A 114,964-nucleotide genomic window follows, 5' to 3' on the forward strand; every position below is an offset into this window, starting at 1 on the left:
TGTAAGTACTTGATTTTCAAGTTCTTTCAGCGCTTCGTCGCTGGGAGTGGTGCGCATTATAGGGAGTTTAAATTGGCCGTCAACGACTAATTTAAACTTTCTTCAGTTGGCTGCCAGACAGCTCCGCAACAACGGCAATCGACGGGCCACCGGCGGCGCCCGCAACAGCATGAGGATCATGCCTATGGCTGCATAGATCGCCCAGCGCTCCAGATCGGAGCGGACGACCCATAGCATATGCAGCAATCCCAGAGCGAGGATGACATATATCAGGCGATGCAGTTTCTTCCAGCCCGCCCCCAGCTTGCGCATGCTGTAGCGGTTGGAGGTGATGGCGAGGGCGAGCAAGCCGAGGAAGGCCACGACCCCGACGATGATGTAGGGCCGTTTGCTCAGCTCAACGCCCAGCTGCGCCCAGTCCAGCCCCAAGATGAAGACGGTGTAGGCAGTCAGGTGCAGCACTATATAGGTGAAGCACCACAACCCCAGCTGACGACGCACCTGCACCCAGCCTCCCCAGCGGGTGACCTTCTGCAGCGGAGTCATCGCCAAGGTAATGAGCAGGAGAATGAGACCGCCCTGGCCCAGTCGATCCACCAATGCCTTGCCCGGGTCCGGACCGAGGTCGAAGATCCACGCCTGGTACAACCAGTAGAGCGGCGGCAGCAGTGCAACCAGGAACACCCCGGCCCGCCAGAACGGATAGCGCATCAGTAATCCTTCCTCAGGTCCATGCCCGCATAAAGCGAAGCGACTTCATCGGCATAGCCGTTAAACATGAGGGTAGGACGAACATTCGGGCTGAATAGTCCACTGGGCAGGCGACGTTCACGCGCCTGGCTCCATCGCGGATGATCCACCGTCGGATTGACGTTGGCATAGAAGCCGTACTCATCGGACGCCAGGCTTTGCCAGGTAGTCTTCGGCTGCTCCTCGACGAAGCTGATCCGCACGATGGACTTGGCGCCCTTGAAGCCATACTTCCACGGCACCACCAGACGAAGCGGCGCGCCGTTCTGATTTGCCAGGACCCGGCCATACATGCCGACGGCGAGTATCGCCAACGGATGCATCGCCTCATCCATACGCAACCCTTCTACATAGGGCCAGTCGATCAGGGCAAAGTTGGATTGCACGCCAGGCATGTCCTTGCGATCCACCAGGGTCTCGAAGCGCAGGTACTTCGCCTTGCTGGTCGGTTCTACCCGCCTGATCAGCTCGGAGATCGGAAAGCCGATCCACGGAATCACCATCGACCAGGCCTCGACACAGCGCAGGCGGTAGATGCGCTCCTCCAACTGATAGGGCTTGATGAAATCCTCGAGCGCGTACTTGCCGGGCTTGCCCACTTCCCCGTCGATCACCACCGACCAGGGCTCGGTTTTCAGCGCACCGGCATTGGCAGCGGGATCGCCCTTGTCCGGACCGAACTCGTAAAAGTTGTTGTAGGTAGTCGCGTCCTTGAACGGCGTAATGGCTTCGTCCTTCACCGTCACGGCATCCCAGCGGGTAGCAGAGAGCTTTTCCGCCAACCAGGAGGGAGCAGCGGCCTCCGCCACATCGGCATAGCGACCGCCCTCGGCAAAACTCAGTCGCGGCAGTCCAGATAGAGCGGCAGCCGCCATCGCACCACCGAGAAAGTGGCGACGGGAGAAATAGAGGGATTCAGGAGTGACTTCCGATTCGTGGCAATCGGAAAGGCGGGACGACTTGATCAGCATGACGGGCTCCGCAACGACTGGCTGTATGCGCCAGTAGACTGCGGAGCCCGCTGGAAATTACACGGCAGGCGGCTGCTTGCGACGGCGCAATTGCAACAAGTATTGCACCGGGCCGGAGGTGGCGTATGCAAGGAACAGCAACAGCAGGATGCGCGGCGGGTCGGTGAAGACCACGGCGAATGCCAGCACTACCACCAGGATCGCCATGAACGGCACGCGGCCGCGCAGGTCGAGATCCTTGAAGCTGTAGTACTTGATGTTGCTGACCATCAACATGCCGGCGGCAGCGACCATCAAAGCAACCAGCAGGGAAACCTTGGCACCCTGCACATCGAAGTCGGCGAACGCCCACACCGTACCGGCGACCAGTGCCGCGGCAGCCGGGCTGGCCAGACCGATGAAGTAGCGCTTGTCGGCCTTGCCCACCTGGGTGTTGAAGCGAGCCAGACGCAGTGCGGCACCCGCGACATAGATGAAGGCGACCATCCAGCCGACCTTGCCCAGACTGCTCAGCGCCCACTCGAAAGCGACCAGTGCCGGAGCGACACCGAAGGCGACCATGTCGGACAGCGAGTCGTACTCGGCACCAAAGGCACTCTGGGTATTGGTCAGACGGGCCACACGACCGTCGAGGCCGTCGAGGACCATGGCGACAAAAATGGCGATGGCAGCGTTGGAGAAATCGCCGTTCATGGCATTGATGATGGCGTAGAGGCCGGTGAACAGTGCCGCGGTGGTGAACAGGTTGGGCAGCAGGTAGATGCCGCGATGACGAACCTTGCGACCTTCGGCGTCATGCCCCTCTTCGATGTGTTCATCGATGGGCAGCAGACTTTCTTCGGTGTCGGAAGCCTTGTTCGGCTCCTCGTGACCTTCACTCATGGACGATTCCTTGAGAACTCGTTGAGGCTGAGATTCGTCGGGGCGCGCTATTGCACAGACTCACCCGACGCCCCCGCTTTATACCAGATCACCGCCCTTAAACGAAAAAACGCGGCAAGCGCCGCGTTTCCTCGTTTGTCGCAAAGACCTTAGTTCTTGGTCTTGTCGACGATCTTGTTGGCAGCGATCCACGGCATCATGGCGCGCAGCTGCTCGCCGATGACTTCGATGCCGTGAGCGGCGTTGTTACGGCGCTTGGCGGTCATCGACGGGTAGTTGGTGGCGCCTTCGGAGATGAACATCTTGGCGTATTCGCCGTCCTGGATGCGCTTCAGAGCGTTGCGCATGGCTTGACGGGATTCGGCGTTGATGACTTCCGGACCGGTCACGTACTCGCCGTATTCGGCGTTGTTCGAGATCGAGTAGTTCATGTTGGCGATGCCGCCTTCGTACATGAGGTCAACGATCAGCTTCAGTTCGTGCAGGCACTCGAAGTAGGCCATTTCCGGAGCGTAACCGGCTTCGACCAGGGTTTCGAAACCGGCCTTGACCAGTTCGACGCAACCGCCGCACAGAACAGCCTGCTCGCCGAACAGGTCGGTTTCAGTCTCGTCCTTGAAGGTGGTTTCGATGATGCCGGTACGGCCGCCGCCAACGCCGCAGGCGTAGGACAGGGCGACGTTCTTGGCATTGCCCGAAGCGTCCTGGTAGATGGCGATCAGGTCAGGGATGCCGCCGCCCTTGACGAACTCGGAGCGCACGGTGTGACCCGGGGCCTTCGGCGCGATCATGATCACGTCGAGGTCAGCGCGCGGTACGACCTGGTTGTAGTGGATGGAGAAGCCGTGAGCGAAGGCCAGGGTGGCACCCTTCTTCAGGTTCGGCTCGATCTCGTCCTTGTACAGGCGGCCCTGGAATTCGTCCGGGGTCAGGATCATGACCAGGTCGGCAGCGGCAACGGCTTCGGCCACTTCGGCGACTTTCAGGCCGTGGTTCTGAGCCTTGGCAACGGAGGAAGAACCCGCACGCAGGCCGACGGTGACGTCGACGCCGGAGTCTTTCAGGTTGCAGGCGTGGGCGTGGCCCTGGGAACCGTAACCGATGATGGCAACTTTCTTGCCCTGAACGATGGAGAGGTCACAGTCTTTATCGTAGAAAACGCGCATTTGGGTAATCCCCTGTCAGTTGGCCTCGTGGGCCGTATTTCAAATCAGATGCTGAGAGTCTTGTCGCCACGGGCAATGCCGGTGACGCCACTGCGGACAACTTCGAGGATCGACGCGGTGCCGACGGCCTGGATGAAGCTGTCCAGCTTGTCGCTGGTACCGGCCAGCTGCACGGTGTAAACGCTGCTGGTGACGTCGACGATCTGCCCGCGGAAGATGTCGGTGGTGCGCTTGACTTCGGCGCGCTGAGCGCCGGTGGCCTTCACTTTCACCAGCATCAGTTCGCGCTCGATGTGCGCGCTCTCCGAGAGGTTCACCAGTTTTACCACCTCGATCAGCTTGTTGAGGTTCTTGGTGATCTGCTCGATGACTTCGTCCTGACCGGCGGTGGTCAGGGTCAGGCGCGAGAGCGTCGGGTCCTCGGTCGGGGCGACGGTGAGGCTTTCGATGTTGTAGTTGCGCTGGGAGAACAGGCCGACCACGCGGGAGAGCGCGCCGGGTTCGTTTTCCAGCAGCAGGGAAATGATGTGTCGCATGATCAGGTACGCTCCGTCTTGCTCAGCCACATGTCGCGCATCGCACCACCGCGGATCTGCATCGGGTAGACGTGCTCGCTGGTATCGACCTGGATGTCGAGGAAGACCAGGCGATTCTTCATCGCGAAGGCTTCTTCCATCATCGGTTTCAGGTCCTTCAGGTCGGTGATGCGCATGCCGACGTGGCCATACGCTTCAGCCAGCTTGACGAAGTCCGGCAGCGATTCCATGTAGGAGTGCGAATAACGGCTGTTGTACTGCATGTCCTGCCATTGGCGGACCATGCCCAGCGCACCGTTGTTCAGGTTGACGATCTTCACCGGCAGGTCGTACTGCAGGCAGGTGGACAGCTCCTGGATGTTCATCTGGATGCTGCCTTCACCGGTCACGCAGGCGACGTCGGCTTCGGGGAAGTTCAGCTTCACGCCCATGGCGGCCGGGAAGCCGAAGCCCATGGTGCCCAGGCCACCGGAGTTGATCCAGCGATTGGGCTTGTTGAAGCGGTAGTACTGCGCCGCGAACATCTGGTGCTGGCCCACGTCGGAAGCGACGAAGGCATCACCGTTGGTGACTTCGCAGAGTGTCTCGATCACGGTCTGCGGCTTGATGATGCTGCCGTCGCCCATGTTGTAGGGGAACAGGCCACGATTGCCGCGCCATTCCTCGATCTGCTTCCACCAGGCAGCCTGGGCTTCCTTGTTCGGGGTCTCGCCGATTTCCTTGAGGATCGCGACCATTTCGGTCAGGACGCTGTCCACCGGGCCGACGATCGGGATGTCGGCCTTGACGGTCTTGGAGATCGAGGCCGGGTCGATGTCGACGTGGATGATCTTGGCGTTCGGGCAGAACTTGGCGGCGGTCTCGCCGTTGATCACGCGGTCGTCGAAGCGCGCGCCGACAGCAAAGATCACGTCAGCGTGGTGCATCGCGAGGTTCGCGGTGTAGCTGCCGTGCATGCCGAGCATGCCGACGAACTGGCGATCGGTACCCGGATAGCCACCCAGACCCATCAGGGTGTTGGTGACCGGCACGTTGAGCATGCGCGCGACTTCGGTCAGCGGCTCGGCGGCATTGCCCATGATCACACCGCCACCGGCGTAGATGATCGGGCGCTTGGCAGCCAGCATCATCTCGGCGGCCTTGCGGATCTGGCCGGAGTGGCCACGGACCGCCGGGCTGTAGGAGCGCAGCTTGACCTTCTTCGGGTAGTTGTATTCGAACTTCTGGGTCGGATCGCCCATGTCCTTCGGAATATCGATCACCACAGGGCCGGGACGGCCGGACTGGGCGATATAGAAGGCCTTCTTGATGACCTCCGGGATTTCCGACGGGTGCTTGATGATGAAGCTGTGCTTCACGATCGGGCGGGAAATACCGACCATGTCGGTTTCCTGGAAGGCATCGGTGCCGACCATGTTGCTCGCCACCTGGCCGGAGATCACCACCATCGGGATGGAGTCCATGTAGGCGGTCGCGATGCCGGTAATGGCGTTGGTCGCGCCGGGACCGGAGGTCACCAGCACCACGCCCGGCTTGCCGGTGGCGCGCGCATAGCCGTCGGCCATGTGAGTGGCGGCCTGTTCGTGGCGAACCAGGATGTGGGTCACTTCGTTCTCTTTGAAGAGAGCGTCGTAGATATGCAGGAGGGCACCGCCCGGGTACCCGTAGATGTACTTAACGCCTTCGTCACGCAGGGAGCGGACGACCATTTCAGCGCCGGATAAAAGTTCCACGTTGTCACCTCTAGAACGCTATATACGGAAACCCCCAACGTGGGGGACCGACTTGGATGGCTGCCCGGCAGACATGGGCGAATGTAATCGCCGGCTACGTCGACTGCCGATTGAGCAGAACCTGGAGACGCTCCTGTTTGTGTTACGGAGAGCCTCCACCCAGCGCGAGGTAACGCGAAACAGGGTGAAACTTTGCGGCGCGGGTAGCACCTCTTGTCTGCCGAGTAAAACCAGCTTGCGGCCGGCCCACTGCAGCGAACCTTGGATTCTTCTGAAACGAAGCGGCCAAGTCAAGCCATATATGGCTTTGAATGAAGCGGGGATGTGAACTTTCTCAGAGTGAATAAGCGCACGATTTGGTTATAGTTACCGACAGACTCCGCATCCCAAGGATCGACAAAGCATGCGACGGACGATTTTCCTGGGCAGCCTGCTGCTCGCACTGGCCCCGACCGTGATGGCCGCGCAGGTCTACAAGTGGGTCGATGCCCAGGGCATCACCCATTTCGGCGCGCAGCCGCCGGAAGGCACCGATGCCGCTACAGTGAACACCAACACGGCACCACCCAAGGCCAGCAGCAATTTCCCGCCACCGGCCGCCGCCAAGCCGACGCTGCCGCCCAGCGCGGACGAAAAGCAGAAGGCCGCCGACGAGAAGGTGCGCCAGGAAGTGGCGCAGCAGGAAGCCGAGCGAGTCCAGCAATGCGAGAAGCTGCGCGCCGATGTCGCCCAACTGAAGAACAACCCGCGTGTCCGCGTGGACGACGGCAATGGTGATCTGCGCCGGATCACCGAAGAGGAGCGTCAGGGACGCATCGCCGCCAGCGAGAAGAGCATTCGCGAGAACTGCAACTGACGCCCGTTCAGGGCGTCGGACTGATCAGCTGATCGAAGGCGCCGAGCGCATCCAGCAGCGCCGCAACGCGGGCGCCTTCATGGGCATACGCCATTTCCGCGATGGCGCGGATGCCAGAAGCCGTGGGCAGATCCGCGCCGCTCTCGATGATCAGCCTCATCCGTGGCAGAAAGATCCACTGCAACCATTCTTCCAGCGCCAGCGTATCCACGCAGAAAGGCTCGATGCTGGAGAGCCTGTCCGTCGACGGGCTCTCACTTCCCCACATTCCGATCGCACGCAGCTCCCGCTCGATCAGCAGCAACTGATCGGCAACGGCCAGCAAGCGCGCGTCCATTACAGGGTCACCTTGGCTTTCTGACGCGCTTCGGCAGCGCCGGCGGCATTGCCCTGCTGGTCACGGCACTTGGCGATCAGGTCCCAGAGACTGGCCTGCATGGTCGGGCGACCGTTGGCCAGCGACAGGCCACGCAGTGCCACCTGCTCGGCTTGCGCGGCGTCACCCTGGGCCAGGCGCACCTGGGCCAGTTTGTAGAGCACCTGCGGCTCGCGCGGAGCGATGCGCTGGGCACGCTCCAGGCTCGCGGCGGCGCCGTTCAGATCACCACCGCCCTGCTGCTGCGAAGCGGAGGTCAGCAGCGCCAGCACCGGGCCATCCAGCTGCTCGTCCGCCGACAGGCCGGAGTTGCTCGACGGAATCCCGGACGGACCCTGGTAGGTGCTGCCCTGGCTCGAAGGCGCGGCCTGCTGGGTCTGGTACGCCGGCTGCTGATAGGTCTGCGACTGGAAGCCACCATTGGAGGTGATACCGCCACTGGTGGAGATCGGCTGCTGCGAAGAATAAGTCGAGCCGCCAGCGCCCGGAGACGTGGTCATCGGCGTGGTGCTGATCGGCGCGGCGCCGGTCTGTGCCGGGAAGGTCTGGATCGGCGCCATGCCGGCATCCTGCGGGACCATCACGGTAACGCCGGAGTCACCCTGCGGGATGCTCTGGCCGGTACCGGCACGCACCGGCGCCTGGGTGTTGCCGCCGCTGCGGCCGACGCGCTCCGAGTTGGAGACGGAGGTACCGGAGTCCTGCACGGGAATCGCACCGTGCTGCGGGGACGCACAACCGGACAGAAGCGCCAGAGTCACCGACGCTGCAAACCAAGCTTTTCTCACTGCCAATCCTCTTGCATCAGTTCAACCAGCCGCGCACCCAGTCCATGACTTCGCCGGCCGGCGTCTGGTTTCCGCAACCTGCGCCCAGCGCAGGCTCACTTCCTCGAATATAAGGCATCTGCACCGCGCCGGGGCAGTTGGCGTCAGTGCCCTGCCCGGTATGCGGATCGACCCAGGCCTGCACGACATTATCCGGCATCGGCATGTCCAGCGGTGCGGGGTTGGCCTTGCGCATGAAGCTGGTCCAGATCTGCAGCGCGCCGGTAGCGCCGGTCAGCGGCGTCTTGCCGTTGTCATCGCGGCCGATCCACACCACCGCCAGCAGGTCCTGGCCGAAACCGGAGAACCAGCTGTCGCGGGAATCGTTGGTGGTACCGGTCTTGCCCGCCAGGGTCAGGGACGCCGGCAGCTGGTTGTAGACCGAGCGCCCGGTCCCCTCACGCATCACCCGCTGCATGGCGCTCTGCAGCAGGTAGATGGCGCCCGGATCGAAGCGCTGCTGGACCTGGAACGGATAACGCTTGAGTGGCTGCCCATCGGCTGCCAGCACGCTGCGGATACTGCGCAGCGGCGTGTTGAAGCCGCCGCTGGCGATGGTCTGGTACATGGTCGCCACCTGCATCGGGCTCAGCGCGCCAGCCCCGAGCAGCATCGACGGGTAGGCCGGCCAGTTCGGCGAAACGCCCAGGCGCTCCAGCGTCTTCAGAACGTTCGGCACGCCCAGGTCGAGCCCCAGCCTGGCAGTGGACAGGTTCAGCGAACGGGCCAGCCCCTGGTAGAGGAAGATGGTGCCGTTGGCGGTGCCTTCATAGTTCTTCGGCGTCCAGACCTGACCATCCTTGCCCTTCACCTGGAACGGCTGGTCCTGGATGTAACTGGTCAAGGTGTACTGGCTCGGCTTTTCCAGGGCAGTCAGGTAGACCGCCGGCTTGACCAGCGAGCCGATCGGCCGCACCGCATCGACGGCACGGTTGAAGCCTGCAAAACGCGGGTCACGGCTGCCGAGCAGCGCCTGGATCTCACCGGTTTCCGGATTGGTCACGACCATCGCGGTTTCGGTTTCGGCGACGCCCTTGCGGCCTTCGAGGCGCTTGAAGGTTTCGCTGACGGCGGACTCGGCCTTCATCTGCAGGATCGGGTCGAAGCTGGTGAAGATGCGCAGGCCTTCTTCGGTCAGGTCCTCGTCGCGGTAATCCTCGCGCAGCTGGCGTTTCACCAGGTCGAGGAACGCCGGATAGGAGCTGTTGGCCATACTACCCTGCTGGGTCACGCCCAGCGGCGCCTTCTTGGCGGCAGCAGCTTCATCAGCGGTGATGACGCCCTGCTCGGCGAGCACGTCGAGGACCACGTTGCGGCGCTCCAGCGCACGCTCCGGGTTGCGGCGCGGATTGTAATAGGAAGGCCCTTTCACCATGCCGACCAGCAGTGCCACCTGGGGCAGCTTCAGCTCCGAGAGCGGCTGGCTGAAGAAGTACTGGCTGGCGAGACCGAAGCCGTTCACCGAGCGTTGGCCATCCTGACCGAGGAACACCTCGTTGAGGTAACCCTCGAGGATGTCGCGCTTGTCGTAATGCAACTCCAGCAGCACCGCCATCATGGCTTCGGTGAGCTTGCGCGACAGGCTGCGCTCGTTGGTCAGGAAGAAGTTCTTCACCAGCTGCTGGGTCAGCGTACTGCCGCCCTGACGCAGCTGGCCGGCGCTGGCGTTGACCCAGACGGCACGGGCGATGGACTTGATCGAAACCCCATGGTGGGTCCAGAAGTCACGGTCTTCCACGGCGACCAGGGTATCGATCAGATACGGCGGCACCTGGTCGAGCTTGATCAGGATGCGGTCTTCGTTGTGCGCCGGGTACAGGCCGCCGATCAGCAGCGGCTCCATGCGCGCAACAGCGAGATCGCCACCGTTGGCGCGGCTCAGGCCGGCCACGTAGTCGCCGGAGAAGCGCACGCGAATGCGTTGCGCCGGCTCGGCACCTTCATAGAACTGGAATCCGCGGGTATTGAGGTCGACGGCATTGCCGGCCACCGACACGGCGCCCGGCCCTGCGACCGAGGTTTCGCGGCGGTAGCCCAGGGCATCCAGCTCGCGCAGGAAGTCGTCCTTGCCCAGTTTCAGGCCGACGAACAGCTCCAGCGGCCGGGCATAGACCTTGGCGGGAATGGTCCAGCGCTTGCCGGAGAATTTCTCCTGGACAACCGCATCGAGGTACACGGCAAAACCGGCCAGCACCACCACACCAACCAGACCGAGCTTGAGAGCCCAGCCCAGCCACTTGCGCATGGCAGGCGACGATTTGCCGCTTTTTTTACGGGATTTGGAAGATCGGGGACGCGTCATGGCGGCGCATTATACGTACTTTGTCCACAGGAGACAGACGCCGCTCCAGAGGGCGTCCGGGCTTGATGCGAACTGCCGCGCATCTCGCGAAAACGGCAGTGGCGGAGCTATGACCCCACGATGGCCATTTGGTTGCCGGTCGGCCGCAGAGTTTGCGCACGCCGCCCCAGCCGCCATAATGCGTGCCTTCAGAAATTCGATCGGAAAGGACATCACGTGAGCCAGACCTTACTCGCAGCCCTGCAGAACCCCGCCCTCTTCCCCCATCCGGTCGAAGGTTTCCGGGTCATCGAAACCCACATTTCCTGGGTGCTGCTCACTGGCTCCTACGTCTACAAGCTCAAGAAGCCGGTGAACTTCGGCTTCCTCGACTTCACCGACCTGGCCAAGCGCAAGCACTTCTGTGAAGAAGAGCTGCGCCTGAACCAACGCCTGACCGATGGCCTGTACCTCGACGTGATTGCCATCACCGGCAGCGAGTCCGCTCCGCAGCTGAACGGAGAAGGTCCGGCCATCGAGTACATGCTCCAGTGCCGCGAATTCCCGCAGACCCAGTTGCTCAGCGAAGTGCAAGCCCGCGGCGAGCTGGGCTCCGGGCACATCGACGGCCTGGCCAGGCAGATCGCCGACTTCCACCTGCGCACTCCCACCGTCCCTGCCGAGCATCCGCTGGGCACCCCGGAAGCCTGCATGGCGCCGGTGCGGCAGAACTTCGAGCAGATCCGCCCGATGCTCTCCGACAAGGCCGACCTGCAACAGCTCGATGCCCTGGAAGCCTGGGCCGAGTCCAGTTTCGAGCGCCTGCACGGGGTGTTCGAACAGCGCAAGGCCAACGGTTTCATCCGCGAGTGCCATGGCGACATCCACCTGGGTAACGCCGCCATCATCGATGGCAAAGTCGTGCTGTTCGACTGCATCGAATTCAACGAGCCGTTCCGCTTCACCGACGTCACCGCCGACTACGCCTTCCTCGCCATGGACCTGGAAGACCGTGGCCTGAAGTGCCTGTCGCGGCGCTTCGTCAGCCAGTACCTGGAATACACCGGCGACTACCAGTCCCTGGCCCTGCTGAATTTCTACAAGGCTTACCGCGCCCTGGTCCGCGCCAAGATCGCGCTGTTCAGCCTGGCACACCAGACCGACGCCGTGCAGAAGGCGGCGACCCTTCGCCAATACCGCAACTACGCCAACCTGGCGGAAAGCTACAGCGCCATTCCCTCGCGTTTCCTGGCAGTAACCGTCGGCGTTTCCGCCGTTGGCAAGAGCCAGGTTGCCCTGCGTCTGGTCGAAGCGCTGGGCGCCGTGCGCCTGCGCTCGGACGTGGAACGCAAACGCCTGTTCGGCGAACAGAAGGCTGATCAGCAAGGCCAGCTCAAGGGCGGCATCTATGACGCCGACGCCACTGCCGCGACCTACCAGCGTCTCAACGAACTGGCCGTGGACATCCTCCGCGCCGGCTACCCGGTCGTGCTGGACGCCACCTTCCTCAAGCGTGAGCAGCGCGCCGCCGCGTGGGAAATCGCCGAGGAAACCGGCGTACCCTTCCTGATCCTCGACTGCCATGCACCGGAAGCCGTGATCGCCGGCTGGCTGGCCCAGCGCCAGGGCGAAGGCAGCGATCCATCCGACGCCACCCTGGAAGTTATCCAGGCACAACAGGCCAGCCGCGATGCGCTCATTGCCGAGGAACAGCAACACAGCAAGCGCGTCGACACACCGGACGCCGCCAGCCTTGACGCCCTGGTCGCCAGCATCCGCCAGCGCCTGCCCGGCCTCTGACCCACCGCCTGTCGGCCGGAGTCGCCCCCGCGCGGCGATTCCGGCCGGTGGCGACGCCGCACAGCCCGCCTTCGACGACGACTACGCCCTGCCCCGCATTCACGGCGATGTCACAAAGCCACGCTTTTCCCAGTCACCGCTACACTTCCTTCTGAGTGTCCGGCCGCTACGAGCAGTTCTCGGCCCCTTCAAGACCTGACACCCATCGCGCCCATCGCAAGGACAGACGATGAACGACGAACTGCTGCACCTGAAGAACCTAGGCAAGACCTCCGCCCAATGGCTGCATGCCGTGGGCATTCACAGCGCCAGCGATCTGCGCCGTCTGGGGGCGGTCGGCGCTTACCGGGCCGTGCGCGCACGGGGCTTCCGCGCCTCGAAAGTGCTGCTCTATGCCATCGAGGGCGCCCTGCTGGACGTGCACTGGAACGACCTGCCACCCGCGCACAAGGCTGCGCTTCTCGGCGAGCTTGAGACATTTCCCGCACGTAACAAGAGCTAGCTCACAAGCTCTGTGTGAAAATGTTTACGCAAGGTACCTGTCCGCTTATGGTTTCAGGGCCCTTCGTGCGCCCTCGACCGTCGCCATATCAAGGAATTACGGCCATGTACCTACTCGGTGAACAACCCGCCTACGCCGATCGTCTGATCAATCGGCTGCAGGGCATTCCGGCGCAATTGCTCGCCGGCCTTGAGCCCGCAGGCGAAGCCATCCGCCTGGAGCGCTCCGACGATCTGGAAGGCGAGCTGCCCGGCAAGCACCTGTTCCTCATCGAGAATGGTCTGGTCCATGCCCTGGTGGATGAGCGCCCGCTGTTCTACCTGCAGGAAGGTGATCTGGTCGGCCTGCGCCAGGGCATCGAATTGCCGCCCTGCCGCTACGTTAGCGAAGAGCCGTTGTGCCTGATCCCCTATTTGCGCAGCGAAGTCTTCCGCCATATCCACAGCCACGAGCAGCGTCAGGAGCAGTTCCTGCACTACCTGATCGGCCATACCGCGCTGCTGTCGGATGCCCTGGCTCATCTCAAGCAGCCGGAGATCCGTCCGGCCACCGGCTTCCAGCACTTCGCCGCCGGTGCCCAGCTGATCCAGCAAGGTGATGACGCCGAGCACGTGTTCATCATCATCGAGGGCCACGCCGAAGCCTTCGTCGACGGGCAGAAAGTCGGCGACGTGCAGAAGGACGAGATCTTCGGCGCCATGGCCGTGTTCACCCGCGAGAAACGCAGCGCCTCGGTGATCGCCAGCGAGCCGTGCACCGTGATGGTGATTCCCAAGGACCAGTTCCTCAGCCTGATGCAGAGCAACCCGCGGATCGCCCACAGCCTCATCGAGGGCATGGCGCGACGCATCGACCTGTTGAACAAGGAAGTCACCCAGCTGCGCCTGCAACGCCAGACCGACTGATCCGACGCCCCAAGAAGAGCCCGGCCCAGCGCCGGGCTTTTTCGTTTGCGCAGGCGGTATTTCGCGGGCGAGAAAAAATCTGCAGAAAAGAGGTTGACTCTCAAATGCTAATGATTATTATTGAGTCACCTGGTCGCGAGGCCAGATCGATAACCTCAAGAGACCACGCAGTCGGACTCTTCAGATTATCTCCTCATCAGGCTAATCACGGTTTCGACCCGGCACTTTGCCGGGTCTTTTTTTTGCCTCGATTTTTTCCTTCACGCAGCGCTTTCAGGTCCAGCGAAAAAATCTTCGGATCAGTCGAAGAAAAGGTGTTGACTCTCAAATGATAATGGTTATTATTACAAACACTGGCTGCGAGGCCAGTTGGATAAGCTCGAGAGACCACGCAGTCGGACTCTTCAGATTATCTCCTCATCAGGCTAATCACGGTTTGGACCCGGCACTTTGCCGGGTCTTTTTTTGCCTGCGATTTCTGTTGCGTCCGTCATTCACACGCCTGTGAAAAAGGGCCTTCCGGCCCCTTCACAACTTGCCACGCATCTGCGCGCAGTAGTCCGTCGGCGGCTGTGCCGGCGTGTACCAGACATAGTCGGCCTGGGCCGGCTCCACTGCCCTGCCCACTTCCGCCAGCATCACCACCTTCAACCCTTGAGCGGCGCCCAGGTCCTGCAGGTGCAGCGGCACGCCCAGATCCCGGCGCGCATGGAAGCCGCCGGCAATCAGCAACGAGGGTTCGGGCGCGGCCTTGAGGCGCTCGGCCAGGCGCCGGTCACGCTGTTGCTGCACCGCCAGCATCGCCGGCAACTGGCTGTCCGGCAGCAAACCGCAGTGGGAGCCACGGATGTTCTGCAGCAGCGCATCACGCACCGGGGCCGCCGAGGAGGCTGGGCCCTGCAGGCCAGGCTTGCTGCGGTAGATCGCCATGACCTCACTACGATCCAGATTGGCTGCCAGCAGGGGCGCCGGCTGCTTCACCAGCCAGGTCACCAGCGGGCCGTACTGCGACCAGTCCCAGCCCGTTTGCCAGTGCAGCGCGCCGATCAGGTCGCTCGGCACCTCGCCCTTCGCGGCGGAAGACTGGGCGGCGGCCACGGCGTCCTGCTGGTCGGGATTGAGCATTTCCAGCAACACGCTGCCACTCGGGCGGCGCTCGGACAACGCGCGCGCCAGCCAGAGTTCGAGGGCATGGTGATCAGGGTTGTCGTGCTGTTCGCCGACTATCACCCGCGGCGCGGCGGCCAGCCGCTCGAGCAACTGCGCCGGTGAAAGCCGTTCGCCGTTGCGCAGATCGCGGATCACGCCCAGGTCAGCACTGTCGCGCCCGTCCGGACTCTGCCAGGCCGGCAGCGGCGGCGCGGCCAGCTGAGTCTGGCAGGCAGCGAGCAGCGCCAGCAGCGGGACGAGCAGTATCTTGTGCATGGCGACTCCTTTCGGCGCGCGATGATCAGCGCGCGATGATCAACGGATGGCCGCGCTCCGGATGCTCCTGCACCAGCACATCGAGACCGAAGACAGTGCGCAGCGGCTCGGCCTGCAGCACCTCGTGCGGCGTGCCGAGCAGATGGGCGCGCGCCTCGTGCAACAGCAACAGGCGATCACAGTAACGCGCGGCGAGATTCAGGTCGTGCAGGATCACCAGCACCGCCGCGCCGCGCCCGGCGAAATCGCGCACGGCCTGCAGCGTGGTGTGCTGATGCAGCGGGTCGAGCGCCGAGGTCGGTTCATCCAGCAGCAGTACCTGCTCAGCGCCGCCCGGCCAGAGCTGCGCCAGCACTCGGGCCAGATGCACGCGCTGGCGTTCGCCGCCGGACAGTGCCAGGTAGCTGCGCCCCGCCAGGTGCGAAGCATCGGCGGCGGCCATGGCCTCGCGGATGATTTCCTGGTCACGCTGGCGGCCGCTGTCGTGGGGCAGTCTTCCGAAACCCACCACCGCCTCGACGGGGAACGCGAAGTTCAGCGACGACGACTGCGGCAGCACAGCCAGACGACGGGCTCGCTCGGTGCCTTGCCAGGACTCCAGCGGACGACCATCGAGGCTCACTGCGCCACTGGCCAGCGGCAGTTCACCGTTCATGGCACCGAGCAGCGTGCTCTTGCCCGCACCATTGGGGCCGAGCACACCGAGCACTTCGCCCGGCTGCAGCGTCACGCTCACCTCCTGCAGGACGGTCTGTACGCCACGCTTCACCAGCAGCTTGTCTGCGCACAGCATCAGGAGCGCCCCCGGATCAGCAGATAAAGGAAGAACGGCGCGCCGATCAGCGCGGTAACGATGCCTATCGGCAGCTCCGCCGGCGCCAGCGCCAGCCGTGCGATCAGATCAGCAAGCAGAAGAAGGATGGCGCCGCCGAACATCGAAGCCGGCAGCAGCACGCGGTGATCCGGGCCGACGATCAGGCGCAGCAGGTGCGGTACCACCAGGCCGATGAAGCCGATCATCCCGGCGGCAGCCACAGCAGCGCCAACCCCCAGCGCCGTGCAGAGGATCAGTTCGACCTTCAGCCGCTCGACGTCGAAGCCCAGGTGGCGCGCCTCGGACTCGCCCAGCAGCAGCGCATTCAGCGCATTCACCCGGCGCGGCAGCCAGCAGGCCACCAGCAGGGTGATCAGCAGCAGCGGCCACAGCCGTGGATAGCTCGCGCCGTTGAGGCTGCCGAGGTTCCAGAAGGTCAGCGTGCGCAGGGTGGCGTCGTCGGCGAGGTAGGTGAACAGGCCGATCAACGCGCCCGCCAAGGCGGTCAGCGCAATACCGGCGAGGAGCATGGTCGCCACGCTGGTCTGGCCATTGTGACGGCCCAGCCGATAGACCAGCGCCGTCACCAGCAGGCCACCGGCAAAGGCGCACGCGGACAGCAGATAAGGAGCGAAAGCTTCGGGCAGGCCACCAATCGACGCGCCGAAGACAATGGCGATGGCCGCGCCCAGCGCGGCACCGCTGGAAACACCGATCAGCCCGGGGTCGGCCAGCGGATTGCGGAACAACCCCTGCATCGCCACGCCGGCCAGCGCCAGCACGCCACCGGTTGCGATACCCAGCAAGGTGCGCGGCAGGCGAATCTGCCCGACTATCAATTCAGCCTGGCCAAGGCCATCGGCGGACACCGGCAGCCCGATCATGCGTGCCAGCGCGCGCAGGGTGTCGCTCAGCGGCAGGCTCACCGGCCCGAGGGCCAGTGAGAGCCAGACGACCAGCAACAGCAGGAAACCAAGGAGCAGGAACAGCGGTCGAGCGGTAACGATCCGGGTCAAGGACGACTTTCCGTGTTCAGGGCCTGTGCGGAAGGATAAAAGGCCCGGGAGAGGCTAGCCAACCCGTCCGGGATGCGCGGACCGAGACCGCCGACCAGCAGGGTCGGATCGAGCACCAGCACGCGGCCGTCGCGCAGCGCGCTGGTGGCGGCCAGGCCGGGGTTCTGCTGGGTCAGCGCGGCGCGGGCCTTGTCGCCCTCCAGCGCGCGGTCGCTGAGTACCACCACCTGCGGATCCAGTGCAGTCAGGGCCTCGGTCGACAGCGTCTTGTAGCCGGCGTGGGTCGCCAGGTTGCGGCCGCCGGCATGCTGGATCAGCCAGTCGCCGGAGGTGTCCTGCCCAGCCACCAGCAGGTTGCCGCCAGCGTGCCCGACCAGCAGGACGACACCGGGCGCCGCTTGTGCGGACTGGGCCTTCTTCACCCACGCACCCTGGGCGGCGAGGCGCGAGTCGAAGTCCGCCTCGACCTGCTTCGCCTTGTCCGGCGCGCCGAGCAGCTCGCCCAGACGCTGGATGGTGTGATGCACGGTCTTCTCATCGGCCTTGGCCGACAGTGTCTCGATCCGCACGCCCGCGGCGCGCAGTTGCTGCAGTACCGGCGGCGGGCCCATCTCCTCGCTACCCAGCAGGAGGTCCGGTTTCAGCGCCAGGATGCCTTCGGCGGCGAGCTGCCGCTGGTAGCCGATCTTCGGCAGCGCGTGGAGCGAGGCCGGGTGCAGGCTGGTGGTATCAACGCCCACCAGCTTGCTCTCGCCGCCCAGGGCGACGACCCATTCGCTCAGTGATCCACCGGCACTCACCCAGCGCTGCGGCAACGAGTCGGCCAGTGCGCTGGTGGCGGTGAAGCAGAGCCCGGCGAACAGTGCGCGCGCTGTCATGGAAGTCTTCATGGAGTCGCTCCTCAGCATGCCGGGAAGGATTCGGCCAGCTCGCGCCAGCTTTCCAGCTCGGGAACGCCCGGCTTGCGCGCCCCGAACACCTGCAGCACCAGCTCGCCCTTGGCATCGAAGGCTTCCCAGCTGGTGATCACGCCATCGCTGCTGGGTTTGCGCACGCGCCACAGCTCGACCACGCCCGGCGTCTTGAGATGCAGGTTGAACAGCGGGTCGAGGACGTTGAACCAGTCGTCCATCCACTTGAGGTTCTGCACGGTACCGGTGTGGATCTGGATGCAGTGGGCGTTGCCGACGAAGATCATGATCGGCAACTGCTGCTCCCCCGCCGCCTCCAGCAGGCGCGGCAGTTCGCCAGTGGCGAGCGGCTCGGCCCACTCGCGGCCCGCGAGGCGCAGCGCCTGGGTGCGCTGGACCTTGTGCTTCTTCAGCAAGGCGAAGAAGTGGTGAGTGTCCTTGAGCGCAGCCCAGCCTTCACGCAGGGCGGCGACATCGATTTCGCCGTCGGCCAACGGAGCCGGCCTGGGCTCCTGCGAGACCAGATCGAGTGCGGCGCTCTGCTCGCTAGCGGTGAAGCTGCGCACCAGCGGTTCCCAGGCGGCGACGTCGCTCTGCTCGGTGAGGAAGACCTTGTGTACCGCAGTGCCCTGGCGGTCGAACACCTGGATGCTGCGCTGGGTGCCGTGGGCAGTTTCCTCGCTGATGGCGAAGGCGCTGGCCCAGCCGCCGAGGAACAGGCGCAGGTCGATATCCGGGGAAACCACCAAACCCATCTGGCCGTTTGCGGAAACGGTGACGTCGCGATAAGGCCCCTTGCGCTCGTGCACGCAATGCTCGTTGCGGGTCAGCGCCATGATCTGGCCCAGCTCGCCCAGCGCCGGCAGCAGCTCGGCCCAGTCGGTGCGCAGACGTACGGCGTCCACGCCCAGGCGGCTGGCGGTCAGCTCGGCTTCGCTCACGCTCAAATGTTGCGCTGCATCGCGGGCGCGCAGGCGCGGTTTCTCTGCGCGCAGGGCTTGCCAGGCGCGGTACAGCTCGGAGGCCGGCGCAGTCAGGGTCGTCATCGCGGAAATCCTCGTTCGAAGGGTGGCCTGCCGCGGCGCGGCAGCATCGACGAACCTTGCCACAGGAAAATCAGGAAATCTATTTGATAATTATTTGCATTAAATTACAGAGGCGCTTAAGGTCGGCGCCGATTTCGCTGGCGCGACGCCAGCTCAGCCTCGATCGGCCAAGACTTCAGCACACGGAAGTGCACCCTCTTCCGGTATTGCCCCGCGGGCGCGGATAATACCCGCCTCGTGATGCCGTACCTGGATGGATAGACTCGGATGATCCTGCTCTGCGCCCCGCATGATCTGGCCGAAGGCCAGAGCCGGGGCTTCAAGGCCGCTGGCCTGAATCTCTTCGCCGTGCGCCGCCAGGGCCGCGTCTACGCGTACCGCAACAGCTGTCCGCACCGGGAAATCCCGCTGGGCTACGACGCCGAGCAGTACCTCGATGCCAGCGGCCGCCTGCTGCAGTGCGGCCACCATGGCGCGCTGTTCCTGATCGAGACCGGCGAGTGCATCCAGGGGCCGTGCCTGGGGGATGTGCTGGAGGCGCTGCCCTGCCGGGAAGACGAGCGGGGCATCTGGCTGGAGATGTAGCAGCGAGACCTGCCTGCGATCACGCCCCAGGGGCGCTGCTACGACAACACGGTCAACGGCCGCTCCAGCCGCATCTCCCGGGTATCGATCCGCGCCCCGTAAGCCAGCACCTCCACCCCGGCATTGCGCGCCTCCGCCAGCGCCGCGGCATAGGCCGGGTCGATCTCTGCCGCCGCGCGCACGGCATCGATATCCGACAGGTTCACCGCATACAGCAGCACTGCACGCATCCCCTCGCGCGCCAGGGCAGCCAGCTCTCGCAGGTGCTTGGCGCCGCGCTGGGTAACCGCATCGGGGAAGGCGGCGACCGCGGTGCCATCGAAGCCCAGGGTCACGCTCTTCACCTCGACGAACACCGGCTTGCCGGCGTACAGCAGGCGGAAGTCCGCGCGGCTGTTCTCCTGCCCGTAGGCCACTTCGCGGCGCAGTTCATCGAAGCCGGCCAGTTCGGTCACCGTGCCGGCCAGCAGCGCCTCCTCCACCAGCCGATTGGCGCGCCCGGTATTCACGCAGGCCAGCCGGCCCTGCGGGGTTTCCACCAGCTCCCAGGTTCCCGGCAGCTTGCGCTTGGGGTCGTCGGAGCGGCTGAACCAGACGCGGCAACCCTCGCTCATGCAATTGAGCATCGAGCCGGTGTTCGGGCAGTGAATGGTGAGCTGCTCGCCACTGGCGGTCTCGATGTCTGCCAGGAAGCGCTTGTAGCGTTTGATCAGGCGCGCCTCCTCCAGCGCCGGCTCGAAGCGCATCAGGGCCGCCAGGTCTTCAGGCCGCGAGCAATGCGCTCCACTGCCTGCTGCAGGCGCTCGACGCTCTGGGTATAGGCAAAACGCACATGGTGCGTGGCCTGGTAACGCCCGAAGTCGATGCCGGGCGTGAACGCCACATGCTCGGTCTCGATGAAGTGCTGGCAGAAGGCGAAGGCATCGCCACCGAAGGCGCTGATATCCGCATACAGATAGAAGGCACCTTCCGGCTCCACGGCGATGCCAAAGCCCAGTTCGCGCAGCGCCGGCAGCAGGTAGTCGCGGCGGCGGCGGAACTCCTCGCGGCGCTCTTCGAGGATCGCCAGGGTCGCCGGCTCGAAGCAGGCCAGTGCAGCATGCTGGGCCATGCTCGGTGCGCTGATGTAGAGATTCTGCGCCAGCTTCTCCAGCTCGCCCACCGCTTCGGGCGGCGCTACCAGCCAGCCCAGGCGCCAGCCGGTCATGCCGAAATATTTGGAGAAACTGTTGAGGACGAAGGCATCGTCATCCACTTCCAGCACGCTGGGTGCGTCCAGGCCATAGGTCAGGCCGTGGTAGATCTCGTCCACCACCAGGTGGCCGCCGCGCGCCTTGAGGGTGGAGGACAGCGCGGCCAGTTCATCCTTGTGCAACAGGGTACCCGTCGGGTTCGCCGGCGATGCGGCCAGAGCGCCTACACTGTCCTGATCCCAGTGCCGTTCGATGAGCTCCGGGGTGAGCTGGTAACGGCTCTCCGGACCGACCGGCACCAGTTGCGCGGCGCCTTCCACCAGGCGCAGGAAGTGGCGGTTGCACGGGTAGCCCGGATCGGCCAGCAGCCAGTGCTTGCCTGGGTCCACCAGCAGGCTGCTGGCGAGCAGCAGGGCACCGGAGCCGCCGGGCGTGACGAGAATGCGTTGCGGGTCGATCGACAGGCCGTAGCGCTGGGCGTAGAAGCCGGCGATGGCTTCGCGCAGGGCCGGCAGGCCACGTGCGGCGGTATAGCGCGTGTGACCATTCGCCAGGGCCTTCTGCCCGGCCTCGACGATGGGCGCGGCGGTGGTGAAGTCCGGCTCGCCGATTTCCAGGTGGATGACGTCGTGGCCCGCGGCCTGCAGCTCGTTGGCCCGCGCCAGCAGCGCCATGACGTGGAAGGGTTCGATGGCGCGGCTGCGCGCACTGAAGGTGGTGGCCATGGAATATTCCGAACTTTGCGACAGAGCCGGGATTCTAACAGGCCACTGAATATTTCCGAGCGGCCGCGCCTGTGATACGCGGCTTCCGGGAACTTGCAGGCTTCGTCTGGCGAACGCCGACGATTCTGCTCAGGTTTGCAGAAAAACCCACTGGCGATGACCGGTGGGTCGCCGACCTGGCGATCAGGTCATGTGCGGGTACTGGCAGGCTCGATAACCGGGAGTAGCATCGCGGTTATCGTTCTGGTAAGTTCGCCCGCTGCGAGCGCGGGGCCGGCGGTGCCGGAGAGGGACCATCCGCGAGAGGATTAGCGAAGTGAGAGGCGGTCATCCATGCCCACCAAAGCAAAGCAACAGAGCAGCCAACTGATTCGTGGCTTCGAGCCCTACCAGGAAACCAAGGGCGAGGAGTACATGAGTGATCGCATGCGCGCGCACTTCACCTCCATCCTCAACAAATGGAAAGTTGAGCTGATGGAAGAAGTGGACCGCACCGTGCACCACATGCAGGACGAAGCGGCCAACTTCCCCGATCCGGCCGACCGTGCCAGCCAGGAAGAAGAGTTCAGCCTCGAGCTGCGCGCCCGCGACCGCGAGCGCAAGCTGATCAAGAAGATCGACGAGACCCTGCAACTGATCGAAGACAACGACTACGGCTGGTGCGATTCCTGCGGCGTCGAGATCGGCATCCGCCGTCTGGAAGCCCGCCCCACCGCCACCCTTTGCATCGACTGCAAGACCCTGGCGGAAATCAAGGAAAAGCAACTGGGCTCCTGAGCCTGGCTGATCCCGAACGGGGCGCTGCGGCGCCCCGTTTCGTTTCTGCGTTTCATCGATAGTCTTCCAGCAGAGAGCTTCCATGCCCGCCTCCCGCTATGTCGGACGCTTCGCCCCCACCCCCAGCGGCTACCTGCACTTCGGTTCGCTGGTGGCGGCAGTGGCCTCCTACCTGGATGCGCGCGCTGTGGACGGAAAGTGGCTGGTGCGCATGGAAGACCTCGACCCGCCGCGCGAAATGCCCGGCGCCCAGCACGCCATCCTGGAAACCCTCGAACGCTACGGCTTCGAATGGGACGGCGCGGTGGAGCGTCAAAGCGAGCGCGGCGCCGCCTATGCGGCGCAAGTCGAGCAATGGCTGCGCAGCGGCCTGGCCTATGCCTGCACCTGTTCGCGCAAGCAGCTCGAAGGCAACAACGGCATCTACCCCGGCACCTGTCGCGACGCCCAGCATGACTGGCACGGCGACGTCGCCATCCGCATCCGCGTGCCGGAGCTGGACTACCGCTTCACCGATCGCCTGCAGGGCGAATTCCACCAGCACCTGGGCCGCGAAGTGGGCGACTTCGTCATTCGCCGCCGCGACGGGCTGTTCGCCTATCAACTGGCAGTAGTGCTGGACGATGCCTGGCAGGGTGTTACCGACATCGTTCGCGGCGCCGACCTGCTCGACAACACCCCGCGCCAGCTCTATCTGCAGGAGCTGCTGGGCATCGCCGCCCCACGCTACCTGCACGTGCCGCTGATCATCCAGCCCGATGGCCACAAGCTCGGCAAATCCTATCGCTCGCCACCGCTGGAGGCAGACCAGGCCGCCCCACTGCTGGTGCGCGCACTCAAGGCGCTGGGCCAGAAGCCGCCCGCCGACCTGCTGCAGGCCACGCCACACGAGGTGCTCGCCTGGGGCATCGCGCACTGGGATGCCACTGCCATCCCCCACAGCCTGACGCTGGAAGACGCGCAGCTCTAGACTTGTACCCGTCCCCACCGGCGGCCGGCTTGCCGGCGACTGTGCGCACAGGTAGCCTGCCCGCCGAACAAAGAGAGAGACGACATGTACATCTACCGACTGGTGTTGCTCCTGGTCGTGGGCATCTACCTGTTCTCACCGGCCATCATGGACTGGTGGATCGATCCCCACGGCGCCTGGTACCGCCCATACCTGCTGTGGCTGATCCTGATCGTCGTCACCTTCATCCTGCAGAGCCAGCGCGATGCTGACGAGCTTTAGCCTCACCCAGCTGATCCTGATCAGCGCCTCCTACCTGATGGTCCTGTTCGGTGTCGCCTGGATCACCGAGCGCGGTTTCATTCCGCGCCGGCTGGTGCGCCATCCGTTGATCTACACCCTGTCGCTGGGCGTATACGCCAGCGCCTGGGCCTTCTATGGCACGGTCGGGCTGGCCTATCAGTACGGCTACGGCTTCCTGGCGATCTACCTGGGTGTCTCCGGCGCCTTCCTGCTCGCGCCGGTGCTGCTCTACCCGATCCTGCGGATCACCCGTGCCTACCAGCTGTCGTCGCTGGCCGACCTGTTCGCCTTCCGCTTCCGCAGCACCTGGGCCGGCGCGCTGACCACGCTGTTCATGCTGATCGGTGTGCTGCCGATGCTGGCGTTGCAGATCCAGGCAGTGACCGACTCGATCAGCATCCTCACCCGCGAATCCGAGCCCAACCGCGCGGCGCTGGCGTTCTGCGCGCTGATCACGCTGTTCGCCATCCTCTTCGGTGCGCGCCACATCGCCACCCGCGAGCGCCACGAAGGCCTGGTGATGGCGATTGCCTTCGAGTCGCTGGTGAAGCTGGTGGCGCTCTGCTCCATCGGCCTGTTCGCCCTCTATGGCGTGTTCGGCGGGCCGGACGGCCTGGAAGTCTGGCTGCTGCAGAACCAGGAAGCGCTGAGCACCCTGCACACACCGCTGGCCGAAGGGCCGTGGCGCACGCTGCTGCTGGTGTTCTTCGCCTCGGCCATCGTCATGCCGCACATGTTCCACATGACCTTCACCGAGAACCTCAACCCACGCGCGCTGCTCAGCGCCAGCTGGGGCCTGCCGCTGTTCCTGCTGCCGATGAGCCTGGCGGTACCGCCGATTCTCTGGGCCGGCCTGCACCTGGGCGCCTCGACCAACCCGGAATACTTCACCCTCGGCCTGGGCATCTCGGTGGACAGCCCGGCCCTGGCGCTGACCGCCTTTATCGGCGGTATCTCCGCCGCCAGCGGCCTGATCATCGTGATGACCCTGGCGCTCTCGGGGATGGTGCTCAACCACCTGGTGCTGCCGCTCTACCAGCCGCCGGCCGAAGGCAACATCTACCGCTGGCTGAAATGGACCCGGCGCGCGCTGATCGCCGCGATCATCATGGCCGGCTATGCCTTCTACCTGCTGCTGGGCGCCGAGCAGGACCTGTCCAACCTCGGCATCGTCTCCTTCGTCGCCACCCTGCAGTTCCTGCCAGGCGCGCTGGCCGTGCTCTACTGGCCGACCGCCAACCGCCGCGGCTTCATCGCTGGTCTCGTGGCGGGCATGCTGGTCTGGGGTGCGACCATGCTCACCCCGCTGGTCGCGAACATGCAGAGCATTTATCTGCCGCTGTTCAACTCGCTTTACGTGCTCGACGACACCACCTGGCACCTCGCGGCGCTCGCCTCGCTGGCGGCCAACGTGCTGGTGTTCACCCTGGTCTCGCTGTTCACCGAAGCCAGCGATGAAGAAAAAGGCGCCGCCGAAGCCTGCGCCGTCGACAACGTGCGCCGCCCGCAGCGCCGCGAGCTGATTGCCGTCTCCCCACAGGAGTTCGCCAGCCAGCTGGCCAAGCCGCTGGGCGCCAAGACTGCCCAGCGCGAAGTGGAACAGGCCCTGCGCGACCTGCACCTGCCCTTCGACGAGCGCCGTCCCTACGCCCTGCGTCGGCTGCGCGACCGTATCGAAGCGAACCTCTCCGGCCTGATGGGCCCCAGCGTGGCGCAGGACATGGTGGAAACCTTCCTGCCCTACAAGGCCAGCAGCGAAGCCTACGTCACCGAGGACATCCACTTCATCGAGAGCCGCCTGGAGGACTACCACTCCCGCCTCACCGGCCTGGCCGCCGAACTCGACACCCTGCGCCGCTACCACCGCCAGACCCTGCAGGACCTGCCGATGGGCGTGTGCTCGCTGGCCAAGGATCAGGAAATCCTCATGTGGAACCGCGCCATCGAGGAACTCACCGGCGTCAGCGCGCAGCGCGTGGTCGGCTCGCGCCTGGCCGCCCTGCCCGACCCGTGGCGCGGCCTGCTCGAAGGCTTCATCGACGCCCCCGACGAGCACCTGCACAAGCAGCGCCTGTCCATCGAGGGCCAGACCCGCTGGCTGAACCTGCATAAGGCGGCGATCGAGGAACCCCTCGCGCCCGGTAACAGCGGCCTGGTGCTGCTGGTCGAAGACCTCACCGAAACCCAGTCCCTGGAAGACAAGCTGATCCACTCCGAGCGCCTGGCCTCCATCGGCCGCCTCGCCGCCGGCGTGGCCCACGAGATCGGCAACCCCATCACCGGCATCGCCTGCCTGGCGCAGAACCTGCGGGAAGAACGCGAAGGCGATGGCGAGCTGACCGAAATCAGCGGACAGATACTCGAACAGACCAAGCGCGTCTCGCGCATCGTGCAGTCGCTGATGAGCTTCGCCCACGCCGGCGGCAAGCAGGTCGCCGCCGAGCCGGTCTGCCTGGCCGACGTCGCCCAGGAAGCCATCGGCCTGCTGTCGCTGAACAAGCGCAGCGTCGACGTGCAGTTCTTCAACCTGTGCGATCCGGAACACTGGGTGGAAGGCGATTCCCAGCGCCTGGCCCAGGTACTGATCAACCTGCTGTCCAACGCCCGCGACGCCACCCCGCCCAACGGCGCGATCCGTGTGCGCACCGAAGCTTCCGAGCAGACTGTCGACCTGATCGTCGAGGACGAAGGCAGCGGCATACCCAAGTCGATCATCGACCGCCTGTTCGAGCCCTTCTTCACCACCAAGGACCCGGGCAAAGGAACCGGCCTGGGGCTCGCTCTGGTCTATTCGATCGTGGAAGAGCATTATGGGCAAATCACCATAGACAGCCCGGCTGACCCCGAACGCCAATGCGGAACCCGCATCAGCGTCACCTTGCCGCGGCATCCTGGCCCGACGGCCGAGCAGTAAACGAGCACGTCGAGAGAGCTGAATACATGGCACATATCCTCATCGTCGAAGACGAAACCATCATCCGTTCCGCCCTGCGACGATTGCTCGAGCGCAACCAGTACCAGGTCAGCGAAGCTGGCTCGGTGCAGGAGGCGCAGGAGCGCTACAGCATCCCGTCGTTCGACATGATCGTCAGCGACCTGCGCCTGCCCGGCGCACCCGGCACCGAACTGATCAAGCTGGCCCAGGGCACTCCGGTGCTGATCATGACCAGCTATGCCAGCCTGCGCTCGGCAGTGGATTCGATGAAGATGGGCGCGGTGGACTACATCGCCAAGCCGTTCGACCACGACGAGATGCTGCAGGCCGTGGCGCGCATCCTCAAGGACCGCCAGGAGAACCGTAACGCTCCCGCCGAAGCCCGCGGTAACGCCAAGGCCGCCGAGCGTAGCAGCGGTAACACCGCTCCCGCAGACGGCGAGATCGGCATCATCGGCTCCTGCGCCCCCATGCAGGAGCTCTACACCAAGATCCGCAAGGTGGCGCCCACCGACTCCAATGTGCTGATCCAGGGAGAGTCGGGTACCGGCAAGGAGCTGGTCGCCCGCGCGCTGCACAACCTGTCCAAGCGCACCAAGGCGCCGCTGATCTCGGTGAACTGCGCCGCGATCCCGGAAACCCTGATCGAATCCGAACTGTTCGGCCACGAGAAAGGCGCGTTCACCGGCGCCAGCGCCGGCCGTGCGGGCCTGGTGGAAGCGGCCGACGGCGGCACCCTGTTCCTCGACGAGATCGGCGAGCTGCCGCTCGAGGCCCAGGCGCGCCTGCTGCGCGTGCTGCAGGAAGGCGAGATTCGCCGGGTCGGCTCGGTCCAGTCGCAGAAGGTCGACGTCCGCCTGATCGCCGCCACCCACCGCGACCTGAAGATGCTGGCCAAGACCGGCCAGTTCCGCGAAGACCTCTATTACCGCCTGCACGTCATCTCGCTGAAGCTCCCGCCCCTGCGCGAGCGCGGCCCCGACGTGATGGAAATCGCCCGCTCCTTCCTGGCGCGCCAGTGCTCCCAGATGGGGCGCCCGTCGCTGACCTTCTCCCACGAGGCCGAACAGGCCATCCGTCACTATCCGTGGCCGGGTAACGTGCGCGAGCTGGAGAATGCCATCGAGCGCGCGGTGATCCTCAGCGAGGGCCAGGAAATCCCCGCCGACCTGCTGGGCATCGACATCGAGCTGGATGATCTGGAAGACGACTTCGGCGATGACGGCGACCTGCGCCCGAGCAACGGCAGCGCCAGCAACCACGAGCCCACCGAGGACCTGTCGCTGGAGGACTACTTCCAGCACTTCGTCCTCGAGCACCAGGACCACATGACCGAGACCGAGCTGGCCCGCAAGCTGGGCATCAGCCGCAAATGCCTGTGGGAACGCCGCCAGCGCCTGGGCATCCCGCGCCGCAAATCCGGTGCATCGGCTGACTCGTAAGACGTTTCACACTGTTACCGGAGACAAGCTCCGTAACAAAAGCCGGGTTCATCGGTAACGGGAACCCGGCTTTTTTGTGCCTGCCGCTCGGGGGTGAATCCTCGCAAACCCTTGAAAAATAAGGATTCGCAAAAGTTGGCACGGCATCTGCTTTGTTATTGGTACAACAACAATAACAAGCACGACCACTCACAATAAGAACAAGACGAAACGACTCCAGCACAACAAAAACAAGATCGCGGAGGCGCAGCTAACTGATTCTTTTGGAGAAGGGTAGCCGTCGGGACCAGTCCCGCAACCAGTCAAGAAGAATAAAACTGTCTTGAGACAGCACGCAAAACTGGTTGGATCGAAAGATCATTGCTCACTCAGCGACCAAAGCAATCCGTTTGCTATTGAACACCTTCCAAGTGTGGAAGGTTCCCCGAAGCAGGTAGCTTCGAGGGTCGGGTCTACAAACAAAAACAACAAGCCCGGTAATCATAATAAAAACAAAGCACGCACCTATTTGGGGGGGAGCCTCGGCTCCCCCAGTAGCTTTCGCTACACCCTCCTGCTCTCTCCCCGCAAGACCCTTTCTTCAGTTTTCTTCATCATCCCACCCCACGATGCTAGAATCGCCGCGGCGCAGACGGCATTCGATTTGCTGCCATTTGTTTCAAGGCAGCGGCAGACACCCGCTATCCTCCAGGAAACGCCGTAATCAGGCGGCTTGCCGAGACCTGCGTATGCCATCCATACACCTATTCCCGATAGTGCACACATGCTGAAAAAGCTGATCCAGTCCATCCGATCCCCACTGCGCCGTCCGCGCGCTGTCCGCACTACTCCGGAAGTCGTTGGCAATCATCAGCACTCGCTGCGGCGGGAACAGTTCAGCAGGAATGCGGTGAACGTCGTGGAGCGCCTGACCAAGGCCGGCTACCAGGCGTACATCGTCGGCGGTGGCGTACGTGACCCGCTGCTGGGCATTCCGCCCAAGGACTTTGACGTGGCGACCAGCGCCACCCCCGAGCAGGTGCGTGCCGAGTTCCGCAACGCGCGTGTGATCGGTCGTCGCTTCAAGCTGGTCCACGTCCATTTCGGCCGAGAGATCATCGAGGTCGCCACCTTCCGCGCCAACCATCCGGTCAGCGAAGACGACGACAGCAACAACGCCCATGCCTCCCGTAACGAGGCTGGCCGCATCCTGCGCGACAACGTCTACGGCACTCTCGAAGACGACGCCCAGCGCCGCGACTTCACCATCAACGCCCTGTACTTCGACGTCACCGGCGAGCGCATCCTCGACTACGCCCACGGCGTACGCGACATCCGTAACCGCCTGATCCGTCTGATCGGCGATCCGGAGCAGCGTTACCTCGAAGACCCGGTCCGGATGCTGCGGGCCGTGCGCTTCGCCGCCAAGCTGGACTTCGAGATCGAGAAGCACAGTGCCGCACCGATCCGCCGCCTGGCGCCACTGCTCAATGAAATTCCTTCGGCGCGCCTGTTCGACGAAATCCTCAAGCTGTTCCTCAGCGGCAAGGCCGAACGCACCTTCGAGCTGCTCAACGAGTACGAACTGTTCGCCCCACTGTTCCCGGCGAGCGCCAAGGCGCTGAAGGACGATCCCGAGTACGCCGGCAAGCTGATGCGCCAGGCCCTGGCCAACACCGACGAGCGCATCCGCCTGGGCAAGCCGGTTACCCCGGCCTTCCTGTTCGCCGCGCTGCTCTGGCCGGCCCTGCCCGCCCGCGTACTGAAGCTGCAGGACCGCGGCATGCCGCCGATCCCGGCGATGCAGGAAGCCGCCCACGAGCTGATCCTCGAGCAGTGCCGCCGCACCGCGGTGCCCAAGCGCTTCACCATCCCGATCCGCGAGATCTGGGACATGCAGGAGCGTCTGCCGCGCCGTCAGGGCAAGAAGGCCGACCTGCTGCTGGAAAACCCGCGCTTCCGCGCCGGCTACGACTTCCTCCTGCTGCGCGAGAGCGCCGGCGAGGAAACCGGTGGCCTCGGAGACTGGTGGACCGACTATCAGGAAGCCAGCGACGGCGAGCGCCGCGGCATGATCCGCAACCTGGCCAGCCAGCAGGAAGAAGGCGGCGCCGCCGCACCGCGCAAGCGCCGCCGCGGCGGCAGCAACCGTCGTCGTCGCGGCCCGCGCACCGAAGGCACCAGCAGCGAATGAGCGAGCGCGTGTTCATCGGGCTCGGCAGCAACCTCGCCGAGCCGCGCCAGCAGCTTGAAGCCGCGCTGAAGGCGCTGTCGCAGATTCCCGCCACCAAGGTGGCGGTGGTCTCCCCGCTCTACGCCAGCGACCCGCTGGGCCCGCCGGACCAGCCGCGCTACGTCAACGCCGTGGCCGCCCTGGATACCGACCTTGAGCCGCTCGCGCTGCTGGATGCCCTGCAGACCATCGAGCTGGAGCAGGGCCGCGTACGCAAGGACGAGCGCTGGGGGCCGCGCACCCTCGATCTCGATATCCTGCTGTTCGGCGAGCGCCTGATCGACGAGCCGCGCCTGACCGTGCCGCACTACCACATGCACGCCCGCGCCTTCGTGCTCTACCCGTTGGCAGACCTCGCCCCACAACTGCGTTTCCCCGACGGGCGCACCCTGGCCGAACTGCTCGCCGCCTGTCCGTTCAGCGGCCTCGAGCGCCTGTCCTGATGCATGCTGCGCCCCAGGCGTGGGGCGCACTGGCAGTAACGCCGTAACAGTCCGGTAACACCTGCAATTGACTTAGCCTTTTTCGATCCGGACTATAGGGCCCCGTTTGCCCCTGCCCGGCGCAGAACCGAGGACACTTTCATGCCTGATGTCACCCTGACCACCCTGCAAGGTCTCAAGCAAAGCGGCGAAAAGATCGCGATGCTGACCGCCTACGATGCCACTTTCGCCCACACCGCCAGTCTGGCCGGTGCCGAAATGCTGCTGATCGGTGACTCCCTGGGTATGGTCCTGCAAGGTCACGACAGTACGCTGCCGGTGACCGTGGAAGACATGGCCTACCACACCGCCGCCGTGAAACGCGGCAACAAGGGCGCCCTGATCGTCACCGACCTGCCGTTCGAATCCGGCACCTCACTGGACCAGCTGCTGCGCGACTCGGTGAAGGTCATGCAGGCCGGCGCCCACATGGTCAAGCTCGAAGGCGGCGCCTGGCTCGCCGAGCCGATCATCCGCCTGGCCCAGATGGGCATCCCGGTCTGCGCACACCTGGGCCTCACCCCGCAGGCGGTCAACCTCTTCGGCGGCTTCAAGGTCCAGGGTCGCCAGGAAAACCAGGCGCGCCAGCTGCGCGCCGACGCCATCGCCCTGGAGCAGGCCGGCGCCGCCGCACTGCTGCTCGAATGCGTCCCCTCCGCCCTGGCGCAGGAAATCACCGAAGCCGTGAAGATTCCGGTGATCGGCATCGGCGCCGGTAGCGGCACCGACGGTCAGGTCCTGGTGATGCACGACATGCTCGGCCTGTCGTTGTCCGGCCGTTCGCCGAAGTTCGTGAAGAATTTCCTCGAAGGCCAGCCCGACATCCAGTCCGCCTTCGCTGCCTACGTGAAGGCAGTCAAGGACGGCACCTTCCCTGGCCCGGAGCACGGTTTCGCCTGATGAATACAGTCAAGACAGTCCGCGAGCTGCGCGCCGCCGTGGCGCGCGCCCGTAGCGAAGGCAAGCGCATTGCGCTGGTACCGACCATGGGCAACCTGCACGCCGGCCATGCCGCACTGGTGACCAAGGCCGGCCAGCGCGCCGACTTCGTGGTGGCGAGCATCTTCGTCAACCCGCTGCAGTTCGGCCCCAGCGAAGACCTGGACAAGTACCCGCGCACCCTGGCGGCGGACCAGGAGAAACTGCTCAACGCCGGCTGCCATCTGCTGTTCGCCCCCGGCGTCGAGGAAATGTACCCCGACGGCATGGAAGGCCAGACCAGGCTGCATGTCACCGGCGTCTCCGAAGGGCTGTGCGGCGGCAGCCGTCCTGGCCACTTCGATGGCGTCGCCACGGTGGTCTGCAAGCTGTTCAACATGGTGCAGCCCGACATGGCGCTGTTCGGCGAGAAGGATTTCCAGCAGCTGGCGGTCATCCGCAAGCTGGTGCGCGACCTCAACCTGCCGATCCAGATCTTCGGCGAGCCCACCGTGCGCGCCGAGGATGGCCTGGCCCTGTCCTCGCGCAACGGTTACCTCACCCAGGAGCAGCGCGCCATCGCGCCGGTCCTGCAGCGCACCCTGAAGACCCTGGCCGAGCGTATCCGCCAGGGCGAGCGCGACTTCCCCGTGCTGCTGGCCGAGGGTAGCCAGCAGATCGAAGCGGCCGGCCTGCGCATCGACTACCTCGAGGCCCGCGAGTCCGCCGGGCTGCGCCCGGCCACGGCGCAGGACCATCAGCTGGTGATCCTGGTCGCCGCCTTCCTGGGCACTACCCGGCTGATCGACAACCTCGCCTTCCACATCGACTGATTCCCCGCCCGATACCCGAATTTTCGCCTCGAAGCCGCGCCAGTCGCGGCCTTGAGCGGCTTCGGGTGCTCGGGCATACTCGCCCCGCTCTCCTCGACCAGAAGAAAAACAGGAGCCACGCCATGCAGAGCATCATGCTCAAAGCCAAACTGCACCGCGCCGAAGTCACCCACGCCGTGCTCGACTATGAAGGCTCCTGCGCCATCGACGGCGAATGGCTCGATCTTGCCGGCATCCGCGAGTACGAACAGATCCAGATCTACAACGTCGACAACGGTGAACGCTTCACCACCTACGCCATCCGTGGCGAGGAAGGGTCGCGGATGATTTCCGTCAATGGCGCCGCCGCCCACAAGGCCAAGGTGGGTGACCGGGTGATCATCTGCGCGTACGCTCAGTTCAGCGAAGCCGAGCTGGAAGGCTACCAGCCGCGCATGCTTTACATGGCGCCCGGAAACGAACTCAGCCACACCAGCAATGCCATCCCGGTTCAGCTCGCCTGAGCCACTGGGAAGGATCGGAACCACCGGGCCTTCCCAAGTTCCAAAGCCTCGTTCAAACACGCCCGTCTTACCCGAAGGTACGTCATGGAACACCACCTCACCCCGCTGGATGCCACAAAACTGGCAAGCTGGCAGGCATTGGCAGCCCACCGCCAGGATCTGCAGAACTTCACCATGCGCGAGGCATTCGCCGAGGACCCGGAGCGCTTCAAGCGTTTCTCCCTCGCCGCCTGCGGACTGTTCCTCGATTTCTCGAAGAACCTGATCCGCCAGGACACCCTCGACCTGCTGGTGAAGCTGGCGAACGAGGCGAAGCTGGGCGAAGCCATCCAGTCGATGTTCCGCGGTGACGTGATCAACTCCTCCGAGCGCCGTCCGGTGTTGCACACCGCATTGCGCCGCCCTATCGGCGACAAGGTGCTGGTCGATGGCGTCGACGTGATGCCCGAGGTGCACCGCGTGCTGCACCAGATGACCGAGTTGGTCGCGGCCGTGCACAACGGCCTGTGGCGCGGTTGCACCGAGAAGCCGATCACCGACGTGGTGAACATCGGTATCGGTGGTTCCTTCCTCGGCCCGCAACTGGTCTCCGAAGCACTGCTGCCCTTCGCCCAGAAAGGCGTACGTTGCCATTACCTGGCGAACATCGATGGCAGCGAATTCCGCGAGATGACCGCCAAGCTCAACGCCGAGACCACGCTGTTCATCGTCTCGTCGAAGTCCTTCGGCACCCTGGAAACCCTGAAGAATGCCCAGGCCGCGCGCGCCTGGTACCTGGCCCAGGGCGGCAGCGAGGCGGAGCTGTACCGTCACTTCATCGCCGTTTCCAGCAACAAGGAAGCCGCATCGGCATTCGGCATCCGCCCGGAAAACGTCTTCCCGATGTGGGACTGGGTCGGCGGTCGCTACTCGCTGTGGTCGGCCATCGGCCTGCCGATCGCCATGTCGGTGGGCATCAACAACTTCAAGGAACTGTTGTCCGGCGCCTATAACATGGACCAGCACTTCCTCACCTCGCCGTTCGAGAAGAACATCCCGGTGCTGCTGGGCCTGCTCGGCGTCTGGTACGGCGACTTCTGGGGCGCGCGCAGCCACGCGATCCTGCCCTACGACTACTACCTGCGGAACATCACCGACCACTTGCAGCAGCTGGACATGGAGTCCAACGGCAAGAGCGTGCGCCAGGACGGCACCCCGGTGTCCGCCGGCACCGGCCCGGTGATCTGGGGCGGCGTGGGCTGCAACGGCCAGCATGCGTACCACCAGCTGCTGCACCAGGGCACCCACCTGATACCGGCCGACTTCATCGTCCCGGTGTCCAGCTACAACCCGGTGGCCGATCACCACCAATGGCTGTACGCCAACTGCCTGTCACAGAGCCAGGCGCTGATGGTCGGCAAGAGCCGCGCCGAGGCCGAAGCCGAGTTGCGCGCCAAGGGCGTGGACGAAGCCGAAGTGCAGCGTCTGGCGCCGCACAAGGTGATCCCTGGCAACCGCCCGAGCAACACCCTGGTGATGGAGCGCATCAGCGCCCGCCGCCTGGGCGCGCTGATTGCCATGTACGAGCACAAGGTCTACGTACAGAGCATCCTCTGGGGCATCAACGCCTTCGACCAGTGGGGCGTGGAACTGGGCAAGGAGCTGGGCAAGGCCGTCTACGGCCGCCTGGTCGGCAGCGAGGAAAGCGCCGCCGAAGACGGCTCCACCCAGGGCCTGATCGACTTCTTCCGCGGCCGTCACCGCGGCTGATGGCGAAACGGACGGGGACGCACCTGCGCTCCCGTTCGCGTCCTAGCGGCAGAAACGCTGCCGAAACTCCCCGGGCGTCACGCCCAGCGCCTGCACGAAGGCGCGTCGCAGGTTGTACTCGTTGCCAAAGCCTGCGTGCTGTGCCACGCGCTTGAGCGACGACTCTCCCGCCTCCAGCAGTTGGCTCGCCTTCTCCAGACGCAACTCCAGCAGCAGCTTTGCCGGCGTCATGCCCATCTCGGCCTGGCAATGCCGATGCAGAGTGCGCGCTGACATGGCCATCTGCGCCGCCATTTCCTCGACATCGAGGGCCTGAGCCAAGCGTTCCCGCAACCACTCCACCAGGCGCTCCATCTGCCCGCCCGGCGGCGCCTGCTGCGCCAGCAGCTCGGCGCTGAACTGGCGCTGGCCGCCAGGACGGCGCAGGTACATCACCAACCCGCGGGCAACCCGCAATGACAGGTCGCGACCGTGATCTTCCTCCACCAGGCTCAGGCACAGGTCCATCCCGGCCGTCACGCCAGCGGAGCTGTAGAACTTCGCATCGCGGACGAACAAGGCGTCGTGCATCACCCGCAAGCGCGGAAACAGCCGCTGTAACAGTTCGGCGTATCGCCAGTGAGTAACGACCGGGCGCCCCTCCAGCAGCCCGGCCTGCGCCAGCAGAAAGGCTCCGGTGCACACCGAGCCACAGCGCGCTGCGTGGGTTGCGGCCTGCGCCAGCCAGCGCGCGACCTCACCTTTCTGCAGGGCCGCCTGCACCCCATGGCCGCCCGCCACCAGCACGGTACAGCCGGCCGCCTGCTGCGCCTCCGGCAGGGCCATGGTCGCCAGCTCCAGTCCGGTACTGGAGCGAACCAACCCGCCATCGGGCGATAGCGCCTCGAGCTGGTAGGCAGGACGGGCAGCGGCCGGCAGGTGCTCATCCACTGCCGCGAACACATCGGCCGGGCCGGTGGCATCGAGCAACTGGAAGTCCGGGAAGACCAGCAACAGGACGCGGTGTGGAGCATTCATCCAGGCGAATCCGTGGAAGACGTGATTGGCAGATATTCATCTATCAGCGTCAGAAGCGACAGATGTATCGACGACAGGATGGAAATCCCCTCCCGGAGACGGCCATGCACGCTTTCCTGCTACTGCTCACCCTGCTGCTCTGCACCCAGGCCGCCCAGGCCGACGACGAGCAGCTTGCGCCTTATCAACCACGCTTCGGGCGCGAGCGCCCGGTCATCGCCGTCGTCGCGCAGAACCGCATGACGGAACTCGCGGACTACGTCGTCCCTCTCGGCGTACTGCGCCGCTCGGGAGTGGCGGAAGTGCTCGCCCTCGCGACGGAACCCGGGCCGGTGCAACTGATGCCGGCCCTGCGACTTCAGCCGCAGGCCACGCTGAAGGAATTCGCGCAACGTTATCCACAGGGCGCCGACTATCTGATCGTGCCCGCCGTGCACGACAGCCAGGACCCGGCCCTGCTGGCCTTCGTCCGGGAGCAGGCGGCGCGGGGCGCAACCATCGTCGGCGTCTGCGATGGCGCCCTGGTGCTGGGCAACGCAGGGCTGCTGCACGGCCGACGCGCCACCGGCCACTGGTACTCACGCAAGCAACGCCTGGAGAGCTACCCCGACGCCCGCTGGGAGGAGAATCGCCGCTATGTGGCGGACGGCAAGGTGATCACCACCTCCGGTGTTACTGCAGCGCTACCGCTGTCGCTTGCACTGGTGGCAGCCATCGCCAGCAAACCCAAGGCCATCACGCTCGCGCGCGAGTTCGGCGTGCAGGACTGGTCGCCACGGCACGACAGCCAGCGCTTCAGCCTTGGCGCCAGCGGCTACCTGACCGCCGCCGGCAACTACCTCGCCCTCTGGCGCCACGAGGTTTTCGACGCCCATCTGGAGCAGGGCTTCGATGAGGTCAGCCTGGCGCTGACAGCGGATGCCTGGGCGCGGACCTTCCGAACTGAAGTACGGGGCGCCGCCGCGCACCCCGTCAGCAGTGCCGGTGGCCTGCTGTTCCTGCCGGACTCGCCTGACGACCACCCGGCATTGCCGGGACTCGGCGCCACGGCGATCCCGGCGCTCGACAGCACGCTCGACGCAATCGCCCGGCGCTACGGCGAACCGACCCGGCGCCTGGTCGCCGCCCAGCTGGAATACGTCCCGCCTGAACGATCCGGCCACCTGGCGCGTCGAAACAACATGGACAACCCTTGAACCCGCCTGGCCTTGGATGCACCCTTGGGGGCATCTCGGCTCAACAACAACAAGGATTCCCCATGTACGAGATCAGCCTTCATCCCGTGCCGGAGGCCGTACGCAAGCGTGCCTACCTCGACAACGACGCGTACCAACGCCTCTACCGGCAGTCGGTAGACGACCCGGAAGCCTTCTGGGGCGAGCAGGCCAAGGCCTTCCTCGACTGGTTCAAGCCCTGGCACTCGGTGCACCACGGCGACCTGGCGAAGGGCCAGGCCACCTGGTTCAAGGGCGGCCAGCTCAACGTCACCTACAACTGCATCGACCGCCACCTGGAACAACGCGCCGAGCAGGTGGCGATCATCTGGGAAGGCGACAATCCCAGCGAATCCGCCAACATCACCTACCGCAAGCTGCACAGCCATGTCTGCCGCCTGGCCAACGTGCTCAAGAGCCGCGGCGTGGGAAAGGGCGACCGGGTCTGCATCTACATGCCGATGATCCCCGAGGCGGCCTACGCAATGCTCGCCTGCGCGCGGATCGGCGCTATCCACTCGGTGGTGTTCGGCGGCTTCTCCCCGGACGCTCTGCGTGACCGCATCAACGATGCCGACTGCCGCACCGTGATCACCGCCGACGAAGGCGTACGCGGCGGCAAGTACGTCCCGCTGAAGAAGAACGTCGAAAAGGCCCTGGCCGACTGCCCGAATGTCTCCACCGTGGTGGTGGTCGAGCGCACCCAGGGCGAGATTCCGTGGGTCGAAGGCCGCGACATCTGGTACCACGAGGCGCTGCGCGAAGTCAGCGAAGACTGCGCCCCCGAGCCGATGGAGTCCGAAGACCCGCTGTTCATCCTCTACACCTCCGGCTCCACCGGCAAACCCAAGGGCGTGCTGCACACCACCGGCGGCTACCTGCTGGGCGCAGCAATGACCCACAAGTACGTGTTCGACTACCACGACGGCGACATCTACTGGTGTACCGCGGACGTAGGCTGGGTCACCGGCCACAGCTACATCGTCTACGGCCCGCTGGCCAACGGCGCCACCACCCTGATGTTCGAGGGCGTGCCGAACTACCCGGACGCCTCGCGCTTCTGGCAGGTGATCGACAAGCATCAGGTGAACATCTTCTACACCGCGCCGACCGCGATCCGCGCGCTGATGCGCGAAGGCGACGCCCCGGTACAGAAGACCGACCGCAGCAGCCTGCGCCTGCTTGGCTCGGTCGGCGAGCCGATCAACCCGGAAGCCTGGGAGTGGTACTACGAAGTGGTCGGCGAGAAGCGCTGCCCCATCGTCGACACCTGGTGGCAGACCGAAACCGGCAGCATCCTGATCACCCCGCTGCCCGGCGCCACCGACCTCAAACCCGGCTCCGCCACCCGCCCCTTCTTCGGCGTGCAGCCGGTGCTGCTGGATGAGCAGGGCAAGGAAATCGACGGCCCCGGTTCCGGCGTCCTGGCGGTCAAGGCCAGCTGGCCGAGCCAGATCCGCAGCGTCTACGGCGACCACCAGCGGATGATCGATACCTACTTCAAGCCCTACCCCGGCTACTACTTCACCGGCGACGGCGCGCGCCGCGACGAGGATGGCTACTACTGGATCACCGGCCGCGTGGACGACGTGATCAACGTCTCCGGCCACCGCATCGGCACCGCCGAGGTGGAGAGTGCGCTGGTACTGCACGACTCGGTCGCCGAGGCCGCCGTCGTCGGCTACCCGCACGACCTCAAGGGCCAGGGCATCTACGCCTTCGTCACCACCATGAACGGCATCGAGCCCGGCGACGCGCTCAAGCAGGAACTGCTGGCCCTGGTGAGCAAGGAGATCGGCAGCTTCGCCAAACCGGAAATGCTGCAGTGGGCGCCGGGCCTGCCCAAGACCCGTTCGGGCAAGATCATGCGACGCATCCTGCGCAAGATCGCCTGCAACGAGCTGGAAAACCTCGGCGACACCTCGACCCTGGCCGATCCCAGCGTGGTCCAGGGGCTGATCGACAACCGCCTCAACCGTTGATGTGCGCTACAGGCCAAGGGTGCAAAGATGCTAGGTTTAGACAACAGACCTGTCGTCCTTGCCCCGAGGCCTGTCCGCCGCAATGGAAACCGTCCGCCGTCATATCGAAAGCCAGGTACTCAGCCTGACCGGCCTCGCCCTGGGCGGAGTCGACTTCGAGTCGCCCAAGGGCGACCCCGGCCTGTTCGGGCCGGATTCCGTGAGCTGGAGAGTCCACGGTGACTTCAGCTCGATGCTCATCGGCGGCATCAGCGCCCTGCTCCTGCAGATGCTCCATCCGGCCGCCCTCGGCGGCGTCTGGGACCACTCCAACTTCCGCGCCGACATGCTCGGCCGCCTGCGCCGCACCGGGCAGTTCATCTCCGCCACCACCTACGGCTCGCGCAGTGACGCCGAGAAGCTGATCGAACGTGTGCGGCGCATTCACGACAACGTGCACGGCACGCTGCCCGACGGCACCGCCTATGCCGCCAGCGACCCGGACCTGCTGACCTGGGTGCACGTTGCTGAAGTCAGCTGCTTCCTCGCCTCGCACCTGCGCTACCTGAACCCGGAGCTTTCCGGCGAAGCGCAGGACCGCTACTACAGCGAGATCGCCCTCATCGCCGAGCGACTCGGCGCCCGGGAAGTACCACGCTCGCGCGCCGAGGTAGCGGCTTACCTGCAACGCATGCGCCCCCAGCTGCGCTATGACGAACGCACCCGCGAGGTGGTCAGCGTGCTGTTCAACGCCCCCGCCCCGAGTTTCCTCGCAAAACCCTTCGGCATGCTGATGATGCGCGCCGGCATCGACCTGCTGCCGGACTGGGCCGCGGATCAGCTCGGCCTGAGCCTGGGCAGCCTGCAACGGCAACTGATCCGCGCCAGTGTGAAACGCAGCGTGCCACTGCTGCGCTGGGCAGTACGCAACGGCTCGTTGCACCGCGCACGCCGGCGCATGGGTTTACCACCTCTGCGCTGAAGCGTGACCACCCGGTTCGGAGGGTGGTGAGCCGGCGACGGGCATGCAACCATGCCCGTTCGCTGCGGCCTCGCCGCTTCCGACAGAGGATTCGTGTCATGCAAGAAGTCGTCATCGTCGCTGCCACCCGTACCGCCATCGGCAGCTTCCAGGGTTCGCTTTCCACACTGCCGGCCCATGAACTGGGTGCCGCGGTGATTCGCAGCCTGCTGCGACAGACCGGCCTGGACCCGGCCCGGGTCGACGAGGTGATCCTCGGCCAGACCCTCACTGCCGGCGCCGGCCAGAACCCGGCACGCCAGGCGTCCATTGCCGCCGGCCTGCCCAACAGCGTACCGGCAATGACGGTGAACAAGGTCTGCGGTTCCGGACTCAAGGCACTGCACCTTGCGGCCCAGGCGATCCGCTGCGGCGACGCCGACATCGTCATTGCCGGCGGCCAGGAAAGCATGAGCCTCGCTCCCTACGTCATGCCCGGAGCCCGCACCGGCCTGCGCATGGGCCACGCGAAGCTGATCGACAGCATGATCCAGGATGGCCTGTGGGACGCCTTCAATGACTACCACATGGGCATCACCGCCGAGAACCTGGTGGACAAGTACGGTATCAGCCGCGAGGAGCAGGATGCCTTTGCCGCCGACTCGCAGCGCAAGGCGAGCGCGGCCATCGAAGCAGGCCGTTTCAAGAACGAGATCACCGCCATCGAGATTCCCCAGCGCAAGGGCGAACCGCTGCGCTTCGACACCGACGAGCAGCCCCGCGCCGGCACCACCGCAGAATCCCTCGCCAAGCTCAAACCAGCGTTCAGGAAGGATGGCAGCGTGACCGCCGGCAACGCTTCGACCCTCAATGATGGCGCCGCCGCCGTACTGCTGATGAGCGCCGCCAAGGCCGCCGAACTGGGTCTGCCGGTACTGGCCCGTATTGCCGCCTACGCCAACGCCGGTGTCGACCCGGCCATCATGGGCATTGGCCCGGTCTCGGCCACTCGCCGCTGCCTGGAGAAGGCCGGCTGGCAACTCGCCGACCTGGACCTGATCGAAGCCAACGAAGCGTTCGCCGCCCAGGCACTGTCCGTGGGCAAGGAATTGGGCTGGGATGCTTCGAAGGTGAATGTGAACGGCGGCGCCATCGCCCTCGGACACCCCATCGGCGCATCGGGTTGCCGCGTGCTCGTCACCCTGCTCCACGAGATGCTTCGCCGCGATGCCAAAAAAGGCCTCGCGACGCTCTGCATCGGCGGTGGACAAGGCGTGGCGCTGGCTCTGGAGCGCTAACAACCGCTGGCTTGCTGTGCAGAATTCACTCTGCGCAGCAAGTCTCCACGCACGCGGGCAGGCCAAAGCCCTCCCAACTTGACTCCCCGCAAGCTTTTGGTCCTACGCATAGGAATATTCCGAAGGAGCTTGAACAGCTGGTCTATCTTCAAGGTCAATGCGCGCAGTTATTCAGACTCTAAGGGAGCTAACTATGAAGAAGCGTGTCGTGTTGATCGAAGATCACCCCGCGATGCGCCTGGCCATTCGCTCGCTGCTCGAACAGGATCCTCAGTTCGAAGTGGCTCGCGAAGCGGCCGATGGCCATGGCGGCCTGGATGCTGTCCGCAAGGAGCGTCCGGACCTGGTGATACTGGACCTCAATCTGCCAGGTATGGACGGCCTCGACCTGCTGGCGCGCATCCACATCTTCGACGAGAACATCCGCCTGCTGGTGTTGAGCTCGCAGGATGAACGCCTGTACTCGAGCAAGGTCGAAGCGGCGGGTGCGCATGGATTCGTCAGCAAGAACAAGGACACCAGCGCCATTCTCAACGCCGCGCGCATGCTGGTTTCGGGCTATCGCTGCTTCCCGGAAAAAGCCCTGAGCATCGACAAGAACACCGACCCGGTAGCCAGCCTCACGCCACGGGAGCTGGTGGTGTTGCGCAGCCTGGTGAGAGGCATGAGCAACAAGGACATCGCCGAAGAGCTGTTCCTCAGCCAGAAGACCGTCAGCACCTACAAGACGCGCATTCTGGAAAAGCTGAACCTGGAGAGTCTTGTGGACCTCGTCGAATTCGCCCGCACCCATCGCCTGAATGACTGACAGACATCACTGAAAACCGCGTCCGAAGGCGACTATCGAATCGAAGAATCACAGCCGTGCCATACTCCTGTGGCACGTCACGACGGAAACGACTCTCGCCATGCCCAAAGGATTGAAACGCGCCATCGGCGCGGTAGTGCTGTTGGTCCTGTTCTATTGCCTGCTGGGTTTTCTCATCCTGCCCGGCGTTGGACTGCGGATAGCCAACCAGCAACTGGCCCATTACTCGACCGTTCCGGCGCGCCTGGAGCGCATCGAGTTCAATCCCTTCAGCCTCGAACTCACGCTCTGGGGTCTGCATCTGGGAGCCGATGGACAGGAGCAGGTGCGCTTCCGTCGTCTTTACGCCAACCTCGAACTCGACAGTCTGTGGAAACGCAGGCTGCACCTCACCGACGTCGAACTGGACGCACCGCACACCGAGCTGCTGTTCGCCGAGAACGGCACGCTGAACCTGGGCAAACTGTTCAAGCTGCCGCCCAGCGAGCCGGCCCCCGCCCAGGAAGAGCCCGGCGATCCCTTCCCGCTGCGCATCGACCGCATCCGCCTGGCCGAAGGCAGCCTGCACTTCCTCGACCGCCGTCCCAGTGAGCCCGTGGAGTTCGTCTTCGACCCGATGGGCTTCGAGCTGCACAACCTGAGCACCCTGCCCGAAGACGGTGCGCAAATGACCCTGATCGCCACCGGCCCGCACGGAGGCAAGCTCGATTGGAAGGGCGACCTGAGCATCGTGCCCTTCACCTCCAAGGGCAGCTTCACCCTGGACGGTGTGCCGCTGAAGGCCTGGTGGCCCTACGTGCGCGACAACGCGCCGCTGAACCTGAACAACGGCATCCTCAGCGTGGCCTCCGACTACCACCTGGACCTCTCGAAGGGGACGCAACTCCTGCTGGACAAGGCTGCCATCAAGCTGCGCGACCTGGACCTCAGTTCCCCCGAAGGCAAACCACTGGCCAAGCTGGCCACCCTGGATGTCGCCGAAACCACCCTGGACCTCGTCAAGCAGGAAGTGGTGGTCGGCCAGATCCGCAGCCAGGGCCTGGAAGCCTGGGCTGCACGCGAGAAGGACGGCCAGCTGGACTGGCAGAAACTCTTCGCCACCTTCAAACCCTTCAAGCGCCCGGATGAGCCAACGCCTCAGGCGCAGGCCGCGCCCGCCACAGAGCCAGCTGCGGCAACCGGCAAGGAACAGCAGGCCTCGGCCGACCAGCCGGAAGCCCAGCCCAGCGCACCCGCCGAGACGGCCAAGACGGCCAAGACGGCCAAGACCGAGCCTGCCAGACCAGCAGCGCCGTCCCAGCCAGAAACCAGGCCCGCCGAGGCCGACAAGCCCGCGCAGACGGCTGAGCAGGCCCAACCCGCGGCACCGCGGAAACCCTGGCATGTCGTTTTGCGCGACACCCAGTTGCGCGGCTACAAGGCGCACCTGGCCGATCGCGTGCCGGCTAAACCGGTGACCCTGGAAGTCGGCCCGCTGGATCTCGACCTGCAGAACGTCGACAGCGGCCTGACCTCACCATTGCAGCTCAAGCTCAAGACCGGCCTTGGCCCGCGCGGGCAGATCGAAGCCAGCGGCCAGGTCATCCCCAACCCCGTCAGCGCCAAGCTGAAGGTTTCGACCCGCGACATCGACCTGCGCATCGCCCAGGCCTACATCGACCCGTTCATTCGCCTGGAGCTGCGCAGCGGCCTGCTGTCCAGCGACCTCGATGTCGACCTCAAGGGCACCGAGCCGCTGGCCTTCAGCGTTACCGGCAGCGCCCAGGTCACCCAACTGCACACGCTGGACACCATAAAGAGCCGCGACTTCGTCAAATGGACCAGGCTGACCCTCGATGGCCTGGCCTACAAGCACGGCGACAGCCTGGTGATCCAGACCGTCTCGCTGGAAGAACCCTACGCGCGCTTCATCATCAACGAGGACCGCAGCACCAACGTCAGCGAGCTGATCATTCCACAGCCGGAATCTGCCTCGTCCTCGGCGAGCAAAGGCAACGCCTCGGGCAGCAACAGCAAGCCGCTGGGCATCCGCATCGGCGGCGTGAAGATCAACAACGGCTCGGCCAACTTCGCCGACCTGACCCTGCGCCCGGACTTCGCCACCGCCATCCAGCAACTGGGCGGCGAGATCGGCACCATCGACAACCGCAATCCCGCGCCGGCCTCGGTGGACGTGAAGGGCAAGGTCGACAAGTACGCCCCCGTGACCATCAAGGGCAGCCTCAACCCCTTCTCGCCGCTGGAGAAACTGGACATCGCCACCAGCTTCAAGCGCGTCGAGCTGACCACCCTGACGCCCTACTCGGGCAAGTTCGCCGGCTACCGCATCCGCAAGGGCCGGTTGAACCTGGACCTGCACTACCAGATCACCCAGGGCAAGCTCAAAGCCGACAACAAGGTACTGGTCGAACACCTGCAACTGGGCGAGAAGGTCGACAGCCCGGACGCCGTCGACCTGCCGGTAAAACTGGCAATCGCCCTGCTCAAGGACGCCAACGGCAACATCGATATCCAGCTGCCGGTGGAAGGCGACCTGAACAACCCGCAGTTCAGCGTCATGCCCATCGTCTGGCAGACCCTGCGCAACCTGGTGGTGCGCGCGGTGCAGGCTCCGTTCAACTTCATCGCCGGCCTGGCCAGCGGTGGCGGCGGGCCGGACCTGAGCAACGTGGTGTTCGCCGCCGGTTCCAGCGAGCTGGACGCCAGCGCCCAGGGCAACCTCGACAAGCTCGCTGAAGCCCTCAAGCAGCGCCCGGCACTGAAGCTGGAAGTCGAAGGCGTCGCGGCAGCTGCCAGCGATGGCCCGCTGCTGGCTGACAAGCGCCTGCAGCAGGAATACCAGAAGAACTACTACAGCATGTTGCAGCGCCGCGGCGACAAGGTGCCCAGCGACGCGAGCCAGCTGGAGGTGCCGGAAGACTTGCAGCCGGTCCTGCTCGAAGGCGTCTACCGCTCGCGTCTGAAGAAGCAGCCGCCAGCGGAATGGCAGGATCTCAGCAAGGACGAGCGCTCGGCGAAGATGCGCCAGGCCGTGCTCGACTCCTGGAGCGACAGCCAGCTGCTGCTGCGCAAGCTCGGCCAGGAGCGCGCCACCCAGATCAAGGACTACCTGGTTGCCAAGGGTGGCCTGGGTGACGACCGCATCTACCTCATCGACGTCAGCTTCGGCGAAGCGGAGAATGGTGGCAGCGTGGCCACCCAGCTTCACCTCGACAGCGAATAAGGAGTCGTTCGATGAAAGCCCTGACCTGGATGTCCTGCGCCCTGCTGCTTTGCGCGGCGGGCGCCCAGGCGGAAAGCATGCGCTGCGGCAGCTCCCTGATCAACGCCGGCGACCGCGCCTGGGAGGTCGAGCAGAAGTGCGGCGCGCCGGATCACCGCGATGAAGTCGGCTATACCCTGAGCGGTTACGACCACCGCGAGTACCGGGTCGAGGAGTGGGTCTACGGCCCCCGCAACGGCACCAGCTACATCCTCACCTTCGAAGCCAACAAGCTCAAAAGCATCGAGTTCAAACGCAATTGAAGACTCCCCAGGTAGTGCGTCTGGCGGCCCTGCTGCTGTCCCTCTCCTTCACGGCCATCGATGCCCAGGCCGCCAGCCTGCGCTGCAGCAGCAAGCTGATCAGCACCGGGGATGTCACCAGTGAGGTACTCAGCCGCTGTGGTGAGCCGGTCAGCCGCTCGTTCCTGGGCTACAAGCAGGTGCCCGGCCCCCGATACGGCGAGTCCATGGAGGTCGCCGTCGAGGAATGGATCTACGGCCCGTGGAGCGGGATGCTGTATTTCGTCCGCTTCGAGGGCAACCGCCTGAGCGACATCCAGAGCAAGCGCAGCGGCAACTGACAGCCGTGGTGGCGAGGTGCTAGTCTCGCCGCCTCTCTAGCACTTACGCCATTCAGGCCAAGGACCGGTCGCCATGGTTATCGTCCCCGCCGAGCACCCGCTGGACTGGAAGAAACCTCCGGTCATCACGCTGCTGCTGATCGTCATCAACGTCCTGATCTATTTCGGCTACCAGGGTGGCGACAGCACCCGGCGCGAAGAAGCCGTGCGCGCCTACCTCGAACAGGACCTGCTCAGCCATGAGCGGCCGTTGTTCAGCGCCTCGCTGGAACGCCGCGACCGACTGGAGGCGGATCAGCAGCGCGCCCTGGAATCCCTGCCCCGCCAGCAACTGGCCTGGCTGGTGCTCTCGGACCTGGAGTTCGGCCATGAACTGCGCGCCCTGCCTGCCTTCCAGCAGGATGCCGCCTGGCAGGCCGCGCGCCTGAGGGCCGAAACGGCCCGCGACCAGACCAGCAGCCTGCGCTTCGGCTTCATCCCCGAGCGCTTCACGGTGCAGGGCCTGTTCGGCTCGATGTTCCTGCATGGCAGTTTCTGGCATCTGGCCGGCAACATGGTGTTCCTGTTCATCTTCGGCTTCGCCCTCGAAGCGGCGCTGGGCCGCGCCCTTTACCTGGGCCTCTACCTGTTCAGCGGCCTGTGCTCCGGCCTGCTGTGGTGGGCGCTCGATCCTTCCTGGGTGCCGGGTATCGGCGCCTCGGGGGCGATTTCCGGCCTGATGGGCATGTACATCGGCGTCTACGGCCTGCGGCGTATCCAGTTCTTCTACTGGCTCGGGCCCCTGATGGGCTACCTCAAGGCGCCCGCGCTATGGATCCTGCCACTGTGGCTGGGCAAGGAACTGTTCGGGCTGGTGCGTGCCGCGGACCACGTAAACTATTACGCGCACATCGGCGGCCTGGTCTCCGGTTTTCTCGCCGTCTGGCTACCGCGTACGCTGGGACGGATGCCGGTGGACGAAGCCTACCTGGCCAAGGAAGACCCGGACGCGCCGTTCAAGCGTGCCCTGGCCTCGCTGGACGAGTTGATCGGCCGCTTTGCCCTCGACCAGGCCGCCGCACGTGGCCCCGAGCTGCTGCGGCAGTTTCCCGGGCAACCGGTACTGGTCGAGCGCCTTTACGGCGTCGCCAAGGGCCGGCAGGATCGCACGCTGATGGGCGAAACCCTCAAGCAGCTGTTTGCCCTGCCGCCCTCCCCCGCCGCCGACGCCCTGCTGCGCCGGCTCGCCGAAGAGAGCGCCGCCAGCGAAGCGGGGCTGCTCAACCACCCGGCAATCCAACTGCACCTGCTGCGCAAGCTGCTGCAACGCAATGAAACGCCACAGGCACTGAACTGCTGGCGTCGTCTGTCGCGCTCGGGCCAACTGCCCGAGCCACTGCCCGGCCTGACCCTGCAACTGGCCAAGCAGATCGGGCAGAAAGGCGACCTGCAGGCAGTCCGGGAGCTCTCGCGCTTCCTCCGCCAGCACTACCCGGAAGCCGATCCGACACGGCAGCTGACGATCTACCAGCAGCATCTCGCGCCCTGATCCGCCCATGAAAAAGCCCCGCCGGCAAACCGGCGGGGCCTGGGTCATCCCTGTGTCTGGGCGCTACAGATGGCGGCTGAAGTCGCGGACTTCCTCTTCCGCTTTCTCCTTGGTCCAGCCGTAGCGCTCCTGCAGCTTGCCTACCAGGTATTCGGCGTGTCCGTCCGCCTGCTGCAGGTCGTCGTCAGTGAGCTTGCCCCACTTCTCCTTGAGCGTGCCGGACAGCTGCTTCCACTTGCCTTTGATGACGTCAGTGTTCATGGCGATCCTCCTCTGAAGGTTGGATAGAGGCGAGATGGTGTGGCCTTACTCGACAGACTTCAGGCCATCGGCGGAAACAGCTGTCACGCCCTTGATGCCCTTGGTGGTCTGAATGGCCAGTTCCTTCTCGGCGTCGGTCTTGACGTTACCCGAGAGGGATACCACGCCCTTGTTGGTTTCGACCTTGATGTTGGTGCCGCTGATGTCCTTGTTGGCGATCAGCGAAGACTTCACCTTGCTGGTGATCCAGGTATCGGAAACCGCCTCTTCGGTTTTCTGAACTGTCTCGTTGGCGGCCAGAGTCGTCGGCTGGGCGAACACCGAGTTGGCGAACGAGAAGCTCAGGGCGGTTGCAGTGGCAGCGGCGAGAGCCAGTTTGTTGAAACGTTTCATGGCGGTTTCTCCTGAATTATTGGAAAACTGCGGCCCGTGCCTGGCAGCAGTTGCACTAGAACTATCGCAAGCCCTGTGCCAGCTTCACGGATTCAGGAAAATCCTTACAAATCAATATGTTAAACAAAAACCGAAAACGCCCTTCGCTTGCAGTTTGCAAAACCTGCCGCTGCGCTTCATGCAGGTTGCACGATCAGGTCCCGGAGCTTCGACCCAACTTCGTGAGTACGGCTTCGAGTTGCACCACCTCCCCCATCTGCTCGAACGCCGGATAGCGCTGGCGAATGAAGGCCAGCAGCTGCTGCGCCGGCTCCACCTGCCCCAGCTGTTCGGAGAACGCCCGTGCCGCCATCAGGTACGCGCGAGGAATGCCGGGGTATTCCGGGAAACGCTTGTGCAGGTTGCGCAGCAGGCTCAGCCCCTCGCGGGCCTTGTGGCGCTCGATCAGCACCTCGGCGATGCGCTCGCACACGCTCGGGTCTTCCGGCAGGTAATCCGCCTGCAACTGCCGGGCATTGAGGAATGCACTGGCGGCAAGCTGGGGATTCAGCCGGCTGGCCAGGCCAAGGTAGTGCGGCAGGTGGTTCAGGCACTCGGTGCGTTCGTTAAGGGCGAACAGCAACTGGTGATAGCGCTCGTTGAGCTTGAGGTCCTGGCGGCCTTCGCGCAGGGCCGCGACGAGTATCTCCAGGGCGGCGCCGGTCTGCCCCTCCTTGACCCGCACCTCCGCCTCGGCCAGCGCCTTGCGGCGGTGCCATTCCGGCGCAGCAAAGCCGGCTGGGGCATCTTCCCCGGCGGAAACGTAGCCCAGCTCCCCCTGATACTGGAACACGGCGTAGCCCATCATGGCGCACATCACCACGGCGAAATACCCCGTCAGCCCCGCGACCACCGGGACCATCACTACCCGCGGCAGCCCGTTGGAGAGCAGCCAGCCGACATAGGTGGGCGATTGCCAGAGGATGAACAGGAACACGCAAAGGATCAGGTAACGCCAGCCCATGGCGGCGATGACCTGCCCCACTTCGCCGGGGCTGAGCGCGGCGCCCAGGCTCTTGTCCAGGGACAGCCGGATGATGCTCGCCGGCAGCACCAGCATGAGGCCGATGTTGGCGGCCCAGTAGACGGCCTCACTGTGGAAGTCGGCGGCCAGCCACAGCAGCACGAGGGCGATCAGGAACACCGCCAGTTGCTGGAAGAACGTCTTCAGGCTGTCGGCGCTGAAGGCTTCGATCAGGCCCGGGGCGTCCTGGCCACCAAAGCTCGCCGCCTCGATCACACTGTGCAGGTACTTGGTCGCCACGCTGAGCAAAGCGACCCAGAGTACGATCATGGCTGGCATGAATACGCAGGCCAGTGCCAGCAGCGCGCAGAAGGCCAGCGGCCCGGCCTGGAAGCCGTAAGCGAAGAATTTCGGCAGGCGCTCCCAGAAGGGTTGCGCGGTATTGGCCGCACCGAGGAAGCGCAGGTGGCCGCGGCACAGCGGGCACGCCGGTGCGTACTCCGGTGCATCGGCGTTGAGGGGAATGCAGCAGTCGCCGTAATGACGCTCGCAGGGCTGGCAATGCCAGGTCGCGGGCTGGGCACTGTGGTAGTGGCAGTAACGCTTGTCCATCTCGGGGCATCCTTGGAGCGAGATCGGCGAATAGCGCATTTTCAAGGCAAAAAAAGAGGGCCCGCAAGGGGCCCTCTTTCATTTCACCGATTGCTTACACGCCAGAGGCTTCAGCAGCGGCTACGTCCTTGATGGACAGCTTGATGCGGCCACGGTTGTCCACGTCAAGAACCAGGACTTTGACTTCCTGGCCTTCCTGCAGAACGTCGGTGACCTTGTCGATGCGCTTGTCGCTGATCTGCGAGATGTGCACCAGACCATCCTTGCCCGGCAGGATGTTGACGAAGGCGCCGAAGTCGACGATGCGCTCAACCTTGCCGACGTAGATCTTGCCGATCTCGGCTTCCGCGGTGATACCCAGGACGCGCTGCTTGGCGGCCTCGGCAGCTTCCTTGGTTTCGCCGTAGATCTTCACGCTGCCATCGTCCTCGATGTCGATCGAGGCCTTGGTCTCTTCGCAGATGCTGCGAATGGTGGCGCCGCCCTTGCCGATGACGTCGCGGATCTTGTCGGTGTCGATCTTCATCTGGATCATGGTCGGAGCGTTTTCCGACAGCTCGGCGCGCGGAGCGGCGATGATCTGGTTCATCTGGCCGAGGATGTTCAGGCGAGCTTCCAGGGCCTGGCCCAGGGCGATCTCCATGATCTCTTCGGTGATGCCGTTGATCTTGATGTCCATCTGCAGGGCGGTAACGCCCTTGTCGGTGCCGGCGACCTTGAAGTCCATGTCGCCCAGGTGGTCTTCGTCACCCAGGATGTCGGTCAGGATGGCGAACTTGTCACCTTCCTTCACCAGGCCCATGGCGATACCGGCAACCGGCGCCTTGACCGGAACACCAGCGTCCATCAGAGCCAGGGAAGCACCGCAAACGGAAGCCATGGAGCTGGAACCGTTGGACTCGGTGATCTCGGACACGACACGGATGGTGTAGGGGAACTCGTCCTGGGTCGGCAGCATGGCAGCGACGCTGCGGCGTGCCAGACGGCCGTGGCCGATTTCACGACGGCCCGCGCTGCCCATACGGCCACACTCGCCTACCGAGAACGGCGGGAAGTTGTAGTGCAGCATGAAGGGGTCTTTGCGCTCGCCTTCGAGGGTGTCGAGCAGCTGGGCGTCACGGGCGGTGCCGAGGGTGGCAACGACCAGAGCCTGGGTTTCGCCACGGGTGAACAGCGCCGAACCGTGGGTCTTGCCCAGTACGCCGACTTCGATGCGCAGCGGGCGAACGGTGCGGGTGTCGCGGCCGTCGATACGCGGTTTGCCGTTGACGATGTTCTCGCGAACGGTGCGGTATTCCAGCAGGCCGAAGACTTCCTTGACTTCACCAGCGGAGAACTGGCCTTCGCCTTCACCGGCGAACTTGGCGACGATCTGCTCGCGCAGGGCGTCCAGGGCCGCGTAACGGTCCTGCTTGATGGTGACGGTGTAAGCCTCGGAGATGGCAGCACCGAACTCGGCCTTGATGGTGTTGACCAGGGCGGTGTTCTCGACCGGGGCGGACCAGTTCCAGGTCGGCTTGCCGGCTTCGGTTGCCAGCTCGGCAACGGCGCGGATAACGGCCTGGAATTCTTCGTGGGCGAACAGAACGGCGCCCAGCATCTGGTCTTCGGTCAGCTCGTCGGCTTCGGATTCAACCATCAGCACGGCGTCGGAAGTACCGGCCACGACCATGTCGAGGCTGGAGCTCTGCTGCTGCTCGTAGGTCGGGTTGAGGATGTAGCCGATTTCCGGGTGGAAGCCAACGCGGGCAGCGCCGATCGGGCCGGCGAACGGAATGCCGGAGATCGCCAGGGCGGCGGAGGTGCCGATCATGGCAGCGATGTCCGGATCGGACTTCTTGTTGGTGGAAACGACGGTGCAGACAACCTGCACTTCGTTCATGAAGCCTTCCGGGAACAGCGGGCGGATCGGACGGTCGATCAGGCGCGAGGTCAGGGTTTCCTTCTCGGAAGGACGGCCTTCACGCTTGAAGAAACCACCGGGGATGCGGCCGGCTGCATAGGTCTTCTCCTGGTAGTGCACGGAGAGCGGGAAGAAGCTCTTGCTCGGGTCGGCCTGCTTGGCGCCGACGACGGTGCAGAGCACGGTGACGTCGTCCATGGTGACCAGGACGGCACCGGTGGCCTGGCGGGCAATGCGGCCAGTCTCGAGGGTTACGGTCGACTGACCGAACTGGAATTTCTTGGTTACCGGGTTCACGGTTGCTCTACCTTCTCTTTAGTTGCCTTGGGGGAAATTGTGGAAATGCCGGGAGTCGGACCCGATTTCATTCCCTGTAAAAGCGAGAAAGCCGGGAGCCGAAGCCGATGAGCGGTTTACACCGCCCATCGACCCCGGACTCCCAGCTTCCCACTTCAGGCTTGCCGTCTTAGCGACGCAGGCCCAGGCGACCGATCAGGGCGCTGTAACGAGAGGTGTCCTTGCTCTTCAGGTAGTCCAGCAGCTTACGACGCTGGTTAACCATACGGATCAGGCCACGACGGGAGTGGTGGTCTTTGCCGTTGGCCTTGAAGTGGTCCTGCAGCTTGTTGATGTTGGCGGACAGCAGTGCAACCTGCACTTCCGGGGAACCGGTGTCGCCTTCAGCTTGCTTGTACTCGTTAACGATCTGGGCTTTTTCTTGGACGCTCAGTGCCATGATGGGGCTTCCTCTGAGGTAACAGGCCAGGGACTTCTCCCTGTGTTCATAGTAAGAGGAGTGACCGTGCCTGCTGACAGCCACCCTCGGTTTCGGCCTTAAGACCGAATCAGTCGACGCGGCGCCAGGCGCCCGTCTTCGACCACTTCACCGATACCGATGAAGCGACCTTCATGATCCTGCACCCGCAGCATGCCGAACTTCGGCATATCGGGGGCGCGCACTGGCTGACCATGCAGCCAGTAGTAGGCGCTGTGCTCGGACAACTGCAGCAGCGGCCAGTGCTCCAGGCCGGCATCCACCGGCAGCAGGAAGCGGTCGAGGGCTTCGTTGCCACCCTCGGCATGGACTTTCTCGAGTTCCTCCAGCGTCACCGACTGGTTCAGCTGGAAGGGACCTGCCTGTGTCCGGCGCAGGGCGGCGACGTGTGCGCCACAACCGAGTTCGCGACCGAGGTCTTCGACCAGGGTACGAATATAGGTGCCCTTGCTGCAGGAAACCGCCAGGGTCGCACAGGGCGACTCGAACGCGAGCATTTCCAGGCGCGCAATAGTAACAGAACGCGCCTCGCGCTCCACTACCTCTCCCGCACGGGCCAGCTTGTACAACGGCTGGCCGTCCTTCTTCAGGGCCGAGTACATTGGCGGCACCTGCTCTATGTCGCCACGGAAGCGCGGCAGCAGGGCCTCGATGGCTTCCCGACCAGCGGTCACTTCGCGCTGCTCGACCACCTCGCCCTCGGCATCGGCAGTGGTGGTCGTGACGCCCAGCTTGGCGATGGTCTCGTAGGCCTTGTCAGCATCGAGCAGGTACTGGGAGAACTTGGTCGCCTCGCCGAAGCACAGCGGCAGCACGCCGGTGGCCAGCGGATCGAGGCTACCGGTGTGGCCGGCCTTCTCGGCGTTGAGCAGCCAGCGCACCTTCTGCAGCGCCTGGTTGGAGCTCATGCCGAGCGGCTTGTCGAGAATCAGCACACCGTTGACCGCACGGCGAATGCGTTTCACCTGGGCCACGCGTTACTCCTCGGAATCGCCGCCGCGACGATCGGCAGCTACGGCGCGCTCGATCAGGGCCGACAGCTCGGCGCCGCGACGGATGCTGGCGTCGTAGCTGAAGTGCAGTTGCGGCACGGTGCGCAGCTTCATCGCCTTGCCCAGCTGCATACGCAGGAAGCCCGCGGCATCGTTGAGGATGCTGGTGTTCTGCTTCACCACTTCGGCGTTGTCGTCCTGGCCCATCACGGTGACGTACACCTTGGCATGGGAAAGGTCACGGGCCACGTCGACGCCGGTGATGGTCACCAGACCGAGACGCGGGTCCTTGATTTCACGCTGGATCAGCAGCGCCAGTTCGCGCTGCATCTGGTCGCCGATACGCTGGGTACGGCTGTACTCTTTGGCCATTTTTCTAACCTGCTTACCCGAGCCCAAAGGCTCCGGGTCTGAAAGCGGCAAACGCCCGGGGCAGCAATTCAGCTGGCCCGGGCGCTGCGTTCACGCTCGAATACCCTTACAGAGTACGAGCGACTTCGACCTTCTCGAACACTTCGATCTTGTCGCCGACGCGGACGTCGTTGTAGCTCTTCACGCCGATACCGCATTCCATGCCGGCGCGGACTTCGGAGACGTCATCCTTGAAGCGACGCAGGGATTCCAGCTCGCCTTCGAAGATGACCACGTCGTCGCGCAGTACACGGATCGGACGGTTGCGGTGCACCAGACCCTCGGTGACCATGCAGCCGGCGACCGCGCCGAACTTCGGCGAACGGAACACGTCACGCACTTCGGCGATACCCAGGATGTTCTCGCGAACATCGCTGCCGAGCATGCCGGTCAGGGCTTTCTTGACGTCTTCGATGATGTCGTAGATCACGTTGTAGTAACGCATGTCGAGGCCTTCGGACTCGACGATCTTGCGCGCACCGGCGTCAGCACGGACGTTGAAGCCGAACAGCACCGCGTTGGAGGCCAGCGCCAGGTTGGCATCGGACTCGGTGATACCACCGACGCCGCCACCGACCACACGGACCTGCACTTCGTCGTTGCCCAGGCCACTGAGCGAGCCCTGCAGGGCTTCCAGCGAACCACGGACATCGGACTTGAGCACGATGTTGAGGGTCTTCTTCTCTTCCTGGCCCATGTTCTCGAAGATGTTTTCCAGCTTGCCGGCATGGGCACGAGCCAGTTTCACTTCGCGGAACTTGCCCTGACGGAACAGAGCGACTTCGCGGGCCTTCTTCTCGTCGGCAACCACGGTCATTTCGTCGCCGGCGTCCGGAGTGCCATCCAGGCCGAGGATCTCGACCGGAATAGACGGACCGGCTTCCTTGATCGGCTTGCCGTTCTCGTCGAGCATCGCACGGACGCGGCCGTAGTTGACGCCGACCAGGACCATGTCGCCCTGACGCAGGGTACCGTCCTGGACCAGCACGGTGGCTACCGGGCCACGGCCCTTGTCCAGACGGGACTCGACCACCACGCCACGGCCCGGGGCCGACGGAGTGGCTTTGAGTTCGAGCACTTCAGCCTGCAGCAGCACGGCTTCGAGCAGCTCGTCGACGCCGGTACCCATCTTGGCGGATACGTGGACGTAGGGAGCATCGCCGCCCCACTCTTCCGGGATCACGTCCAGAGCGGCCAGGCCGTTCTTGATGTTGTCCGGGTTGGCATCGGGCTTGTCGATCTTGTTCACCGCGACCACGATCGGCACGCCAGCCGCTTTCGCGTGCTGTACGGCTTCCTGGGTCTGCGGCATCACGCCGTCGTCCGCTGCCACCACGAGGATGACGATGTCGGTCGCCTGGGCACCACGGGCACGCATCGCGGTGAACGCGGCGTGGCCGGGGGTGTCGAGGAAGGTGACCATGCCGCGGTCGGTTTCCACGTGGTAGGCACCGATGTGCTGGGTGATGCCGCCGGCTTCGCCAGCTGCCACCTTGGCACGACGAATGTAGTCGAGCAGCGAGGTCTTGCCGTGGTCGACGTGGCCCATGACGGTCACGACCGGCGCGCGGGAAACCGCCTCACCTTCGAACCTCAGGGATTCGGCCAGTTGCTCTTCCAGGGCGTTCTCGCTGACCAGCTTGACCTTGTGGCCGAGTTCTTCGGCGATCAGCTGGGCGGTTTCCTGGTCGAGGACCTGGTTGATGGTCACCGGGGTGCCCATCTTGAACATGAACTTGACGACCTCGGCACCCTTCACCGACATCTGGGCAGCGAGATCGCCCACGGTGATGGTCTCGCCGATATTCACTTCACGCACAATCGGTCCTGTCGGGCTCTGGAACCCGTGCTGGTTACGCTTCTTCAGCTTGCCTTTGCCACGGCCACCGCCGCGACGGCCAAAGCTGTCGTCGTCGTCGCCACCACCGCTGCGTACAACGCGCGGAGCAGTGGTCTTTTCCTTTTCCTTGATCGACGGGCGATGCTGGGCATGCTTGCGATCACGGCGCTCGTCCTCTTCGTCGCGCTTGGGCGCGCGGCGCACTTCGTCCTTCTTGCGGTCGTCCGCAGCAGGAGCGGCAGCGGCCGGGGCAGCAGGAGCGGCAGCTGGAGCTGCGGCGCGCGGTGCCTCTGCAGCGGCCGGAGCGGTAGCAGCAGGAGCGACATCAGCGGTCTGCCGAGCGGCGTCCGCCTGACGGCGAGCCTCTTCCGCGGCGGCACGCTGACGAGCCTCTTCCTCGGCCTTCACGCGGACCGCTTCTTCAGCAGCACGCTGCTCTTCCAGCTCGCGCTGGCGCTCGGCCTCAAGCTCTTCCGGATCGCGCTTGACGTAGGTCTTCTTCTTGCGAACCTCGACGCTGACGGTCTTGCTGCCAGCGACCCGAATGGTCGAGGTGGTCTTGCGTTGCAGGGTGATCTTGCGCGGCTCATCCGCGCGATCACCGTGGCTGCCTTTCAAGTGGGCCAGCAGCGCCTGTTTCTCGCTGTCGGTCACCACCTGCTCGGCGTTGTTATGCGGCAGACCCGCTTCGCGCATCTGCTGCAGCAGGCGCTCTACCGGCGTATCGACCGTCTTGGCCAGTTCTTTCACCGTGACTTGCGTCATGCACTTCTCTCCTCAGGCCGCGAATGCTTACTCGAACCAATGGGCCCGGGCGGCCATGATCAACTTGCCGGCACGCTCTTCGTCCATGCCGTCGATGTCGAGCAGGTCGTCAATAGACTGCTCGGCAAGATCTTCACGGGTGGTTACGCCACGCAGCGCCAGGTCCACGGCCAGCTCTTTGGTCATACCATCGAGGCTGAGCAGGTCTTCGGCAGGTTGTGCGTCGGCGAGTTTCTCTTCAGTGGCGATGGCTTTGGTCAGCAGGCGGTCCTTGGCACGCGAGCGCAGCTCGTTGACGATGTCTTCGTCGAAGCCGTCGATGCTGAGCATCTCTTCCATCGGTACGTAGGCAATCTCTTCCAGGGTGGTGAAACCTTCTTCAACCAGAACCTGGGCGAGTTCTTCATCGACATCCAGCTCGTCGACGAAGCGCTGCAGGATGTCGCCAGTTTCAGCCTGCTGTTTGGCCTGGATATCGGCCTCGGTCATCACGTTCAGGGTCCAGCCGGTGAGCTGGCTGGCCAGACGGACGTTCTGGCCACTGCGGCCGATGGCCTGTGCCAGGTTGTCCTCGGCGACGGCGATATCCATGGTGTGGGTATCTTCGTCGACGATGATCGCTGCCACTTCGGCCGGGGCCATGGCGTTGATCACGAACTGCGCGGGGTTGTCGTCCCAGAGGACGATGTCCACACGCTCGCCGCCCAGTTCGCCGGAGACGGCCTGGACGCGGGAACCACGCATACCGATGCAGGCGCCCTGCGGATCGATACGCTTGTCCTTGGAGCGAACGGCGATCTTGGCGCGCGAACCCGGGTCACGGGCAGCGGCCATCACGTCGATCAGTTGCTCGGCGATTTCCGGTACTTCGATGCGGAACAGCTCGATCAGCATTTCCGGCGCAGTACGCGACAGGATCAGCTGAGGGCCGCGGTTCTCGCTGCGGATTTCCTTCAGCAGGGCACGCACGCGGGTGCCGACGCGGAAGGTTTCACGCGGGATGATCTGGTCGCGGGCCAGCAGCGCTTCGGCGTTGTTGCCCAGATCGACGATCACGTTGTCGCGGGTGACCTTCTTGACGGTGCCGGAGATGATCTCGTTGACCTTCTCGCGGTAGGCGTCGACCACCTGGGCGCGCTCGGCTTCGCGAACTTTCTGCACGATGACCTGCTTGGCGGTCTGTGCGGCGATGCGGCCGAACTCGATGGACTCGATCTTCTCTTCGATGACCGCGCCGGCTTTCATGCCCGGATGATCTTCCTGCACGTCTTCGACGGTCAGTTCCGATGCCGGATTGGAGTAGTCCTCGTCTTCGACGATGGTCCAGCGACGGAAGGTTTCGTAGTTGCCGTTGGCGCGGTTGATTTCCACGCGCAGGTCAACCTCGTCCTCGAAACGCTTTTTGGTCGCAGTCGCCAGAGCGAGCTCCAGCGCTTCGAAAATCACGCCAGGCGGTACACCCTTCTCGTTGGATACCGACTCAACAACCAGCAGTACTTCTTTGCTCATCGTACGCCTCGCCTTTCAATCCATTGGAATCCGCGCTCTGGCGGCTCACTCAAATCGGGGAATGATGTTGGCCTTGTCGATCGAGTCGACCGGCAGCAGGTATTCATGGTCATCCACCAGGACCACCACATCCTGCTCCTCCACACCACGGAGAATGCCCTGGAAATTGCGACGCCTTTCGAAGGGCGTGCGCAGCTTGATCTTCACCTGCTCGCCGACGTAACGGGCGAACTGTTCGAGTGTGAAGAGCGGCCGATCCATGCCGGGCGACGACACCTCCAGGGTGTACTCGCCACTGATCGGGTCTTCCACGTCGAGGATGCCACTGATCTGACGACTGACGATTTCGCAGTCATCGACCAGGATGCCTTCGGCACGATCGATATAAACCCGGAGCAGGGAATGGCGACCTTGGGAAATGTATTCCAGGCCCCAGCACTCATAGCCGAGCGCTTCTACTACAGGGGCCAACAAGGCCTGCAACTGTTCTAGCTTGCTCGACACCTGATCGCCTCGCGTATGCTGTAGAAACAAAAAATGGGCGAAACGCCCATCCCTTAAGGACCGCCCTGATCTGGCGGCGCGGACTGTCCAGCTAGCAAAAAGCCCCTGAAAAGGGGCTCTGCCAAACTGGTTGCGGGAGCAGGATTTGAACCTACGACCTTCGGGTTATGAGCCCGACGAGCTACCAGACTGCTCCATCCCGCGTCAAAGCTGGTGCGAAATTATACGGTTGAGCCCCTTGAAGGTCAACCGAAACTCCGAAACGACAAGGCCCGCACTGCGGGCCTTTTCGTATATGGTACCGAGGAGGGGACTCGAACCCCTACAGCCTATGGCCACTACCACCTCAAGGTAGCGTGTCTACCAATTCCACCACCTCGGCAAAAACTCTTGCCTGCTTACTTCTGCTCAGGAGCCGCCGGAACGTCGCCGTTACCGCCTGCAGGGGCTTGAGGTTGCCCTTGCGCGCCCGGCACATCACTGGCTGCCGGAGCTTGTTCCTGCTTCTGCTCCATCACTGCCGGATCAGGAAGCCCGGCATGACGAATCATATCAGCTTTTTCTTTAGCAAAATACGCTAAACCCAAGCTGGTAATAAAAAAAACTGCAGCCAGCACAGCGGTGAAGCGACTCAGAAAGGTAGCAGAACCCTGACTACCAAACACAGTACCCGAAGCGCCAGCACCGAACGACGCACCGGCGTCGGCACCCTTGCCTTGCTGAAGCAGGACCAGCACAACCAGACCCAGCGCCATCAGCAGGTGAATCACGATTACAACTGTTTCCAGCATCTTCAGTTTCCTGCGGCGCGACAGATCGCACCGAACTCATCTGCATTCAGGGAAGCTCCACCAATGAGCCCCCCATCGATATCCGGCATGCCGAAAAGCTCGACAGCGTTGGCGGCCTTGACACTGCCGCCGTACAGGAGACGAAGGCCGCGAGCCACCTCTGCGTTTTCCGCCGAGATCTGCGCGCGAATCGCCGCATGTACTTCCTGGGCCTGCTCAGGAGAAGCGGTCAGCCCCGTCCCGATTGCCCACACCGGCTCGTAAGCCACAACGGCGCGGGAAAAAGCCCCGACACCCAGTTCTTCTATCACCGAGCCCAACTGGCGCCCGACGACCTCAAGAGTCTTGCCCGCCTCACGCTGCTCGCGGGTCTCACCCACGCACAGGATCGGAACCAGGCCACACGATTGCGCCGCGGCAAACTTGCGACTGATCACCCCATCGTTCTCGCCCAGGATCAGGCGACGCTCGGAATGCCCCACCAGCACCAGGGAGCAACTCGCATCCGCCAACTGGCTGGCTGCGACTTCGCCCGTCAAGGCGCCCTGCATCGGCTCAACCGCGCAATTCTGCGCACCGACGGCAACCGCCTTTCCATTCAGGCCTTGCACGACCTGATTGATGTACAGACAGGGCGGGAAAACCGCCACATCGACACCCGTAGGGAGAGCCAGTTGACGCAGGCCTTTGATCAGCTCCGTTACGCTGGAGCGGGTACCGTGCATTTTCCAATTACCGGCCACCAAGGGTCGACGCATGCTGTACCTCGCTGAGCAAAGTGGGCGCAGATATTACTCGACGCTTTGGGAACTGACAAGAGAAATCAAGCACATACCTCTGTAACGACTTTTGCCAGCTGCTCGGCGTAGCCGCGAACGCGCGCTTCCTCATCACCCTCGACCATCACCCGAACCAGCGGCTCGGTACCGGACTTGCGCAGCAGAACGCGGCCACGGCCGGCCATTTCCTCGGTCACCTTGGCGCAGGCTTCCTTCACGGCCGGGTGCTCCAGCGGATCGACGCCTCCGCCGGCGAAGCGCACGTTGATCAGCACCTGCGGGCACTTGCGAATGCCCATGCGCGCCTCCGCCAGGTTCTGCCCGCGGGTCTTGAGCGCCATCAGCACCTGCAGTGCCGCGATGATCGCATCGCCCGTGGTGGTGTGCTGGTAGCACACGACATGGCCGGAATTCTCGCCACCCAACTGCCAGTTGCGCGACTGCAGCTCGGACATCACGTAGCGGTCACCCACCTTGGCGCGGGCGAAGGGAATATGCAGCTCCTGCAGAGCCAGCTCGAGCCCCAGGTTGCTCATCAGGGTCCCGACCACGCCGCCGTGCAGCTTGCCCCGATCGAGCATGTCGCGGGCGATGAGGTAGAGGATCTCGTCGCCATCGACGATGGTGCCGGTATGGTCGACCATCATCACCCGGTCGCCGTCGCCATCGAAGGCGATACCGATATCCGCATGATTCGTTAGAACAGCGTCCTGCAGCGCCCCCATGTGGGTGGAGCCGCAATTGTGGTTGATGTTCAGGCCATTGGGCTCGGCGCCGATGACGAACACCTCGGCACCCAGTTCGCGAAAGACGTTCGGGGCGATCTTGTAGGTCGCGCCATGGGCGCAATCCAGCGCGATGCGCAGGCCGGCGAAACTGGTGTTCGAGGGCACGCTGCTCTTGCAGAACTCGATGTAGCGGCCGGCCGCGTCGTTGATCCGCGAGACCTTGCCCAGGCGAGCGGACTCGACCACGGTCATGGGCGCATCCAGGAGCTCCTCGATGATCAGCTCGACCTCGTCGGGCAGCTTGGTGCCCTGGCCGGAGAAGAACTTGATGCCGTTGTCGTCATGGGGATTGTGCGAAGCACTGATGACGATGCCGGCTTCAGCATGGAAGGTACGGGTCAGATAGGCGATGCCGGGCGTCGGCATAGGGCCCAGCAGCATCACGTCGGCGCCGGCGGCAGACAAGCCAGCCTCCAGCGCGGATTCGAACATGTAGCCGGAAATCCGCGTGTCCTTGCCGACGAGCACGCGGCACTTGCCCTGCTGACGGAAGGCCATGCCTACAGCCCAACCCAGCTTGAGCACGAAGTCCGGCGTGATCGGCGGAGTGCCAACGCGCCCGCGAATTCCATCGGTGCCAAAATACTTCCTGCTCATGCGGGCATCCCCTCTTCCGTTGCACTTTCCACTGCGTGAATCATTCGAACCACATCCACGGTCTCGGCGACATCGTGGACGCGGATAATGCTGGCTCCCTTGGTGACTGCTAGGGCGGCCAGCGCCAGGCTGCCATAGAGACGCTCACCCACCTCACGGCCGAGCGCGCGCCCGACCATGCTCTTGCGCGAGACACCGACCAGCAACGGGCACCCGATTTCCATCAACCTGTCCATCTGTCGGAACAGATTCAGGTTGTGGCTCTGGGTCTTGGCAAAACCGAAGCCAGGATCGATGACGATCCGCTCGCGAGCAATGCCCACGGCTTCGCACACCGCGATGCGCTCCTCAAGGAAGCCACGGACTTCCTGAAGGATATCCGGGTAACGCGGGTCGTCCTGCATGTTTCCCGGCTCACCGCGCATGTGCATCAGGCACACCGGGAGCCCGGTATCGACGGCAGCATCCAGGGCGCCGTCGCGCTGCAGCGAGCGTACGTCGTTGATCAGCCCGGCACCCAGGCGCGCGGTCTCGCGCATGACGGCAGGCGTGGAGGTATCCACCGAAATCACCACGTCCAGCTCGCGGGCAATGGCCTCGACCACCGGAGCGACGCGTTCCAGCTCCTCGGTGGGCGAAACCACGCGCGCACCCGGACGGGTCGACTCGCCGCCGATATCGATCAACGTGGCGCCGGCCGCGACCATCTCCGCTGCGTGACGCAACGCAGCATCGTGCCGGTTGAAGCGCCCGCCGTCGGAGAAGGAATCAGGGGTGACATTCAGGATGCCCATGACATGCGGGCGACTTAAATCAAGAACCCGGTTGCCGCAAGGCAACCGGGTCGGGTGGTACAACGAACTCATTCAGTGCTCTCAGTGTTCGCCGGCGGGCCCGCCAATCGGGTTTTCCTGGCGACCTTCGTCGCGCGGCGAGGCGGCGTTACCGGAGGAGCCGGAGTTGCCGCCCTGCCAGTCACGCGGTTCGCGCGGAGTGCGGCCGGCCATGATGTCGTCGATCTGGTCGGCATCGATGGTTTCGTACTTCATCAGCGCGTCGGCCATCATGTCGAGCTTGTCGCGGTTCTCTTCCAGCAGGCGCTTGGCAGTGCCGTAGCAGTCGTCGATGATGCGGCGCACTTCCTGGTCGATCAGCTTGGCGGTCTCACCCGAGATATTCGAGTGCTGGCCACCGGCACTGCGACCGAGGAACACTTCGCCTTCCTCTTCTGCGTACATCAGCGGACCGAGTTTCTCCGACAGGCCCCACTTGGTCACCATGTTCCGCGCCAGCTGGGTGGCACGCATGATGTCGTTGGAAGCGCCGGTGGTCACACCCTCGAAGCCCAGGGTCATCTCTTCGGCGATACGGCCGCCGAACAGCGAGCAGATCTGGCTTTCCAGGGCGCGCTTGGACAGGCTGTAGCGGTCCTCTTCCGGCAGGAACATGGTCACGCCCAGGGCACGACCGCGCGGAATGATGGACACCTTGTAGACCGGGTCGTGTTCCGGAACCAGGCGGCCAACGATGGCGTGGCCGGCTTCGTGGAACGCGGTGTTCTTCTTCTCCTTCTCGGACATGACCATGGTCTTGCGCTCGGCACCCATCATGATCTTGTCCTTGGCCAGCTCGAACTCGCGCATGTCGACGATACGCTTGTTGGAACGGGCGGCGAACAGCGAAGCCTCGTTGACCAGGTTGGCCAGGTCGGCACCGGAGAAGCCCGGGGTACCGCGCGCGATCACTGCCGGATCGACGTGATCACCCAGCGGGACCTTGCGCATGTGCACTTTCAGGATCTGCTCGCGACCGCGGATGTCCGGCAGACCGACCACCACCTGGCGGTCGAAGCGACCCGGACGCAGCAGCGCGGGGTCGAGTACGTCCGGACGGTTGGTCGCGGCGATGACGATGATGCCGTCATTCATCTCGAAGCCGTCCATCTCCACCAGCAACTGGTTGAGGGTCTGTTCGCGCTCGTCGTGACCGCCACCCAGGCCGGCGCCACGATGGCGGCCGACGGCGTCGATCTCGTCGATGAAGATGATGCAGGGTGCGTGCTTCTTGGCCTGGTCGAACATGTCGCGAACGCGCGAGGCGCCCACGCCGACGAACATTTCCACGAAGTCCGAACCGGAAATGGTGAAGAACGGTACCTTGGCTTCGCCAGCAATCGCCTTGGCGAGCAGGGTCTTACCAGTACCGGGCGGGCCGACCATCAGCACGCCACGCGGGATACGGCCGCCCAGGCGCTGGAACTTGCCCGGATCACGCAGGAACTCCACCAGCTCGCTGACTTCTTCCTTGGCCTCGTCGCAACCGGCAACGTCGGCAAAGGTGGTCTTCACCTGGTCTTCCGACAACAGGCGGGCCTTGCTCTTGCCGAAGCTCATCGGGCCACCGCGACCACCGCCGCCGCCCTGCATCTGGCGCATGAAGAACATGAAGACCGCGATGATCACCAGGATCGGGAAACTCGCGACCAGCAGCTGAGTCCAGATGCTCTGCTGCTCGGGCTGCTTGCCTTCAACAACGACGTTGTTGTTGACCAGGTCGCCGATCAGGCCGTTGTCCTGGATTGCCGGGCGGATGGTCTTGAAGGTGTCACCATCCTGGCGCTTGCCGGTGATGACATAGCCGTCGACGGTCACGCGCTCGACCTTGCCGTCCTTCACCTGCTGGATGAAGTCGGAATAGTTGAGCGTCTGCGGCTCGCTCGGGCTGGAGAAGTTGTTCATCACGGTGACGAGTACCGCCGCGATGATCAGCCACAGAATCAGGTTCTTTGCCATGTCGTTCAATTGACTACCCTCTGAAGCCGGCTCCGCCCTGGAAACCGCTTCTCACGACGGCCAGACTCCTTCCGGCCAAAATTACTACACAACGCCCGCCGCCAGGCAGGCGCCGTCTGTAACCCTTTATGAACCCCGGCTTTCACCGGTACAAGCAAAACCTGCAAGGCATAGACCAGAAGCTGGCCCAATCATTCCAGTCTAGGCGCCGCGAAAGCCCCGTGCGAGCAGATACTGCTCCCGCGAACGGTCGCGGGACGACAGCGGTTTGCGCATCTGCACCTTCTCGAAGTTCTCGCGAACCAGCTTGTGGTAAGCGTCGAAACCCTCACCCTGGAAAATCTTGATCAGGAAATCGCCCCCCGGACGCAGCACACGGGTGCACAAGTCCAGGGCCAGCTCGCAGAGGAACATCGCTCGGGGCATGTCCACAGCAGGCAGTCCACTCATATTGGGGGCCATATCGGAAATCACAAGGTCTACCGGATTTTCTCCGATGGCCTCGAGCAACTGGGCGAAGACCGCATCCTCGGTGAAGTCACCCTGGATGAAAGTGACGTCCGGGATACTGTCCATCGGCAGGATGTCCGAAGCGATCAGGGTGCCCTTGTCGCCGATCACCCGGCTGGTGACCTGCGACCAGCCGCCCGGCGCCGCGCCAAGGTCGACCACGGTCATGCCGGGGCGCAGGATGCGATCCTTCTCCTGGACTTCCAGGAGTTTGTAGCTGGCGCGCGAGCGATATCCGTCGCGCTGTGCCATCTTCACGTAAGGATCGTCGAAATGTTCTTTCAGCCAGCGATGGCTAGTCTTGGAACGGGCCACGTATTACCTCGTCTGAGCGGCATCCCGGTACAACCGAAACTCGGGTAGAATATCCGCCTTTTTTACCAGGGGTCAGATTATGGCGCTCTCTCAGGAGCAGAAAAAGCAGTTCAAATCTATCGGGCATCACCTGAAACCCGTATTGACCGTCGCTGAAAACGGTCTCTCGGAAGGTGTAATGGCCGAGCTTGAGCGTGCGCTCAACGATCATGAACTGATCAAGGTGCAGTTCCGCGTCACCGAACGTGACGACCGTCGTGCACTGATCGACGAGCTCTGCCAGAACGGCAGCTGTGAACTGGTCCAGAGCATCGGCAAGATGGCGCTGATCTATCGTCGCAATCCCAAGCCGAACAAGAACCTGTCGAACATCAGCCGCTTCAGCGGTCTCTGACAGTCAAGACCGGCAACGCGGAGCCGGCAAGGCTCCGCCGCGTCAGTTCCGCTCGTCCCGCCTCGGCGCAGGCTGCAGCACCAGCAGCAGACCGCACAGCGCCACCACCAGGTAGTTGAACAGCAGCCAGCGCTGAGCGTCCGGCGCTACCTGGCGCACCACGAAATAGGCCGCCGCCATCACCAGTACGGTGAGCAGCAACTGCCCCCGCGTTTCACGGGTGAAGGCAGCGAACCCGCGCGCCTGCCAGAGCACCAGGGCCTGGAGGAGCACGCAGAAACCGGCGAAACCCAGCAGCAGCGGCTTCAGACCGTCGGCGACGGTTTCCACCAGCAGCGGCGCCAGGCCGATCTTGTCCAGCGCCGGCAACACCACGAACTGCAGCAGCCAGAGGCCGCCGACCCAGAATGTCTGGGCCAGCAGCCAACTGATGGTGCCTGCGCTCAGGGATTGCCGATCAGGCGTGGCGGACTTCAACGATCTCGTACTCGACGTCGCCGCCCGGAGTCTTCACCAGAACGGCATCGCCTTCGGTCTTGCCGATCAGCGCACGGGCGATCGGCGAGTTGACCGAGATCTTGCTGTTCTTGATGTCCGCCTCGTCGTCGCCGACGATCTGGTAGGTCACCGTCTCGTCGGTCTCGACATTGGCGATATCGACGGTGGTGCCGAAGATCACCTTGCCGCTGTGCGGAATGGTGGTCACGTCGATGATCTGCGCGTTGGACAGCTTGGCCTCGATGTCGCGGATGCGCGCCTCGGACATGCCCTGCTGTTCACGGGCCGCGTGGTATTCGGCGTTTTCCTTGAGGTCGCCCAGTTCACGCGCTTCGGCGATGGCCTGGGTGATCTGCGGGCGCAGAACGGTCTTCAGGTATTTCAGTTCTTCTTCCAGGGCGCGAGCGCCCTGGACGGTCATTGGAAATTTGCTCATGCGTTGATTCCTGCATGGAGATCCTGCAGACGGCGAACGGTCTTCTCGGGACCGAACTTGAGCGCCTCACAGATCGCCTGACCCGCCGCGATGGTGGTGGTGCAGTAGATCTTGTGCTGCAGGGCGTTACGACGGATGGAGTAGGAGTCAGCGATGGACTGACGGCCTTCGGTGGTGTTGATGATCAGGGTGACTTCGTCATTCTTGATCATGTCGACCACGTGAGGACGGCCCTCGGTCACCTTGTTCACGCGACGTACCGGCAGACCGGCGGCCTCGATCACCTTGGCGGTGCCGGCAGTGGCAACCACCTCGAAGCCCAGTGCGACCAGGTCGCGGGCGACCTGAACGGCTTGCGGCTTGTCGTCCTCGCGGACGCTGATGAAGGCGCAACCGGCATTCGGCAGGATTTCGCTGGCGCCCAACTGGGCCTTGGCGAATGCCTCACCGAAGCTGTCGCCGACACCCATCACCTCGCCAGTGGACTTCATCTCTGGGCCGAGGATCGGGTCGACGCCGGGGAACTTGGCGAACGGGAACACCGCTTCCTTGACGCTATAGTACGGCGGGATCACCTCCTGGGTGAAGCCGACTTCGGCCAGGGATTTGCCAGCCATGACGCGGGCCGCAACTTTGGCCAGCGATTCGCCGATGCACTTGGAGACGAACGGCACGGTACGGGACGCACGCGGGTTCACCTCGATCACGTAGATGTCTTCGCCCTGCACGGCCATCTGCACGTTCATCAGGCCGACCACGCCGAGCTCCAGGGCCATCTTCTTGACCTGTTCGCGGATCTCGTCCTGGATGTGCGCCGGCAGCGAGTACGGCGGCAGCGAGCAGGCGGAGTCACCGGAGTGCACGCCAGCCTGTTCGATGTGCTGCATGATCGCGCCGATCACCACGGTCTCGCCGTCGCACACCGCATCGATGTCGACTTCGATGGCGCAGTTGAGGAAGCGATCCAGCAGCACCGGGCTGTCGTTGGAGACCTTCACGGCTTCGCGCATGTAGCGCTTGAGCTCTTCTTCCTGGTAGACGATTTCCATCGCACGGCCGCCCAGTACATAGGACGGGCGCACCACCATCGGGTAGCCGATGTTCTTCGACAGCTCCAGGGCCTGGTCTTCGCTGCGCGCAGTGGCGTTGGCCGGCTGGCGCAGGTTCAGGCGCTGGACCATGTGCTGGAAGCGCTCGCGGTCTTCGGCGCGGTCGATGGCGTCCGGGCTGGTACCGATGATCGGCACGCCAGCTTCTTCCAGGGCGCGGCAGAGTTTCAGCGGGGTCTGGCCGCCGTACTGCACGATGACGCCTTTGGGCTGCTCGACGCGGACGATTTCCAGCACGTCTTCCAGGGTCACCGGCTCGAAGTACAGGCGGTCGGAAGTGTCGTAGTCGGTGGAAACGGTTTCCGGGTTGCAGTTGACCATGATGGTCTCGTAACCGTCTTCACGCATGGCCAGCGCGGCGTGTACGCAGCAGTAGTCGAACTCGATGCCCTGGCCGATACGGTTCGGACCGCCGCCCAGGATCATGATCTTGTCGCGAGTCGACGGATTGGCTTCGCACTCTTCCTCATAGGTCGAGTACATGTAGGCGGTGTCGGTGGCGAATTCGGCGGCGCAGGTATCCACGCGCTTGTACACCGGCAGCACCTTGAGCTTGTGGCGATGGTTGCGCAGGTTCTTCTCGGTCACGCCCAGCAGGGTGGCCAGGCGGGCGTCGGAGAAGCCCTTGCGCTTGAGCTTGTACATCAGCTCGCGGTCGATGGCGGACAGACCCAGGGTCTTCACGCGCTCTTCGTCCTTGATCAGGTCTTCGATCTGCACCAGGAACCACTCGTCGATGCGAGTCAGGTCGAAGACTTCGGCGATGCTCTTGCCGGCGCGGAAGGCGTCGGCGACGTACCAGATGCGGTCGGCATTGGGCACGGTCAGCTCGCGCTTGAGGATGCTCTCAGCTTCCGGGTTGCTCAGGTCGAGCTTCGGATCGAAACCGGTGGCACCGACTTCCAGGCCGCGCAGGGCTTTCTGCACGGACTCCTGGAAGGTACGGCCGATGGCCATGACTTCACCCACGGATTTCATCTGGGTGGTCAGGCGGGCGTCGGCTTTCGGGAATTTCTCGAAGGCGAAACGCGGGATCTTGGTGACGACGTAGTCGATCGCCGGCTCGAAGGACGCCGGGGTACGGCCGCCGGTGATGTCGTTCTGCAGTTCGTCGAGGGTGTAGCCGACCGCCAGCTTGGCGGCAATCTTGGCGATCGGGAAGCCGGTGGCCTTGGAAGCCAGCGCCGAGGAACGCGATACGCGCGGGTTCATCTCGATCACGACCATGCGGCCGGTGTTCGGGCAGATGCCGAACTGCACGTTCGAACCGCCGGTTTCCACGCCGATCTCACGCAGCACCGCCAGCGAGGCGTTGCGCATGATCTGGTATTCCTTGTCGGTCAAGGTCTGCGCCGGGGCCACAGTGATCGAGTCACCGGTGTGCACGCCCATCGGGTCGAAGTTCTCGATGGCGCAGACGATGATGCAGTTGTCCTTCTTGTCGCGGACAACCTCCATCTCGTATTCCTTCCAGCCGATCAGCGATTCGTCGATCAGCAGCTCGTTGGTCGGCGACAGGTCCAGACCACGGGTGCAGATCTCTTCGAATTCTTCGCGGTTGTAGGCGATGCCGCCGCCGGTGCCGCCCATGGTGAAGGACGGACGGATGATGCACGGGAAGTTGACCTTCTCCAGCACGCCGTAGGCTTCTTCCATGGTGTGGGCGATGCCCGAGCGCGGGCAGGCCAGACCGATGTCGCGCATGGCCTTGTCGAAGCGCGAACGGTCTTCGGCCTTGTCGATGGTGTCGGCGTTGGCGCCGATCATTTCCACGCCGAACTGCTCGAGCACGCCGTGGCGCTCCAGGTCCAGGGCGCAGTTCAGAGCAGTCTGGCCGCCCATGGTCGGCAGCAGCGCGTCAGGGCGCTCCTTCTCGATAATCTTGGCGACGGTCTGCCACTTGATCGGCTCGATGTAGGTGGCGTCGGCCATGGCCGGGTCGGTCATGATGGTGGCCGGGTTGGAGTTCACCAGGATGACACGGAAGCCTTCTTCCTTCAGGGCCTTGCAGGCCTGTGCGCCGGAGTAGTCGAACTCGCAGGCCTGGCCGATGACGATCGGGCCGGCGCCGAGGATCAGGATGCTCTTGATGTCTGTACGCTTGGGCATGGGACTCTCGTTGCAATATTCAGGAAAGGGTTGCGCTGGCCAGCTTCACGCCAAAGCCGACGAACAGGGCGCCGACGCCACTCGAGGCGCCGGCAGCCAGCCGTTGCCGCCGACGGAACCAGGCCGCCAGACGCACACCGGAGAAAATCAGGAAACTCAGGTACAGGGCGCTGATGATCTCGAGGATCGTGCCCAGCACCAGGAACGACAGGCCGGGGTAGGCGTAGCCCGGGTCGACGAACTGGATGAAGAAGGAGATGAAGAAGAGGATCGCCTTGGGGTTGGACAGGCTCAGCAGCAGCGCCTTGCGGAACGGCTGGTTGACGTCCACTTCCTTCGCCGGCGCGGCGGCCGCTTCCAGCGGGTGACGCAGCTTCTGCCAGCCACCGCGGAGCATGCCGATCCCCAGATAGAACAGGTACGCGGCGCCGACGTACTTCAGGCCCAGGAACAGCATCGGCTCGGCCTTGAGGACCGAAGCAATACCCAGCGCCGACAGGAACATCAGGATCGCATCGCCGAGGAACACCGCGCTCGCCGCCCGGTAGCCCGAGGCCACGCCGCGCTGGGCGGCAGTGGCGAGGACGAACAGCGAGTTCGGCCCCGGCAGCAGGACGATGAACAACGTACCCAGGACATAGGTCCAGAGGTCGGTGATTCCCAGGGTCGGCATCATCTTCTTCTACCTCTTCGAGCTCGTACTCAGCGACGCTCGGCCATCGCCGCGATGAAGCGGTCGAACAGCGGAGCCACGTCGTGCGGACCGGGGCTGGCTTCAGGGTGGCCCTGGAAGCTGAAGGCTACCTTGTCGGTGCGCTCGATACCCTGCAGGGTACCGTCGAACAGCGACTTGTGGGTGGCACGCAGGTTGGCCGGCATGCTGCCTTCATCAACCGCGAAACCGTGGTTCTGGCTGGTGATCATCACCACGCCCGAATCCAGGTCCTGCACCGGGTGGTTGGCACCGTGGTGGCCGTGGCCCATCTTCAGGGTCTTGGCGCCGGAGGCCAGGGCCAGCAGCTGGTGGCCCAGGCAGATGCCGAAGACCGGGATCTCGGTATCGAGGAACTCGCGGATGGCCTGGATGGCGTAGTCGCACGGCTCGGGGTCGCCGGGGCCGTTGGAGAGGAAGATGCCGTCCGGGTTCAGGGCAAGCACTTCGCTGGCCGGGGTCTGCGCCGGCACTACGGTCAGGCGGCAGCCGCGGGCAACCAGCATGCGCAGGATGTTCAGCTTCACGCCGAAGTCGTAGGCGACCACGTGGTACGGCAGGTCGGCGGCGGCGATTTCCGGATGGCTGTCGGTTTCCAGGTTCCACACGCTGGAACGCCATTCGTAGCGCTCGGTGGAGGATACGACCTTGGCCAGGTCCATGCCTTTCAGGCCCGGGAAGCCGCGCGCCAGTTCGAGGGCTTTTTCCTCGGTGGCGTCGTCGCCGACCAGGATGCAGCCGTTCTGCGAACCCTTCTCGCGCAGGATGCGGGTCAGGCGACGGGTATCGATGCCGGCGATGGCAACGGTACCGTTCTCTTTCAGGTAATCCGGCAGGGACTGCTTGTCGCGCCAGCTGCTGGCGAGCAGCGGCAGGTCACGAATGATCAGGCCGGCGGCCCAAACCTTGTTCGACTCGGCGTCTTCCGGCGTGGTGCCGGTGTTGCCGATGTGCGGGTAGGTCAGGGTGACGATCTGTTGGGCGTAGGAAGGATCGGTGAGGATTTCCTGGTAGCCGGTCATGGCGGTGTTGAACACCACCTCTCCGACGGTCTGACCGTCGGCGCCGATGGCGTCACCGCGAAAAACGCTGCCGTCGGCAAGTGCAAGTATGGCTGGCTTAGTCAAGAAGACCTCCCGTAGTTCAAGCCTGGCTGGGCGTGCGCAGATTGTAAAAAAGCGGGATGACATCAGAAGAAGTCATCCCGCTTTTTATGTGATCATGCTGCGCTACTTTTAGTGGACACACTAAAGCTGTAGTTTACAGAAATGCGACATCATGGTCCACCTTTTGCACGACGTACGGCCATGCCACTCAGCGCAGGCCGAGAACGTCCTGCATGTCGTACAGGCCGTTGGCCTGCCCATTCAGCCATTGCGCAGCACGCACGGCACCGCGAGCGAAGGTCATGCGACTCGACGCCTTGTGGGTGATTTCCACGCGCTCGCCATCGGCAGCGAACAGCACGGTGTGGTCGCCCACCACGTCACCAGCACGCACGGTGGCGAAACCGATGGTCTCGCGCGGACGGGCACCGGTCTGACCTTCGCGACCGTACACCGCCACTTTTTCCAGATCACGCCCCAGCGCGTTGGCAACCACTTCGCCCATGCGCAGCGCGGTACCGGACGGCGCATCGACCTTGTAGCGGTGATGCGCCTCGAGGATCTCGATGTCCACGTCGTCACCCAGAACGCGGGCGGCGGTGTCGAGCAGCTTCAGGCAGAGGTTCACGCCGACGCTGTAGTTGGCCGCAAAGACGATCGGGATTTCCTTCGCCGCTTCGCTCAGCAGCTCCTTCTCCGCAGTGGAGAAGCCGGTGGTGCCGATAACCATGGCCTTGCCGGCCTTGCGGCAGACTTCCAGGTTCTTCAGGGTCACGGTCGGGTGGGTGAAGTCGATCAGCACGTCGAACTCATCGACCACCTTGGCCAGGTCGCCCGACAGCGGCACACCGATGCGGCCCAGGCCAGCCAGCTCGCCAGCGTCGGCGCCCACCAGGGTGCTGTCCGGACGGTCGACCGCGGCGGTCAGGCCGGCACTGCCATTGGTCTGCTGGACCGCTTCGATCAGGGTCTTGCCCATGCGCCCGGCGGCGCCCATAACGGCTATACGTCGCATATAAAACAACTCCAAAGCTGAAAAAGCCCCGGACGATTCGCACCGCCGGGGCCTTGCATCATAGATCGTCGAAGAAGCGCTTCATGCCTTCGAACCAGCCACTGGCTTTCGGCGAGTGGGAAGAGTTGCCCTGCAGGGTATTGCGGAACTCTTCGAGCAGTTCCCGCTGACGCTTGTCCAGGTTGACCGGAGTCTCGACGACGACGCGGCACATCAGGTCGCCGGCACCGCCACCGCGCACCGGGGCAACGCCCTTGCCGCGCAGGCGGAACAGCTTGCCGGTCTGGGTGCCCTCGGGAATCTTCAGCTTCACGCGGCCATCCAGGGTCGGCACTTCCAGCTCGCCACCCAGGGCGGCGTCGGCGAAGCTGATCGGCACCTCGCAGTACAGATGCTTGCCGTCACGCTGGAAGATGTCGTGCTCGCGCACGTTCACCACCACGTACAGGTCGCCCGCCGGGCCACCGTGGGCGCCGGCCTCGCCTTCGCCGGTCAGACGGATGCGGTCACCGGTATCGACGCCGGCCGGGACTTTCACCGACAGGGTCTTGTGCTCTTCCACGCGGCCCTGGCCATGGCAGGAGCCACAGGGGTCGGTGATCATCTTGCCGCTGCCATGGCAACGCGGGCAGGTCTGCTGCACCGAGAAGAAGCCCTGCTGCATGCGCACCTGACCGATACCACCGCAGGTGGTACAGGTGACCGGCGTGGTGCCGGGCTTGGCACCGCTGCCGCTGCAGGTCTTGCAGCCGACCAGGGTCGGAACGCGAATGGTCACGGTGGTGCCGCGAACCGCGTCTTCCAGGTCCAGGTCGAGGGTGTAGCGCAGGTCGGCGCCGCGCGCCGGGCCGCCACGGGAGCCGCCGCGCCCGCCAGCACCGCCGAAGAAGTCGCTGAAGACATCACCGAAGATGTCCGAGAAGCTCGCGCCACCGAAGCCCGCACCGCCGCCACCCATCTGCGGGTCGACGCCGGCATGGCCGTACTGGTCGTAGGCCGCGCGCTTGCTGGCGTCGGACAGGACCTCGTACGCCTCGTTGGCCTCCTTGAATTTATCCTCGGCTTCCTTGTCGCCGGGATTGCGGTCCGGGTGGAACTTCATGGCAAGCCGGCGATAGGCCTTTTTCAGGTCCGCTTCGCTGGCGCCACGCTCGACACCCAGTACCTCGTAAAAATCACGTTTGGCCATAAATTCTTTGCACCTTGAAAACCTTTCCCCCAGACACGCCAACGCGGGAGCAAGCCCCCGCGTGACGTTTCATGCGCACCGACACGCTGGTCGGTGCGCCGGGGCGGAAGTAAGCACGCGGCTTACTTGTTCTCCTTGACCTCTTCGAACTCGGCATCGACGACATCGTCGCCTGCCTTGTCGTCAGCGGCCTCGCCCTGAGCGGCAGCACCCGGCTGCGGCTGTTCGGCGTACATCTTCTGCGCCAGCGGAGTGGATGCCTGGGACAGCGCATTCATCTTCGCTTCGATCTCGGCCTTGTCGTCGCCCTTCACGGCAACTTCCAGCTCGCCCAGCGCCTTGTCGATGGCAGCCTTCTCTTCGGCAGTGGCCTTGTCGCCAGCCTCGGTGACCATCTTGCGAGTCGCGTGGACCAGTGCGTCACCCTGGTTGCGGGCAGCGGCCAGTTCCTCGAACTTGCGGTCTTCCTCGGCATTCGCCTCGGCGTCGCGGACCATCTGCTGGATCTCGTCTTCGGACAGACCCGAAGAAGCCTTGATCACGATGGACTGCTGCTTGCCGGTGGCCTTGTCCTTCGCGCCGACGTGCAGGATGCCGTTGGCGTCGATGTCGAAGGTCACTTCGATCTGCGGCACACCGCGCGGAGCCGGCGGGATGTCGGCCAGGTCGAACTTGCCCAGCGACTTGTTCTGGCCGGCCTGCTTGCGCTCACCCTGCAGAACATGGATGGTCACGGCGCCCTGGTTGTCATCGGCAGTGGAGAACACCTGCGACTTCTTGGTCGGGATGGTGGTGTTCTTGTCGATCAGTGCGGTCATCACGCCACCGAGGGTTTCGATACCCAGGGTCAGCGGGGTGACGTCGAGCAGCAGCACGTCCTTCACGTCACCGGCCAGAACGGCGCCCTGGATGGCAGCACCCATGGCAACGGCTTCGTCCGGGTTGACGTCCTTGCGCGCTTCCTTGCCGAAGAACTCGGCAACGGTCTTCTGCACCAGCGGCATGCGGGTCTGGCCGCCGACCAAGATCACTTCGTCGATCTTCGAGACGTCCAGGCCGGCGTCTTTCAGCGCAACGCGGCACGGCTCGATGGTGCGGGTGACCAGGTCTTCCACCAGGGATTCCAGCTTGGCGCGGGACACCTTGACGTTCAGGTGTTTCGGGCCGGAAGCATCAGCGGTGACGTACGGCAGGTTGACGTCGGTCTGCTGGGTCGAGGACAGCTCGATCTTGGCCTTCTCGGCAGCTTCCTTCAGGCGCTGCATGGCCAGCGGGTCGCCCTTGAGGTCCATGCCGGATTCTTTCTTGAACTCTTCGACGAGGTAGTCGATCAGGCGCAGGTCGAAGTCTTCACCACCGAGGAAGGTGTCGCCGTTGGTGGCCAGTACTTCGAACTGGTGCTCGCCATCGACTTCGGCGATTTCGATCACGGAAACGTCGAAGGTGCCGCCGCCCAGGTCATAGACGATGATGGTGTGGTCGCCCTTGGCCTTGTCCAGGCCATAGGCCAGGGCAGCTGCGGTCGGCTCGTTGATGATGCGCTTGACGTCCAGACCGGCGATGCGGCCGGCGTCCTTGGTGGCCTGACGCTGGCTGTCGTTGAAGTAGGCCGGAACGGTGATGACCGCTTCGGTGACCGGCTCGCCCAGGTAATCCTCGGCAGTCTTCTTCATCTTCTTCAGGACTTCGGCGGAGACCTGCGGCGGAGCCATCTTCTGGCCCTTGGCCTCGACCCAGGCGTCACCGTTGTCAGCCTTGACGATCTTGTACGGGACCATCTTGATGTCTTTCTGCACGACGTCTTCTTCGAAGCGACGGCCGATCAGGCGCTTCACCGCGTACAGGGTGTTGGTCGGGTTGGTCACGGCCTGGCGCTTCGCCGGCTGACCGACCAGGATTTCGCCGTCGTTGGCGTAGCCGATGATCGACGGGGTGGTACGAGCGCCTTCGGCGTTCTCGATGACCTTGACGTTACCGTTCTCCAGGATGGACACACAGGAGTTGGTGGTCCCCAGGTCGATACCAATGATTTTGCCCATAGTTCACTCTCCAGAAATTAGATTCCGCGCTGACCCTGTTGCGGGTCTTTGGCTCGGTTGATTACCCAGATGGGGACCGGGTGGTGGATTTCAAGCCTTCTCGTCGATCGAAGGCGGAGTTTGTTCCGGCGCCTTGCTGACCACGACCATGGCCGGACGCAGCAGACGACCGTTGAGCAGGTAGCCCTTCTGGAACACCTTGACCACGCTGCCCGGCTCGAGACGGATGCTCTCTTCCATGGCCATGGCCTGGTGGTGTTCAGGGTTGAACGGCTCGCCGTGCGGGTCGACCGGCTCGAGGTTGTAGCGCTTGAGGGTGTCGTGGAACATCTTCAGCGTCAGCTCGATGCCTTCGCGCATCGGCTTGATCACTTCGTCTTCCGGGTTCGACATCTCCAGCGCGCGCTCGAGGGTATCGACGATCGGCAGCAGGTCGCCGGCGAATTTTTCCAGGGCGAACTTGTGCGCTTTTTCCACGTCCTGCTCGGCACGACGGCGGACGTTCTGCAGTTCAGCGACGGCGCGCAGGCTCTGGTCCTTCGCCGCAGCTACCTGTTCTTCCAGCTCCAGCACGCGGGCGTTCAGATCCCCGGTAGCGCCGGTGTCCGGCTGCTCGTTGAACTGGGAATCCTGAGTCTGTTGTTCGTCAGACATGCCACTCTCCTAAAAAAGAAAATAAGCCTTTGAAAACAAGGCGAACCCTATGGTCCGCGGCTCTGCCGTGTATATGGGGCGGAAATCCCCGAGTTCAAGGGCGCCTGCCTCAGGGACATCACCAGGCGACGAGAGAAAATTGCCAGCGCCTGAAAATACTGTATAAATAACCAGACCTTTCTGCGGAGCCGCCGCCATGCTGGTTCATCTGTCCGTGCACAACTACGCCATCGTCGAGCACCTCGATCTCGAGCTCGCCGCCGGCATGACCGTGATCACCGGCGAAACCGGCGCCGGCAAGTCGATCATGCTCGACGCCCTTGGCCTCGCGCTCGGCGACCGCGCCGACAGCGGCGTGGTGCGCCCAGGCTCGGACAAGGCAGACATTCTCGCCAGCTTCGATGTCAGCGCGATTGCCGAAGCCCGCGACTGGCTTGCCGAACGCGACCTGGAGCAGGACGGCCCGTGCATCCTGCGCCGGGTGATCACCGCCGAAGGCCGCTCCCGCGCCTACATCAATGGCACCCCCTGCCCGCTGGGCGACCTCAAGCACCTGGGCGAGCTGCTGATCGACATCCACAGCCAGCACGAGCACCAGTCACTGCTCAAGGCCGACACCCACCGCCGTCTGCTCGACGAGTTCGCCGGCAGCCAGGACCTGGCGCGTCAGGTACACCTTGCCGCACAGCGCTGGAAGCAGACCCGCCAGGAGCTGGACCGCCTGTCGCGTAATGGCGACGAACAGCGCGCCCGCCATCAGTTGCTCAGCTATCAGCTGGAAGAACTGGAAAACCTCGGCCTGGGTGACAACGAACTGGAGTCACTGGAAGCCGAACACAAGACCCAGAGCAACGCCGGCAGCCTGATTGCCGCCTGCCGCCAGGTCGTCGAGCTGTGCAGTGAAAGCGACGCCGGCAATGTGCTGTCGGCGCTGACCTCCAGCCTCAACCGCCTCACCGCCTTTCCGAGCCAGCCGACTGCACTGGGCGAAGCGGTGAACCTGCTGTCCAGCGCCCAGATCCAGGTAGAAGAAGCCATCGGCGAGCTGAACCGCTTCGTCGATCACTTCGATGCCGACCCCTTGCGTCTGCAGCAGCTGGAAGAGCGTATGGACGCCATCTATAGCCTCGCGCGCAAACACCGCGTGCAGCCCCACGAACTGCAGGACCTGCAGCAGCGCCTGCTGGACGAACTGGAAGCGCTGAATGCCGACGACGAAGCCGTGGAGCGCCTGGGCGACGAACTGGCCGCCTACGCCCGCCACTACCAGGAGAAAGCCGAGGAACTCAGCCGCCTGCGCCAGGATGCCGCACCGCAGCTGGCCAAGGCCGTCGAGGTGGAGATGCAGCGCCTGGGCATGCCCGGCGGGCGCTTCGCCATCGAACTGCGCCAGTCCAGCTCGGACGAACCGCATGTCAACGGCCTGGAGCAGCTGGAGTTCCTGGTCAGCGCCAACCCCGGCCAACCCATGAAGGGACTGGCCAAGGTCGCTTCGGGCGGCGAGTTGTCGCGCATCAGCCTGGCGATCCAGGTGATCACCGCGCAGACCTCACGCATCCCCACGCTGGTCTTCGACGAAGTGGACGTTGGCATCGGCGGCCCCACTGCCGAAGTGGTCGGCCAGCTGCTGCGCCGCCTCGGGGATCGCGGCCAGGTACTGACCGTCACCCACCTGCCGCAGGTCGCCGCCCAGGGCCACCAGCACCTGTTCGTGCACAAGGACCGCGACACCAGCGAAACCCGCACCGCCGTGGCCAACCTGAAGAAGGCCGAGCGCATCGAGGAAATCGCCCGCATGCTCGGTGGCGTGGACCTGACCAAGGAATCCCTGGCCCACGCGCGCAAGATGGTCGACTCGGCCGTACAAGGCTGACCCACACAAAAGCCTACAAAAGCGGCACCAATGAAAACGGCGACCCGAGGGTCGCCGTTTCTGCATCTGCGTACGCTTACTTCTTCTTGCGCACGTAGAGCACCAGGTTGTGATCGACGAGCTCGAAGCCGCGCTCCTTGACGATCTCCTTCTGGCGTTTCTCGATTTCCGAGTCCATGAACTCGATGACTTCGCCGGTATCGACGCAGACCATGTGGTCATGGTGACCGCTGTCGGCCAGTTCGAAAACGGCATGGCCGCCATCGAAGTTGTGGCGCACCACCAGGCCGGCGGCTTCGAACTGGGTCAGGACGCGGTAGACGGTGGCCAGACCGACGTCTTCACCCGCCTCCATCAGCGCTTTGTAAACATCCTCTGCGCTCATGTGGCGCTGCTCGGCGGAATCGAGCATCTGGAGGATCTTGACGCGCGGCAGTGTGACCTTAAGTCCGGCTTTGCGCAGTTCGCTATTTTCAACCATGTGTGCTTTCTCGGCGCGGAATGCTTCGCAGCATCTCTCAATACAGGTATGATCGGGATTTCGTCGCTCAGCCAAGATAGTGGAAGTCACCCCTTGATGCAAAACGCCAAGCTCATGCTGACCAGTCTCGCTTTCGGGCTGGGACTCGCCGCACTCGCCGGTTGCTCGTTCCCGGGGGTCTACAAGATCGACATCCAGCAGGGCAACGTTGTAACGCAGGATATGATAGACCAGTTGAAGCCCGGAATGACCCGGCGCCAAGTGCGGTTTATCATGGGCAACCCCCTGATCGTGGACACCTTCCACCCCAATCGCTGGGATTACCTCTACAGCATCCAGCCCGGCGGCGGTCAGCGCCAGCAGGAGCGCATGAGCCTGTACTTCGGCGAGAACGACCAGCTGGTCGGCCTGAATGGCGACTTCATGCCCGGCGTCAGCCGCGACGAGTCGATCCTCGGCAAGGACGGAGTCACCCCGCCACTGGCTCCGGAAGCTCCGCAGCAGCAGCCCGAGCAGCCCAAGGAAGAACCGGCCAAGCCCGGCTCCGTGGAAGAGCAGATCCAGAAGGAAGTCGACCAGGTGGAAACCGTACCGGTCCCGACTCCGGAACCGCTGGACAAGAATCCGCAGTAAGGGATTCGCGCCAACGAAAAAGCCCGGCCAATGCCGGGCTTTTTGTTGCCTGCGATTTCATCAGCGCAAAAGAATCAGCCGCGCGCCGCCTTGGCTCGCGCCGCCCGCTGCTTGCGCACTTCCTTGGGATCGGCGATCAGCGGCCGGTAGATTTCCACGCGCTCGCCCTCCTCCAGCACACGCTCTTCGGGCCTGACTACCGCCTTGCCGAAGATACCCAGCGGGCAGCTCTGCACATCCAGGCCGGGAAACTGCGCAGCGATGCCCGACAACAGCACCGCTTCGCGCATCCGCGTGCCGCGGGGAACACTCAGGCGCAGCAGCGCCTGCTTCTCCGGCAACGCGTAGGCGACCTCGATGGCGATGCTCGCGGATTCAGCCATGCAGTTGCTTGGCGCGTTGGCAGAAGGCGTCGACCATGGTGTTCGCCGCCTGGGTGAACAGCGGGCCGAGGGTGGCTTTCACCAGGGCACCGGCGTAGTCGAAAGTCAGGTCGAGGGAAATCTTGCAGGCCTTGTCGCCCAGCGCCTTGAAGGTCCACACGCCGTGCAGCTGGGAAAACGGGCCTTCCTCGAGATTCATCTCGATGCTCTGCCCGGGCACCAGCACGTTGCGGGTGGTGAAGCGCTGGGTGATGCTGCCCTTGGCCACGGTCAGCTCGGCGCGCATGGCCGTATCGCTTTCCTCCAGCACGGTGGAGGCGGAACACCAGGGCAGGAACTCCGGGTAGCGCGCCACATCGTTGACCAGGTCGTACAGTGCCTTCGCCGGGTAGGGCAGCAGCGCCGAACGCTGGATATGCGTGCTCATAGACGTCTCGCTTGGTTGTGGGGCGTTGCATACGCCCGCTGCTCAAAAAAACAGCGCGCATTGTCCGAGATTAGCCACACACCCTCAAGCTTGCATGCCGTCGCACGCTGTCCCGATAGCGGTGCGGCGAGCGACTCCCTATAATGCGCGGCCTATGGCTAAACAGAAGAAACACCCTTCGGGGACCATCGCGCAGAACAAGAAGGCTCTGCACGACTACTTCATCGAGCAGCGCTTCGAGGCGGGCGTCGCCCTGGCCGGCTGGGAAGTGAAAAGCCTGCGCGCCGGCAAGGCGCAGCTGGTGGACAGCTACGTGCTGCTCAAGGATGGCGAAGCCTGGCTGCTGGGCAGCCACATCACGCCGCTGACCACTGCCAGCACCCACGTCATCGCCGACCCGGTGCGCACGCGCAAGCTGCTGCTGCACAAGCGCGAGCTGGGCAAGCTGTTCGGTGCCGTGCAGCAGAAAGGCTACGCCTGCGTCGCACTGTCGATGTACTGGAAGAAGCACCTGATCAAGTGCGAGATCGCACTGGCCAAGGGCAAGAAAGAGTACGACAAGCGCGGCACCGAGAAGGAGCGTGACTCCGACCGGGAAATCCAGCGCGCCATTCGTCACGGCAAGGACGACTGACGCCTGTCGCGCCCTCGCAAGAGGGCGCGCTGTCGATCAGGCGTCCACCGCCCCCTGGCGTCGCTGGGCCCGTTGCAGGCGCAATTCCTTCGCCTGCACTTCGGCCAGCACTTCCTGCACGTAGTCGATATGCCGCTGGGAAATCTCCCGCGCCGCTTCCGCGTGCCCGCCGATAATCGCCTCGTACAACTCGCGGTGCTGACGCATCAGCTGCTCGCGGGTCTCGTCACGCTGCGCGTACATCCCACCGATGTTGGTCACCACGTTGCGCTTGAGCAGGTCGAACAAGCCGCGAATGGTGTGCAGCAGCACGGCATTATGGCTGGCCTCGGCGATGGCCAGGTGGAATGCCGCATCCGCCGCGCCTTCTTCCGCGCGACTGACCTTGCCCACCCGCTGATAGCAATCCTGCAGCGCATCGAAAGCCTGCTTCAGGCGCTGGTGATCCACCTCGGTCGCGCGCTGCGCCGCGTAGAAGGCGCAGGAGCCTTCCAGGGTGTGGCGAAACTCGAGCAGGTCGCGCTGCGCCTCGGGGTTGCTCTCCAGCAGGTGCAGCAGCGGATCGCTGAACATCGACCCCAGCCCTTCGCTGACGTAGTTGCCGCCGCCCTGGCGGCTGACCAGCAGGCCCTTGGCGCCGAGCTTCTGGATCGCCTCGCGCAATGACGGTCGCGAGACGCCGAACTGTTCGGCCAGCACGCGCTCGGCGGGCAACCTCTCGCCAGCCTTGAGAGTGCCCTCGAGGATCATCGCCTCCAGCCGCTCGACGATATCGTCCGACAGACGGCGCTGCTTGACCTGACCAAAACTCATGCGGGTGAACTCCTTCGCTCTCTCACTCCAGGCCGCTACCTGCGCGGCGCGCGGCAGCCTAACCAGTGCCGGCGGCGGCAACAAGACCAGCGCAGCTTTCCGATCACGCTCGACAAAAGTCGCAGGGCAGCAAATTGACACGCCGCCAGCAGGGCTTTTACCCTGAGCGCTCGGCTTTGTAAATTGGTCATACCAATTTACCGGAAGTCGGATTGCACGACAACCCATGCACGAAAAACAACAAGCCGCGATCAGTCGACCGTCTGCCCAACGCGCCACAAGCGCATCGGAATCGCCCGACCGGCAACCAGGCCCTCCACCCAAAAACAATTAGGGAGCCAACCAGATGCAAACCTGGCAGCAGATCTACACCCCGCTCGGCAGCCTCGGCCTGTCCGCGCTGGTCGCCGTCATCCCGATCGTGTTCTTCTTCCTCGCCCTCGCCGTGTTCCGCCTCAAGGGCCACGTCGCCGGCAGCATCACCCTCGCCCTCTCGATCATCATCGCCATCGCCGCCTTCGGCATGCCCGCCGACATGGCCATCGCCGCCGCCGGTTATGGCTTCGCCTACGGCCTGTGGCCGATCGCCTGGATCATCGTCGCGGCGGTGTTCCTCTACAAACTCACGGTCAAGAGCGGCCAGTTCGAGGTCATCCGCAGCTCGGTACTGTCGATCACCGGCGACCAGCGCCTGCAGGTGCTGCTGATCGGCTTCTCCTTCGGCGCCTTCCTCGAAGGTGCGGCGGGCTTCGGCGCGCCAGTGGCGATCACCGCCGCCCTGCTGGTCGGTCTGGGTTTCAACCCGCTGTACGCCGCGGGCCTGTGCCTGATCGCCAACACTGCGCCGGTGGCCTTCGGTGCCCTGGGCATCCCGATCATCGTCGCAGGCCAGGTCACCGGCATCGATGCTTTCAAGATCGGCGCCATGACCGGCCGCCAGTTGCCGTTCCTGTCGATCCTCGTGCCGTTCTGGCTGGTGTTCATGATGGACGGGCTCAAGGGCGTGAAGGAAACCTGGCCGGCCGCCCTGGTCGCCGGCGGCAGCTTCGCCATCACCCAGTACTTCACCTCCAATTTCATCGGCCCGGAGCTGCCGGACATCACCTCGGCCCTGGTCAGCCTGATTTCCCTGACCCTGTTCCTGAAAGTCTGGCAACCCGCCAGCGAGCGTGAAGTGGTCGCCACCGCCGGCGGCGCTGCAGTCATGGGCGGCAACGGCCCGCGCAGCGCCGAGCCGACTCCCTACAGCTTCGGAGAAATCCTCAAGGCCTGGTCGCCGTTCCTGGTGCTGACCGTGCTGGTCACCATCTGGACCCTGAAGCCGTTCAAGGCGCTCTTCGCCCCGGGCGGTGCGCTGTACAACCTGGTGTTCAACTTCGCCATCCCGCACCTGGACCAGTTGGTCGTGAAGACCGCCCCCATCGTCGCCAACCCGACGCCGATTGCCGCCGTGTTCAAGCTGGACCCGGTCTCGGCCACCGGCACCGCGATCTTCCTCTCCGCCGTGGTCTCGATGTTCATCCTGCGCATCGGCGCGAAAACTGGTCTGACCACCTTCAAGGAGACCCTGATCGAGCTGAAATGGCCGATCCTCTCCATCGGCATGGTGCTGGCCTTCGCCTTCGTCACCAACTACTCGGGCATGTCCACCACCCTGGCGCTGGTCCTGGCCGGCACCGGTGCGGCCTTCCCGTTCTTCTCGCCGTTCCTCGGCTGGCTGGGCGTGTTCCTGACCGGTTCGGATACCTCCTCCAACGCCCTGTTCAGCTCGCTGCAGTCCACCACCGCACACCAGATCGGGGTCAACGACACCCTGCTGGTGGCCGCCAACACCAGCGGCGGCGTGACCGGCAAGATGATCTCGCCGCAATCCATCGCCGTGGCCTGCGCCGCCACCGGCATGGTCGGCAAGGAATCCGATCTGTTCCGCTTCACCCTCAAGCACAGCCTGATGTTCGCCGCCCTGGTGGGTCTGATCACCCTGGCCCAGGCGTACATCTTCACCGGCATGCTGGTGCACTGACCGAGCGCTGATCGGCTGCGCGTCGGCGATACTGCGTTGGAAATGGCCTCGAGATGCTCACCTACAGTTGTAGGCTCCGCTCCCTCGGCCATTTCCGCCTTGTCTCGCTCTAGCTCGCTCGATCCAAAATTTTTCTCTCAAAACGGAAGAGCCCAATGATCATCTCTGCCTCTACCGACTACCGCGCCGCGGCCCAACGCAAGCTGCCGCCGTTCCTCTTCCACTACGCCGACGGCGGCGCCTACGCCGAGCGCACCCTGCGCAACAACGTCGACGACCTGGCCAACATCGCCCTGCGCCAGCGCGTGCTGAAGAACATGTCCGAGCTGAGCCTTGAGACCAAGCTGTTCGACGAGACGTTGAGCATGCCCATCGCCCTGGCCCCGGTCGGCCTGACCGGCATGTACGCCCGGCGCGGCGAGGTCCAGGCAGCCCGCGCGGCCGCCGCGAAAGGCATCCCCTTCACCCTGTCCACGGTGTCGGTCTGTCCCATCGAGGAAGTCGCTCCGGCCATCGACCGGCCGATGTGGTTCCAGCTCTACGTGCTCAAGGACCGCGGCTTCATGCGCAACGCCCTGGAGCGCGCCAAGGCAGCGGGCGTGAAGACCCTGGTGTTCACCGTCGACATGCCGGTGCCCGGCGCCCGCTACCGTGACGCGCACTCCGGCATGAGCGGCCCGAACGCGCCGCTGCGCCGCGTCTGGCAGGCCATGACCCACCCGGCCTGGGCCTTCGACGTGGGCCTGTTGGGCAAGCCCCACGACCTGGGCAACATCTCCAAATACCGCGGCAATCCCACGGGCCTTGCCGACTACATCGGCTGGCTGGGTGCCAACTTCGACCCGTCGATCTCCTGGAAGGACCTGGAGTGGATCCGCGAATTCTGGGACGGCCCGATGATCATCAAGGGCATCCTCGACCCGGAAGATGCGAAAGATGCCGTGAAGTTCGGCGCCGACGGCATCGTCGTCTCCAACCACGGCGGCCGCCAGCTCGATGGCGTGCTCTCCAGCGCCCGCGCCCTGCCGGCCATCGCCGACGCGGTAAAGGGCGACCTGAAGATCCTCGCCGACTCCGGCATCCGCAACGGCCTCGACGTGGTGCGCATGATCGCCCTGGGCGCGGACACCGTACTCATCGGCCGCGCCTTCCTCTACGCCCTGGCAACCCACGGAGAAGCTGGCGTGAAGAACCTGCTGGACCTGTTCGAAAAGGAAATGCGCGTCGCCATGGTGCTCACCGGCGCCAAGAGCATCGGCGAGATCACCCGTGATTCGCTGGTGCGCGAACTGGGCGCCTGAGCCGCTTTTGTAGGGCGCATAACCCGGAACGGGTTCTCCGCCGTCACCCGCGCGGCGTATAACGCTGAAGCGTTATACGCCCTACGAAAGCGGATGCCTGGGCATATCCCGGCAAGACGTCAGGCAAAAAAAGCGCCCTGGTGCGCTCTACATAAAGAACACCGATGGGCCGTCCAGCGGTCCACGCTCACCGATGATGACTGGAGCCGCCATGAGCCTCCCTGCCGCTTTCCTCGACACGGTAGAACACCTGATCCCCCGCGAGCGCCGCTTTGATGATGCGCTCTCGACCCTGGCCTTCGGCACCGACGCCAGCTTCTACCGGCTGATCCCCAAGCTGGTGATCCGCGTCGAGAGCGAAGACGAAGTCGCCAGCCTGCTCAAGGCCGCCCACGCCAACCAGGTCGCGGTGACCTTCCGAGCCGCCGGCACCAGCCTCTCCGGCCAGGCCGTGAGCGACTCGGTGCTGCTGGCGCTAGGTGACAACTGGAACGGTCGCGACATCCGCGACGGCGGCAGGCAGATCCGCCTGCAGCCTGGCGTCATCGGCGCCCAGGCGAATGCCTGGCTGGCGCCCTTCGGCCGCAAGATCGGCCCCGACCCGGCCTCGATCAATGCCTGCAAGATCGGCGGCATCGTCGCCAACAACGCCAGCGGCATGTGCTGCGGTACCGCGCAGAACAGCTACCACACCCTGGCCGGCATGCGCCTGCTGCTGGCCGACGGGACGCTGCTGGACAGCGAGTTGCCCGACAGCCTCGCGGCCTTCCGCGAAAGCCATGGCACCCTGCTCGACCAGCTCGCCGAACTGGGCCGGCAGACCCGCGCCAACACCGAGCTGGCCGCGAAGATTCGCCACAAGTACCGCCTGAAGAACACCACCGGCCTGTCGCTCAACGCGCTGGTCGACTACGACGAACCGCTGGATATCCTCACCCACCTGATGGTCGGCTCCGAGGGCACCCTGGGCTTCATCAGCGCAGTGACCTACGACACCGTGCCGGACCATCCGGACAAGGCCAGCGCACTGATCGTCTTCCCGGATGTGGAGACCTGCTGCAAGGCCGTGACTGTACTCAAGCAGCAGCCGGTGTCCGCCGTCGAACTGCTGGACCGCCGCAGCCTGCGCTCGGTGGAGAACATGCAGGGCATGCCGGTGTGGGTGAAGAGCCTCTCCGAAGGCGCCTGCGCACTACTCATCGAATCCCGCGCGGCAACCCAGTCGCTGCTGCACGAACAGCTCGCGCAGATCAGCGCCTCCATCGCCGGTTACCCGGTGGAGAAGCGGGTCGACTTCAGCGAAGACCCGGTGGTCTACAACCAGCTCTGGCGCATCCGCAAGGACACCTTCCCGGCCGTTGGTGCCGTGCGCGAGACTGGCACCACGGTGATCATCGAGGACGTCACCTTCCCCGTCGAACAGCTGGCCGAAGGCGTGAATCGCCTGATCGAGCTGTTCGACAAACACGGCTACGACGAGGCCATCCTGTTCGGCCACGCGCTGGAAGGGAACCTGCACTTCGTCTTCACCCAGGGCTTCGAATCGCCCGAGCAGATCGCGCGCTACTCGGCCTTCATGGACGACGTCGCGCACCTGGTCGCCGTGGAATACGGCGGCTCGCTGAAGGCCGAGCATGGCACCGGGCGCAACATGGCACCCTTCGTCGAGCTGGAATGGGGCCATGACGCCTACCAGCTGATGTGGCAATTGAAGCGCCTGCTCGACCCCACCGGCATCCTCAACCCCGGCGTGGTGCTGACCGACGACCCGCAGTTGCACCTGAAGAACCTCAAGCCGCTGCCCGCCGCCGACGAGATCGTCGACAAGTGCATCGAGTGCGGTTTCTGCGAGCCGGTCTGCCCGTCCAAGGGACTGACCCTCAGCCCGCGCCAGCGCATCGTCCTGTGGCGCGACATCCAGGCCAAGCGCCGCGCCGGCGTCGATACCAGGGAGCTGGAGCGCGACTACCAGTACCAGGGCATCGACACCTGCGCCGCCACCGGCCTGTGCGCCCAGCGCTGCCCGGTGAACATCAACACCGGTGAGCTGATCAGGAAGCTGCGCGGTGAGGAGGCGCACCACGCCGGCACCGCCACGTGGCTGGCACGCAATTTCGCCACCGCCCTCAAGGGCGCGAAGTTCATGCTGCACGCCGCCAATGGCGCGCGCATGGTGCTCGGTGCGCCGCGCCTGGCCCGCCTCAGCGCCTCCATCAGTTCCGCCAGCAAGGGCCGTGTACCGCAATGGACCCCGGCGATGCCGCAGCCCGTGCGCCTGGCCGCCGCTTCGCAGCCTGCGGACAACGGCAGGCCGCGCGTCGTCTACCTCACCGCCTGCGTATCGCGCGCCATGGGCCCGGCGGCGGCGGACGAGGAGCAGATGCCGCTGATCGACAAGACCCGCCAATTGCTGGAGAAAGCCGGCTACCAGGTGGTCTTCCCGGACAACGCCGACAACCTCTGCTGCGGCCAGCCGTTCGCTTCCAAGGGCTACAAGGAACAAGCCGACGCCAAGCGCGACGAACTGCTCGCCGAACTGCTGCGCGCCAGCCGCGGCGGTCTCGACCCGATCTACTGCGACACCAGCCCCTGCACCCTGCGCCTGGTGCAGGAACTGACAGATGACCGGCTGAAAATCTACGACCCGGTGAAGTTCATCCGCACCCATCTGGTCGAGCGCCTGGACTTCCAGCCGCAGGACAAGCCAGTGGCCGTGCACGTCACCTGCAGCACCCAGCACCTGGACGAAAGCCAGGCGCTGATCGATCTGGTCAAGCGCTGCACCCGCGAAGTGGTGATCCCCGAGGGCATCCACTGCTGCGGTTTTGCCGGCGACAAGGGCTTCACCGCACCCGAGCTGAACGCGCACTCGCTACGCACGCTCAAGGACGCGGTGCAGTATTGCGAGGAAGGCGTCTCCACCAGCCGCACCTGCGAGATCGGCTTGTCCGCCCATGGCGGCATCGACTATCGCGGCGTGGTCTACCTGGTGGATCGCGTGACCCGCGCGCGCCCCGTCTGACGCCGGCCCTGCCGGCGAATCGCGGGCGTGGCCCGCTCCTACAGGCTCCGGCTTACGTAGGAGCGGACTCCGTCCGCGAGTGATTTCACCCCACGCCAAACCGGTCAGTCTCCTTAACTCCTCGTTAAGCGAGCGCTGTCACCCTCTGCCCTAACCGGATCACGCCAGCTATCCTGCTGCACAGGCCGGTGGAGGGGATGAAGATGAGAATCCTGTTGGCAGAAGACGACCAGTTGCTGGGCGATGGCATTCGCGCGGGGCTCGGTCTGGAAGGCGACACCGTGGACTGGGTGAGCGATGGTGTGGCCGCCGATCAGGCGCTGGCCACCGATGAGTTCGACCTGCTGGTCCTCGACCTCGGGCTGCCGCGCAAGGATGGCCTGGAAGTGCTGCGCGGCCTGCGCCGCCGCGGCGACCTGACTCCCGTGCTGATCCTCACCGCCCGCGACAAGGTGGCCGACCGCGTAGCCGGTCTGGACGCTGGCGCCGACGACTACCTGACCAAGCCCTTCGACCTCGACGAACTGCTTGCCCGCGTCCGCGCCCTGACCCGCCGCCACACCGGCCGCGCCGCTCCGCTGCTGCAACACGGCGAACTGGCACTGGACCCGGCCACCCACCAGGTCAGCCTGGCCGGCTCACCGGTTGAGCTGGCTCCGCGCGAATACGCGCTGCTGCGCCTGCTGCTGGAACAGCGCGGCAAGGTGCTGTCCCGCGCACGCCTGGTGGAAGCGCTCTACGGCTGGGACGGCGACCTGGAAAGCAACGCCATCGAAGTCCACATCCACCACCTGCGGCGCAAGCTGGGCAACAGCCTGATCCGCACCGTGCGTGGCATCGGCTACGGTATCGACCGCCCCGAAGGCGCCGCACGAGCTTGAGCAGCGCGCCACGCCGCGCCGGTTCCATCAGCCGGCGCCTGCTGCTGACCCTGATCGGCGGTGTTTCCCTGCTGTGGCTGGTCGCCGGCCTGTTCACCTACCACCTGACCCGCGAGCAGGTGAACCGTCTCTACGACCAGGACATGATCGACTTCGGCCAGGCCGCCCTGAGCCTGGTCGATGTCGCCGACGCGATAGACCCGCAATCCAGCGACGCCATGGAAATCCTCGCGCGCAGCCGCAAGGCCATCGAAGGGCTGCCGTTGATTCGCCGCGAAGCCACGCTCGGCTATGCCGTCTGGTACCGCGGCCAACCGCTGCTGGCCACCCACAAGCCGCCCAGAGGAATCGAGGCCCAGCCGCCGGGCTTCTCCGACCTGGTCAGCGGCGGGGTCAACTGGCGCGTCCTGCAGATGGCCACGACCGGCACCGACGAAGTGCGCATCTGGGTCTTCGAGGACCTGCACTACCGCCACAAGACCCTGCACCTGCTGCTGTTCAGTGCCCTCTTCCCGTTGCTGCTGGCCCTGCCACTGTTCGGCGTGCTGGTGTGGTTCGGCGTGCGCCAGGGCCTGGCACCGCTGCGCAGCCTGATCGAACAGGTGCACCAGCGCGGCGCCCACAGCCTCCACCCGCTGGCCCTGAGCCGGGCGCCGGTAGAAGTGCACAGCCTGGTCAACGAACTGAACCTGCTGCTGGAGCGGCTTAACTCGGCAATGGAGGCCGAGCGCCGGCTGACCAGCGACGCCGCCCACGAAATCCGCACACCGCTGGCCAGCCTGCGCACCCACGCCCAGGTGGCGCTGCGCTCAGCCGACCCGGCCGCCCACGCCCATGGGCTGCAGCAGGTCAGTCGCAGCGTCGAACGAATCAGCGCGCTGATGGAGCAGATTCTCCTGCTGGCACGGCTCGATGCCGAAGAGCTGCACGAGATCTTCGCCCCGGTGGACCTGCGTCTGCTGGCCGAAGACACCATCGCCGATCTCGCGCCGCAGGCCATCGACAAGCAGATCGAGCTGACCCTCGATAGCCAGGCGGTCACGTTGCGGGGAGTTGCGGCGTGGCTCGGGCTGATGCTCACCAACCTGGTCGGCAATGCCCTGCGCTACACCCCTGAAGGCGGCCGCGTGGCCGTCAGCCTGGAGAGCGCCAGCGACCGCATGACCCTCTGGGTCCGCGACAACGGCCCCGGCGTGGCACCGGCCGAACAGGCGGCGATCTTCACCCGCTTCTACCGCAGCCCCAGCGTCGCCAGCAGCAACGGCAGCGGGCTGGGCCTGCCCATCGTCAAGCGCATCGTGGAAATCCACCACGGGCGAATATCCCTGCACGAAGGGCTCGACGGTGCCGGCCTTGGCGTCTGCGTCGAACTTCCGACGACCGCCGGGCCGATTCTCTGAACCCCGCGTGAATCATGGCAGTCCACCCTGTACGGTCCGCTCGTTCGGTCCGCTCGTTCGGTCCGCGACAACGGTCAAGTTGACAGGAGTACTGCCATGAAACGTGCCGCCCTGCTCATTACTGCCGCGCTGCTGGCGTCGCCGGCTTTTGCCGCCGACCTGTGCAGCGACAATCTGCAGAAAGTCGATGACGCGGTGAAAACCGTCACCAACAACACCCAGGCCCAGGAACAGGCCATGCGCCTGCAGGAAAAGGCCGCCCAGGCCCAGGCCTCGGGTGACACCAAGGCCTGCATCGCGCAGACCGAAAAGGCCCTGCAACTGCTCAAGCACAACAGCGGTGCCGGCGGAGCCAACGGGTGATCGCCCTCGCGGCGGCCGGTTCACAACCGGTCGCCGCTCATAAGGCCGGCGAAGCCTTCGGCATTCGCAAGGCCGCAGTTCGTTCCCCCGCCCCGCTCGCTCCCTAAGATGTAGCGATTCCCGACAACAAGCAGCACAACCGGAATCGCCATGCCTGTCTCCCGCCTGCTCATCGCCAACCGTGGCGAGATCGTCATCCGCATCGCCCGCGCCGCCGCCGAACTGGGTATCCAGACGCTGGCGATCTTCGCCGAGGACGATGCCGCCTCGCTGCATACACGCCAGGCCGACCAGGCCGCGCCGCTCAAAGGCCGCGGTGCCAGCGCCTATCTGGACCAGCAGCAGATCATCGAAGTCGCCCTCGCCCACAGCTGCGACGCAGTGCATCCGGGCTACGGCTTCCTCTCCGAGAACGCCGAATTCGCCCGCCGCTGCGAAGCCGTCGGCCTGACCTTCGTCGGCCCCTCGGCCGAGGTGCTGGACCTGTTCGGCGACAAGGCCCGCGCCCGCGACCTCGCCCGTGACCACGGCGTGGCGCTGGCCGCCGGCAGCAACAGCGCCACCTCGCTGGAAGACGCCGAACGCTTCTTCCGCGAGTTGCCCGCCGGTTCCGGCATGATGATCAAGGCCCTCGCCGGCGGCGGTGGGCGCGGCATGCGCGCGGTGCGCAGCGTCGAGGAAATCACCGACGCCTACACCCGCTGCCGGGCCGAAGCCCGCGCGGCCTTCGGCGATGACCGGCTCTACGTCGAGCGCCTGATCCCGCGCGCCCGCCACATCGAGGTGCAGGTGATCGGTGACGGCCGCGTCGTCAGCCACCTGTGGGAGCGCGACTGCACCCTGCAGCGGCGCAACCAGAAGCTGCTGGAGATCGCCCCCAGCCCCAACCTGCACCCGCGCCTGCGCGGCGCCATCCTCGCTGCCGCCGTGCGACTGGCCGAAGCGGTCAACTATCGCGGCCTGGGCACCTTCGAGTTCCTGCTCGACGAGGACAGCGGCGACTTCGTGTTCATGGAAGCCAACCCGCGCCTGCAGGTGGAACACACCGTCACCGAAGCGGTAACCGGCATCGACCTGGTCCAGGCGCAACTGCGCATTGCCGCCGGCGCCAGCCTCGCCGAACTGAACCTGACCCAGGCCGAGATTCCCGCGCCCCGCGGCCATGCCCTGCAACTACGGATCAACCTGGAAAGCCTCGCCAGTGACGGCACGCCCCATCTCGCCTGCGGCACCTTGAGCGCCTACGAGCCACCCTGCGGCCCCGGACTGCGCGTGGACGGCTATGGTTACGCCGGCTACCGCAACAGCGCCGGTTACGACTCGCTGCTGGCCAAGCTGATCGTCCACGGCAACGGTGGTTATCCACAGCTGGTGCAGCGCGCCTACCGCGCCCTCTGCGAGTTCCGCCTGGAGGGCGTGGCGAGCAACATCCCGCTGCTGCTCAACCTGCTGCGCCAGGGCGCGGTGGTCGACAACCAGGTCACCACCCGCTACATCGAAGAACACCTGCCGGCTCTGCTCGGCGCGCAGGAGCATGCCCATCCGCACCGTTTCTTCAGTCATGCCGGCGCAACCGCAGAAGCCCAGCGTGCCAGCGAAGCGCCGGCCGGTTGCATCTCCCTGGCGACGCCCAGCGCTGGCGTGCTGGTCAGCCTGAATGTCGCGGCCGGCGATGCCGTCGCCCAGGGCCAGACCATCGCCGTGATCGAAGCGATGAAGATGGAGTTCGAGGTGAAGGCCAGCGCCAGCGGCATCGTCCACAGCCTCGCCGCGACGCCCGGCGACAGCCTCGGCGAGGGCGACGCGCTGCTCTTCGTCGAGCCGGCGGACATCGCAGCGCAGGACCATGAAAGCAGCACGGCCATCGATCTGGACGCCATCCGCGCCGACCTCGCCGAAGTGCTCGAACGTCACGCCATCGGCCTCGACGAGCGCCGCCCGGAGGCCGTCGCCAAGCGCCACCGGATCGGCAAGCGCACCACCCGCGAGAACCTCGCCGACCTCCTCGATGACGGCAGCTTCATCGAGTACGGCGCCCTGGCCATCGCCGCCCAGCGCCGCCGTCGCAGCGTCGAGGAACTGATCGCCAGCAGCCCCGCCGACGGCTTGGTCAGTGGCCTGGGCAGCATCAACGCCGCGCAGTTCGGCGACGAGAAAGCCCGCTGCCTGGTGCTGGCCTACGACTACACGGTGTTCGCCGGCACCCAGGGCGTGATGAACCACAAGAAGACCGACCGCATGCTGCACCTCGCCGAGCAGTGGCGCATCCCGCTGGTGCTCTACGCGGAAGGTGGCGGCGGGCGCCCGGGCGACACCGATTTCGTCGGCGTAGCCGGGCTCGACAACATGAGCTTCGTCGGCCTGGCGCGACTTTCCGGACTGGTGCCGCTGGTGGGTGTGGTCTCCGGCCGCTGCTTCGCCGGCAACGCCGCGTTGCTGGGTTGCTGCGACGTGATCATCGCCACCCGCGATACCAGCCTGGGGATGGCCGGACCGGCGATGATCGAGGGCGGCGGTCTGGGCAGGTTCGCCCCCGAGGAAGTCGGCCCCAGCGACGTACAGAGCACCAACGGTGTGATCGACGTCCTGGTGGAGGACGAAGCCGAAGCCACGCGCATCGCCCGCCAGTACCTCGCCTACTTCCAGGGCGACAGCGCCGACTGGCAATGCACCGACCAGCGCCTGCTGCGCCACGCGGTGCCGGAGAACCGCCTGCGCGTCTACGACATCCGCCAGGTCATCGAGCAGCTGGCCGACAGCGGCTCGGTACTGGAGCTGCGTCGCCACTTCGCCGCCGGCATGATCACCGCGCTGGTGCGCATCGAGGGCAAGCCCTTCGGCCTGATCGCCAACAACCCCATGCACCTGGGCGGCGCGATCGACGCCGAGGCCGGCGACAAGGCCGCGCGCTTCATGCAGCTGTGCGACGCCTTCGACCTGCCGATCATCTCGCTGTGCGATACCCCCGGCTTCATGGTCGGCCCGGAGGCGGAGAAGACCGGCACCGTGCGCCACGTCTCGCGCATGTTCGTCACCGCCGCCAGCCTGACCGTGCCCTTCTTCACCGTGGTGCTGCGCAAGGGCTACGGCCTGGGCGCGCAGGCCATGGCCGCCGGCAGCTTCCACGCCGCGCTGTTCACGGTCGCATGGCCCAGTGGCGAGTTCGGCGCGATGGGGCTGGAGGGAGCGATCCGCCTCGGCTACGCCAAGGAGCTGGCCGCCATCGAAGACCCGCAGGAGCGGCAGAAGCTGTTCGACAAGCTGGTCGCCGCCGCCTATCGCAACGGCAAGGGACTGAACATGGCGAGCTACCTGGAGATCGACGACGTCATCGACCCGGCCGACACCCGCCGCTGGTTGCTGCGCGGCCTGGCGTCGACGCCCAGGCCCGCACCGCGCCAGGGGAAAAAGCGTCCATTGATCGACACCTGGTGATCCATGGGTTGAGCTGCTCGCCCGATCCGCTAGAATGCGCGGCGTCATTGGGGAGTAGCCGACCGTTCGACGAACGGGGGCGACGTCAACACACTTGGCCCGCAGGCCATGGCGTCGTCAGCAGCTTTGCCTGGCAAGACCTTTGACCACGTGATCTCCGCAACGGCCGGGGAGATGCGTGGTCATGGGTACTACACCGGCCTGGAGCTTCACCGTGATGCACCACCCCACCCTTCGCTCCACCTGTCTGGAGCTGCATGCATGCTGACTTTCATCCTCGAACTGCTCGGCATGCTGCTGGTGATCCTGATCGCCGCCGAACTCTTCACCAACGCGCTGGAACACTTCGGCGAGCGCCTGGGTATCTCCGAAGGCGTCACTGGGTCACTGTTCGCCGCGGTCGGTACCGCCCTGCCGGAGACCCTGATCCCGCTGCTGGCGCTGTTCGCCGGCACCAGCAATGCCAGCCTCAACGAGGAAGTCGGCGTCGGCGCCATCCTCGGCGCACCGCTGATGCTTTCTACCTTGTCCACCTGCCTGATGGCCCTCGCCGCCTGGCGCGCACGCGGCCTGTTCGGCCGCATCCGCCCCGAGCGCACAGGTGTACAGCGCGACCTGAACTTCTTCCTGGTCGCCTTCAGCTTCGCCACCATCGCCATGTTCGTGCCGGCTGAGCTGCACTCGGTGCGTGTCGCGCTCAGCGTGCTGCTGGTGCTCACCTACATCGGCTACATCACGCTGACCATCCGCGCCTCGCAGAGCCTTGTTGAGGACGGCCACGGCACCGAAGCCGACCACCACATGTACCTGTCGCGCATCGGCCTGCCGACCAACCTGGCCACCATCCTGCTGCAACTGCTGCTGGGCCTGGTACTGCTGGTGCTGGGCGCCAAGGGCTTCATCCATGGCGTGGAAGGCCTGTCGCACATCCTGGGCATTTCCGCGCTGCTGCTGTCGCTGCTGATCATCCCTATCGCCACCGAACTGCCGGAGAAGATCAACAGCATTCTCTGGGTACGCCGCGGCAAGGACACCCTGGCCTTTGGCAACATCAGCGGCGCCATGGTCTTCCAGGGCACGCTGCTGCCCGCGATCGGCATCCTGCTCACGCCCTGGCAGCCGCGCATCGAGGTGCTCACCGGCGTGCTGGTCACCCTCGGCGCCGCGCTCTGGCTGCGGATCAACGCCCAGCGCGGCGGCGGCCTGCCGATCTGGGTGCTGATGCTCAACGGCGTGCTGTACGCCGCCTATCTGGGTATCACCCTGTCGCGCTGACGCAGTCGGCTCATTGCCTACACTGACAGTCCGGGCTGCCGTTTCGGCGGCAGCTGCACGACTAGCAATACGCCGAAGGAGTGAGCATGAAAATCCTGGTAGTCCTGACCTCCCACGACCAGCTCGGCAGCACCGGCAAGAAAACCGGCTTCTGGCTCGAGGAGTTCGCCGCGCCCTACTACGTGTTCAAGGATGCCGGCGCCAGCCTGACCCTGGCTTCGCCCAAGGGCGGCCAGCCGCCGCTCGACCCCAAGAGCGACGAGGAAGGCGCGCAGACCCCGGCCACCCTGCGCTTCCGCCAGGACAGCGACGCCCAGGCGGCGCTGGCCAGCACCGTGAAGCTCAGCGAAGTGAAGGCCGACGACTACGACGCCGTGTTCTACCCCGGGGGCCACGGCCCGCTCTGGGACCTGGCCGAAGACCGCACCTCGGTGGCGCTGATCGAAGCCTTCCATTCCAGCGGCAAGACCGTCTCCGCCGTCTGCCACGCCCCGGCCGTGTTCCGCCACCCGCGAGGGCTGGACGGCCAACCGCTGGTGCAGGGCCGGCATGTCACCGGCTTCTCCAACAGCGAGGAGGACGCGGTGGGACTCACCGACGTGGTGCCCTTCCTCGTCCAGGACATGCTCAAGGCCAACGGCGCCCGCTACAGCAAGGGCCCGGACTGGCAGAGCCACGTCGAGGTGGACCGCGGCCTGATCACCGGGCAGAACCCCGCCTCCTCCGAAGCAGTGGCCGAAGCCGTGCTGAAATTCCTGGCCTGACAACAGCTTGCACCGCCCCGGTTGGCTATCGGGGCGGCTTTCCCGTACAATCGTCAACGACCTTTCAAGGTTTTGGGGCCGATTAGGATTCGACGCCGGTAACAAAACTCGAGGGGCATGCCGAGTAGGTGACAGTTCTCGTAAATCAGCTGCCACAACTTTATAGTTGCCAACGACGACAACTACGCCCTAGCAGCCTAAGTGCCGCTAGCAGACCCTAGGGGATGCCTGTAAACCCGAAGATTAGGTCTGTCATATAGAACAGGATCGCCGCCAAGTTCGCTGTAGACGTAACGGCTAAAACTCATACAGCTCGCTCCAAGCGCCCTGCCACTCGGGCCGCAAGGAGTTAACCTAATAGAGATGGCTAAGCATGTAGAACCGACAGCGGAGAACTGGCGGACGGGGGTTCAAATCCCCCCGGCTCCACCAAATCCAAAGAAAAAGGCGCTGAGCCTCAAGCCCAGCGCTTTTTTTCTTGCCTGCAATTTGCCTAGAGCGTCAGGAACCCCAGCCGCGGCATCAGCGGTTCGGCTTGTTCCTCCACCACCCTCTCCACACAAGGTTTGCGCAGGCGCAGGCGTTCGGCGTTGCACAGCAGCGGGCCGTCCTCGTCTTCGGCGCCGAAGGGGTCGTCGATCAGCACACCCTTGATCAGCCCCTGGCGGAACAGTTCGCGGATGGCGAAGAGGTTGGCCTCGCGGGGGCCGGCAAGATCGCCGATGGATTTGAAGTCGGTTTCCGTGAGCTGACTGAGCACAGCGCTCAATTGGGCCTGGGAGGGTTTGCGACTCATAGGGTACTCCGGGATGAAGCGGGGGCAAGCATGACTATCGGGAGCAAATATTAAGGCTTGATTAGCAAGCGAGCAGGCCGACCTTGGTCGGCCTGTCAGAGGAATCTTCCGACTCAGTCGCGGGAAATGCCCATTTCCAGCAGCGCGAGTCGTTCTTCGAGAGCCGCAATACGGCCTTCCAGTTCGACCAGACGGCCCTCGTCATGACCGCCGCCGTCGCTGCGCTCGCTGGAGGCACGGCTGCCACTGGCGGCGATGGCGGCCTCGCGGTCTTCCTCGGTGCCCAGCAGGTGCATGTAGCGGTCTTCGCGCTGACCGGCCTGGCGGTCGAGTTGCACGGCCATGCCACGACCGGCGAGACGCTCGAGCTGGTGGCGGACTTCCTCGGTGTCATCGAAGTCGTGCATGCGCTGGCTTCTGGTGAGCAGTTCATTGAGGGTTTGCGGGCCGCGCAGGAACAGCAGGCCGAGCAGGATGACCTGTGGCTTGACCAGTTCCAGCGCCTTGTCCAGCCGCTGCTCCCAGCGGTCGGCGCGGCTGCCCATGACCAGGCGGGTCATCTCGCGCCCTTCCAGATGACGCAGGGACTGGCCGACCTGACCAGGGGTGAGGTTCATCACCGGGTCGCGGCTGGTCTTCTGGTTGCACGCGGTGACCAGGGCGTTAAGGGTCAGTGGGTAGGCTTCGGGGGTGGTGACCTGCTTTTCGATCAGACACCCGAGCACGCGGGCATCCGTTGCACTCAGGGGGTCGAAGTCGGAAAGGGTGTCGAGCGACTGGCTCATGGCGGTATCCGTCGATGAGGGAACCGCCCTAGCCTAGCCGTTTACGCAGCGTTTGGCAGCCTCAGGCGGCTCCAGCCAGCCGGCGGTTCAGTGGTCGTTCAATGACCGCCCAGTGCGAGAAGGACGCCGCCAGCTCCTGCTCGCGCCCCTGCGCATCACGTCCCAGCGTGCGCCGGGCAAGGTCGCCAGTGAACCAGTTGGCGGTGTTGGCTGCGACAACTCGCCCCTCGCCATTCACCACCAGGGCTTCGTGGCCCATCTGCATCAGGCTGCCCAGCAGCACGCCCTCGAACTCGTGCAGGGCAATATCGGCGGCGGCCACGCCGATGAAGCGGCCGTCCACCTGGATCGGCACGGAAAAGGCGAGGATGTACAAATCGGTGCCATAGAGGTCGACGAAGGGCCCGATCACCGAGGGCTGGCCGCTGGCGCGCGGGCGGGAGAACCACGGCATGTTGAGGTAGTTGTAGAAGCTCTCGCTGCGCCGGTTGAAGTTCAGGCTCATGGGCACGAGCTTGTCGCCGCGGCCGTGGTACCACCACTCCAGGTACATCTCCTGATCGGCCAGCTCGCCCGGCTCGATCACCACGCCAGTACCGTGCAGGCGCGTACCGTCATCGGTGAGGTCGTGCTGGATGCGCGGGCGCAGCGCACCGAGGTCCTTCGAGGACGGACGCTTGCCTTCCTCCGCCAGCGTGCGCCAGATCGCCACGACATCGCCGGCCAGCTCGTCGAGGCGCTGGAAAACGTTACGGATGGAAGCGTCGATGCGCTGGGCGCAGCGCTGGAGTTCATCCGTGGGTTGTTCGCTGGACATGACCGGGGCCTCGCTGTTCTTGTCGTTGTTCTTGCTCAAGGGCGGGCCAGAGCGGCTCGCCAAGTCGGTTCGGTAAGTCAGTCGGTGCGCCCGCTCGGCCGCGCCGTGAACGCAGCAAGCGCTGTGCCAGTCAGCCGTCGTCGGCCAGCAGGCTCAGGCGCAGATTGATCAGCCGCTTGATGCCACGGGTGACGTGCGCGTCGGCCAGCGCGCCGGCGAGATTCGAATCCCCCGCACTGATCGCTTCGAGGATGGCGCGATGCTCCTGCTCGATCGCCGTCGCCCCCGGGAAGCCTTCCACCGGCAGCCACAGCCACTCGCCGATTTCCGCCTGCAGGCGCGTCTCCGCATGGGTCAGGCGCACGGACTGGGCGGCGACGGCGATCTCGATATGGAAGCGTGCATCGGCGCGGCGCTGTTCCTGCCGGGTCATGGCGCTCGCCAGTGCATCGAGGTACTGGGCGATGCGCGCCTGCTCATCGGAAGTGGAGCGCTGCGCGGCGAGACGAGCGGCAGCACCGGCGATGGCGACATGCTCGTCACCCAGGTCGCGCAGCTCCAGTGCACTCATCTGGCGCAGTTGCCCCAGCAGGGCGTCCTCGGAAGTGTGCTGCGGCGAGCAGACGAAACTCCCGCCGTTGCGCCCGCGCCGGGTCTCGATCACGCCGCGCTCGCGCAGCTCTGCCAGAGCATCGCGCAGGGTCACGGTGGCGACACCGAACTGCATCGCCAACTCGCTTTCACTGGGCAGTTGCTCGCCTTCGGCGTAGAGGCCGAGGTCGACCATTTCCACCAGCCGGCGCGCGACTTCCTCGGTGCGCCCTTCCTGGCGCAGGCGCATGAAACTGGCGGGGCGGACTTTCCTGAATTCGTTCATAGGCAGCAGTGCGAGGAGCGCGGACGCTTCCTGCGCGGAATCTTCCTCTTTGGGTATCCGTGGCGAAGTCTACCGGCAAGTCCGGCTGCGACTTCGCGCAAAACTATGTCTCCATATTTTTAAATCGCTTTCCGGACTTTCAGCAAGGTCTTTTGCCACGAAAAACCCTTTCCAGCGCTCATTTTTCGCCCTGTATTGGCAACCGTTAAAACATAAGATATGGTTTCAAATGTATTTGCCAGCGACGGTCCGCAGGCCGTCTCCGCCAACAACAGCAACAACGAGGAGCGATACGCATGAGCCAGCCAACCCGCGCCGAATGGGAAGCCCGCGCCAAGACCCTGAAGATCGAGGGCCGCGCCTTCATTCAGGGCGAGTACCTTGCCGCCGCCTCCGGCGAGACCTTCGATTGCATCAGCCCGGTGGACGGCCGCCTGCTGGCCAAGGTCGCCAGCTGCGACGCCGCCGATGCCGAGCGCGCCGTGCAGAGCGCCCGCAACACCTTCGACTCCGGCGTCTGGTCGCGTGAAGCGCCGGCCACCCGCAAGGCTGTGATGATCCGCTTCGCCGCCCTGCTGGAAGAGCACGCCGAGGAGCTGGCGCTGCTGGAAACCCTGGACATGGGCAAGCCCATCGGCGACTCGCTGAACGTCGACTTGCCGGGCGCCGCCGACTCCCTGCGCTGGAGCGGCGAGGCCATCGACAAGGTCTACGACGAAGTAGCCGCCACCGCCCACGATCAGCTTGGCCTGGTCACCCGCGAACCAGTGGGCGTGGTCGCCGCCATCGTGCCGTGGAACTTCCCGCTGATGATGGCCGCGTGGAAGCTCGGCCCGGCGCTGGCCACTGGCAACTCGGTGATCCTCAAGCCGTCCGAGCGCTCGCCGCTGACCGCCATCCGCATCGCCCAGCTGGCCATCGAAGCGGGCATTCCCGCCGGCGTGCTGAACGTGCTGCCAGGCTACGGCCACACCGTCGGCAAGGCCCTGGCGCTGCACATGGACGTGGATACCGCGGTGTTTACCGGTTCCACCAAAATCGCCAAGCAACTGATGGTCTATGCCGGCGAATCGAACATGAAGCGCGTCTGGCTGGAAGCCGGCGGCAAGAGCCCGAACATCGTCTTCGACGACGCACCGGACCTGCAGGCCGCCGCCGAATCCGCCGCCGCGGCCATCGCCTTCAACCAGGGCGAAGTGTGCACCGCCGGCTCGCGCCTGCTGGTGCAGAAGTCGATCAAGGCGAAGTTCCTGCCGCTGGTGGTCGAGGCTCTCAAGGGCTGGAAGGCCGGCCACCCGCTGGACCCGGAAACCAACGTCGGCGCACTGGTCGACGGCCGCCAGCTGGAGCAGGTGCTGGGCTACATCCAGGCCGGCCAGGACGAAGGCGCGAAGATCCTCACCGGCGGCAAGCGCGTGCTGGAGGAAACCGGCGGCACCTACGTCGAGCCGACCCTGTTCGACGGCGTGAGCAACGCGATGAAGATCGCCCGCGAGGAGATCTTCGGCCCGGTGCTCTCGGTCATCGAGTTCGAGGACGCCGAGGACGCCATCCGCATCGCCAACGACACCCAGTACGGGCTGGCGGCGGCGGTCTGGACCCGCGACATCTCCAGGGCCCACCTCACCGCCCGCGCCCTGCGCGCCGGCAGCGTGTGGGTGAACATGTACGACGGCGGCGACATGACCGCGCCCTTCGGCGGCTTCAAGCAGTCGGGCAACGGCCGTGACAAGTCGCTGCACGCCTTCGACAAGTACACCGAGCTGAAAGCGACCTGGATCAAGCTGTAACGCGATCCGGCATACGAGAGGTTTGGAGCAAGACGGCGCGCGGCTGACCCCGCGCGCCGAACAATAACAACAACGCTTTCCGTTGCACCCGATTGGCTGCCGACGCGAAAACCTCAGACAGGACACCCACGATGAACAGCTCGATCCAGCCAGGCGCCGCCCTGGACCGCGACGCGGAGCAACTCCGCGCGCTGGGCTACACCTCCAATTTCGAACGCAGCATGACCCTCTGGCAGAACTTCGCCCTGGGCTTCACCTACCTCTCGCCGGTGGTCGGCGTGTACACCCTGTTCGGCCTGTGCCTGGCCGCCGGCGGCCCGCCGATGTTCTGGTCGTACCTGCTGGTGGGCATCGGGCAGATGCTGGTGTGCCTGATCTTCTGCGAAGTCGTCTCGCAGTTCCCCATCTCCGGCGGCGTCTACCCCTGGGCACGACGCCTGGTAGGCAAGCGCTGGGCGTGGATGGTCGGCTGGATCTACTCGGTGTCGCTGTGCGTGACCATCGCCGCCGTGGCCCTGGGCGCCGGCCCGTACATCGCCACCCTGCTCGGCTTCGAATCGACGCCGGTGACAAACACCTTCGTCGCCCTGGCGCTGACGGTGATCGCCACCCTGCTCAACCTGTCCGGTACCAAGCTGCTGGCCCGCGTGGCGATGTTCGGCTTCATCTGCGAGCTGCTCGGCGCACTGGTGATCGGCACCTACCTGCTGATCTTCGAACGCCACCAGCCGTTCTCGGTGCTGTTCAACACCTTCGACATCCGCATCGACGGCAGCTACTGGCCGGCGTTCCTCACCGCCTCACTGGCCGGCATGTTCCTCTACTACGGCTTCGAGGCCTGCGGTGACGTCGCCGAGGAAACCCCGAACCCGAGCCGGCGGATTCCCAAGGCCATGCGCATGACCATCTGGATCGGCGGTGGCGCAGCCATCTTCGCCGCCCTGGCGCTGATCCTCGCGGTACCGGACATGGCTGCGGTGATCTCCGGTGCGGACAAGGACCCGATGACCACCATCCTCGACAATGCCTTCGGCGTCACCGGCGCACGGCTGGTAATGGCAGTGATCATCGTCTCGTTCGTCTCCTGCGTACTCAGCCTGCAGGCCGCTGCCAGCCGCCTGCTGTACTCCTACGCCCGCGACGAGATGGTGATGGGCAGCGGCCTGCTCAAGCGCCTGTCGCCCAACACCCACGTGCCGGTGGCTGCGCTGATCGCCTGCGGCGTGATCCCGTCGGTGATCGTCTGCGCCGGCTTCTACCTGCAGAACGCCATCGCCATGGTGGTGAGCTTCGCCGCCATCGGCATCTACCTGTCGTTCCAGATGATCGTCGGCGGCGCCCTGTTCGCCCGCCTGCGCGGCTGGAAGCCGAGCGGCGCCTTCACGCTGGGCAACTGGGGCTGGATCGTGAACGTGCTGGCGCTGACCTACGGCGTGCTGGCGATCATCAACATGTCCTGGCCGCGTACGCCGGATGCTCCCTGGTACCTGAACTACGGGATCATCCTGGTCGGCGGCATCGTGATCGTGCTGGGCCTGGCCTACATGACCCTGTTCCGCCCTTACGACAAGGGCACCGCTCCCCACGGGGATGCGTGGAAGCTGCATCAGCAGTAAGCGTTCGACGTGAAACGAAAACGCCCGGCAGGATGCCGGGCGTTTTTCAGGGTAGGCAGTGAGTGAGCAGTCGCTGCACGGATTCCGCCAGCGGCTCCACGCTGGTATCAATCACAACCTCCGGCGCAAGAGGCTCTTCGTAAGGCGAGTCGAGCCCGGTGAAATCACGGATCAGCCCCTGCCTCGCCTTGCTGTACAGCCCCTTGGGATCCCTCTGCTCGCAGAGAGTCAGCGGAGTGGAAACATGGACTTCAAGGAATCTTCCGGGTCCGAACATCGCCCGCACCCGCTCACGATCACGCCGAAACGGCGAGATGAAAGCACAGAGAACAATCAACCCGGCGTCCGCCATGAGCTTTGCCAGCTCGCCGGCCCGACGGATGTTCTCCGCTCGATCGGCCTCGCTCATGCCAAGGTCCCGGCAAAGGCCGTGGCGCACGTTGTCGCCATCGAGCAGGCAAGCTTTCACTCCCGCATCGTACAGCGCAATGTCGAGTGCATTGGCGAGCGTCGATTTTCCTGCTCCCGAGAGACCGGTAAACCAGACGCACACGCCACGTTGCTGCATCAATTCCGCACGCATCCGCGGGGTCACTTTCTGTTCGTGCCAAAGGACCTCGCGACTCGGGGCCATAGACATGTCTGCCTGCTCATCTCGGAAAAATGGAACAGACTGGCGATTATCGAGAAAGGTTCCAATGCGCCCCCCCGCGAAACGCGGAGCGGCATTTCCGGCTTGCGAACACGCACACAAGTGCCACGAGACGCCTCTCACAGCAGCCAGGACCGCGGCGGAACGGGCCCGGAAACGCACCGCTTGCCGTCAGGCCGGCTCTTCGGCTCCGACCCAGAGACGCTCTCCGGCACCGGGCGCTTCCATCCACTGCTTCAACGACCGCGTCGGCAGGTCGAAATACTCCCGCGTGCGCGCATACCCCTGCCCGCCCATGCGGCCGATGGCGTCGAGCCCGAGTTGGTCGATGTACAGCGTCGCCGGGTCGATCAGGTCGTCGCGTACATGGGCCATCAGCACTTCGCCGAGGATGATCTCCCGCGACTGGCCGATGGACAGCGCCATCATCCGCCGGCACTCCAGCGCCACCGGTGCTTCGCCGATGCGCGGGCAACCGACGCGGGTACCGGGGATGGCGGTCAGGCCGGCGGCGACCAGTTCATCGAATCCCGGCTCGAAGGGCACGGCGCAGACGTTCATCGCCTCCACCAGCGCGTCGGAGACGATGTTCACGGTGAATTCCTGGTTATTGCGGATGTTCAGCGTGGTGTCCTTGGGGCTCAGGTCGCTGTAGTTCTCCACGCCCAGGGCGAGGATCGGCGGGTCGGCCGAGAGAGCGTTGAAGAAGCTGAAGGGCGCGGCGTTGGCACGCCCCTGCGCATCAATGGTGGTGACCAGGGCAATGGGCCGGGGCACCACGCTGCCGATGAGGATCTTGTATTTCTCGCGGGCGGACAGCTGCTGGAAGTCGAAGCTGAGCATGGATTGATCCTTCAATGAGCCTGCGGTGCGTGGGCGTCGAGCAGCGGCGCGGCGGCGCTGTACGAGTCGGCAAAGGGAATCGCGGAACGGAACAATGTGCGCCACGGCGGGTTGCCGAAGGCACGCTCGGCGTGGTGCTGCATCTGTTTCTGGAACAGTGCGTCGGCGCGACGTTGCAGGTCGGCGTAATCGACACCGACCACCTGGCCGCCCTGCATCACGCAGCGGCCGTCGATGAAGCTGGCGATGCAGTCGTCGCCACGACCGGCGGTGAACAGGTTCTTCAGCGGGTCGAAGAACGGGCCCTGGTGGAAGTCGCCGAGGCGGAACACGGTGATGTCCGCGCGGGCACCGACGGCGAGACGGCCGAGGTCGTCGCGGCCCAATGCCCGGGCGCCGCCGAGGGTGGCAGCGTTGTACAGATCGAGCATGCGCGTGTGCTCGGCATCGCCCTCCTTCACCCGCGCGATGTTCAGGCCCTGGCGCAGGTTGTCGAGCATGTCCGCCGGGAAGGTGTCGGTGCCCATGGCGAGGTTGATACCGCGCGCGCGGTAAGTGCCGAACGAATCCAGCGCATCGCCTTCGCGGGCGAACACCACCGGGCAATGCACCAGGCTCGCGCCGCTGTCCGCCAGGCGCTGCAACTCGTGCTCGCCGCTGTGGAGGATGCCGTGGGGCAGCACGCTACGCGGGTTGAGCAGGCCGTAGCGGTCGAGCCACTGCAGCGAGGACGTGTCACGCAAGCGACGCACCAGCTCCACTTCGTAGCGCGACTGGCAGCAGTGCAGGCGCAGCGCCGCGTTCAGTTCGCGCTGCACGGCGGCGGTACGCTCGAGCAACGCCGGCGTGCAGGTTTCGATGCGGTCCGGCAGCAGCGCGCCGCGTACCAGGCCATCGTGGGCGCCGTCGAAGTCGTGGAAGAAGCGCTCGGCCTCCCCCAGGCCGGCCAGACCCGCAGCCTCGTCCCAGTGCTGAGCGGGGCTACCGTCGGCGCGGGCGTGGGTCATGCCACTCATGTAACAAGGGCCGAGGTAGGTGCGCAGGCCGAGCTCGCCGGAAAGCGCGGCGACTCCGGCGAATTCGTCGTAGTGCTCGGCCCAGCGCCGGTAGTACATGGAGGTGATCGGCATGGCGGTGGTGATGCCGTTGCGGATCAGCTGGGTGAAGGCATAGCGGTACTTGAACAGCTCCTCGTCGGGGCTGTAGCACTCGCCCGGCCCGGCCCGCAGGTAGTCCTCGGACCAGACGCGGCCCATGTTCCATTCGGCGCCGTTGTCCAGGGCGAGTACCGTGGAGTCGAGGTCGCCGAGGGCATCCAGATCGATGAAGCCAGGGCCGATCAGCGCGTGGCCGTAATCGATCCACTGGCTGACTTCACCGGGATAGCCACGTCCTACGAAGACGATTTCCCCGCCCTCGAACACCACTTCGCCGTGGCGCCAGAGCACGTGCTGTTTACCGTCGAAGCCAACCACGAAGCTGGCTTTCAGGCCGATGCGTGGAGCGCTCACAGACGCGACTCCACCAGGCGACCATGCTCGGCGATCAGCTTGCCGGCCTTGAATACCCGGCGCTGCGCCGGGCGCGCGACCACGGCCTCACCGAGGGTCTCGACCGGCAGCAGGAGGAAGTCCGCCGGCGCGCCGACTTCGATACGCGCCGGCTCGCGACCCAGTGCGCGGGCACCGTTGGCGGTGGCGGCGGCGAAGGCTGCAGCGAGGTCGTCGTCCTTGCACAGGTCGAAGCGGAAGGCGAGGAACATGGCGCGTTCGAGCATGTCGCCGTTGCCCATGGGCGACCAGGCATCGCGGATGCCGTCGCTGCCCAGGCACAGGTTGACGCCGGCTTCGCGCAAGGTGAGGAACGGCGGCACCGGGGTGTCGGCAGGCGCGGAGCTCATCAGGGAAATGCCCAGCTCGGAGAGTCGCTCGGCCAGCGGCTCGACCTGCTCCCAGGGCGCCATGCCCAGGCAATAGGCGTGGCTGATCATCACCTTGCCCTGCAGAGCGTGGCGCTCGGTGTAGTCGGCGATGCGGGCGATCTGCCAGAGGCCCAGCTCGCCCTTGTCGTGCAGGTGAATATCCACGCCACGGCCGAATTCAACCGCCAGGCCGAAGACGATATCGAGCTGGGCAATGGGGTCGTCGTCGATGCCGCAGGGGTCGAGCCCACCGACGTTTTCCACGCCCAGCGCCAGCGCCTCGCGCATCAGCTCCGCGGTGCCGGGGCGGCTGACCAGACCGGTCTGCGGGAAGACCACGAACTCCATGTCGATGAGGTCGGCGTAGCGCTCACGCAGCGCCTGCATGGCCACCACATGGCGCAGGCCCAGCTCGGGGTCGATGTCCAAGTGGCAGCGGAAGGTCAGTGAGCCACGGGCGATGCACTGCTCCAGCAGTGCGCCGGCGCGGGCGGCGATGGGCGCCTCGATCTCGCGCAGCACGCGGCGCTCGTTGGCGATGTAGTCCTTGAGCGTGGGGCCGGCGCTGTTGGGGCGCCAGGGTTGGCCCCAGAGGGTCTTGTCCAGGTGGCAGTGGCTTTCCACCAGCGGCGGCAGCAGCAGCTGGCCGGCGCCGTCGATGTCGCCGGCTTGCGGCGTGGTGTTGCCCGCGGGGCGGCGTTCGGCGATGCGGCCGTCCCGGATGAGGAAGTCTTCCGCTGCATTGCCCAGCGGACGGATGTTGCGCAGCCAGTAGCTGTCGGTCATGGGGACCTCGAATCCAGAGAAGAACGTAGGGCGAATAACTGCTTGCAGTTATCCGCCGATGAACTCGGCGGCGAATGAGGCGTTCCGCCTCATTCGCCCTACGGGTTTACGGAGAACGGCTCATCAACCCTTGAGCTTGGACCAGATGCGGTCCTGCAGCTCGCGGGACTTGTTGCTGCATTCCTTTTCCAGACGCAGGCGCGAGGCGTACTCCTCGGGCATGTTGATGGCGTCCATGACCTTCCACTTGGCGTCCAGCAGGTGGTCGGTCTGGATGCCGTTGGAATAGGCGATGGCGTTGGTCACCGCGGCGGCGTTTTCCGGCTTCATCATCCAGTTGATGAAGACCTTGGCGTTCTCCGGATGCGGCGCGCTCTTCGGCACGGCGAAGTTGTCCTGGAAGGAGGCCACGCCCTCGCGCGGGTAGACGTACTTGATGGTGCTCTTCTGCAGCGTGGCGCGGGCGGTGGAGCCGTTCCAGTTCTGCATCAGCACGACTTCGCCGGAGGCCATGCGGTCCACGGTGTTGTCGGAGCTGTACATCTTCAGGAAGGGCTTCTGCTTCTGCAGCAGCTCGAGAATCTTCTTGGCGTCCTGCGGGTTCTCGGTGCACTCGTCGACATTGAGGTAATGCGCGGCGGCGTTGATCAGGCTGCTCGGGGTATCCAGCGCGGCGACCTGGCCCTGCAGCTCCGGACGTGGCTCGAAGAATTCCTTCCACGAGTCATCCAGCTTGCCACCCGGTACCCGCGCGCTGTCATAGGAGAAACCGGTAGTGCCCCACAGGTAGGGCGCCGAGTACTTGCGGCCGGGGTCGAAGGCCGGGTCGCGGAACGCCGGTTTGACGAACTGGAAGTTGGCCAGCCTGGGCGTGTCGATTTCCAGCAGCAGGTCCTGGTTGATCAGCGTCTGCATGATCGAGTGCGAGGGCACGATCACATCGTACGCGGCGCCGCCGGCCTGCAGCTTGGCCAGCAGGGTTTCGTTGCTGTCGTAGCCGTCCATGGTGACCTTGATGCCGGTCTCCTTCTCGAACTTGGCCAGCAGTTCCACCGGGTAGTAGTCGGTCCAGTTGTAGAAGAACAGCTGCTTGGGCTCCTCGGCCTGGGCAGCGCCCGCAGCCAGCAGGGCGAGGGACAAACCGGCTAGGCCGTGACGCAGGGCATTCAACTTCATGTGGCTCTCCGAAACGAAAGGTCAGAAAACGAAAGGTCGGCAGTCTTGATCAGGCGTCCGGTTTGCCGCGCTGGCCGAGCCAGTACGACAGCACCACGAGGACGATGGAAATCACCAGCATGAGGGTCGAGATGGCATTGATCTCGGGGGTCACCCCGGCCTTGATGGCCGAGAAGATGTAGACCGGCAGCGTCGTCGAGCCGGGGCCGGCGACGAAGAAGGTCATGATGAAGTCGTCGAGGCTGACCACGAACGCCAGCACCGCGCCGGACAGCACCGCCGGCCACAGCAGCGGCAGGGTTACCCGGCGGAACACCTGGTAGGGACTGGCGTAGAGGTCGCCGGCGGCTTCCAGCAGGCTCTTGTCCAGGTCGTTCAGGCGCGCACGGATCGGCAGGTAGGCGAAGGGAATGCAGAAACCGACGTGGGCGACGATCACTGTCAGCAGCCCCAGCTTGATGCCCATCGACATGAACAGCAGCAGCGTGGCCACCGCGATGACGATCTCCGGCAGGATCAACGGCAGGTTGATGCCGCCCTCCACCAGCCGCCGCCCGTAGAACGGCCGCGAAGTCGCCAGCGCTGCCGCCAGGGCAATCGCCGTGGACAGCACGGTGGCGAAGCCGGCGACCACCAGCGAGTTGAACGCCGCCGCCTGGATCGACGGGTTGGCGACGATCTTGCCGTACCAGGCGAAGGAAAATTCGGTCCATACCGTGGCCGAGCGGTTGGCGTTGAAGCTGTAGCCGATCAGCACGAAGATCGGCAGGTACAGGTAGGCCAGGACCAGCAGGCTGGTTTCGCGGGTGCCGGGCAGTTTCTTCAGGTGCTGGGCGATCATGCGTTGGCTCCTCCCAGGTGGACGGCCTTGGCGGCGCGGCGGCTATACAGGGCGAACGCGATCAGGGCGAGCAGCATGATCGCCAGCAGCAGGAACGACAGCGAACCGCCCAGGGGCCAGTTGCGCGCGGTGCCGAACTGCTGCTGGATCAGGTTGCCGATCATCAGGGTCTTGCCGCCGCCGAGGATCGCCGGGGTGATGAAGGCGCCCAGGCTGGGCACGAACACCAGCAGCGAGCCGGCGATCACGCCGGGCATGGACAGCGGCAGGATTACCCGCTGCAGCGCCTTCCAGCGGTTCGCGCCGAGGTCATAGGCGGCCTCGACCAGACGCCAGTCGAGCTTCTCCAGGGTCGAGTAGATCGGCAGGATCATGAACGGCAGGAAGCTGTAGACCAGGCCGACGCAGACCGCGAAGTCGTTGTACAGCAGGGTGATGCCGCCGGCCTGGGGGAACAGCGCGTTGACCGACTGGGCGACCCAGCCGTGCTCGCGCAGGATGATCAGCCAGGCGTAGTTGCGGATCAGCAGGTTGGTCCAGAACGGAATGGTGATCAGCAGCACCATCAGGTTGCGCGAGCGCTCGCTGAGGCTGGTCATCCACAGCGCCACCGGGAAGCCGAAGAGGAAGCACAGCAGCGTGGTGCCGCCGGCCTGGAACAGCGAACGCAGCAGCGCCTGGGCATAGACCCAGTTCAGCTCCAGGTTGCCATCGAAGTCTTCCTGGAAGAACAGCTGCACGTAGCTCTGGATCTGCCAGTCGGCGTGCCAGTCGACGCCGCCGTAGAGGTTGCGCGGCAGCAGGCTGATGTAACCCATGATCGCCAGCGGGATGGCGATCAGCCCGAGCAGCGTCAGCGCCACCGGGCTGAGCAGCAACAGGCGGCGAGTGGTGGGCGACTCGTTCATGTCAGGCCTCCATCAGCAGGCAGGCCTGGGGCGGCAGGTGCACCGCCACGGCCTCGCCGACGTCGCGGGCGCGGCCGCCCTCGTTGCTCTCGCGCAGGGTGATCTGCGAGGAATCCGGCAGGCGGCAGCGATACAGCGTGGCGGTGCCGACGTACATCACCGTCTCGATCACCGCGCGCAGGTGGTGCGGCTGCGACGGCTCGACCAGCTTCGAGCGCTCCGGGCGGAAGGCCAGCTGCACGCTGGCACTGCTCAGGCCCGCCGGCAGCTCGCAGGGGATTTCCGCGGCCATGGCGTTGGGGTGGAAACCGCCCTGGCGCATCTGCCCGGGAAGGAAGTTGATGTCGCCGATGAACTGCGCGACGAAGCGATGGGTCGGGCGCTCGTAGATCTCGTTGGGCGTGCCGATCTGCATGATGTTGCCGTGGGACATCACGGCGATGCGGTCGGACAGGGTCAGCGCTTCTTCCTGGTCGAGGGTGACGAAGATGAAGGTGATGCCCGCCTCTTCCTGCACGCGCTTGAGCTCGACCTGCATCTCCTTGCGCAGCTTCAGGTCCAGCGCCGACAGCGGTTCGTCGAGCAGCAGCACCGAAGGCTTGGGCGCCAGTGCGCGAGCCAGGGCCACCCGCTGCTGCTGACCGCCGGAGAGCTCGGCCGGCTTGCGCCGCGCCAGGTGCTCCATCTGCACCAGCGCGAGCATTTCCTTCACCCGGCCGGGAATCTCGCCGCGCGCCAGGCCCTGCATTTCCAGGCCGAAGGAGATGTTCTCGCTCACCGACATGTGCGGGAACAGGGCGTAGCTCTGGAACACGGTGTTGATGCGGCGGCGGTAGGGCGGCAGGTCATTGACCCGCTCGCCGCCGACGAGGATGTCGCCGGAGGTGACGTTCTCGAAGCCGGCGATGCTGCGCAGCAGCGTGGTCTTGCCGCAGCCGGACGGCCCCAGCAAGGTGAAGAACTCGTTATGGGCAATGTCGACCGAGACCTCGTTGAGGGCGGGAGCGACGTTGGGATCATCGGTGTAGCGCTTGCTGACCCGACGCACCTCGACTGACGACGAGCGATTCATTTTGGTGCATTCCTCTTGTTTTTGTATGCAATATTTGAATGCAATCTAGAAATAGCTGATGTATTTTTCTTCTGCAACTGGTTTTGCACGGACGGTTTTGCGGCATCCTTTGAAGGGTCAAGCAAGAGGCGGAGTCGCTCATGGCGGAGAATCACCCCGAGTCCACGGTGGAACGCGTCTACCAAGGGGTTTACGAGGCAATCAGCAAGCGTACCCTGCGCCCCGGCATGAAGCTGGGCGAGGCGGCGTTGGCGGAGTTGTTCAAGGTCAGCCGCACTTCGGTGCGCGCGGCGCTGAAACATCTGGAAGCGGACGGGCTGGTGTCCAGCGCGCTCAACAAGGGTGCATGGGTATCGTTACCCAGCGACGAGGAGATCCGCTCGCTGTTCGAAACCCGGCGGCTGATCGAGATCGGCATCGTCAGCGAACTATGCCGCCGCGCGGACAGCGCGATCATCCAGGACCTGCGCGACCACGTGGCGCTGGAAGAGGCGACCCACGACCACGACCACGCGCGGTTCGTCCATCTGCTGGGCGAGTTCCACCTGAAGCTGGCGGCGGCGCTGAACAATCCGGTGCTGCTGGACTTCTTCCGCAAGCTGATCGAGCGCGCCTCGCTCTATGCCACCACCCTCGACGACGACCAGCACGAAACCTGCCGCGGCAACGAACACCAGCGGCTGATCGAGTACATCGAATCGGGCAATCAGGCGGCGGCCATCGAACTGACCTGCATGCACCTGAACGCCATCGAGCAGGCGATCCTCAAGGCGGCGGGGAACCTGAAGGCGGATTACCATCCGCTCAAGCATCTGATTGGCGGCTGAGACTTACTGTAGGAACGAGGGGGACGCCCAGTTCTTGCTCGCGAACCGGACTGGCCGGCTGACGCCCCTGTTTGCCGATTGCACCCAACGGTCCCTCTCCCTGAAGGGAGAGGGGGCTGCCCGGCGCGGAGACAAAGTTCGGTATCAGCCGGCGTCTCTGTCCGCGAGCAAGCTCGCTCCTACGAAGAGCTAGATGTAGGGCGCGTAACCTGGAACAGGTTATGCGCCCTACGAAAGACACCAAGAAAAACGCCCGGCACTGGCCGGGCGTTTTCATTCAGGCGGTCGGGCCGCCCGTGATGCGGTCGAAGCCGCGACGAATCTCTTCTTCGGGCAGGTTGTCGCCGATGAAGACGATCACGCTCTCGCGCTGCTCGTTGCCCTTCCACGGCGTATCCCAGTCGAAACCATAGAGCCGCAGCACGCCCTGGAACACCAGGCGGCGTTCCTCGCCGGCGATGTTCAGCACGCCCTTGTAGCGCAGCAGCGAGTTGCCGTGCCATTGCAACAGGTCGTCCATGAATTCGCTCAGAGCTTCGATATCCAGCGGGTTATCGCTGCGCAGCACCAGGGTGGAAATCCGGTCGGTGGTGTCTGCCGCCGGGCGCACGGGGCGCAGCAGCGGACGCAGGCCGAGGTCGGCATTGAGGTTGAAGCCGCGCACATCGAGCAGGCGCTCCAGTTCGATGGCGCCATGCTCCACGGCATGGATGTCGGCGCGGCGGTTGATGCGCTGCAGACGCTCCACCAACGCCTCGTACTGGGCCGGCGACACCAGGTCACGCTTGCTCACCAGGATGCGGTCGCCGAAGCCAACCTGGGCCTGGGCAATGGCTTCCTGCAGGTGGCGCTCGGCGTTGGCTGCGTCCACCAGGGTGATGATGCCATCGAGCAGGTAGCGCTCGCGCAAGGTCTCGTCGACGAAGAAGGTCTGCGCCACCGGAGCCGGGTCGGCCAGGCCGGTGCATTCGATCACTACGCGGTCGAAATCCAGCTCGCCGTTGTCGCGGCGCTCCAGCAGCACGTAGAGCGCGCGCTCCAGGTCGCTGTTGATGGTGCAGCAGACGCAGCCGTTGGACAGCGTCGTCACCTGAACCGCGTCGTCGCCGAGCAATTGCGCGTCGATGGGCGTATCGCTGAATTCGTTCTCGATCACGGCGATCTTCAAGCCGTGCTCGGCCTTGAGGATGTGCTTGAGCAGGGTAGTCTTGCCGGCCCCGAGGAAGCCGGTGAGGACGGTCACCGGAATCTGCGGCGCGCTTGCGGAATCGGTCATGGAAACATCCAGGCAATCAGAAAGGAAAACGGGCCGCGATCGCTCGCGGCCCGTCCGTTATACACCCATCCGCGTGGTCAACAGCAGCGGATCGGCCTCCCCTTGCCGCCACCGTAGCGCGCCTCCTGGCGCTCGCGGAAGAACTCCTCGTAGGTCATCGGAGTCTTGTCCGGGTGCTTGTTCTGCATGTGCTGAACGTAGGTGTCGTAATCGGGCATGCCGACCAGCATGCGGGCGGCCTGCCCGAGGTACTTACCCATGCGGCTGAGGTCATTGAACATGATGTTCCTCCATCAGGCGTCCGGGATCGGCTGGAACGGCGCTTCGTTGTCGGTCCGCTCCTTCTTGGTCCAGGCGCTGGCACCGACCTTGATCGCGTACACCAGGATGCACAGCACCACCAGCAGGAACAGCACAGTGAGGCCGGCGTTGATGTAGGCGTTCATCATCACGTGCTGCATCTGGGTGATGTCCTTGGCCGGGGCGATGATCTGCCCGGCATCCAGGCCCGCCGAGTACTTCTTGCCCAGGGCGATGAAGCCGACCGCCGGGTTGCTGTCGAACAGCTTGATCAGGCCCGCGGTGGTGGTGCAGATCAGCAGCCAGGCGGCCGGCAGGGCGGTGACCCAGACGTACTGCTGGCGCTTCATCTTGATCAGCACGACGGTGGCGAGCATCAGCGCGATACCGGCGAGCATCTGGTTGGAGATGCCGAACAGCGGCCACAGCGTGTTGATGCCCCCCAGCGGATCGACCACACCTTGATACAGCAGCCAGCCCCACAGCGCGACACAGCCACCGGTGCCGACGATATTGGCGGCCCAAGAATCGGTCTCCTTCAGCGCCGGGACGAAGTTGCCCAGCAGGTCCTGCAGCATGAAGCGCCCGGCACGGGTGCCGGCGTCCACCGCAGTGAGGATGAACAGCGCCTCGAAGAGGATCGCGAAGTGGTACCAGAAGGCCATGGTGTTCTCACCCGGCAGCACCTGGTGAAGGATGTGCGCAATACCCACGGCGAGGGTCGGCGCACCACCGGCACGGGCCAGGATGGTGGTCTCGCCGATGTCCTTGGCGGTCTGCACCAGGACGTCCGGGGTGATCGCGAAGCCCCAGCTGCTGACGGTCGCGGCGACCGCTGCAACGTCGGTGCCGACCACGGCCGGCGGGCTGTTCATGGCGAAGTAGATACCCGGCTCGATGACCGAGGCGGCGACCATCGCCATGATGGCCACGAAGGACTCCATCAGCATGCCGCCGTAGCCGATGTAGCGGGCGTCGGGCTCGCGGTTGAGCAGCTTGGGCGTGGTACCCGAGGAGATCAGCGCGTGGAAGCCGGAGACGGCGCCACAGGCGATGGTGATGAACAGGAACGGGAACAGGCCGCCCTTCCACACCGGGCCGGTGCCATCGGTGAACTGGGTCAGGGCCGGCATCTTCAGTTCCGGCATGACGATCAGGATGCCGATGGCCAGGGCGATGATGGTGCCGATCTTGAGGAAGGTCGACAGGTAGTCACGCGGCGCCAGCAGCAGCCACACCGGCAGTACCGAGGCGACGGCACCGTAGCCGATCAGCATCCAGACGATCTGCACGCCATGGAAGGTGAACACCGGCGCCCATTCGGGGCTGGCGGCCACCTGGCCACCGAGCCAGATGGAACCCAGCAGCAGTGCCACGCCCACCACGGAAATCTCGCCAATGCGGCCCGGGCGGATGTAGCGCATGTACACGCCCATGAGGATCGCGATCGGGATGGTCGCCATCACGGTGAACATGCCCCACGGGCTTTCGGCCAGGGCCTTCACCACGATCAGCGCGAGCACCGCGAGGATGATGATCATGATCAGGAACGCGCCGAACAGGGCGACGGTCCCCGCCACCTGCCCCATTTCCTCGCGTACCAGTTCACCCAGCGAACGCCCGTTGCGGCGGCTGGAGATGAACAGCACCATGAAGTCCTGCACGGCCCCCGCCAGCACCACGCCGGCGATCAGCCAGAGCGTGCCGGGCAGATAGCCCATCTGCGCGGCCAGTACGGGGCCGACCAGCGGGCCGGCGCCGGCGATGGCGGCGAAGTGGTGACCGAAGAGGATGTGCTTGTTGGTCGGGACGTAGTCCAGGCCATCGTTGTTGAGGACCGCTGGGGTCGCTCGGTTGGGGTCCAGTTGCATCACCTTGTCGGCGATGAACAGGCTGTAGTAACGGTAGGCGACCAGATAGATGGCCACGGCCGCGACGACGATCCACAGTGCGTTGATGGCTTCGCCGCGACGTAGAGCCACGACTCCCAAGGCAAATGCACCGACTATCGCCACCGCCAGCCAGGCGAGGTGACGTAGCAGGCTGTTGTTATTGTTCATAGCGAGGCTTCCGACAGTTTGAAGGCGAGAATTCGCAGAAAAATTCTAGTCTTTTCCAGCGACCCATTCATACGACC

At 64.6% G+C, this 114,964-nt stretch carries 102 protein-coding genes, 2 tRNA genes, 1 other RNA gene and 1 riboswitch; of the genes, 42 read left to right on the forward strand and 63 right to left on the reverse strand.

The features are described 5' to 3' along the window. Positions 1–102: 102 nt before the first annotated feature. The 6 genes from msrQ to J2T47_RS09365 form a co-directional block, all read right to left on the reverse strand. The gene (gene msrQ / locus J2T47_RS09340) at positions 103–711 is read right to left on the reverse strand and encodes a protein-methionine-sulfoxide reductase heme-binding subunit MsrQ (RefSeq protein WP_253445152.1); all 609 of its coding nucleotides are present in this window, start codon (positions 709–711) and stop codon (positions 103–105) included. Further along, positions 711–1,721 (reverse strand): protein-methionine-sulfoxide reductase catalytic subunit MsrP, encoded by a 1,011-nt coding sequence (msrP, locus tag J2T47_RS09345; protein ID WP_253445155.1) that lies wholly within the window; start codon positions 1,719–1,721, stop codon positions 711–713. The genes msrQ and msrP overlap by 1 nt, the downstream gene beginning before the upstream one ends. A gap of 57 nt (positions 1,722–1,778) precedes the next feature. Next, entirely contained in the window at positions 1,779–2,603 is an 825-nt protein-coding gene (gene pssA, locus J2T47_RS09350; RefSeq protein WP_017516328.1) for a CDP-diacylglycerol--serine O-phosphatidyltransferase, read from the reverse strand. Between the two features lie 149 nt (positions 2,604–2,752). Then, a complete protein-coding gene (ilvC, locus tag J2T47_RS09355) occupies positions 2,753–3,769 on the reverse strand; it encodes a ketol-acid reductoisomerase (protein WP_017516327.1) in 1,017 nt (338 codons plus the stop codon). Between the two features lie 44 nt (positions 3,770–3,813). Next, complete coding sequence (gene ilvN / locus J2T47_RS09360; RefSeq protein WP_081520739.1) at positions 3,814–4,305, reverse strand: acetolactate synthase small subunit; 492 nt, start codon at positions 4,303–4,305, stop codon at positions 3,814–3,816. A 2-nt stretch (positions 4,306–4,307) separates the two neighbouring features. Next, entirely contained in the window at positions 4,308–6,038 is a 1,731-nt protein-coding gene (locus J2T47_RS09365) for an acetolactate synthase 3 large subunit (protein ID WP_236175846.1), read from the reverse strand. A 403-nt stretch (positions 6,039–6,441) separates the two neighbouring features. Here J2T47_RS09365 and J2T47_RS09370 point away from each other — a divergent pair, with 403 nt between their 5' ends. Then, on the forward strand, positions 6,442–6,894 hold the full coding sequence (locus J2T47_RS09370) for a DUF4124 domain-containing protein (RefSeq protein ID WP_138214265.1): 453 nt from the start codon (positions 6,442–6,444) through the stop codon (positions 6,892–6,894). 7 nt (positions 6,895–6,901) lie between these two features. Here J2T47_RS09370 and J2T47_RS09375 read toward each other — a convergent pair whose 3' ends face one another. From J2T47_RS09375 to mrcB, 3 genes are read right to left on the reverse strand one after another with little or no spacing between them, the layout of a single operon-like run. Beyond that, positions 6,902–7,231: a YqcC family protein gene (locus J2T47_RS09375; RefSeq protein ID WP_253445158.1), complete on the reverse strand. Its 330-nt coding sequence runs from the start codon at positions 7,229–7,231 to the stop codon at positions 6,902–6,904. Beyond that, the gene (locus tag J2T47_RS09380) at positions 7,231–8,058 is read right to left on the reverse strand and encodes a tetratricopeptide repeat protein (protein WP_253445161.1); all 828 of its coding nucleotides are present in this window, start codon (positions 8,056–8,058) and stop codon (positions 7,231–7,233) included. The genes J2T47_RS09375 and J2T47_RS09380 overlap by 1 nt, the downstream gene beginning before the upstream one ends. Before the next feature lie 16 nt (positions 8,059–8,074). Continuing rightward, positions 8,075–10,399: a penicillin-binding protein 1B gene (mrcB, locus tag J2T47_RS09385; RefSeq protein ID WP_253445164.1), complete on the reverse strand. Its 2,325-nt coding sequence runs from the start codon at positions 10,397–10,399 to the stop codon at positions 8,075–8,077. 216 nt (positions 10,400–10,615) lie between these two features. Between mrcB and J2T47_RS09390 the strand changes: the two genes are divergently transcribed. The 3 genes from J2T47_RS09390 (at position 10,616) to J2T47_RS09400 (ending at position 13,585) form a co-directional block, all read left to right on the forward strand. Further along, positions 10,616–12,178, forward strand: a complete 1,563-nt coding sequence (locus tag J2T47_RS09390; protein ID WP_253445168.1) for an AAA family ATPase — start codon at positions 10,616–10,618, stop codon at positions 12,176–12,178. Between the two features lie 229 nt (positions 12,179–12,407). Continuing rightward, the gene (locus tag J2T47_RS09395) at positions 12,408–12,680 is read left to right on the forward strand and encodes a TfoX/Sxy family protein (protein ID WP_045216847.1); all 273 of its coding nucleotides are present in this window, start codon (positions 12,408–12,410) and stop codon (positions 12,678–12,680) included. 104 nt (positions 12,681–12,784) lie between these two features. Beyond that, on the forward strand, positions 12,785–13,585 hold the full coding sequence (locus J2T47_RS09400; RefSeq protein WP_253445170.1) for a Crp/Fnr family transcriptional regulator: 801 nt from the start codon (positions 12,785–12,787) through the stop codon (positions 13,583–13,585). A 528-nt stretch (positions 13,586–14,113) separates the two neighbouring features. Here J2T47_RS09400 and J2T47_RS09405 read toward each other — a convergent pair. From J2T47_RS09405 to J2T47_RS09425, 5 genes are read right to left on the reverse strand one after another with little or no spacing between them, the layout of a single operon-like run. Further along, complete coding sequence (locus J2T47_RS09405) at positions 14,114–15,010, reverse strand: ChaN family lipoprotein (RefSeq protein WP_253445173.1); 897 nt, start codon at positions 15,008–15,010, stop codon at positions 14,114–14,116. Positions 15,011–15,035: 25 nt separating this feature from the next. Continuing rightward, entirely contained in the window at positions 15,036–15,803 is a 768-nt protein-coding gene (locus J2T47_RS09410) for a heme ABC transporter ATP-binding protein (protein WP_253445176.1), read from the reverse strand. After that, the gene (locus tag J2T47_RS09415; protein ID WP_253446151.1) at positions 15,803–16,786 is read right to left on the reverse strand and encodes a FecCD family ABC transporter permease; all 984 of its coding nucleotides are present in this window, start codon (positions 16,784–16,786) and stop codon (positions 15,803–15,805) included. Before J2T47_RS09415 ends, J2T47_RS09410 begins: the two co-directional genes overlap by 1 nt. Positions 16,787–16,836: 50 nt before the next feature. Further along, a complete protein-coding gene (locus tag J2T47_RS09420) occupies positions 16,837–17,730 on the reverse strand; it encodes a heme/hemin ABC transporter substrate-binding protein (protein WP_253445179.1) in 894 nt (297 codons plus the stop codon). 11 nt (positions 17,731–17,741) lie between these two features. Then, positions 17,742–18,797, reverse strand: a complete 1,056-nt coding sequence (locus tag J2T47_RS09425; RefSeq protein ID WP_301295458.1) for a hemin-degrading factor — start codon at positions 18,795–18,797, stop codon at positions 17,742–17,744. Positions 18,798–19,064: 267 nt separating this feature from the next. On the opposite strand from J2T47_RS09425, the gene J2T47_RS09430 reads away from it, so the two are divergent. Further along, the gene (locus tag J2T47_RS09430) at positions 19,065–19,382 is read left to right on the forward strand and encodes a Rieske (2Fe-2S) protein (protein WP_253445182.1); all 318 of its coding nucleotides are present in this window, start codon (positions 19,065–19,067) and stop codon (positions 19,380–19,382) included. Positions 19,383–19,420: 38 nt separating this feature from the next. Here the strand turns inward: J2T47_RS09430 and sfsA are convergent, their stop codons facing one another. Together sfsA and J2T47_RS09440 are read right to left on the reverse strand one after the other, a co-directional pair. Beyond that, positions 19,421–20,128 carry a DNA/RNA nuclease SfsA gene (sfsA, locus tag J2T47_RS09435; protein ID WP_253445185.1) on the reverse strand — a complete coding sequence of 236 codons (708 nt, stop codon included), beginning with the start codon at positions 20,126–20,128 and terminating at the stop codon, positions 19,421–19,423. After that, positions 20,128–21,300 (reverse strand): pyridoxal phosphate-dependent aminotransferase, encoded by a 1,173-nt coding sequence (locus J2T47_RS09440; RefSeq protein ID WP_253445188.1) that lies wholly within the window; start codon positions 21,298–21,300, stop codon positions 20,128–20,130. The genes sfsA and J2T47_RS09440 overlap by 1 nt, the downstream gene beginning before the upstream one ends. A gap of 333 nt (positions 21,301–21,633) precedes the next feature. Between J2T47_RS09440 and dksA the strand changes: the two genes are divergently transcribed. The 11 genes from dksA to pgi all read left to right on the forward strand — a co-directional run bounded on the left by dksA (position 21,634) and on the right by pgi (position 34,403). Beyond that, a complete protein-coding gene (gene dksA, locus J2T47_RS09445; protein WP_015478905.1) occupies positions 21,634–22,077 on the forward strand; it encodes an RNA polymerase-binding protein DksA in 444 nt (147 codons plus the stop codon). Positions 22,078–22,159: 82 nt separating this feature from the next. Beyond that, entirely contained in the window at positions 22,160–23,047 is an 888-nt protein-coding gene (gene gluQRS / locus J2T47_RS09450) for a tRNA glutamyl-Q(34) synthetase GluQRS (RefSeq protein ID WP_253445192.1), read from the forward strand. Between the two features lie 84 nt (positions 23,048–23,131). Beyond that, complete coding sequence (locus J2T47_RS09455; protein WP_015478907.1) at positions 23,132–23,308, forward strand: hypothetical protein; 177 nt, start codon at positions 23,132–23,134, stop codon at positions 23,306–23,308. Beyond that, positions 23,292–26,243, forward strand: coding sequence for a sensor histidine kinase (locus tag J2T47_RS09460; RefSeq protein WP_253445195.1), 2,952 nt, complete (start codon positions 23,292–23,294; stop codon positions 26,241–26,243). The genes J2T47_RS09455 and J2T47_RS09460 overlap by 17 nt, the downstream gene beginning before the upstream one ends. A 26-nt stretch (positions 26,244–26,269) precedes the next feature. After that, the gene (locus J2T47_RS09465; protein WP_253445198.1) at positions 26,270–27,706 is read left to right on the forward strand and encodes a sigma-54-dependent transcriptional regulator; all 1,437 of its coding nucleotides are present in this window, start codon (positions 26,270–26,272) and stop codon (positions 27,704–27,706) included. Positions 27,707–28,469: 763 nt separating this feature from the next. Continuing rightward, positions 28,470–29,879: a polynucleotide adenylyltransferase PcnB gene (locus tag J2T47_RS09470; RefSeq protein ID WP_253445201.1), complete on the forward strand. Its 1,410-nt coding sequence runs from the start codon at positions 28,470–28,472 to the stop codon at positions 29,877–29,879. Beyond that, complete coding sequence (gene folK / locus J2T47_RS09475) at positions 29,876–30,361, forward strand: 2-amino-4-hydroxy-6-hydroxymethyldihydropteridine diphosphokinase (RefSeq protein WP_253445204.1); 486 nt, start codon at positions 29,876–29,878, stop codon at positions 30,359–30,361. The genes J2T47_RS09470 and folK overlap by 4 nt, the downstream gene beginning before the upstream one ends. Positions 30,362–30,502: 141 nt before the next feature. Beyond that, the gene (gene panB / locus J2T47_RS09480) at positions 30,503–31,300 is read left to right on the forward strand and encodes a 3-methyl-2-oxobutanoate hydroxymethyltransferase (RefSeq protein ID WP_253445207.1); all 798 of its coding nucleotides are present in this window, start codon (positions 30,503–30,505) and stop codon (positions 31,298–31,300) included. Continuing rightward, entirely contained in the window at positions 31,300–32,151 is an 852-nt protein-coding gene (gene panC / locus J2T47_RS09485; RefSeq protein ID WP_253445209.1) for a pantoate--beta-alanine ligase, read from the forward strand. The genes panB and panC overlap by 1 nt, the downstream gene beginning before the upstream one ends. A gap of 122 nt (positions 32,152–32,273) precedes the next feature. Then, a complete protein-coding gene (panD, locus tag J2T47_RS09490) occupies positions 32,274–32,654 on the forward strand; it encodes an aspartate 1-decarboxylase (protein WP_253445212.1) in 381 nt (126 codons plus the stop codon). 84 nt (positions 32,655–32,738) lie between these two features. Continuing rightward, positions 32,739–34,403 (forward strand): glucose-6-phosphate isomerase, encoded by a 1,665-nt coding sequence (gene pgi, locus J2T47_RS09495; RefSeq protein ID WP_253445215.1) that lies wholly within the window; start codon positions 32,739–32,741, stop codon positions 34,401–34,403. 42 nt (positions 34,404–34,445) lie between these two features. Here the strand turns inward: pgi and J2T47_RS09500 are convergent, their stop codons facing one another. Continuing rightward, positions 34,446–35,420, reverse strand: coding sequence for a GlxA family transcriptional regulator (locus J2T47_RS09500; RefSeq protein ID WP_253445218.1), 975 nt, complete (start codon positions 35,418–35,420; stop codon positions 34,446–34,448). Between the two features lie 104 nt (positions 35,421–35,524). Between J2T47_RS09500 and J2T47_RS09505 the strand changes: the two genes are divergently transcribed. The 9 genes from J2T47_RS09505 (at position 35,525) to J2T47_RS09545 (ending at position 47,035) form a co-directional block, all read left to right on the forward strand. Then, on the forward strand, positions 35,525–36,616 hold the full coding sequence (locus J2T47_RS09505; RefSeq protein ID WP_253445222.1) for a DJ-1/PfpI family protein: 1,092 nt from the start codon (positions 35,525–35,527) through the stop codon (positions 36,614–36,616). A gap of 62 nt (positions 36,617–36,678) precedes the next feature. Next, positions 36,679–38,616: an acetate--CoA ligase gene (gene acs, locus J2T47_RS09510; RefSeq protein ID WP_253445226.1), complete on the forward strand. Its 1,938-nt coding sequence runs from the start codon at positions 36,679–36,681 to the stop codon at positions 38,614–38,616. A gap of 82 nt (positions 38,617–38,698) precedes the next feature. After that, positions 38,699–39,577 (forward strand): oxygenase MpaB family protein, encoded by an 879-nt coding sequence (locus J2T47_RS09515; protein ID WP_253445229.1) that lies wholly within the window; start codon positions 38,699–38,701, stop codon positions 39,575–39,577. Between the two features lie 98 nt (positions 39,578–39,675). After that, positions 39,676–40,854: an acetyl-CoA C-acetyltransferase gene (locus tag J2T47_RS09520; protein ID WP_253445232.1), complete on the forward strand. Its 1,179-nt coding sequence runs from the start codon at positions 39,676–39,678 to the stop codon at positions 40,852–40,854. A 193-nt stretch (positions 40,855–41,047) separates the two neighbouring features. Further along, the gene (locus J2T47_RS09525; protein WP_045216783.1) at positions 41,048–41,662 is read left to right on the forward strand and encodes a response regulator transcription factor; all 615 of its coding nucleotides are present in this window, start codon (positions 41,048–41,050) and stop codon (positions 41,660–41,662) included. Between the two features lie 100 nt (positions 41,663–41,762). After that, a complete protein-coding gene (locus tag J2T47_RS09530; protein WP_253445235.1) occupies positions 41,763–44,885 on the forward strand; it encodes a DUF748 domain-containing protein in 3,123 nt (1,040 codons plus the stop codon). An 11-nt stretch (positions 44,886–44,896) separates the two neighbouring features. After that, positions 44,897–45,187: a DUF2845 domain-containing protein gene (locus tag J2T47_RS09535; protein WP_024765334.1), complete on the forward strand. Its 291-nt coding sequence runs from the start codon at positions 44,897–44,899 to the stop codon at positions 45,185–45,187. Further along, a complete protein-coding gene (locus J2T47_RS09540; protein WP_437180966.1) occupies positions 45,184–45,507 on the forward strand; it encodes a DUF2845 domain-containing protein in 324 nt (107 codons plus the stop codon). The genes J2T47_RS09535 and J2T47_RS09540 overlap by 4 nt, the downstream gene beginning before the upstream one ends. 73 nt (positions 45,508–45,580) lie before the next feature. Continuing rightward, entirely contained in the window at positions 45,581–47,035 is a 1,455-nt protein-coding gene (locus tag J2T47_RS09545; RefSeq protein WP_253445238.1) for a rhomboid family intramembrane serine protease, read from the forward strand. 63 nt (positions 47,036–47,098) lie between these two features. Here the strand turns inward: J2T47_RS09545 and J2T47_RS09550 are convergent, their stop codons facing one another. The 18 genes from J2T47_RS09550 to rlmE all read right to left on the reverse strand — a co-directional run bounded on the left by J2T47_RS09550 (position 47,099) and on the right by rlmE (position 64,575). Then, a complete protein-coding gene (locus J2T47_RS09550; RefSeq protein ID WP_253445241.1) occupies positions 47,099–47,296 on the reverse strand; it encodes a CsbD family protein in 198 nt (65 codons plus the stop codon). A 45-nt stretch (positions 47,297–47,341) separates the two neighbouring features. Continuing rightward, positions 47,342–47,689, reverse strand: a complete 348-nt coding sequence (locus J2T47_RS09555) for a BON domain-containing protein (RefSeq protein ID WP_081520706.1) — start codon at positions 47,687–47,689, stop codon at positions 47,342–47,344. A 193-nt stretch (positions 47,690–47,882) separates the two neighbouring features. After that, positions 47,883–49,304, reverse strand: a complete 1,422-nt coding sequence (locus J2T47_RS09560; RefSeq protein WP_253445243.1) for a DUF4013 domain-containing protein — start codon at positions 49,302–49,304, stop codon at positions 47,883–47,885. 94 nt (positions 49,305–49,398) lie between these two features. Further along, positions 49,399–51,504: a polyribonucleotide nucleotidyltransferase gene (gene pnp, locus J2T47_RS09565; protein WP_192292642.1), complete on the reverse strand. Its 2,106-nt coding sequence runs from the start codon at positions 51,502–51,504 to the stop codon at positions 49,399–49,401. A gap of 169 nt (positions 51,505–51,673) precedes the next feature. After that, entirely contained in the window at positions 51,674–51,943 is a 270-nt protein-coding gene (rpsO, locus tag J2T47_RS09570) for a 30S ribosomal protein S15 (RefSeq protein ID WP_017518939.1), read from the reverse strand. 98 nt (positions 51,944–52,041) lie between these two features. Continuing rightward, a complete protein-coding gene (gene truB, locus J2T47_RS09575; RefSeq protein ID WP_081520703.1) occupies positions 52,042–52,956 on the reverse strand; it encodes a tRNA pseudouridine(55) synthase TruB in 915 nt (304 codons plus the stop codon). 3 nt (positions 52,957–52,959) lie between these two features. Beyond that, entirely contained in the window at positions 52,960–53,346 is a 387-nt protein-coding gene (rbfA, locus tag J2T47_RS09580) for a 30S ribosome-binding factor RbfA (RefSeq protein ID WP_045216758.1), read from the reverse strand. Between the two features lie 106 nt (positions 53,347–53,452). Further along, positions 53,453–55,990 carry a translation initiation factor IF-2 gene (infB, locus tag J2T47_RS09585; protein WP_253445245.1) on the reverse strand — a complete coding sequence of 846 codons (2,538 nt, stop codon included), beginning with the start codon at positions 55,988–55,990 and terminating at the stop codon, positions 53,453–53,455. Between the two features lie 27 nt (positions 55,991–56,017). After that, on the reverse strand, positions 56,018–57,499 hold the full coding sequence (nusA, locus tag J2T47_RS09590) for a transcription termination factor NusA (protein WP_253445247.1): 1,482 nt from the start codon (positions 57,497–57,499) through the stop codon (positions 56,018–56,020). 45 nt (positions 57,500–57,544) lie between these two features. Next, positions 57,545–58,003: a ribosome maturation factor RimP gene (gene rimP, locus J2T47_RS09595; RefSeq protein WP_045216751.1), complete on the reverse strand. Its 459-nt coding sequence runs from the start codon at positions 58,001–58,003 to the stop codon at positions 57,545–57,547. 127 nt (positions 58,004–58,130) lie between these two features. After that, positions 58,131–58,207, reverse strand: a tRNA-Met gene (locus tag J2T47_RS09600). A gap of 92 nt (positions 58,208–58,299) precedes the next feature. Next, positions 58,300–58,385 (reverse strand) — tRNA-Leu (locus J2T47_RS09605). Between the two features lie 16 nt (positions 58,386–58,401). Then, positions 58,402–58,794, reverse strand: coding sequence for a preprotein translocase subunit SecG (gene secG, locus J2T47_RS09610; RefSeq protein ID WP_081520701.1), 393 nt, complete (start codon positions 58,792–58,794; stop codon positions 58,402–58,404). Positions 58,795–58,796: 2 nt separating this feature from the next. Then, complete coding sequence (tpiA, locus tag J2T47_RS09615; protein ID WP_253445249.1) at positions 58,797–59,552, reverse strand: triose-phosphate isomerase; 756 nt, start codon at positions 59,550–59,552, stop codon at positions 58,797–58,799. 65 nt (positions 59,553–59,617) lie between these two features. After that, positions 59,618–60,958: a phosphoglucosamine mutase gene (gene glmM, locus J2T47_RS09620; RefSeq protein WP_253445251.1), complete on the reverse strand. Its 1,341-nt coding sequence runs from the start codon at positions 60,956–60,958 to the stop codon at positions 59,618–59,620. Beyond that, complete coding sequence (gene folP / locus J2T47_RS09625) at positions 60,955–61,824, reverse strand: dihydropteroate synthase (protein ID WP_253445253.1); 870 nt, start codon at positions 61,822–61,824, stop codon at positions 60,955–60,957. Before folP ends, glmM begins: the two co-directional genes overlap by 4 nt. A 9-nt stretch (positions 61,825–61,833) precedes the next feature. Continuing rightward, on the reverse strand, positions 61,834–63,750 hold the full coding sequence (ftsH, locus tag J2T47_RS09630; protein ID WP_253445255.1) for an ATP-dependent zinc metalloprotease FtsH: 1,917 nt from the start codon (positions 63,748–63,750) through the stop codon (positions 61,834–61,836). Between the two features lie 201 nt (positions 63,751–63,951). After that, on the reverse strand, positions 63,952–64,575 hold the full coding sequence (rlmE, locus tag J2T47_RS09635; RefSeq protein WP_253445258.1) for a 23S rRNA (uridine(2552)-2'-O)-methyltransferase RlmE: 624 nt from the start codon (positions 64,573–64,575) through the stop codon (positions 63,952–63,954). Positions 64,576–64,654: 79 nt separating this feature from the next. On the opposite strand from rlmE, the gene J2T47_RS09640 reads away from it, so the two are divergent. After that, entirely contained in the window at positions 64,655–64,969 is a 315-nt protein-coding gene (locus J2T47_RS09640; RefSeq protein WP_253445261.1) for a YhbY family RNA-binding protein, read from the forward strand. A gap of 42 nt (positions 64,970–65,011) precedes the next feature. Here the strand turns inward: J2T47_RS09640 and J2T47_RS09645 are convergent, their stop codons facing one another. The 9 genes from J2T47_RS09645 to grpE all read right to left on the reverse strand — a co-directional run bounded on the left by J2T47_RS09645 (position 65,012) and on the right by grpE (position 75,836). After that, positions 65,012–65,416: a DUF4149 domain-containing protein gene (locus J2T47_RS09645; protein ID WP_253446161.1), complete on the reverse strand. Its 405-nt coding sequence runs from the start codon at positions 65,414–65,416 to the stop codon at positions 65,012–65,014. A 10-nt stretch (positions 65,417–65,426) separates the two neighbouring features. Continuing rightward, entirely contained in the window at positions 65,427–65,903 is a 477-nt protein-coding gene (gene greA / locus J2T47_RS09650) for a transcription elongation factor GreA (protein WP_017518953.1), read from the reverse strand. Next, a complete protein-coding gene (carB, locus tag J2T47_RS09655; protein ID WP_253445264.1) occupies positions 65,900–69,121 on the reverse strand; it encodes a carbamoyl-phosphate synthase large subunit in 3,222 nt (1,073 codons plus the stop codon). Before carB ends, greA begins: the two co-directional genes overlap by 4 nt. A 19-nt stretch (positions 69,122–69,140) precedes the next feature. Then, positions 69,141–69,794, reverse strand: coding sequence for a leucine efflux protein LeuE (leuE, locus tag J2T47_RS09660; protein WP_026079047.1), 654 nt, complete (start codon positions 69,792–69,794; stop codon positions 69,141–69,143). Between the two features lie 29 nt (positions 69,795–69,823). Beyond that, positions 69,824–70,960 (reverse strand): glutamine-hydrolyzing carbamoyl-phosphate synthase small subunit, encoded by a 1,137-nt coding sequence (carA, locus tag J2T47_RS09665; RefSeq protein WP_253445267.1) that lies wholly within the window; start codon positions 70,958–70,960, stop codon positions 69,824–69,826. 187 nt (positions 70,961–71,147) lie between these two features. After that, positions 71,148–71,954 carry a 4-hydroxy-tetrahydrodipicolinate reductase gene (dapB, locus tag J2T47_RS09670; protein ID WP_253445270.1) on the reverse strand — a complete coding sequence of 269 codons (807 nt, stop codon included), beginning with the start codon at positions 71,952–71,954 and terminating at the stop codon, positions 71,148–71,150. A 58-nt stretch (positions 71,955–72,012) separates the two neighbouring features. Then, positions 72,013–73,143 (reverse strand): molecular chaperone DnaJ, encoded by a 1,131-nt coding sequence (gene dnaJ, locus J2T47_RS09675; RefSeq protein ID WP_253445273.1) that lies wholly within the window; start codon positions 73,141–73,143, stop codon positions 72,013–72,015. 122 nt (positions 73,144–73,265) lie between these two features. Next, positions 73,266–75,182: a molecular chaperone DnaK gene (gene dnaK, locus J2T47_RS09680; protein WP_184592263.1), complete on the reverse strand. Its 1,917-nt coding sequence runs from the start codon at positions 75,180–75,182 to the stop codon at positions 73,266–73,268. A 90-nt stretch (positions 75,183–75,272) separates the two neighbouring features. Further along, entirely contained in the window at positions 75,273–75,836 is a 564-nt protein-coding gene (grpE, locus tag J2T47_RS09685; RefSeq protein WP_081520689.1) for a nucleotide exchange factor GrpE, read from the reverse strand. A 196-nt stretch (positions 75,837–76,032) separates the two neighbouring features. On the opposite strand from grpE, the gene recN reads away from it, so the two are divergent. Further along, complete coding sequence (gene recN, locus J2T47_RS09690) at positions 76,033–77,709, forward strand: DNA repair protein RecN (protein WP_253445276.1); 1,677 nt, start codon at positions 76,033–76,035, stop codon at positions 77,707–77,709. A gap of 76 nt (positions 77,710–77,785) precedes the next feature. Here the strand turns inward: recN and fur are convergent, their stop codons facing one another. Next, the gene (gene fur, locus J2T47_RS09695) at positions 77,786–78,190 is read right to left on the reverse strand and encodes a ferric iron uptake transcriptional regulator (protein WP_009613072.1); all 405 of its coding nucleotides are present in this window, start codon (positions 78,188–78,190) and stop codon (positions 77,786–77,788) included. A 96-nt stretch (positions 78,191–78,286) separates the two neighbouring features. On the opposite strand from fur, the gene J2T47_RS09700 reads away from it, so the two are divergent. Further along, positions 78,287–78,823, forward strand: a complete 537-nt coding sequence (locus J2T47_RS09700; RefSeq protein ID WP_253445279.1) for an outer membrane protein assembly factor BamE — start codon at positions 78,287–78,289, stop codon at positions 78,821–78,823. A gap of 74 nt (positions 78,824–78,897) precedes the next feature. On the opposite strand, the gene J2T47_RS09705 is transcribed toward J2T47_RS09700, so the two are convergent. Then, a complete protein-coding gene (locus J2T47_RS09705) occupies positions 78,898–79,206 on the reverse strand; it encodes an RnfH family protein (RefSeq protein ID WP_253445282.1) in 309 nt (102 codons plus the stop codon). Then, entirely contained in the window at positions 79,199–79,633 is a 435-nt protein-coding gene (locus tag J2T47_RS09710; RefSeq protein ID WP_253445285.1) for a type II toxin-antitoxin system RatA family toxin, read from the reverse strand. Before J2T47_RS09710 ends, J2T47_RS09705 begins: the two co-directional genes overlap by 8 nt. A 154-nt stretch (positions 79,634–79,787) precedes the next feature. Here J2T47_RS09710 and smpB point away from each other — a divergent pair, with 154 nt between their 5' ends. Next, the gene (gene smpB / locus J2T47_RS09715) at positions 79,788–80,267 is read left to right on the forward strand and encodes an SsrA-binding protein SmpB (RefSeq protein WP_017518965.1); all 480 of its coding nucleotides are present in this window, start codon (positions 79,788–79,790) and stop codon (positions 80,265–80,267) included. Positions 80,268–80,303: 36 nt separating this feature from the next. Here smpB and J2T47_RS09720 read toward each other — a convergent pair whose 3' ends face one another. Continuing rightward, positions 80,304–81,080 (reverse strand): FCD domain-containing protein, encoded by a 777-nt coding sequence (locus J2T47_RS09720; RefSeq protein ID WP_151188372.1) that lies wholly within the window; start codon positions 81,078–81,080, stop codon positions 80,304–80,306. A gap of 346 nt (positions 81,081–81,426) precedes the next feature. Here J2T47_RS09720 and J2T47_RS09725 point away from each other — a divergent pair, with 346 nt between their 5' ends. The 10 genes from J2T47_RS09725 to ssrA all read left to right on the forward strand — a co-directional run bounded on the left by J2T47_RS09725 (position 81,427) and on the right by ssrA (position 95,976). Next, entirely contained in the window at positions 81,427–83,103 is a 1,677-nt protein-coding gene (locus tag J2T47_RS09725; RefSeq protein ID WP_253445288.1) for a lactate permease LctP family transporter, read from the forward strand. 155 nt (positions 83,104–83,258) lie between these two features. Beyond that, a complete protein-coding gene (lldD, locus tag J2T47_RS09730) occupies positions 83,259–84,404 on the forward strand; it encodes an FMN-dependent L-lactate dehydrogenase LldD (protein WP_253445291.1) in 1,146 nt (381 codons plus the stop codon). Between the two features lie 211 nt (positions 84,405–84,615). Beyond that, complete coding sequence (locus J2T47_RS09735; RefSeq protein ID WP_253445295.1) at positions 84,616–87,426, forward strand: FAD-binding and (Fe-S)-binding domain-containing protein; 2,811 nt, start codon at positions 84,616–84,618, stop codon at positions 87,424–87,426. Positions 87,427–87,629: 203 nt separating this feature from the next. Further along, the gene (locus J2T47_RS09740; protein WP_253445298.1) at positions 87,630–88,307 is read left to right on the forward strand and encodes a response regulator; all 678 of its coding nucleotides are present in this window, start codon (positions 87,630–87,632) and stop codon (positions 88,305–88,307) included. Next, positions 88,304–89,707, forward strand: coding sequence for a sensor histidine kinase (locus tag J2T47_RS09745; RefSeq protein ID WP_253445302.1), 1,404 nt, complete (start codon positions 88,304–88,306; stop codon positions 89,705–89,707). The genes J2T47_RS09740 and J2T47_RS09745 overlap by 4 nt, the downstream gene beginning before the upstream one ends. Before the next feature lie 96 nt (positions 89,708–89,803). After that, positions 89,804–90,070, forward strand: coding sequence for a hypothetical protein (locus J2T47_RS09750; RefSeq protein ID WP_253445305.1), 267 nt, complete (start codon positions 89,804–89,806; stop codon positions 90,068–90,070). A 150-nt stretch (positions 90,071–90,220) separates the two neighbouring features. Continuing rightward, positions 90,221–93,505, forward strand: a complete 3,285-nt coding sequence (locus J2T47_RS09755) for a carboxyl transferase domain-containing protein (protein WP_253445309.1) — start codon at positions 90,221–90,223, stop codon at positions 93,503–93,505. A gap of 37 nt (positions 93,506–93,542) precedes the next feature. Next, a riboswitch (yybP-ykoY riboswitch) is annotated at positions 93,543–93,715 on the forward strand. Positions 93,716–93,766: 51 nt separating this feature from the next. Then, on the forward strand, positions 93,767–94,780 hold the full coding sequence (locus J2T47_RS09760) for a sodium:calcium antiporter (RefSeq protein WP_253445312.1): 1,014 nt from the start codon (positions 93,767–93,769) through the stop codon (positions 94,778–94,780). Between the two features lie 86 nt (positions 94,781–94,866). After that, the gene (locus J2T47_RS09765) at positions 94,867–95,544 is read left to right on the forward strand and encodes a type 1 glutamine amidotransferase domain-containing protein (protein WP_253445315.1); all 678 of its coding nucleotides are present in this window, start codon (positions 94,867–94,869) and stop codon (positions 95,542–95,544) included. Positions 95,545–95,618: 74 nt separating this feature from the next. Further along, positions 95,619–95,976, forward strand: a transfer-messenger RNA (tmRNA) gene (gene ssrA / locus J2T47_RS09770). Between the two features lie 61 nt (positions 95,977–96,037). Here the strand turns inward: ssrA and J2T47_RS09775 are convergent. The 4 genes from J2T47_RS09775 to J2T47_RS09790 all read right to left on the reverse strand — a co-directional run bounded on the left by J2T47_RS09775 (position 96,038) and on the right by J2T47_RS09790 (position 98,819). After that, positions 96,038–96,340 (reverse strand): hypothetical protein, encoded by a 303-nt coding sequence (locus J2T47_RS09775; protein ID WP_253445318.1) that lies wholly within the window; start codon positions 96,338–96,340, stop codon positions 96,038–96,040. 113 nt (positions 96,341–96,453) lie between these two features. Continuing rightward, on the reverse strand, positions 96,454–97,125 hold the full coding sequence (locus J2T47_RS09780; protein WP_253445320.1) for a YceH family protein: 672 nt from the start codon (positions 97,123–97,125) through the stop codon (positions 96,454–96,456). 61 nt (positions 97,126–97,186) lie between these two features. After that, on the reverse strand, positions 97,187–97,981 hold the full coding sequence (locus J2T47_RS09785; protein ID WP_253445324.1) for a cache domain-containing protein: 795 nt from the start codon (positions 97,979–97,981) through the stop codon (positions 97,187–97,189). A gap of 91 nt (positions 97,982–98,072) precedes the next feature. Continuing rightward, a complete protein-coding gene (locus J2T47_RS09790; RefSeq protein ID WP_253445327.1) occupies positions 98,073–98,819 on the reverse strand; it encodes a FadR/GntR family transcriptional regulator in 747 nt (248 codons plus the stop codon). A 296-nt stretch (positions 98,820–99,115) separates the two neighbouring features. Here J2T47_RS09790 and J2T47_RS09795 point away from each other — a divergent pair, with 296 nt between their 5' ends. Beyond that, on the forward strand, positions 99,116–100,609 hold the full coding sequence (locus J2T47_RS09795; RefSeq protein WP_253445330.1) for an aldehyde dehydrogenase: 1,494 nt from the start codon (positions 99,116–99,118) through the stop codon (positions 100,607–100,609). 131 nt (positions 100,610–100,740) lie between these two features. Continuing rightward, positions 100,741–102,225 (forward strand): APC family permease, encoded by a 1,485-nt coding sequence (locus tag J2T47_RS09800; RefSeq protein WP_253445333.1) that lies wholly within the window; start codon positions 100,741–100,743, stop codon positions 102,223–102,225. Positions 102,226–102,271: 46 nt separating this feature from the next. On the opposite strand, the gene cysC is transcribed toward J2T47_RS09800, so the two are convergent. From cysC to J2T47_RS09840, 8 genes are all read right to left on the reverse strand, one after another. After that, on the reverse strand, positions 102,272–102,865 hold the full coding sequence (gene cysC, locus J2T47_RS09805) for an adenylyl-sulfate kinase (RefSeq protein ID WP_437180967.1): 594 nt from the start codon (positions 102,863–102,865) through the stop codon (positions 102,272–102,274). A gap of 183 nt (positions 102,866–103,048) precedes the next feature. Further along, on the reverse strand, positions 103,049–103,720 hold the full coding sequence (locus tag J2T47_RS09810) for a flavin reductase family protein (protein ID WP_253445339.1): 672 nt from the start codon (positions 103,718–103,720) through the stop codon (positions 103,049–103,051). Positions 103,721–103,731: 11 nt separating this feature from the next. Beyond that, on the reverse strand, positions 103,732–105,231 hold the full coding sequence (locus J2T47_RS09815) for an amidohydrolase family protein (RefSeq protein ID WP_253445341.1): 1,500 nt from the start codon (positions 105,229–105,231) through the stop codon (positions 103,732–103,734). Further along, positions 105,228–106,427: an amidohydrolase family protein gene (locus J2T47_RS09820; RefSeq protein ID WP_253445344.1), complete on the reverse strand. Its 1,200-nt coding sequence runs from the start codon at positions 106,425–106,427 to the stop codon at positions 105,228–105,230. The genes J2T47_RS09815 and J2T47_RS09820 overlap by 4 nt, the downstream gene beginning before the upstream one ends. Before the next feature lie 123 nt (positions 106,428–106,550). Next, positions 106,551–107,603 (reverse strand): extracellular solute-binding protein, encoded by a 1,053-nt coding sequence (locus J2T47_RS09825; RefSeq protein WP_253445347.1) that lies wholly within the window; start codon positions 107,601–107,603, stop codon positions 106,551–106,553. A 49-nt stretch (positions 107,604–107,652) separates the two neighbouring features. After that, on the reverse strand, positions 107,653–108,444 hold the full coding sequence (locus J2T47_RS09830; RefSeq protein WP_253445350.1) for an ABC transporter permease: 792 nt from the start codon (positions 108,442–108,444) through the stop codon (positions 107,653–107,655). Beyond that, complete coding sequence (locus tag J2T47_RS09835; RefSeq protein ID WP_081520077.1) at positions 108,441–109,352, reverse strand: ABC transporter permease; 912 nt, start codon at positions 109,350–109,352, stop codon at positions 108,441–108,443. Before J2T47_RS09835 ends, J2T47_RS09830 begins: the two co-directional genes overlap by 4 nt. A 1-nt stretch (position 109,353) precedes the next feature. After that, the gene (locus J2T47_RS09840) at positions 109,354–110,424 is read right to left on the reverse strand and encodes an ABC transporter ATP-binding protein (protein ID WP_253445354.1); all 1,071 of its coding nucleotides are present in this window, start codon (positions 110,422–110,424) and stop codon (positions 109,354–109,356) included. A gap of 140 nt (positions 110,425–110,564) precedes the next feature. Between J2T47_RS09840 and J2T47_RS09845 the strand changes: the two genes are divergently transcribed. Further along, a complete protein-coding gene (locus tag J2T47_RS09845; RefSeq protein ID WP_081520076.1) occupies positions 110,565–111,251 on the forward strand; it encodes a GntR family transcriptional regulator in 687 nt (228 codons plus the stop codon). 277 nt (positions 111,252–111,528) lie between these two features. Here J2T47_RS09845 and yjiA read toward each other — a convergent pair whose 3' ends face one another. The 3 genes from yjiA to J2T47_RS09860 all read right to left on the reverse strand — a co-directional run bounded on the left by yjiA (position 111,529) and on the right by J2T47_RS09860 (position 114,887). Beyond that, positions 111,529–112,527 (reverse strand): GTPase, encoded by a 999-nt coding sequence (yjiA, locus tag J2T47_RS09850; RefSeq protein ID WP_253445358.1) that lies wholly within the window; start codon positions 112,525–112,527, stop codon positions 111,529–111,531. Between the two features lie 77 nt (positions 112,528–112,604). Then, positions 112,605–112,808, reverse strand: a complete 204-nt coding sequence (locus J2T47_RS09855) for a YbdD/YjiX family protein (protein WP_015478970.1) — start codon at positions 112,806–112,808, stop codon at positions 112,605–112,607. Between the two features lie 12 nt (positions 112,809–112,820). Continuing rightward, positions 112,821–114,887 (reverse strand): carbon starvation CstA family protein, encoded by a 2,067-nt coding sequence (locus J2T47_RS09860; protein WP_253445361.1) that lies wholly within the window; start codon positions 114,885–114,887, stop codon positions 112,821–112,823. Positions 114,888–114,964 lie beyond the last annotated feature (77 nt).

The sequence above is a fragment of the Pseudomonas nitroreducens genome (assembly GCF_024170165.1).
Classification (GTDB): Bacteria; Pseudomonadota; Gammaproteobacteria; order Pseudomonadales; family Pseudomonadaceae; genus Pseudomonas; species Pseudomonas nitroreducens_C.

What these genes read in the sequence shown, in the direction of transcription:
- cysC (WP_437180967.1), bottom strand. Translation starts at nt 102,865, where the DNA reads ATGTCTATGGCCCCGAGTCGCGAGGTCCTTTGGCACGAACAGAAAGTG.
- J2T47_RS09830 (WP_253445350.1), bottom strand. Translation starts at nt 108,444, where the DNA reads ATGATCGCCCAGCACCTGAAGAAACTGCCCGGCACCCGCGAAACCAGC.
- rpsO (WP_017518939.1), bottom strand. Translation starts at nt 51,943, where the DNA reads ATGGCACTGAGCGTCCAAGAAAAAGCCCAGATCGTTAACGAGTACAAG.
- J2T47_RS09795 (WP_253445330.1), top strand. Translation starts at nt 99,116, where the DNA reads ATGAGCCAGCCAACCCGCGCCGAATGGGAAGCCCGCGCCAAGACCCTG.
- ilvC (WP_017516327.1), bottom strand. Translation starts at nt 3,769, where the DNA reads ATGCGCGTTTTCTACGATAAAGACTGTGACCTCTCCATCGTTCAGGGC.
- glmM (WP_253445251.1), bottom strand. Translation starts at nt 60,958, where the DNA reads ATGAGCAGGAAGTATTTTGGCACCGATGGAATTCGCGGGCGCGTTGGC.
- J2T47_RS09725 (WP_253445288.1), top strand. Translation starts at nt 81,427, where the DNA reads ATGCAAACCTGGCAGCAGATCTACACCCCGCTCGGCAGCCTCGGCCTG.
- J2T47_RS09765 (WP_253445315.1), top strand. Translation starts at nt 94,867, where the DNA reads ATGAAAATCCTGGTAGTCCTGACCTCCCACGACCAGCTCGGCAGCACC.
- J2T47_RS09395 (WP_045216847.1), top strand. Translation starts at nt 12,408, where the DNA reads ATGAACGACGAACTGCTGCACCTGAAGAACCTAGGCAAGACCTCCGCC.
- J2T47_RS09700 (WP_253445279.1), top strand. Translation starts at nt 78,287, where the DNA reads ATGCAAAACGCCAAGCTCATGCTGACCAGTCTCGCTTTCGGGCTGGGA.
- panC (WP_253445209.1), top strand. Translation starts at nt 31,300, where the DNA reads ATGAATACAGTCAAGACAGTCCGCGAGCTGCGCGCCGCCGTGGCGCGC.
- J2T47_RS09470 (WP_253445201.1), top strand. Translation starts at nt 28,470, where the DNA reads ATGCTGAAAAAGCTGATCCAGTCCATCCGATCCCCACTGCGCCGTCCG.
- tpiA (WP_253445249.1), bottom strand. Translation starts at nt 59,552, where the DNA reads ATGCGTCGACCCTTGGTGGCCGGTAATTGGAAAATGCACGGTACCCGC.
- msrQ (WP_253445152.1), bottom strand. Translation starts at nt 711, where the DNA reads ATGCGCTATCCGTTCTGGCGGGCCGGGGTGTTCCTGGTTGCACTGCTG.
- infB (WP_253445245.1), bottom strand. Translation starts at nt 55,990, where the DNA reads ATGACGCAAGTCACGGTGAAAGAACTGGCCAAGACGGTCGATACGCCG.
- J2T47_RS09720 (WP_151188372.1), bottom strand. Translation starts at nt 81,080, where the DNA reads ATGAGTTTTGGTCAGGTCAAGCAGCGCCGTCTGTCGGACGATATCGTC.
- J2T47_RS09790 (WP_253445327.1), bottom strand. Translation starts at nt 98,819, where the DNA reads ATGAACGAATTCAGGAAAGTCCGCCCCGCCAGTTTCATGCGCCTGCGC.
- grpE (WP_081520689.1), bottom strand. Translation starts at nt 75,836, where the DNA reads ATGTCTGACGAACAACAGACTCAGGATTCCCAGTTCAACGAGCAGCCG.
- J2T47_RS09530 (WP_253445235.1), top strand. Translation starts at nt 41,763, where the DNA reads ATGCCCAAAGGATTGAAACGCGCCATCGGCGCGGTAGTGCTGTTGGTC.
- leuE (WP_026079047.1), bottom strand. Translation starts at nt 69,794, where the DNA reads ATGCCGACCCTGGGAATCACCGACCTCTGGACCTATGTCCTGGGTACG.
- J2T47_RS09455 (WP_015478907.1), top strand. Translation starts at nt 23,132, where the DNA reads ATGTACATCTACCGACTGGTGTTGCTCCTGGTCGTGGGCATCTACCTG.
- J2T47_RS09755 (WP_253445309.1), top strand. Translation starts at nt 90,221, where the DNA reads ATGCCTGTCTCCCGCCTGCTCATCGCCAACCGTGGCGAGATCGTCATC.
- J2T47_RS09535 (WP_024765334.1), top strand. Translation starts at nt 44,897, where the DNA reads ATGAAAGCCCTGACCTGGATGTCCTGCGCCCTGCTGCTTTGCGCGGCG.
- J2T47_RS09820 (WP_253445344.1), bottom strand. Translation starts at nt 106,427, where the DNA reads ATGACCGACAGCTACTGGCTGCGCAACATCCGTCCGCTGGGCAATGCA.
- J2T47_RS09555 (WP_081520706.1), bottom strand. Translation starts at nt 47,689, where the DNA reads ATGAAACGTTTCAACAAACTGGCTCTCGCCGCTGCCACTGCAACCGCC.
- J2T47_RS09750 (WP_253445305.1), top strand. Translation starts at nt 89,804, where the DNA reads ATGAAACGTGCCGCCCTGCTCATTACTGCCGCGCTGCTGGCGTCGCCG.
- acs (WP_253445226.1), top strand. Translation starts at nt 36,679, where the DNA reads ATGTACGAGATCAGCCTTCATCCCGTGCCGGAGGCCGTACGCAAGCGT.
- J2T47_RS09465 (WP_253445198.1), top strand. Translation starts at nt 26,270, where the DNA reads ATGGCACATATCCTCATCGTCGAAGACGAAACCATCATCCGTTCCGCC.
- J2T47_RS09440 (WP_253445188.1), bottom strand. Translation starts at nt 21,300, where the DNA reads ATGGCCACCACCTTCAGTGCGCGCAGCCGCGCCATCGAACCCTTCCAC.
- J2T47_RS09370 (WP_138214265.1), top strand. Translation starts at nt 6,442, where the DNA reads ATGCGACGGACGATTTTCCTGGGCAGCCTGCTGCTCGCACTGGCCCCG.
- J2T47_RS09760 (WP_253445312.1), top strand. Translation starts at nt 93,767, where the DNA reads ATGCTGACTTTCATCCTCGAACTGCTCGGCATGCTGCTGGTGATCCTG.
- J2T47_RS09430 (WP_253445182.1), top strand. Translation starts at nt 19,065, where the DNA reads ATGATCCTGCTCTGCGCCCCGCATGATCTGGCCGAAGGCCAGAGCCGG.
- J2T47_RS09420 (WP_253445179.1), bottom strand. Translation starts at nt 17,730, where the DNA reads ATGAAGACTTCCATGACAGCGCGCGCACTGTTCGCCGGGCTCTGCTTC.
- J2T47_RS09545 (WP_253445238.1), top strand. Translation starts at nt 45,581, where the DNA reads ATGGTTATCGTCCCCGCCGAGCACCCGCTGGACTGGAAGAAACCTCCG.
- J2T47_RS09740 (WP_253445298.1), top strand. Translation starts at nt 87,630, where the DNA reads ATGAGAATCCTGTTGGCAGAAGACGACCAGTTGCTGGGCGATGGCATT.
- J2T47_RS09855 (WP_015478970.1), bottom strand. Translation starts at nt 112,808, where the DNA reads ATGTTCAATGACCTCAGCCGCATGGGTAAGTACCTCGGGCAGGCCGCC.
- J2T47_RS09525 (WP_045216783.1), top strand. Translation starts at nt 41,048, where the DNA reads ATGAAGAAGCGTGTCGTGTTGATCGAAGATCACCCCGCGATGCGCCTG.
- gluQRS (WP_253445192.1), top strand. Translation starts at nt 22,160, where the DNA reads ATGCCCGCCTCCCGCTATGTCGGACGCTTCGCCCCCACCCCCAGCGGC.
- secG (WP_081520701.1), bottom strand. Translation starts at nt 58,794, where the DNA reads ATGCTGGAAACAGTTGTAATCGTGATTCACCTGCTGATGGCGCTGGGT.
- J2T47_RS09405 (WP_253445173.1), bottom strand. Translation starts at nt 15,010, where the DNA reads ATGCACAAGATACTGCTCGTCCCGCTGCTGGCGCTGCTCGCTGCCTGC.
- sfsA (WP_253445185.1), bottom strand. Translation starts at nt 20,128, where the DNA reads ATGCGCTTCGAGCCGGCGCTGGAGGAGGCGCGCCTGATCAAACGCTAC.
- nusA (WP_253445247.1), bottom strand. Translation starts at nt 57,499, where the DNA reads ATGAGCAAAGAAGTACTGCTGGTTGTTGAGTCGGTATCCAACGAGAAG.
- dnaJ (WP_253445273.1), bottom strand. Translation starts at nt 73,143, where the DNA reads ATGGCCAAACGTGATTTTTACGAGGTACTGGGTGTCGAGCGTGGCGCC.
- J2T47_RS09845 (WP_081520076.1), top strand. Translation starts at nt 110,565, where the DNA reads ATGGCGGAGAATCACCCCGAGTCCACGGTGGAACGCGTCTACCAAGGG.
- J2T47_RS09410 (WP_253445176.1), bottom strand. Translation starts at nt 15,803, where the DNA reads ATGCTGTGCGCAGACAAGCTGCTGGTGAAGCGTGGCGTACAGACCGTC.
- J2T47_RS09460 (WP_253445195.1), top strand. Translation starts at nt 23,292, where the DNA reads ATGCTGACGAGCTTTAGCCTCACCCAGCTGATCCTGATCAGCGCCTCC.
- J2T47_RS09735 (WP_253445295.1), top strand. Translation starts at nt 84,616, where the DNA reads ATGAGCCTCCCTGCCGCTTTCCTCGACACGGTAGAACACCTGATCCCC.
- J2T47_RS09520 (WP_253445232.1), top strand. Translation starts at nt 39,676, where the DNA reads ATGCAAGAAGTCGTCATCGTCGCTGCCACCCGTACCGCCATCGGCAGC.
- carB (WP_253445264.1), bottom strand. Translation starts at nt 69,121, where the DNA reads ATGCCCAAGCGTACAGACATCAAGAGCATCCTGATCCTCGGCGCCGGC.
- fur (WP_009613072.1), bottom strand. Translation starts at nt 78,190, where the DNA reads ATGGTTGAAAATAGCGAACTGCGCAAAGCCGGACTTAAGGTCACACTG.
- ftsH (WP_253445255.1), bottom strand. Translation starts at nt 63,750, where the DNA reads ATGGCAAAGAACCTGATTCTGTGGCTGATCATCGCGGCGGTACTCGTC.
- J2T47_RS09835 (WP_081520077.1), bottom strand. Translation starts at nt 109,352, where the DNA reads ATGAACGAGTCGCCCACCACTCGCCGCCTGTTGCTGCTCAGCCCGGTG.
- mrcB (WP_253445164.1), bottom strand. Translation starts at nt 10,399, where the DNA reads ATGACGCGTCCCCGATCTTCCAAATCCCGTAAAAAAAGCGGCAAATCG.
- J2T47_RS09640 (WP_253445261.1), top strand. Translation starts at nt 64,655, where the DNA reads ATGGCGCTCTCTCAGGAGCAGAAAAAGCAGTTCAAATCTATCGGGCAT.
- smpB (WP_017518965.1), top strand. Translation starts at nt 79,788, where the DNA reads ATGGCTAAACAGAAGAAACACCCTTCGGGGACCATCGCGCAGAACAAG.
- dksA (WP_015478905.1), top strand. Translation starts at nt 21,634, where the DNA reads ATGCCCACCAAAGCAAAGCAACAGAGCAGCCAACTGATTCGTGGCTTC.
- J2T47_RS09780 (WP_253445320.1), bottom strand. Translation starts at nt 97,125, where the DNA reads ATGAGCCAGTCGCTCGACACCCTTTCCGACTTCGACCCCCTGAGTGCA.
- J2T47_RS09500 (WP_253445218.1), bottom strand. Translation starts at nt 35,420, where the DNA reads ATGAATGCTCCACACCGCGTCCTGTTGCTGGTCTTCCCGGACTTCCAG.
- J2T47_RS09860 (WP_253445361.1), bottom strand. Translation starts at nt 114,887, where the DNA reads ATGAACAATAACAACAGCCTGCTACGTCACCTCGCCTGGCTGGCGGTG.
- J2T47_RS09375 (WP_253445158.1), bottom strand. Translation starts at nt 7,231, where the DNA reads ATGGACGCGCGCTTGCTGGCCGTTGCCGATCAGTTGCTGCTGATCGAG.
- panD (WP_253445212.1), top strand. Translation starts at nt 32,274, where the DNA reads ATGCAGAGCATCATGCTCAAAGCCAAACTGCACCGCGCCGAAGTCACC.
- J2T47_RS09840 (WP_253445354.1), bottom strand. Translation starts at nt 110,424, where the DNA reads ATGAATCGCTCGTCGTCAGTCGAGGTGCGTCGGGTCAGCAAGCGCTAC.
- folP (WP_253445253.1), bottom strand. Translation starts at nt 61,824, where the DNA reads ATGAGTTCGTTGTACCACCCGACCCGGTTGCCTTGCGGCAACCGGGTT.
- J2T47_RS09800 (WP_253445333.1), top strand. Translation starts at nt 100,741, where the DNA reads ATGAACAGCTCGATCCAGCCAGGCGCCGCCCTGGACCGCGACGCGGAG.
- J2T47_RS09505 (WP_253445222.1), top strand. Translation starts at nt 35,525, where the DNA reads ATGCACGCTTTCCTGCTACTGCTCACCCTGCTGCTCTGCACCCAGGCC.
- J2T47_RS09425 (WP_301295458.1), bottom strand. Translation starts at nt 18,797, where the DNA reads ATGACGACCCTGACTGCGCCGGCCTCCGAGCTGTACCGCGCCTGGCAA.
- pgi (WP_253445215.1), top strand. Translation starts at nt 32,739, where the DNA reads ATGGAACACCACCTCACCCCGCTGGATGCCACAAAACTGGCAAGCTGG.
- J2T47_RS09825 (WP_253445347.1), bottom strand. Translation starts at nt 107,603, where the DNA reads ATGAAGTTGAATGCCCTGCGTCACGGCCTAGCCGGTTTGTCCCTCGCC.
- greA (WP_017518953.1), bottom strand. Translation starts at nt 65,903, where the DNA reads ATGAGCAAATTTCCAATGACCGTCCAGGGCGCTCGCGCCCTGGAAGAA.
- J2T47_RS09400 (WP_253445170.1), top strand. Translation starts at nt 12,785, where the DNA reads ATGTACCTACTCGGTGAACAACCCGCCTACGCCGATCGTCTGATCAAT.
- J2T47_RS09705 (WP_253445282.1), bottom strand. Translation starts at nt 79,206, where the DNA reads ATGGCTGAATCCGCGAGCATCGCCATCGAGGTCGCCTACGCGTTGCCG.
- J2T47_RS09710 (WP_253445285.1), bottom strand. Translation starts at nt 79,633, where the DNA reads ATGAGCACGCATATCCAGCGTTCGGCGCTGCTGCCCTACCCGGCGAAG.
- dnaK (WP_184592263.1), bottom strand. Translation starts at nt 75,182, where the DNA reads ATGGGCAAAATCATTGGTATCGACCTGGGGACCACCAACTCCTGTGTG.
- J2T47_RS09775 (WP_253445318.1), bottom strand. Translation starts at nt 96,340, where the DNA reads ATGAGTCGCAAACCCTCCCAGGCCCAATTGAGCGCTGTGCTCAGTCAG.
- pssA (WP_017516328.1), bottom strand. Translation starts at nt 2,603, where the DNA reads ATGAGTGAAGGTCACGAGGAGCCGAACAAGGCTTCCGACACCGAAGAA.
- rbfA (WP_045216758.1), bottom strand. Translation starts at nt 53,346, where the DNA reads ATGGCCAAAGAGTACAGCCGTACCCAGCGTATCGGCGACCAGATGCAG.
- folK (WP_253445204.1), top strand. Translation starts at nt 29,876, where the DNA reads ATGAGCGAGCGCGTGTTCATCGGGCTCGGCAGCAACCTCGCCGAGCCG.
- J2T47_RS09810 (WP_253445339.1), bottom strand. Translation starts at nt 103,720, where the DNA reads ATGCTCAGCTTCGACTTCCAGCAGCTGTCCGCCCGCGAGAAATACAAG.
- J2T47_RS09515 (WP_253445229.1), top strand. Translation starts at nt 38,699, where the DNA reads ATGGAAACCGTCCGCCGTCATATCGAAAGCCAGGTACTCAGCCTGACC.
- lldD (WP_253445291.1), top strand. Translation starts at nt 83,259, where the DNA reads ATGATCATCTCTGCCTCTACCGACTACCGCGCCGCGGCCCAACGCAAG.
- J2T47_RS09560 (WP_253445243.1), bottom strand. Translation starts at nt 49,304, where the DNA reads ATGGACAAGCGTTACTGCCACTACCACAGTGCCCAGCCCGCGACCTGG.
- msrP (WP_253445155.1), bottom strand. Translation starts at nt 1,721, where the DNA reads ATGCTGATCAAGTCGTCCCGCCTTTCCGATTGCCACGAATCGGAAGTC.
- dapB (WP_253445270.1), bottom strand. Translation starts at nt 71,954, where the DNA reads ATGCGACGTATAGCCGTTATGGGCGCCGCCGGGCGCATGGGCAAGACC.
- yjiA (WP_253445358.1), bottom strand. Translation starts at nt 112,527, where the DNA reads ATGACCGATTCCGCAAGCGCGCCGCAGATTCCGGTGACCGTCCTCACC.
- ilvN (WP_081520739.1), bottom strand. Translation starts at nt 4,305, where the DNA reads ATGCGACACATCATTTCCCTGCTGCTGGAAAACGAACCCGGCGCGCTC.
- panB (WP_253445207.1), top strand. Translation starts at nt 30,503, where the DNA reads ATGCCTGATGTCACCCTGACCACCCTGCAAGGTCTCAAGCAAAGCGGC.
- J2T47_RS09550 (WP_253445241.1), bottom strand. Translation starts at nt 47,296, where the DNA reads ATGAACACTGACGTCATCAAAGGCAAGTGGAAGCAGCTGTCCGGCACG.
- recN (WP_253445276.1), top strand. Translation starts at nt 76,033, where the DNA reads ATGCTGGTTCATCTGTCCGTGCACAACTACGCCATCGTCGAGCACCTC.